General features: G+C 68.9%; 105 protein-coding genes, 1 tRNA gene, 3 rRNA genes and 4 pseudogenes (2 of these 113 cut by a window edge). 55 read left to right on the plus strand and 58 right to left on the minus strand.

Annotated elements, in window-relative coordinates; genetic code table 11:
* A protein-coding gene (locus tag M3Q35_RS32950) for an FUSC family protein (RefSeq protein ID WP_273936440.1) crosses the window boundary here: on the minus strand, positions 1–887 show its 5' portion. The gene continues 241 nt to the left of window position 1, outside the view; 887 of the gene's 1,128 nt are visible here — the first part of the coding sequence; the start codon lies at positions 885–887; the stop codon falls past the left edge of the window.
* Between the two features lie 6 nt (positions 888–893).
* A complete protein-coding gene (locus M3Q35_RS32955) occupies positions 894–1,310 on the minus strand; it encodes a DUF3151 domain-containing protein (protein WP_273936441.1) in 417 nt (138 codons plus the stop codon).
* 282 nt (positions 1,311–1,592) lie between these two features.
* Here M3Q35_RS32955 and M3Q35_RS32960 point away from each other — a divergent pair, with 282 nt between their 5' ends.
* The 6 genes from M3Q35_RS32960 (at position 1,593) to M3Q35_RS32985 (ending at position 8,676) form a co-directional block, all read left to right on the plus strand.
* Positions 1,593–2,747: a hypothetical protein gene (locus M3Q35_RS32960; protein ID WP_273936442.1), complete on the plus strand. Its 1,155-nt coding sequence runs from the start codon at positions 1,593–1,595 to the stop codon at positions 2,745–2,747.
* Positions 2,748–2,821: 74 nt separating this feature from the next.
* The gene (locus tag M3Q35_RS32965) at positions 2,822–3,985 is read left to right on the plus strand and encodes a hypothetical protein (protein ID WP_273936443.1); all 1,164 of its coding nucleotides are present in this window, start codon (positions 2,822–2,824) and stop codon (positions 3,983–3,985) included.
* The gene (locus M3Q35_RS32970; protein WP_273936444.1) at positions 3,936–4,634 is read left to right on the plus strand and encodes a GNAT family N-acetyltransferase; all 699 of its coding nucleotides are present in this window, start codon (positions 3,936–3,938) and stop codon (positions 4,632–4,634) included. The genes M3Q35_RS32965 and M3Q35_RS32970 overlap by 50 nt, the downstream gene beginning before the upstream one ends.
* Positions 4,635–4,693: 59 nt before the next feature.
* Positions 4,694–5,329: a lysophospholipid acyltransferase family protein gene (locus tag M3Q35_RS32975; protein WP_273936445.1), complete on the plus strand. Its 636-nt coding sequence runs from the start codon at positions 4,694–4,696 to the stop codon at positions 5,327–5,329.
* Positions 5,322–5,927 carry a DedA family protein gene (locus M3Q35_RS32980; protein WP_273936446.1) on the plus strand — a complete coding sequence of 202 codons (606 nt, stop codon included), beginning with the start codon at positions 5,322–5,324 and terminating at the stop codon, positions 5,925–5,927. Before M3Q35_RS32975 ends, M3Q35_RS32980 begins: the two co-directional genes overlap by 8 nt.
* 10 nt (positions 5,928–5,937) lie before the next feature.
* Positions 5,938–8,676 (plus strand): AfsR/SARP family transcriptional regulator, encoded by a 2,739-nt coding sequence (locus M3Q35_RS32985; RefSeq protein ID WP_273936447.1) that lies wholly within the window; start codon positions 5,938–5,940, stop codon positions 8,674–8,676.
* 7 nt (positions 8,677–8,683) lie between these two features.
* On the opposite strand, the gene fbaA is transcribed toward M3Q35_RS32985, so the two are convergent.
* From fbaA to M3Q35_RS33000, 3 genes are all read right to left on the minus strand, one after another.
* Positions 8,684–9,715: a class II fructose-bisphosphate aldolase gene (gene fbaA / locus M3Q35_RS32990; RefSeq protein WP_273936448.1), complete on the minus strand. Its 1,032-nt coding sequence runs from the start codon at positions 9,713–9,715 to the stop codon at positions 8,684–8,686.
* 130 nt (positions 9,716–9,845) lie between these two features.
* Complete coding sequence (locus M3Q35_RS32995; RefSeq protein WP_273936449.1) at positions 9,846–11,138, minus strand: GGDEF domain-containing protein; 1,293 nt, start codon at positions 11,136–11,138, stop codon at positions 9,846–9,848.
* A gap of 214 nt (positions 11,139–11,352) precedes the next feature.
* Entirely contained in the window at positions 11,353–12,588 is a 1,236-nt protein-coding gene (locus tag M3Q35_RS33000; RefSeq protein ID WP_273936450.1) for an MFS transporter, read from the minus strand.
* Positions 12,589–13,130: 542 nt separating this feature from the next.
* On the opposite strand from M3Q35_RS33000, the gene M3Q35_RS33005 reads away from it, so the two are divergent.
* Complete coding sequence (locus tag M3Q35_RS33005) at positions 13,131–14,009, plus strand: SDR family oxidoreductase (protein ID WP_273944545.1); 879 nt, start codon at positions 13,131–13,133, stop codon at positions 14,007–14,009.
* On the opposite strand, the gene M3Q35_RS33010 is transcribed toward M3Q35_RS33005, so the two are convergent.
* Positions 14,006–14,287 carry a YciI family protein gene (locus tag M3Q35_RS33010; RefSeq protein ID WP_273936451.1) on the minus strand — a complete coding sequence of 94 codons (282 nt, stop codon included), beginning with the start codon at positions 14,285–14,287 and terminating at the stop codon, positions 14,006–14,008. The two genes, M3Q35_RS33005 and M3Q35_RS33010, sit on opposite strands and share 4 nt — an antisense overlap.
* Before the next feature lie 63 nt (positions 14,288–14,350).
* Here M3Q35_RS33010 and M3Q35_RS33015 point away from each other — a divergent pair, with 63 nt between their 5' ends.
* Positions 14,351–14,908 carry a SigE family RNA polymerase sigma factor gene (locus tag M3Q35_RS33015; protein ID WP_273936452.1) on the plus strand — a complete coding sequence of 186 codons (558 nt, stop codon included), beginning with the start codon at positions 14,351–14,353 and terminating at the stop codon, positions 14,906–14,908.
* 18 nt (positions 14,909–14,926) lie between these two features.
* Here the strand turns inward: M3Q35_RS33015 and M3Q35_RS33020 are convergent, their stop codons facing one another.
* Positions 14,927–15,691: a DeoR/GlpR family DNA-binding transcription regulator gene (locus M3Q35_RS33020; protein ID WP_273936453.1), complete on the minus strand. Its 765-nt coding sequence runs from the start codon at positions 15,689–15,691 to the stop codon at positions 14,927–14,929.
* Positions 15,692–15,767: 76 nt separating this feature from the next.
* Here M3Q35_RS33020 and M3Q35_RS33025 point away from each other — a divergent pair, with 76 nt between their 5' ends.
* From M3Q35_RS33025 to M3Q35_RS33055, 7 genes are all read left to right on the plus strand, one after another.
* On the plus strand, positions 15,768–16,655 hold the full coding sequence (locus tag M3Q35_RS33025) for an SIS domain-containing protein (RefSeq protein WP_273936454.1): 888 nt from the start codon (positions 15,768–15,770) through the stop codon (positions 16,653–16,655).
* A gap of 15 nt (positions 16,656–16,670) precedes the next feature.
* The gene (locus M3Q35_RS33030) at positions 16,671–17,591 is read left to right on the plus strand and encodes an ROK family protein (RefSeq protein ID WP_273936455.1); all 921 of its coding nucleotides are present in this window, start codon (positions 16,671–16,673) and stop codon (positions 17,589–17,591) included.
* Positions 17,591–18,715: an N-acetylglucosamine-6-phosphate deacetylase gene (gene nagA, locus M3Q35_RS33035; protein WP_273936456.1), complete on the plus strand. Its 1,125-nt coding sequence runs from the start codon at positions 17,591–17,593 to the stop codon at positions 18,713–18,715. Before M3Q35_RS33030 ends, nagA begins: the two co-directional genes overlap by 1 nt.
* A gap of 54 nt (positions 18,716–18,769) precedes the next feature.
* Entirely contained in the window at positions 18,770–19,378 is a 609-nt protein-coding gene (locus M3Q35_RS33040; protein WP_273936457.1) for a hypothetical protein, read from the plus strand.
* Between the two features lie 37 nt (positions 19,379–19,415).
* Entirely contained in the window at positions 19,416–20,180 is a 765-nt protein-coding gene (locus M3Q35_RS33045; RefSeq protein ID WP_273936458.1) for a DedA family protein, read from the plus strand.
* 157 nt (positions 20,181–20,337) lie between these two features.
* Positions 20,338–21,711: an FAD-dependent monooxygenase gene (locus tag M3Q35_RS33050; protein ID WP_273936459.1), complete on the plus strand. Its 1,374-nt coding sequence runs from the start codon at positions 20,338–20,340 to the stop codon at positions 21,709–21,711.
* On the plus strand, positions 21,687–22,295 hold the full coding sequence (locus M3Q35_RS33055; protein ID WP_273936460.1) for a TetR/AcrR family transcriptional regulator: 609 nt from the start codon (positions 21,687–21,689) through the stop codon (positions 22,293–22,295). The genes M3Q35_RS33050 and M3Q35_RS33055 overlap by 25 nt, the downstream gene beginning before the upstream one ends.
* On the opposite strand, the gene M3Q35_RS33060 is transcribed toward M3Q35_RS33055, so the two are convergent.
* On the minus strand, positions 22,285–23,667 hold the full coding sequence (locus M3Q35_RS33060; RefSeq protein WP_273936461.1) for an FAD-binding oxidoreductase: 1,383 nt from the start codon (positions 23,665–23,667) through the stop codon (positions 22,285–22,287). The two genes, M3Q35_RS33055 and M3Q35_RS33060, sit on opposite strands and share 11 nt — an antisense overlap.
* Before the next feature lie 135 nt (positions 23,668–23,802).
* On the opposite strand from M3Q35_RS33060, the gene M3Q35_RS33065 reads away from it, so the two are divergent.
* The 4 genes from M3Q35_RS33065 to M3Q35_RS33080 all read left to right on the plus strand — a co-directional run bounded on the left by M3Q35_RS33065 (position 23,803) and on the right by M3Q35_RS33080 (position 28,065).
* Complete coding sequence (locus M3Q35_RS33065) at positions 23,803–24,300, plus strand: MarR family winged helix-turn-helix transcriptional regulator (RefSeq protein WP_273936462.1); 498 nt, start codon at positions 23,803–23,805, stop codon at positions 24,298–24,300.
* Positions 24,297–26,921 (plus strand): MFS transporter, encoded by a 2,625-nt coding sequence (locus M3Q35_RS33070; RefSeq protein WP_273936463.1) that lies wholly within the window; start codon positions 24,297–24,299, stop codon positions 26,919–26,921. Before M3Q35_RS33065 ends, M3Q35_RS33070 begins: the two co-directional genes overlap by 4 nt.
* Before the next feature lie 77 nt (positions 26,922–26,998).
* Entirely contained in the window at positions 26,999–27,649 is a 651-nt protein-coding gene (locus tag M3Q35_RS33075) for a DedA family protein (RefSeq protein ID WP_273936464.1), read from the plus strand.
* A 77-nt stretch (positions 27,650–27,726) separates the two neighbouring features.
* Positions 27,727–28,065, plus strand: coding sequence for a hypothetical protein (locus tag M3Q35_RS33080; protein WP_273936465.1), 339 nt, complete (start codon positions 27,727–27,729; stop codon positions 28,063–28,065).
* Here M3Q35_RS33080 and M3Q35_RS33085 read toward each other — a convergent pair.
* The 6 genes and pseudogenes from M3Q35_RS33085 to M3Q35_RS33110 form a co-directional block, all read right to left on the minus strand.
* Positions 28,048–28,437: a CoA-binding protein gene (locus M3Q35_RS33085; RefSeq protein ID WP_379794241.1), complete on the minus strand. Its 390-nt coding sequence runs from the start codon at positions 28,435–28,437 to the stop codon at positions 28,048–28,050. The two genes, M3Q35_RS33080 and M3Q35_RS33085, sit on opposite strands and share 18 nt — an antisense overlap.
* Positions 28,434–29,060 (minus strand): nucleoside/nucleotide kinase family protein, encoded by a 627-nt coding sequence (locus M3Q35_RS33090; RefSeq protein ID WP_273944547.1) that lies wholly within the window; start codon positions 29,058–29,060, stop codon positions 28,434–28,436. The genes M3Q35_RS33085 and M3Q35_RS33090 overlap by 4 nt, the downstream gene beginning before the upstream one ends.
* Positions 29,061–29,064: 4 nt before the next feature.
* Positions 29,065–29,889, minus strand: a pseudogene (locus M3Q35_RS33095) (PfkB family carbohydrate kinase); the annotation flags it as partial.
* Between the two features lie 5 nt (positions 29,890–29,894).
* On the minus strand, positions 29,895–30,725 hold the full coding sequence (locus M3Q35_RS33100; RefSeq protein ID WP_273936466.1) for an ATP-binding cassette domain-containing protein: 831 nt from the start codon (positions 30,723–30,725) through the stop codon (positions 29,895–29,897).
* Complete coding sequence (locus M3Q35_RS33105) at positions 30,722–31,702, minus strand: ABC transporter permease (RefSeq protein ID WP_273936467.1); 981 nt, start codon at positions 31,700–31,702, stop codon at positions 30,722–30,724. The genes M3Q35_RS33100 and M3Q35_RS33105 overlap by 4 nt, the downstream gene beginning before the upstream one ends.
* Position 31,703: 1 nt before the next feature.
* Positions 31,704–32,714: a substrate-binding domain-containing protein gene (locus M3Q35_RS33110; RefSeq protein WP_273936468.1), complete on the minus strand. Its 1,011-nt coding sequence runs from the start codon at positions 32,712–32,714 to the stop codon at positions 31,704–31,706.
* A 125-nt stretch (positions 32,715–32,839) separates the two neighbouring features.
* Here M3Q35_RS33110 and M3Q35_RS33115 point away from each other — a divergent pair.
* Together M3Q35_RS33115 and M3Q35_RS33120 are read left to right on the plus strand one after the other, a co-directional pair.
* A pseudogene (locus M3Q35_RS33115) lies at positions 32,840–33,840 on the plus strand (LacI family DNA-binding transcriptional regulator).
* A gap of 107 nt (positions 33,841–33,947) precedes the next feature.
* Positions 33,948–34,418 (plus strand): cupin domain-containing protein, encoded by a 471-nt coding sequence (locus M3Q35_RS33120; protein ID WP_273936469.1) that lies wholly within the window; start codon positions 33,948–33,950, stop codon positions 34,416–34,418.
* A 17-nt stretch (positions 34,419–34,435) separates the two neighbouring features.
* On the opposite strand, the gene M3Q35_RS33125 is transcribed toward M3Q35_RS33120, so the two are convergent.
* The 11 genes from M3Q35_RS33125 to M3Q35_RS33175 form a co-directional block, all read right to left on the minus strand.
* Positions 34,436–35,272 (minus strand): NAD(P)H-binding protein, encoded by an 837-nt coding sequence (locus M3Q35_RS33125; RefSeq protein WP_273936470.1) that lies wholly within the window; start codon positions 35,270–35,272, stop codon positions 34,436–34,438.
* A gap of 56 nt (positions 35,273–35,328) precedes the next feature.
* Positions 35,329–36,372 (minus strand): glycoside hydrolase family 76 protein, encoded by a 1,044-nt coding sequence (locus M3Q35_RS33130; RefSeq protein WP_273944548.1) that lies wholly within the window; start codon positions 36,370–36,372, stop codon positions 35,329–35,331.
* A gap of 81 nt (positions 36,373–36,453) precedes the next feature.
* Complete coding sequence (locus M3Q35_RS33135) at positions 36,454–37,125, minus strand: TrmH family RNA methyltransferase (RefSeq protein ID WP_379794239.1); 672 nt, start codon at positions 37,123–37,125, stop codon at positions 36,454–36,456.
* Complete coding sequence (locus M3Q35_RS33140) at positions 37,122–37,640, minus strand: LemA family protein (protein ID WP_273936471.1); 519 nt, start codon at positions 37,638–37,640, stop codon at positions 37,122–37,124. The genes M3Q35_RS33135 and M3Q35_RS33140 overlap by 4 nt, the downstream gene beginning before the upstream one ends.
* A gap of 10 nt (positions 37,641–37,650) precedes the next feature.
* Complete coding sequence (pyrE, locus tag M3Q35_RS33145) at positions 37,651–38,202, minus strand: orotate phosphoribosyltransferase (RefSeq protein WP_379794238.1); 552 nt, start codon at positions 38,200–38,202, stop codon at positions 37,651–37,653.
* Between the two features lie 14 nt (positions 38,203–38,216).
* A complete protein-coding gene (locus tag M3Q35_RS33150) occupies positions 38,217–38,996 on the minus strand; it encodes an SDR family NAD(P)-dependent oxidoreductase (protein ID WP_273936472.1) in 780 nt (259 codons plus the stop codon).
* Positions 38,997–39,036: 40 nt separating this feature from the next.
* Entirely contained in the window at positions 39,037–39,747 is a 711-nt protein-coding gene (locus M3Q35_RS33155) for a type III secretion system chaperone family protein (protein WP_273944552.1), read from the minus strand.
* A 132-nt stretch (positions 39,748–39,879) separates the two neighbouring features.
* Positions 39,880–42,471 (minus strand): ATP-dependent chaperone ClpB, encoded by a 2,592-nt coding sequence (gene clpB / locus M3Q35_RS33160; RefSeq protein ID WP_273936473.1) that lies wholly within the window; start codon positions 42,469–42,471, stop codon positions 39,880–39,882.
* A gap of 246 nt (positions 42,472–42,717) precedes the next feature.
* On the minus strand, positions 42,718–43,167 hold the full coding sequence (locus M3Q35_RS33165) for a MarR family winged helix-turn-helix transcriptional regulator (protein WP_273936474.1): 450 nt from the start codon (positions 43,165–43,167) through the stop codon (positions 42,718–42,720).
* The gene (locus M3Q35_RS33170) at positions 43,167–43,616 is read right to left on the minus strand and encodes a MarR family winged helix-turn-helix transcriptional regulator (RefSeq protein ID WP_273936475.1); all 450 of its coding nucleotides are present in this window, start codon (positions 43,614–43,616) and stop codon (positions 43,167–43,169) included. Before M3Q35_RS33170 ends, M3Q35_RS33165 begins: the two co-directional genes overlap by 1 nt.
* Before the next feature lie 63 nt (positions 43,617–43,679).
* A complete protein-coding gene (locus tag M3Q35_RS33175) occupies positions 43,680–44,423 on the minus strand; it encodes a pyridoxamine 5'-phosphate oxidase family protein (protein WP_337960497.1) in 744 nt (247 codons plus the stop codon).
* Positions 44,424–44,725: 302 nt separating this feature from the next.
* Here M3Q35_RS33175 and M3Q35_RS33180 point away from each other — a divergent pair, with 302 nt between their 5' ends.
* Positions 44,726–45,829: an FAD-binding oxidoreductase gene (locus tag M3Q35_RS33180; RefSeq protein ID WP_273936476.1), complete on the plus strand. Its 1,104-nt coding sequence runs from the start codon at positions 44,726–44,728 to the stop codon at positions 45,827–45,829.
* Positions 45,830–45,917: 88 nt separating this feature from the next.
* On the opposite strand, the gene M3Q35_RS33185 is transcribed toward M3Q35_RS33180, so the two are convergent.
* Genes M3Q35_RS33185 through dnaK form a run of 4 tightly spaced genes read right to left on the minus strand, consistent with a single transcriptional unit; the run spans position 45,918 to position 49,992 of the window.
* Positions 45,918–46,346: a heat shock protein transcriptional repressor HspR gene (locus tag M3Q35_RS33185; RefSeq protein ID WP_273936477.1), complete on the minus strand. Its 429-nt coding sequence runs from the start codon at positions 46,344–46,346 to the stop codon at positions 45,918–45,920.
* Positions 46,346–47,524, minus strand: a complete 1,179-nt coding sequence (dnaJ, locus tag M3Q35_RS33190; protein ID WP_273936478.1) for a molecular chaperone DnaJ — start codon at positions 47,522–47,524, stop codon at positions 46,346–46,348. The genes M3Q35_RS33185 and dnaJ overlap by 1 nt, the downstream gene beginning before the upstream one ends.
* Positions 47,525–47,551: 27 nt before the next feature.
* Positions 47,552–48,148, minus strand: coding sequence for a nucleotide exchange factor GrpE (grpE, locus tag M3Q35_RS33195; RefSeq protein ID WP_273936479.1), 597 nt, complete (start codon positions 48,146–48,148; stop codon positions 47,552–47,554).
* Positions 48,145–49,992, minus strand: coding sequence for a molecular chaperone DnaK (gene dnaK, locus M3Q35_RS33200; protein ID WP_273936480.1), 1,848 nt, complete (start codon positions 49,990–49,992; stop codon positions 48,145–48,147). Before dnaK ends, grpE begins: the two co-directional genes overlap by 4 nt.
* Before the next feature lie 234 nt (positions 49,993–50,226).
* On the opposite strand from dnaK, the pseudogene M3Q35_RS33205 reads away from it, so the two are divergent.
* Positions 50,227–52,410: pseudogene (locus M3Q35_RS33205) on the plus strand ((Fe-S)-binding protein); the annotation flags it as partial.
* A 14-nt stretch (positions 52,411–52,424) separates the two neighbouring features.
* Here M3Q35_RS33205 and M3Q35_RS33210 read toward each other — a convergent pair.
* Positions 52,425–53,411, minus strand: a complete 987-nt coding sequence (locus M3Q35_RS33210) for an SdrD B-like domain-containing protein (protein ID WP_273936482.1) — start codon at positions 53,409–53,411, stop codon at positions 52,425–52,427.
* Positions 53,412–53,585: 174 nt separating this feature from the next.
* Between M3Q35_RS33210 and M3Q35_RS33215 the strand changes: the two genes are divergently transcribed.
* Positions 53,586–54,569 carry a cation diffusion facilitator family transporter gene (locus M3Q35_RS33215; protein WP_273936483.1) on the plus strand — a complete coding sequence of 328 codons (984 nt, stop codon included), beginning with the start codon at positions 53,586–53,588 and terminating at the stop codon, positions 54,567–54,569.
* Between the two features lies 1 nt (position 54,570).
* Here the strand turns inward: M3Q35_RS33215 and dcd are convergent, their stop codons facing one another.
* Positions 54,571–55,152: a dCTP deaminase gene (dcd, locus tag M3Q35_RS33220; RefSeq protein ID WP_273936484.1), complete on the minus strand. Its 582-nt coding sequence runs from the start codon at positions 55,150–55,152 to the stop codon at positions 54,571–54,573.
* 67 nt (positions 55,153–55,219) lie between these two features.
* Here dcd and M3Q35_RS33225 point away from each other — a divergent pair.
* Positions 55,220–55,290: transfer RNA gene (locus tag M3Q35_RS33225), tRNA-Gly, on the plus strand.
* A gap of 344 nt (positions 55,291–55,634) precedes the next feature.
* On the opposite strand, the pseudogene M3Q35_RS48990 reads toward M3Q35_RS33225, so the two are convergent.
* A pseudogene (locus M3Q35_RS48990) lies at positions 55,635–56,515 on the minus strand (LysR family transcriptional regulator).
* Between the two features lie 128 nt (positions 56,516–56,643).
* Between M3Q35_RS48990 and M3Q35_RS33235 the strand changes: the two are divergent.
* Together M3Q35_RS33235 and M3Q35_RS33240 are read left to right on the plus strand one after the other, a co-directional pair.
* Positions 56,644–57,255, plus strand: coding sequence for an ester cyclase (locus tag M3Q35_RS33235; protein WP_273936485.1), 612 nt, complete (start codon positions 56,644–56,646; stop codon positions 57,253–57,255).
* Between the two features lie 16 nt (positions 57,256–57,271).
* Positions 57,272–58,339, plus strand: a complete 1,068-nt coding sequence (locus M3Q35_RS33240) for a ScoMcrA-related endonuclease (RefSeq protein ID WP_476408941.1) — start codon at positions 57,272–57,274, stop codon at positions 58,337–58,339.
* Here M3Q35_RS33240 and M3Q35_RS33245 read toward each other — a convergent pair.
* The 3 genes from M3Q35_RS33245 to M3Q35_RS33255 form a co-directional block, all read right to left on the minus strand.
* A complete protein-coding gene (locus tag M3Q35_RS33245) occupies positions 58,336–58,698 on the minus strand; it encodes a VOC family protein (protein WP_273936487.1) in 363 nt (120 codons plus the stop codon). The genes M3Q35_RS33240 and M3Q35_RS33245 overlap by 4 nt on opposite strands.
* A gap of 183 nt (positions 58,699–58,881) precedes the next feature.
* Positions 58,882–59,616 (minus strand): VOC family protein, encoded by a 735-nt coding sequence (locus M3Q35_RS33250; RefSeq protein ID WP_273936489.1) that lies wholly within the window; start codon positions 59,614–59,616, stop codon positions 58,882–58,884.
* Positions 59,617–59,649: 33 nt separating this feature from the next.
* Positions 59,650–61,026 (minus strand): sugar porter family MFS transporter, encoded by a 1,377-nt coding sequence (locus tag M3Q35_RS33255; RefSeq protein WP_273936490.1) that lies wholly within the window; start codon positions 61,024–61,026, stop codon positions 59,650–59,652.
* 282 nt (positions 61,027–61,308) lie between these two features.
* Between M3Q35_RS33255 and M3Q35_RS33260 the strand changes: the two genes are divergently transcribed.
* The 4 genes from M3Q35_RS33260 (at position 61,309) to M3Q35_RS33275 (ending at position 65,038) form a co-directional block, all read left to right on the plus strand.
* Positions 61,309–62,010, plus strand: coding sequence for a response regulator transcription factor (locus M3Q35_RS33260; protein ID WP_273936491.1), 702 nt, complete (start codon positions 61,309–61,311; stop codon positions 62,008–62,010).
* 10 nt (positions 62,011–62,020) lie between these two features.
* Positions 62,021–62,650, plus strand: a complete 630-nt coding sequence (locus M3Q35_RS33265; RefSeq protein ID WP_273936492.1) for a LysE family translocator — start codon at positions 62,021–62,023, stop codon at positions 62,648–62,650.
* Positions 62,651–62,739: 89 nt separating this feature from the next.
* The gene (locus M3Q35_RS33270; protein WP_273936493.1) at positions 62,740–64,575 is read left to right on the plus strand and encodes an acyl-CoA dehydrogenase; all 1,836 of its coding nucleotides are present in this window, start codon (positions 62,740–62,742) and stop codon (positions 64,573–64,575) included.
* A gap of 121 nt (positions 64,576–64,696) precedes the next feature.
* Positions 64,697–65,038: a PLDc N-terminal domain-containing protein gene (locus tag M3Q35_RS33275; protein ID WP_273936494.1), complete on the plus strand. Its 342-nt coding sequence runs from the start codon at positions 64,697–64,699 to the stop codon at positions 65,036–65,038.
* Here the strand turns inward: M3Q35_RS33275 and M3Q35_RS33280 are convergent.
* From M3Q35_RS33280 to M3Q35_RS33315, 8 genes are all read right to left on the minus strand, one after another.
* The gene (locus M3Q35_RS33280; RefSeq protein WP_379794261.1) at positions 65,035–65,328 is read right to left on the minus strand and encodes a GroES family chaperonin; all 294 of its coding nucleotides are present in this window, start codon (positions 65,326–65,328) and stop codon (positions 65,035–65,037) included. The two genes, M3Q35_RS33275 and M3Q35_RS33280, sit on opposite strands and share 4 nt — an antisense overlap.
* Positions 65,329–65,364: 36 nt before the next feature.
* Complete coding sequence (locus M3Q35_RS33285; protein WP_379794236.1) at positions 65,365–67,212, minus strand: NHL domain-containing thioredoxin family protein; 1,848 nt, start codon at positions 67,210–67,212, stop codon at positions 65,365–65,367.
* Between the two features lie 60 nt (positions 67,213–67,272).
* The gene (locus tag M3Q35_RS33290; protein ID WP_273944555.1) at positions 67,273–67,644 is read right to left on the minus strand and encodes a PIN domain-containing protein; all 372 of its coding nucleotides are present in this window, start codon (positions 67,642–67,644) and stop codon (positions 67,273–67,275) included.
* A gap of 90 nt (positions 67,645–67,734) precedes the next feature.
* A 5S ribosomal RNA gene (rrf, locus tag M3Q35_RS33295) occupies positions 67,735–67,851 on the minus strand.
* A 104-nt stretch (positions 67,852–67,955) separates the two neighbouring features.
* Positions 67,956–71,070 (minus strand): 23S ribosomal RNA (locus M3Q35_RS33300).
* Positions 71,071–71,421: 351 nt separating this feature from the next.
* A 16S ribosomal RNA gene (locus M3Q35_RS33305) occupies positions 71,422–72,938 on the minus strand.
* The 16S, 23S and 5S rRNA genes sit together here, the layout of an rRNA operon.
* A 507-nt stretch (positions 72,939–73,445) precedes the next feature.
* Positions 73,446–74,045, minus strand: a complete 600-nt coding sequence (locus M3Q35_RS33310; protein ID WP_273936496.1) for a phosphatase PAP2 family protein — start codon at positions 74,043–74,045, stop codon at positions 73,446–73,448.
* Between the two features lie 615 nt (positions 74,046–74,660).
* Complete coding sequence (locus M3Q35_RS33315; RefSeq protein ID WP_273936497.1) at positions 74,661–75,854, minus strand: AAA family ATPase; 1,194 nt, start codon at positions 75,852–75,854, stop codon at positions 74,661–74,663.
* Positions 75,855–75,979: 125 nt separating this feature from the next.
* On the opposite strand from M3Q35_RS33315, the gene M3Q35_RS33320 reads away from it, so the two are divergent.
* Together M3Q35_RS33320 and M3Q35_RS33325 are read left to right on the plus strand one after the other, a co-directional pair.
* Positions 75,980–76,804, plus strand: a complete 825-nt coding sequence (locus M3Q35_RS33320) for a transcriptional regulator (RefSeq protein ID WP_273936498.1) — start codon at positions 75,980–75,982, stop codon at positions 76,802–76,804.
* A 52-nt stretch (positions 76,805–76,856) separates the two neighbouring features.
* Entirely contained in the window at positions 76,857–78,656 is a 1,800-nt protein-coding gene (locus M3Q35_RS33325; RefSeq protein ID WP_273936499.1) for an APC family permease, read from the plus strand.
* Here M3Q35_RS33325 and M3Q35_RS33330 read toward each other — a convergent pair.
* Both M3Q35_RS33330 and M3Q35_RS33335 read right to left on the minus strand, forming a co-directional pair.
* Positions 78,653–79,300 (minus strand): TMEM175 family protein, encoded by a 648-nt coding sequence (locus M3Q35_RS33330; protein WP_273936500.1) that lies wholly within the window; start codon positions 79,298–79,300, stop codon positions 78,653–78,655. The two genes, M3Q35_RS33325 and M3Q35_RS33330, sit on opposite strands and share 4 nt — an antisense overlap.
* An 11-nt stretch (positions 79,301–79,311) precedes the next feature.
* A complete protein-coding gene (locus tag M3Q35_RS33335) occupies positions 79,312–80,550 on the minus strand; it encodes an acetyl-CoA C-acetyltransferase (RefSeq protein WP_273936501.1) in 1,239 nt (412 codons plus the stop codon).
* A 57-nt stretch (positions 80,551–80,607) separates the two neighbouring features.
* Here M3Q35_RS33335 and M3Q35_RS33340 point away from each other — a divergent pair, with 57 nt between their 5' ends.
* Positions 80,608–81,909, plus strand: coding sequence for a 3-oxoacyl-ACP reductase (locus M3Q35_RS33340; protein WP_273936502.1), 1,302 nt, complete (start codon positions 80,608–80,610; stop codon positions 81,907–81,909).
* A complete protein-coding gene (locus M3Q35_RS33345; protein ID WP_273936503.1) occupies positions 81,909–82,718 on the plus strand; it encodes a MaoC family dehydratase in 810 nt (269 codons plus the stop codon). The genes M3Q35_RS33340 and M3Q35_RS33345 overlap by 1 nt, the downstream gene beginning before the upstream one ends.
* A gap of 122 nt (positions 82,719–82,840) precedes the next feature.
* Here the strand turns inward: M3Q35_RS33345 and M3Q35_RS33350 are convergent, their stop codons facing one another.
* Positions 82,841–83,488, minus strand: a complete 648-nt coding sequence (locus M3Q35_RS33350) for a TetR/AcrR family transcriptional regulator (RefSeq protein WP_273936504.1) — start codon at positions 83,486–83,488, stop codon at positions 82,841–82,843.
* Positions 83,489–83,563: 75 nt separating this feature from the next.
* Between M3Q35_RS33350 and M3Q35_RS33355 the strand changes: the two genes are divergently transcribed.
* The 4 genes from M3Q35_RS33355 (at position 83,564) to M3Q35_RS33370 (ending at position 86,706) form a co-directional block, all read left to right on the plus strand.
* Positions 83,564–84,103, plus strand: coding sequence for an SCP2 sterol-binding domain-containing protein (locus tag M3Q35_RS33355; RefSeq protein ID WP_273936505.1), 540 nt, complete (start codon positions 83,564–83,566; stop codon positions 84,101–84,103).
* A 13-nt stretch (positions 84,104–84,116) separates the two neighbouring features.
* Positions 84,117–85,331, plus strand: coding sequence for an acyl-CoA dehydrogenase family protein (locus tag M3Q35_RS33360; protein ID WP_273936506.1), 1,215 nt, complete (start codon positions 84,117–84,119; stop codon positions 85,329–85,331).
* 105 nt (positions 85,332–85,436) lie between these two features.
* Entirely contained in the window at positions 85,437–85,769 is a 333-nt protein-coding gene (locus M3Q35_RS33365; protein ID WP_273936507.1) for a hypothetical protein, read from the plus strand.
* A gap of 25 nt (positions 85,770–85,794) precedes the next feature.
* On the plus strand, positions 85,795–86,706 hold the full coding sequence (locus M3Q35_RS33370; RefSeq protein WP_273936508.1) for a glutaminase: 912 nt from the start codon (positions 85,795–85,797) through the stop codon (positions 86,704–86,706).
* On the opposite strand, the gene M3Q35_RS33375 is transcribed toward M3Q35_RS33370, so the two are convergent.
* Together M3Q35_RS33375 and M3Q35_RS33380 are read right to left on the minus strand one after the other, a co-directional pair.
* Positions 86,703–87,386, minus strand: a complete 684-nt coding sequence (locus M3Q35_RS33375) for a hypothetical protein (protein ID WP_273936509.1) — start codon at positions 87,384–87,386, stop codon at positions 86,703–86,705. The genes M3Q35_RS33370 and M3Q35_RS33375 overlap by 4 nt on opposite strands.
* Before the next feature lie 224 nt (positions 87,387–87,610).
* Entirely contained in the window at positions 87,611–88,549 is a 939-nt protein-coding gene (locus M3Q35_RS33380) for a helix-turn-helix domain-containing protein (protein ID WP_273936510.1), read from the minus strand.
* Between the two features lie 202 nt (positions 88,550–88,751).
* Between M3Q35_RS33380 and M3Q35_RS33385 the strand changes: the two genes are divergently transcribed.
* Positions 88,752–88,964 (plus strand): S1 RNA-binding domain-containing protein, encoded by a 213-nt coding sequence (locus M3Q35_RS33385; RefSeq protein ID WP_273936511.1) that lies wholly within the window; start codon positions 88,752–88,754, stop codon positions 88,962–88,964.
* A 45-nt stretch (positions 88,965–89,009) separates the two neighbouring features.
* On the opposite strand, the gene M3Q35_RS33390 is transcribed toward M3Q35_RS33385, so the two are convergent.
* Genes M3Q35_RS33390 through pdhA form a run of 3 tightly spaced genes read right to left on the minus strand, consistent with a single transcriptional unit; the run spans position 89,010 to position 92,561 of the window.
* Positions 89,010–90,326 (minus strand): dihydrolipoamide acetyltransferase family protein, encoded by a 1,317-nt coding sequence (locus M3Q35_RS33390; RefSeq protein ID WP_273936512.1) that lies wholly within the window; start codon positions 90,324–90,326, stop codon positions 89,010–89,012.
* Between the two features lie 16 nt (positions 90,327–90,342).
* Positions 90,343–91,365, minus strand: a complete 1,023-nt coding sequence (locus M3Q35_RS33395) for an alpha-ketoacid dehydrogenase subunit beta (RefSeq protein ID WP_273936513.1) — start codon at positions 91,363–91,365, stop codon at positions 90,343–90,345.
* On the minus strand, positions 91,365–92,561 hold the full coding sequence (pdhA, locus tag M3Q35_RS33400; RefSeq protein WP_273936514.1) for a pyruvate dehydrogenase (acetyl-transferring) E1 component subunit alpha: 1,197 nt from the start codon (positions 92,559–92,561) through the stop codon (positions 91,365–91,367). Before pdhA ends, M3Q35_RS33395 begins: the two co-directional genes overlap by 1 nt.
* A gap of 404 nt (positions 92,562–92,965) precedes the next feature.
* Between pdhA and M3Q35_RS33405 the strand changes: the two genes are divergently transcribed.
* Both M3Q35_RS33405 and M3Q35_RS33410 read left to right on the plus strand, forming a co-directional pair.
* Positions 92,966–93,256: a hypothetical protein gene (locus M3Q35_RS33405; protein WP_273936515.1), complete on the plus strand. Its 291-nt coding sequence runs from the start codon at positions 92,966–92,968 to the stop codon at positions 93,254–93,256.
* Position 93,257: 1 nt separating this feature from the next.
* Entirely contained in the window at positions 93,258–94,685 is a 1,428-nt protein-coding gene (locus M3Q35_RS33410) for a M20/M25/M40 family metallo-hydrolase (RefSeq protein ID WP_273944556.1), read from the plus strand.
* Between the two features lie 53 nt (positions 94,686–94,738).
* Here M3Q35_RS33410 and M3Q35_RS33415 read toward each other — a convergent pair whose 3' ends face one another.
* The gene (locus tag M3Q35_RS33415) at positions 94,739–95,125 is read right to left on the minus strand and encodes a CopG family antitoxin (RefSeq protein WP_273936516.1); all 387 of its coding nucleotides are present in this window, start codon (positions 95,123–95,125) and stop codon (positions 94,739–94,741) included.
* A gap of 5 nt (positions 95,126–95,130) precedes the next feature.
* Positions 95,131–95,400 carry a BrnT family toxin gene (locus tag M3Q35_RS33420; RefSeq protein WP_273936517.1) on the minus strand — a complete coding sequence of 90 codons (270 nt, stop codon included), beginning with the start codon at positions 95,398–95,400 and terminating at the stop codon, positions 95,131–95,133.
* Positions 95,401–95,641: 241 nt separating this feature from the next.
* Between M3Q35_RS33420 and M3Q35_RS33425 the strand changes: the two genes are divergently transcribed.
* The 4 genes from M3Q35_RS33425 (at position 95,642) to M3Q35_RS33440 (ending at position 100,950) form a co-directional block, all read left to right on the plus strand.
* Complete coding sequence (locus M3Q35_RS33425; RefSeq protein WP_273936518.1) at positions 95,642–98,317, plus strand: MGH1-like glycoside hydrolase domain-containing protein; 2,676 nt, start codon at positions 95,642–95,644, stop codon at positions 98,315–98,317.
* A 113-nt stretch (positions 98,318–98,430) separates the two neighbouring features.
* Positions 98,431–99,345, plus strand: a complete 915-nt coding sequence (locus M3Q35_RS33430) for an ABC transporter substrate-binding protein (RefSeq protein WP_273936519.1) — start codon at positions 98,431–98,433, stop codon at positions 99,343–99,345.
* Positions 99,346–99,355: 10 nt separating this feature from the next.
* Complete coding sequence (locus M3Q35_RS33435) at positions 99,356–100,189, plus strand: amino acid ABC transporter permease (protein WP_273936520.1); 834 nt, start codon at positions 99,356–99,358, stop codon at positions 100,187–100,189.
* Positions 100,190–100,197: 8 nt separating this feature from the next.
* Positions 100,198–100,950: an amino acid ABC transporter ATP-binding protein gene (locus M3Q35_RS33440; protein WP_273944557.1), complete on the plus strand. Its 753-nt coding sequence runs from the start codon at positions 100,198–100,200 to the stop codon at positions 100,948–100,950.
* Here the strand turns inward: M3Q35_RS33440 and M3Q35_RS33445 are convergent.
* Positions 100,927–102,030, minus strand: a complete 1,104-nt coding sequence (locus M3Q35_RS33445) for an alpha/beta hydrolase family protein (protein WP_273936521.1) — start codon at positions 102,028–102,030, stop codon at positions 100,927–100,929. The genes M3Q35_RS33440 and M3Q35_RS33445 overlap by 24 nt on opposite strands.
* A gap of 108 nt (positions 102,031–102,138) precedes the next feature.
* Here M3Q35_RS33445 and M3Q35_RS33450 point away from each other — a divergent pair, with 108 nt between their 5' ends.
* From M3Q35_RS33450 to M3Q35_RS33480, 7 genes are all read left to right on the plus strand, one after another.
* Positions 102,139–102,996: an ABC transporter substrate-binding protein gene (locus M3Q35_RS33450; protein WP_273936522.1), complete on the plus strand. Its 858-nt coding sequence runs from the start codon at positions 102,139–102,141 to the stop codon at positions 102,994–102,996.
* 3 nt (positions 102,997–102,999) lie between these two features.
* The gene (locus tag M3Q35_RS33455; protein WP_273936523.1) at positions 103,000–103,809 is read left to right on the plus strand and encodes an amino acid ABC transporter permease; all 810 of its coding nucleotides are present in this window, start codon (positions 103,000–103,002) and stop codon (positions 103,807–103,809) included.
* The gene (locus M3Q35_RS33460) at positions 103,806–104,555 is read left to right on the plus strand and encodes an amino acid ABC transporter ATP-binding protein (RefSeq protein ID WP_273936524.1); all 750 of its coding nucleotides are present in this window, start codon (positions 103,806–103,808) and stop codon (positions 104,553–104,555) included. The genes M3Q35_RS33455 and M3Q35_RS33460 overlap by 4 nt, the downstream gene beginning before the upstream one ends.
* Before the next feature lie 123 nt (positions 104,556–104,678).
* On the plus strand, positions 104,679–106,034 hold the full coding sequence (locus M3Q35_RS33465) for an extracellular solute-binding protein (protein WP_273936525.1): 1,356 nt from the start codon (positions 104,679–104,681) through the stop codon (positions 106,032–106,034).
* Positions 106,031–106,900 carry a carbohydrate ABC transporter permease gene (locus tag M3Q35_RS33470; protein ID WP_273936526.1) on the plus strand — a complete coding sequence of 290 codons (870 nt, stop codon included), beginning with the start codon at positions 106,031–106,033 and terminating at the stop codon, positions 106,898–106,900. Before M3Q35_RS33465 ends, M3Q35_RS33470 begins: the two co-directional genes overlap by 4 nt.
* Positions 106,901–107,716 carry a carbohydrate ABC transporter permease gene (locus tag M3Q35_RS33475; RefSeq protein ID WP_273936527.1) on the plus strand — a complete coding sequence of 272 codons (816 nt, stop codon included), beginning with the start codon at positions 106,901–106,903 and terminating at the stop codon, positions 107,714–107,716.
* A gap of 12 nt (positions 107,717–107,728) precedes the next feature.
* Positions 107,729–108,619 carry an ROK family protein gene (locus tag M3Q35_RS33480; RefSeq protein ID WP_273936528.1) on the plus strand — a complete coding sequence of 297 codons (891 nt, stop codon included), beginning with the start codon at positions 107,729–107,731 and terminating at the stop codon, positions 108,617–108,619.
* Here the strand turns inward: M3Q35_RS33480 and M3Q35_RS33485 are convergent.
* On the minus strand, positions 108,616–109,143 hold the full coding sequence (locus tag M3Q35_RS33485) for a TetR/AcrR family transcriptional regulator (RefSeq protein WP_273936529.1): 528 nt from the start codon (positions 109,141–109,143) through the stop codon (positions 108,616–108,618). The two genes, M3Q35_RS33480 and M3Q35_RS33485, sit on opposite strands and share 4 nt — an antisense overlap.
* A gap of 75 nt (positions 109,144–109,218) precedes the next feature.
* Here M3Q35_RS33485 and M3Q35_RS33490 point away from each other — a divergent pair, with 75 nt between their 5' ends.
* Positions 109,219–110,025: an SDR family NAD(P)-dependent oxidoreductase gene (locus M3Q35_RS33490; RefSeq protein WP_273936530.1), complete on the plus strand. Its 807-nt coding sequence runs from the start codon at positions 109,219–109,221 to the stop codon at positions 110,023–110,025.
* A 73-nt stretch (positions 110,026–110,098) separates the two neighbouring features.
* Here the strand turns inward: M3Q35_RS33490 and mctP are convergent, their stop codons facing one another.
* From mctP to M3Q35_RS33505, 3 genes are all read right to left on the minus strand, one after another.
* The gene (gene mctP / locus M3Q35_RS33495; protein WP_273936531.1) at positions 110,099–111,754 is read right to left on the minus strand and encodes a monocarboxylate uptake permease MctP; all 1,656 of its coding nucleotides are present in this window, start codon (positions 111,752–111,754) and stop codon (positions 110,099–110,101) included.
* Positions 111,751–111,960, minus strand: a complete 210-nt coding sequence (locus M3Q35_RS33500; protein ID WP_273936532.1) for a DUF3311 domain-containing protein — start codon at positions 111,958–111,960, stop codon at positions 111,751–111,753. The genes mctP and M3Q35_RS33500 overlap by 4 nt, the downstream gene beginning before the upstream one ends.
* A gap of 118 nt (positions 111,961–112,078) precedes the next feature.
* A complete protein-coding gene (locus M3Q35_RS33505) occupies positions 112,079–113,776 on the minus strand; it encodes a M4 family metallopeptidase (RefSeq protein ID WP_273936533.1) in 1,698 nt (565 codons plus the stop codon).
* A gap of 72 nt (positions 113,777–113,848) precedes the next feature.
* Here M3Q35_RS33505 and M3Q35_RS33510 point away from each other — a divergent pair, with 72 nt between their 5' ends.
* Positions 113,849–113,949: the 5' end (the start) of a pyroglutamyl-peptidase I gene (locus M3Q35_RS33510; RefSeq protein WP_273936534.1), read on the plus strand. 1,201 nt of this gene lie beyond the right edge of the window; 101 of the gene's 1,302 nt are visible here — the first part of the coding sequence; its start codon is at positions 113,849–113,851; its stop codon lies beyond the right edge, outside the window.

Below are 113,949 nucleotides of genomic sequence, written 5' to 3' on the forward strand. Positions count from 1 at the left end.
CGGGCCAGCTCGTCGCGCAGGGCATCGACGGCGCTGCCCAGGCCGTCGAGCACCGCCGGCAGCTTGGCCGGTACCTGCTCGCCGTCCCGCAGCACCGCCAGCGCCCGCCGGGCCAGCACACGGGTGTTGCGCACGGCCAGGTCGACTGGTCCGGAAGCGGCGCGGTAGCGGTCGAGCTCCCCTCGGTTGCGCCAGCGCAGCGGCGCGATGGTGGCGACCTCGGCGCTGGTGACCAGGGCGGTCTTGAACTCGTCGATGACCTTCTGCGACGCCCGCGCCCGGCTCAGCGCGGCCGCCGCGGCCACGGTGTCGTGCTCCAGCACGGCCCCGCCGATGGCCCGCAGCACGCCGGCCAGCTCGCCCAGCACGACCCGGCCGTGCCGGTGGGCCAGGTTCAGCGGATTGGGCGGAAACAGGGCGATGGCGATCAGCCCCATGGCCCCGCCGATCAGGGCGTCGATCATCCGGTCGAAGCCGCCGGTGGTGGTCGGCGGGGCCAGCGTGGCGATCAGCACGGCCGAGGTGCCGGACTGCAGCGCGATCACCGCCCCGCCGTCCAGGAACACCGCCGCGGCCATGGCCAACATCACCACCAGCATGATCTGCCAGGTGCCGGCGCCGATACGGGAGATCAGCACGTCACCGACGCCGACCCCGACGCTGACGCCGACCACCAGCTCGATGACCCGGCGCAGCTTCTGGCCCAGCGCCACGCCGATACAGGTGACCGCGGCCGCGGGCGCGAAGAACGGCTGGGCGTGGCCGACGAGGTCGGTGGCGACCAGCCACGACCCGCCGGCAGCCAGGCCGGCCTGGGCGATGGGCAGGGCCGTGCGCTGCACCCGCCGCAGCCGGCGGCGCAGCTGCGCCCGCAGCCGTTCCAGCACGTCGGATCAGGCCAGGCCGAGGGCCGCGGGCGCCTGCGGGTCGCTGTCGGCCAGGAAGGTGCGGCAGCGGTCGTACTCCTCGGTCTCGCCGATCTCACCGGCCGCCTTGGCCAGCGCGGCGAGCGCGCGCAGGAAGCCCTGGTTGCCGCGGTGCGCGAACGGCACCGGGCCGAAGCCCTTCCAGCCGTTGCGGCGCAGCTGGTCGAGGCCACGGTGGTAGCCCGTACGGGCGTAGGCGTACGCCGCGACGGCGTCGCCCTGATCGAGGGCGCGCTCGGCCAGCGCCGCCCACGCCTCGCTGAAGTCGGGCGCGCCGCGGACCACGGTCGCCGGGTCGGCGCCGCCCTCCAGCTGGGCCTGGAGCTCAGGACGGTCGGGCAGCAGGGTGGGGCCGGGGCCGAGCAGGTTGTCGTTCAGGCTCATGGCCACATCGTGCCCGACGCCCGGCGGACCCGGAGATTCAGCTCAGCAGCATCCGGACGAGCACCCCGCCGGTCACCAGCACCAGCGCGGCAACCACAACGCCCGCGACGACACGCTTGTTCACTTCTGATCACTCCCGTACTCGGTGGTAGACCGGTGACATTGCCCACTCGGCCCGGCCCGGGCAACGCGCCTCACCCACTCGATCGGGTGGTATGCGCCTGATCTCGGTTCGGCCGAAACGGTGGAATCGGCTCCGGGGAGCGTTCATGCTCGCTAGCTATGAGCACGAAGGGCTGGGGAGTGGCGCGCGTGCGCGAGCTGTGGTCGCTGTACTGGACGCGCGGCGCCGCCGGCCGCGAGACGCCGGCCGAGCTGGTGTCGATCATGTACGCGTGGTGGTTCGTCGCGCTGGCGCTCAAGCTGCTCGGCGGCTCGTGGGACATCTCATGGCACTTCTGGACCATCCGCGACAACCTCGCGCCGCCGCACGACCTGAACACGGTCGGCACGTGCATCGCGGTGGTGCTGGTGCTGTTCCACACCTACACCGGCTACGGCGCCGACAAGGCGACCCTGCGCTGGATGCAGTGGGGCACCGGGCTGTTCCTCATCGCCATCCCGATCGACGTGGTCAACCACACCGTGAACGGGTTGGACATCACCACCTGGAGCCCGTCGCACTCGCTGCTGTTCATCGGCACCGCCGGCATGCTCATCGGCGTGGCCATGGGCTGGTACCGCAACGCGGCCCGCGGCCGCTGGTTCGCGCCGGGCCTGATCGTGCTGCTGACGCTGGTCTTCGAGGACTTCTGGTTCCCGAACGAGCAGCAGGAGTACGGCGTGCTGGAGATCGCCTCCTGGGACGCCAACCCGGGCCATCCCTACGCCAACGACGAGCTGCTGAAGTTCGCGTCCGACCAGATCCACCAGCCGATGGGCCGGGCCGGCGTCGTGCACTTCTCGCTGCCCATGCCGGACTGGGTGTACCCGGTGTGGGGCCTCGGTGTCTGCGTGCTGCTGTTCGCGCTGGGCCGGCAGATCGTGGGCCTGCGCTGGACGGCGACCGCGATGGCCGGTCTGTACGTGGGTTTCCGCACGGTGCTGTGGCTGGTGCTGACCGCCACGGCCTTCCCGCCGTCGGCGGTGCCGTTCTTCCTGCTCGGCGCGGGCGTGGCCATCGACCTGGTGTTCCTGGTGCCGATGTCCCAGTGGCTACGGCCCTTTGTCGGGGCGATTGCCGTGACGGCCGTGACGTACGGGCTGTTGTTCGTGCAGTCGGTGCTGCTGGCCGCCCCGCCGCGGGCCGACTGGGCCGCGCCGGTCAGCGCCGCCGTGCTGGCCGTCCTGTGGCTGGCCGCAACCGTGGTAACCCGGCGAGTCCCGCTCTCCGACACACCGAAATCCGGTTTGAGGCAGCCGACCCTAAGGGGGTGACCCGGGGTTCCCCTACCCCCGCTGGGGGCCATTACCTATTCATTCCGGACGGCCGTGCCGCGACGATTGTCGGCATGAGGGGGACACTGCGGCAGTTCGGTCCATTGTGGACACGCGGCGAGCCGGGGAGGGCAACGCCGCCGGGACTGACGGTCGCGCTGCTCACGTCCTGGCTGGTCGCCCTGGCGTTCAAGACGCTGGGCGCCAGCTGGGACGTGGCCTGGCACTTCAAGTGGATCCGGGACACGACGGCCCCGCCACACCTGATCAACTTCCTCGGCACCGGCATCGCGGTGACCCTGGTGCTGATCCACACCTACACCGGCTACGGCGTCGACCGGCGGTCGCTGCGGTTCCTCCAGGTCGGCATGGGCTCGTTCCTGGTGACGATCCCGATGGACATCGTCAACCACACGGTCAACGGCCTCGACCTGACCGCGTGGAGCGTCACGCACGTGTTGCTCTACACCGGAACCACGGTCTCGCTGGTCGGCCTGCTCATGGCCTGGCACAAGCAGTTCCCGCGTTCGCACCGGTTCTACCGGCTCGGCTTCGGGGCGTTGTGGCTGTCGCTGATGGAGAACCTGTGGTTCCCCAACGAGCAGCAGGAGTACGGCGTGCTGTCGCTGGCGGCGTGGGATCGCGGCCAGACTTACGCGGAGCCGGAGCTGTTGCAGTTCGCGGCGGCACAGATCCACCATCCGGTCGACCGGGCTGCCGTCGAGCATTTCAGCCTGGGCCTGCCGGAATGGCTCTATCCGGTGTGGTGCGTGCTGTCGGCGACGATCGCGCTGATGCTGGCCAAACGGTTCCTGGGCGGCCGGTTCACCGCCACGCTCATCGCCGCCGGCTACGTCGGTTACCGCACGCTCGCGCTGGGATTCATTGCCGGCATCGGCTTTCCTCCCTACGCGGTGCCGGTATGGGCGCTGGGCATCGGTCTCGCGGTGGACCTCGCCTACCTGTTGCGAGCCCCGCTCACGGCTGCCGTGCTCGCCCCCGGGTTGGCGTATCTGGCTCTGTGGGGCCAAAGCGTGGTCCTTGTCGCGCCGCCGTCGGATCTCCGGTCGGGGCCGGTGGCCGTCGCGGCACTGCTGGTAGCACTGGTCTGCGTCGGGGGGATAACCCCCGTCGGACTCGGGTGGACGCCGCCTGTCCGCGCCGTTCAGTCCCGGACACGCTGGCAGTATGGCAAAAGCGGCAACACGGGCGCGCTACTCAGTAGCGGTCGCCGATGACGAGGACACCGTCCGCGCGGCCCAGAAGCTGCGCAACGACGTGTTCGGCCTCGACCGTCCCGGCGGTCTGGACATCGATCCGTACGACGAGTTCTGCGACCACATCGTGGTCCGGGCGGAGGACGAGGTCGTCGGCACCTATCGGCTGCTGCCGCCGGGGCGGACGGATCGGCTCTACTCCGAGGACGAGTTCGATCTCGGCGCGTTGCGAGGGGTGCGCGCCGATCTGGTGGAAGCCGGCCGCTCCTGTGTGCATCCAGCCCACCGGAGCGGCGCGGTCATCACGCTGCTGTGGGGCGCGTTAGCTCGATACGTCTTGCTGTCGGGGCATCAGTGGCTGGCCGGCTGCGCCTCGGTGCCGCTGGCCGACGGGCCCGATGTGGCCGGCGCCGCCTGCGCCAAGGCCGCCGCGCATCTGTCGCCACCGGAGCTACGAGTGCGGCCTTATAAGCCGTGGACGCCACCATCTCCACTTTCGCGTCAGGTGCCCCTGCCCCCACTGCTCCAGGGCTACCTTCGCCTCGGCGCCTGGGTGTGTGGGCCGCCGGCGCACGACCCGGACTTCGGCACTGCCGACCTGTTCGTGCTGCTGTCCATGGACCGGGTGCATCCGCGCTACCTGGAGTTCTTCCTGGCGGCCCAAGCATGACTGCCTGGTTGCCGACCTCACCGTGCACGCCGCGCTGCGCGACTTCGCCGGAGCCGCCGGTGTCGTATCCGAGGGCCACGACCAGAGCGCTCAAGATGATCCGCCCGGTCCTCCACCGCGACGCCGCGGGCCTGCTGCGGGCCCTGGACGTCGAGCTGACGTCCACCATGGACCGGCTCAGCGCCGGCCGCGGCACGCTGGTCGTGGCCAATCACGTGTCCTGGCTGGACATTCCGGCACTGCTGGCGGTGGAACCGCTGCGGCTGCTGGCCAAGCGCGAGGTCGCCGACTGGCCGCTGATCGGGGCGATGGCCCGGCGCAACGGGACGATCTTCATCGAACGTGACAACTTACGTTCACTGCCCATTACTGTCGCCGCGCTGGCCGACGCCTTACGTTCAGGCTGTTCCGTTCTCGTCTTCCCGGAGGGAACCACCTGGTGTGGGCGGCAAATGGGGGTGTTCCGGCGGGCCGCGTTCCAGGCCGCGCTGGACGCCGACGCGCCGGTCCGGCCGGTGACCATCCGTTACAGCACGCCGGTCGCGGCCTACGTCGGCGACGACTCGCTGACGTCCTCGCTGGTCCGGGTCGCCCGGGCCGGCGGCCTCCGCGTGCACGTCACCGCGCATCCGTTGGTACACGGGACAGACCGGCGGGAGCTGGCCGCGGCGGCGAGGCGGTCGATCGATGCTTGAGCTCGTACGGGAACTCGCGAACTCCCCCTGGCTGTGGACCGCCGTCTTCTTCATCGCCGCCCTCGACGCCCTGCTGCCGTTCATGCCCAGCGAAACCACCGTCGTGCTGGTCGGCGTCCTCGTCGCGCCCAGCGCCACCGGCTTGATCCAGCTCATCCTGGTCGCCGCTGCCGGGGCTTTCGCCGGCGACGTCGCCGCGTTCTACCTTGGCCGCACCACCGGCAATGCCGTGCTCACCCGACTCACGCGCCGCGAACGCGGCGTCCAGGCCCGCGAGTGGGCCCACCAGCAGCTCATCCGCCGCGGCCGACTACTGATCGTCTTCGGCCGCTACGTTCCCGGCGGCCGCGCCGCCACCCTGGCCACCGCCGGCGCCCTCGGTTTCTCCCCGTCCTGGTTCCTGCCGCCCGAAGTCGCCGGCGTTCTCCTCTGGGGCACGCAGGCCGCGCTCGTCGGATTCGTCGGCGGCACCGCTTTCCAGGACCAGCCCCTGCTCGGCATGGCCGTCTCCTATGGATTCGTCATCCTTGTAGTGGTCGGTTCCGCTGTCGCCCATCGTGTTCGGCACAACGGGCTTACACTGCGGAGTCGGCGTTGAATGGGGGTTCATGGCTGCTGAGTTCGACTTCCGTGTGCTCGGACCGATGGAGGTCAGCCACCACGGCACGCCCGTGACGGTCGGCGCCGCGCGCCAGCGCACTCTGCTCGCCGCCTTGCTGATGCGGGCCAACCAGGTCGTCTCCCTGGACGAGCTGGTGCGCAACGTGTGGGAGGAGAACCCCACCGCCGGCGCCCGCACCACCGTGCAGAACTACGTCATGCGCCTGCGCAACGCCTTGCGCGGCGCCTCCGGCACGTCGCCCATCGTCACCGCCTCCGACGGCTACCTGATCTCCGTCGGCCCGTCCGAACTGGACATCTGGCGCTTCCGCGAACTCGTCGACCAGGCCCGCGCCGCCGATCCCGAGTCCGCGTCCAAGCTGCTCACCGACGCCCTCTCACTCTGGCGTGGCGATCCCTTGGCCGACGTCCAGTCCGAGACCTTGCGCCGGGAGTTCGCGCCTCGTATCACCGAGCAGCTCCTCTCCGCCGCCGAGCTCCACCTGGACGTCGAACTCGGCCTCGCCCGCCACAACGCCGTCATCGGCGAGCTGCGCGACCTCACCCAGCGCCATCCCCTGCGGGAGCGCTTCTGGGCCCAGCTCATCACCGCCCTCTACCGCTCCGGCCGGCAGGCCGAGGCCCTCCAGGCCTTCACCGACGTCCGCACCGCGCTCTCCGACGAGCTCGGTATCGACCCCGGCCCCGAGCTGCAGGAACTGCACCGCCAGGTGCTTACCGGCGACCCCGCGCTGGCCAGCGCTGCGAACAACCGGCAACCGCTGCCTCGTCAGCTCCCGCAGCCCGTCGGCGGCTTCGTCGGCCGCACCGCCGAACTCGAGGCCCTCGACCGCCTGCTCGATCGCCGTCCCGGCATCGCCGTCGTCTCCGCCGGCGGCGGCTTCGGCAAGAGCTCCCTGGTGCTGCGCTGGGCCCATGACCGAGCCGACCGCTTCCCCGACGGCCAGCTCTTCGTCAACCTGCGCGGCTTCGACCCGTCCGGGCCGGCGACGTCACCGAGCACGGCGGTGCGGGGCTTCCTGGAGGCGTTCGGCGTGACCGGCGCTTCCGTGCCGACCGACCTGGAGGCCCAGACCGCGCTCTACCGCAGCCTGGTGGCCGACAAGCGCATGTTGATCGTGCTGGACAACGCCGCCGACTCGAACCAGGTGACGCCGCTGCTGCCCGGGACCCCCGGATCCGTGGTGGTCGTGACCAGCCGCAACCAGCTCAGCGGCGTGCTCATCACCCAGCGGGCCATGCACATGGCGCTGGACGTGCTGCCTGATCGCGAGGCGTACGAGCTGCTGACGGCCCAGCTGGGTGCACAGCGCGTGCTGGCCGAGCCGACGGCGGTCGCCGATCTCGTGCGGCTCTGCGCCGGATTGCCGTTGGCACTCAACATCGTGGCCGCCCGTGCCGCCACCCATCAGGACTTTCCGCTGGCCGCGCTGGCCGCCGAGCTGTCCGACGCCCGATTGGATGCCCTTGACGCCGGCGAGCTGTCGGCCAACCTGCGGGCCGTGTTCGCGTGCTCGTACCAGGCCCTTGGCAGCCCGGCGGCCGAAATCTTCGGACTGCTTGGCCTGAACACCGGCCCCGACATCAGCCTGCCGGCCGCCGCGTCGTTGGCCGGACTGTCCGCGCAACGGGCGCGGACCCTGTTGCGAGAGGTGGAAAACTCGCACCTGGTCGTCGAGCACGCGCCCGGCCGTTACCGCATGCACGACCTGGTCCGGCTCTACGCCGCCGAGCGCGGCCTGCCCGGCCCGGTGCGTCGGGCGGCGATCACCCGGCTGCTCGACTTCTACCTGCACACCGCCAACGCCGGCGAGCTGCGGCTGTACGAGCACGCCCAGCCGATCTCCCTGCCACCGGCCGAGCCCGGCACCCAGCCACTGGCGTTCGCCGACCAGGAGGCGGCCAAGGCGTGGTTCGATGTCGAGTACGCCAACCTGGTCGCGACCATGCGCAACGCCGTGCAGCAGCAACGGCATCATGCCGTCTGGGGGCTGGCCTGGTCGATGAGCAGCTACCACTGGCGGCGCAGCCGCCTGACCGAGGACCTCGCGTTCTGGCGGGCGGCACTCAAGTCCACCGAGGCAATTGGCGAGCACACCGGGACCGCCAACCGCTTCCTCGGCCGCGCCCTGACCCGCCTCGGCGTATCGGACGAGGCCCTCGTACGCCTAACCCAGGCCACCTCCGACGAGGATCCGCACGAGCGGGCGCAGGCGTTCCACACACTGGCCTTCTACTGGGAACGCAACGGCGACGACCACGCCGCAGTCGCTGCCGCGCGACAGGGACTCGCGCTCTTCCGCCAGGTCGGAGCACGGGCCTCCACGTCAAAGGCCCTCAACGCTGTCGGCTACTACGAGGCCCGGGTCGGCGACTTCGAACAGGCCCGCCTGCACTGCGAACAGGCCCTGGAGCTGTCCAGCGACCTCGTGCCCGAGGTGCGCTACGGCCTGTACGACAGCCTCGGCTTCATCGCCTACTCGCTGGGCGACACCGACGCGGCGCGCGGCTACTACCGGCAGGCCCTCACCCTCATCCAGGAGATGGGCAACATCTACGAGGAGCCCAACGTCCTCGTCCAACTCGGAGTCATCGCCCGGGCCGACGACGAACCGGACCAGGCCCGCCAGCACTGGTGGCAGGCCGTCGACCTGTACCGGTCGCAACACCGCCAGAACGACGTCGAGCGCGTCCAGCGGCTGCTGGACGCGCTCGACGGGGACTGAGCCGGACTCAGCCGGCGATCATGCGACCGCTGGACTTGAGGTGCTCGGCGGCCTGCGCGATGCGGGCGGCCATGCCGACCTCGGCGGCCTTGAGGTAGCTGCGCGGGTCGTAGACCTTCTTGTTGCCGACCTCGCCGTCGATCTTCAGGATGCCGTCGTAGTTCTTGAAGAAGTGGTCCACGATCGGCCGGGTGAAGGCGTACTGGGTGTCGGTGTCGATGTTCATCTTCACCACGCCGTAGCTGACCGCCTCGGCGATCTCCTCCGGCAGCGAGCCGGAGCCGCCGTGGAAGACCAGGTCGAACGGCTTGGTGCCGGCCTTGCCCAGCTTCTCGGCCACCACGTCCTGGCCGGCCTTGAGCACCGACGGGCGCAGCTTGACGTTGCCCGGCTTGTACACGCCGTGCACGTTGCCGAAGGTGGCGGCCAGCAGGTAGCGGCCCTTCTCACCGGCGCCGAGCGCGGCCAGCGTCTTCAGGAAGTCTTCGTTGGAGGTGTAGAGCTTGTCGTTGATCTCGTTGGCGACGCCGTCCTCCTCGCCGCCGACGACACCGATCTCCACCTCGAGAATGATGTTGGCCTTGGCCGCCTGGTCGAGCAGCTCGGCGGCGATGGTCAGGTTCTCGTCCAGCGGCACCGCGGAGCCGTCCCACATGTGCGACTGGAACAGCGGGTTCTCGCCGCGGGCCACGCGCTCCTGGCTGATCGCCAGCAGCGGGCGGACGAAGCCGTCCAGCTTGTCCTTGGGGCAGTGGTCGGTGTGCAGCGCGATGTTGACCGGGTACTTGGCCGCCACCACGTGGGCGTACTCGGCCAGCGCGGCCGCGCCGGTGACCATGTCCTTGACCTTGGTGCCGGACAGGAACTCGGCGCCGCCGGTGGAGACCTGGACGATGCCGTCGCTCTCGGCCTCGGCGAAGCCGCGCAGCGCCGCGTTCAGCGTCTCCGAGGAGGTCACGTTGATCGCCGGGTAGGCGAACTCGTTCGCCTTCGCCCGGTCGAGCATCTCCGCGTAGACCTCAGGGGTCGCGATAGGCATCGGTCGTCACTCCTCGGGATTTCGACGTTTTCGCGCACCATCCTACGAGGCGGCCGCCGGCAGCCAAGCGCCGAGCGGGTCCACCCGCTGGAACGATACAGTCAGCACCCGCCGAGCGACATGCCCAGATTCAGGCCGCGATCGCCAGCACGGGTTTGCGTAGGGCCGTACTGGCCACCACGCGATTTCGCCCGCTGTTCTTGGCCTGGTAGAGCGCGGCATCGGCCGCCAGGAGCAAGGGTTCTATGTCGTCACCGGCCTGCGGGAAGGTCGAGACGCCGATGGACGCGGAGAGATTTCGGATGATGGTCGTCCGGCCTTCGACCGGAGCTTCCACCACCAGTTGGGTCACCGCATGTCGAATCCGCTCGGCGACACCGACGCCGTCGGCCTCGGACATGCCGGGTAGCAGCACCACGAACTCCTCGCCGCCGAACCGGCCGACCGAGTCGTAGTCGCGGACCTCGCCGGAGATGGCGTCGGCCACCGCCTTGAGCACCGCGTCGCCGGCCACGTGGCCGTAGGTGTCGTTGACCTTCTTGAAGTGGTCGAGGTCGACCATCAGCAGCCCGAAGCCCTCGTTGGTGCGCTGCGCCCGGGAACGCTCACGGTTGGCCCTGGTGTGCCAGCCCTCGCTGTTGAACAGGCCCGTCTTGGCGTCCTTGCTCGCCTTCTCCTCGACCTGCTTGAGCAGCACCGACCGGTGCAGCATCAGCACCGGCGGCAGCGCCAGCACGACAAGCGCCGGACTGTAGGACAAGGCAAAAGCAAGCAATGCTCCATAAAACAGGGTGGAGATCTCCAGCATGTGCTTGGACACGTCGCCGAAAACCTTGCGCACCGTGACGCCAGGGGTGCCATAGAGCGCGATGCGGCCGGCGATCAGCGCGACGTCGGCGACGGCGTAGACCATAATCCCGGCGACGATGGCGACCACGGTGACGGCGTCGACCGTCGGGCCGAACAAATGACCAGGACCGCCGACCAACGACAACAAGCTGGTGGTCGCCTGCGCGGACAATATCAACACACCCATGCCGAACAGCCGTCGATGCCAAGCAACGAACGGATTGCGCAGCTGGTAATGGATGTAGACCAGCGTGATCAACGCCGCGGTCAGCGGCGCCGGCAGCACCAGCACACCGGCGAACAACCAGACCGATGCGAGGTCGACGTGTCCGGGGCCGGCGAGCTCTCGGCGGGCCCGCTCGATTCCACGAGCGAGTTCGGTGTGCGCCAATGCACAGAAGACCAGAACACCGAATATCAACCACTGACTCGAGCTCACCGTCACGTTCAGCGCAGATATCACTACAGTAAGTAGCGCCACCAGCTGAACGAGGAGGAGATACCCGATCGCTCTCCTGGGCACCGAGAACAGGGCCCACCTGGGCAAAATTGAGCTCGCCGACACACCGGACACGGAGACCCCCTCTGGGACGGCGGAACACGAAATTGCATCGGCGCTTGTCACAGACCTGGAAAACTCACCATGGGGAGTGCACACTGACCACGGCGAAGCCTGCAAGACCTGTTCGGGAAGGGGTACGGCTGATGACGGTGTCGCCGCTGAGAAGCTGGGAGCCCTCGTAGAGCTCCGCTGCCGTGGCGGGGCGGGTCGAAGATCTTCGGCCCGCCTAGGCAACATGACCGACCTCGTGCAACCGGCTCCGCCGCCATGCGACGGACAACCCGATCCCGGCGACAACAGCCGCCAATCCCGCGATCGCGATGGTTCCTGACGGACCCACGCCATCGGCGAGAACCCCGGCGAGCGCCACAGAAATGCCTTGTGCGGCAATCGCTCCCGAGGACATCAACCCGATCGTCTGCCCCCTGCCGACGACGGGCGTGCGCTGGATGAAGGCGGGCGGCGCGACCACCATGTAGGCGGCGGCCACCCCGGACAGCGCGAACAACACGCAGGAGACCACGAGCCCGGGCTCCAGCGCACAGACGAACAGCGGCAACCCCGACAGGGCGGCCAGCGGTCCGATCAGCCGGAGCCGGAGCTCCGGAGCAATTCTGGTGATGACGAGCGCGCCGACGATGGCGCCGACCGGCGTCGCCGCGAGCAGCCAGCCGACATCGACCGGGTTCGGCGTCGGCGTGTGGTTCAGCGCCGACAGGTAGGGCACGACCAAGCCCTCCGCGGCCACCGGCAGGCCGATCATCCAGATCATCAGGGCCAGCGTGCGCAGCTGGGCGTCCGCCCAGATCAGCCGCGCACCGCGGCGCGTCGAGGCCCACAGCGTCACATGCTCGCCAGCCACCACGCCGGTCGCCGGCCGACTCCGCACGCCGAGCACGAGGAGGGCGGCGGACGCGGCGAAGCTGGCCGCGTTCACCGCGAGCGCGCCGTACGGCGTCAACAACGTCACCAGAAAACCACCGCCGGCAAAGCCGGCGACCTGAGAGATCTGGCCGACAACCGCACGCAGACTCTGTCCGACCGTGAGTTCGTCACCCGCGAGAACATCAGCCAATAGGGCTCCGCGCGCCGCATTCGACGGCGACCCAAGCAGTTGGGTGACGAAAAGCAGGACAAACAAGGGTGGAAGCGAAACTCCCGGGGTGGCCATGATCGCCATCAGTGCCGCGCGGGCAAGATCGGCGCACACCATCACGGTGCGCCGCGGATAGCGATCGGCCAGGCCGGCGAGCAATGGTCCGAACAACGCGGGCAGCATGGTGAACGCAAAGGTCAATGCGGCCAATGCAGCGGAGCGTGTTCGATCGAACACAAGAAGTGACAATGCGACCCGGGCGATCTGGTCACCCGCGGTGGAAACGAGCTCGGCCAGCCACAAGGCCCGGAACTCGCCGTTGGCGAAAACATCCCGGTACCTGGCAGCGCGCCCGGTGCCCTCCAACTTGCGCCCCTCGTCTCCCCCGTACCCCGCCCTCCCAGTAGCGGAGACAGTTCGTTTCCTGTCGTTTGTCCGGCAGCCCGTCACCCCTGGCAGGCTCTTCCTCTCTCACCGTAGCCAGCGCTATCCCGCCAACCCAGCTCATTCCGATATCGATCGCGTCATTCACAGTTGACTTTCCGTGATCGTACGGTCGCAGGGCCGATCCGCAAAGGTGTGACCGGGAGTTCGGGTCGAACCGCCCGCCCGGGACGATCACCGCCGGCAGTGCGCCCTGGTTCAGGACTGTGTTCGAATCTCGGGGAAGGTCCGAACATCGGACCTTGACATCCACGAGTTGGACGATCACGGGCGGCCGGAAACATCGTTCACCGGCCTTCCCACATATGTCGAGGCCGAGGCCGATTTTCCGGCCGACCCGACCCCTACCCTCCACCCGACCGGACGGGTTCGTATTGAACTCGCCAGTAGCTTACTGACGGTAGGTTGCGTTACCGTGCCCACCAGGAGCCGTCGGCGAGGAGGCACGTGTGACCACGAACACCATGGCCGGCAAGGTGGTGCTGATCACCGGCGCGGCACGCGGCATCGGGGCCGAGACGGCGCGCCGGCTGGCCGCGCTGGGGGCCAAGGTCGCGCTGGTCGGCCTGGAGCGGGAGCTGCTCGAGGCCACGGCCAAGGACTGCGGCCCGGAGGCCGGCGCCTGGGAGGCCGACGTCACCGACTGGCAGGCGCTGGAGACCGCGGTGGCCGCGGTGAAGGACCGCTACGGCCGGATCGACGTGGTGATGGCCAACGCCGGCATCGCCGCCACCGGCTTCGTCCGCTCCATCGACCCGGCGGCCTTCGAGCGGACCATCGAGATCAACCTGCTCGGCGTGTGGCGCACGGTCCGGGTCACCCTGCCGCACCTCATCGAGAGCCGTGGCTACTGCCTGGTGGTGTCGTCGCTGGCCGCCATCTCGCACGCCCCCGGCATGGCCGCCTACGCGGCCAGCAAGGCCGGCTGCGACGCCTTCGCCGACAGCCTGCGGGCCGAGGTCCGCCACCTTGGCGTCGACGTCGGCACGGCCTACTTCTCCTGGATCGCCACGGACATGGTCACCAGCGCCGACCAGCACCCCGTCTTCGGCAAGATGCGCAGCCGCCTGCCCGGCCCGCTCGGCCGCACCTACCAGGTCGCCGACGTGGGCAAGGCCGTGGTCGCCGGCATCAACCGGCGGGCCAAGGCGATTCACGTGCCGGGCTGGGTCGGCGGCCTCAAGCTGTTCCGCGGCGTGGTCAACCAGCTGTCGCTGCCGATCACGTCGATGGGTGCGAAGGACGCCGACCAGGCAGCGCTGGACGACATCAAGGCCCGCGGCGCCGAGGCGTCCCGGCCGGTCGGTCCCGGCGGCGCCGCCGGCTTCGACAGTCGTCGCTAGTCGACCCAGACGCCCAGGACCGGGGTCCACGCGGTGACCTTGGTCGACGCGATGACCTCGGCCCCGTTGTACGGGTCGTTGTCGAGGATCTTCCGGAGCTCGGCCTCGTCGTCCACCTCGAACACCAGCAGGCCGCCGTCGTCCGCGGTCCATGCCCCGGCGACCAGGCATTTGCCCTGCTTGGCCAGGTCGCGGAGGAAGTCGCGGTGCTCCGGCCGGACGGCGTGCCGCTTCGGCACGTCCTCGATGTAGCGGTACTCGACGGCGAACTTGGGCAACGCGGCCTCCCTTGTGAGCGTTCGACAGCCAAACTAATGCACCGGTTGGGTATTCTCGCCGCCGTGGACGTGCAGCCGAACAGCGTCGAACGGACCCTCTCCAGCCTGCGGGCGGTGGACGGCCCGGAACCCTCGACGGCTGCCCCGCTGACCTTGGAGGACCTGTACCGCCAGCACCGGATGCGGCTGGTCCGGCTGGCCATCCTGCTGGTGGACGAACCGGCCACGGCCGAGGACGTGGTGCAGGAGGCCTTCACCGGCCTGCACCGCAACTGGGGCGGCCTGCGGGACGCCCAGGCGGCCGTCGGCTACCTGCGCACGGCCGTGGTGAACGGCAGCCGGTCGGTGCTGCGCCGCCGCAAGACCGCCCGCGACTACACGCCGCCGCACACCGCCAACGCCCGGTCGGCCGAGAGCCTGGCCATGCTGACCGCCGAGCACCAGGCCGTGGTCAACGCCCTGTCCAAGCTGCCGCCGCGCCAGCGTGAGGTGCTCGTGCTGCGCTACTACGGCGACCTGTCCGAGGCCGAGATCGCGGAGGCCACCGGCATCTCCAAGGGCACCGTGAAGTCCACCGCCAGCCGGGCCCTCGACGCCCTGCAGAAGGCGATGGCCGGTTAGACCCGAGCTAGACCCCAGCTAGACCAACTGCACGTCGATGCCACGGTCGCGGAACTGCGCGACCACGGTTTCGTCGGCCTCGCTGTCGGTGATCAGGGCGTGCACCTCGTCGATGGGGCAGATCCGCACGAAGGCCGAGCCGCCCAGCTTGGACGAGTCGGCGACCACCACGACCCGTCCGGACCGCTGCACCAGCAGCCGGTTGATGGCGGCTTCGCCCTCGTTGCGGGCCGACGCGCCGAGCTTGGGGTCCACGTGGTCGACGCCGAGGAAGATGACGTCCAGCGTGAGCTCGTCGGGGATGAGCCGGGCCAGCGGGCCGATCAGCTCGTACGACTGCGGCCGGACCACGCCGCCGGTGACGACCAGCTTGATCTGCTGGCGGACGGCCAGCTCGTTGGCGATGTTCAGGGCGTTGGTGACGACGGTCAGGTCCAGCTCGGAGCGGGCGGCCAGGGCCCGGGCCACCTCGGTGGCGGTGGTGCCGCCATTCAGCCCGACCACGGCCGCCTTGTCCACCAGCGCGGCCGCGGCCCGGGCGATGCGGAGCTTGGCGTCGGCGTGCCGGGCGGTCTTGTACCGCAGCGGCAGGTCGTAGGACACGGCGTGGGCCACCGCGCCGCCCCTGGTCCGGGTCAGCAGCTGCTGCTCGGCCAGGTGGTCGAGATCGCGGCGGATGGTCGCGGCGGAGACCTGGAGCTCGTCGGCGATGTCGTCGACCTCCACCCGGCCCCGCTCGGCGAGCAGCTCCAGCAGCGCGGTGAGCCGCTCGTACCGATTCATCCCCGAACCCCTTCATTGCGCGTTAGTGCACCAGTATCCTGCGTTGCGGACAGTTATGAGCAGTCGAGGGGGCACTGTGCGCGAACACTTCGTCGAGACGGAGATCATCTCGCAACCGGACTGCTGGCGTCAGGCGATCACGCTGGCGCCCGACAGTCTGCCAGCGCCGGGGATGCGCGTCGCGGTGATCGGCTGCGGCACGTCGTGGTTCGTCGCCCAGTCCTACGCCCAGCTGCGGGAGGCCGCCGGCCAGGGCGAGACCGACGCCTTCGCCGCGTCCGAGTTCCCGCACCGCCGAGCCTACGACCGGGTCGTCGCGATCACCCGCTCCGGCACCACCACCGAGGTGCTGGATGTGCTGGACCGGTTGCACGGCCGGATCCCGACCGTCGCGCTGATCGGCGACCCCGAGACGCCGATCGTCGGCCGGGCCGACCAGCTGGTGGTGCTGGACTTCGCCGACGAGCGGTCGGTGGTGCAGACCCGGTTCGCCACCACCGTGCTGGCCCTGCTGCGGTCCAGCCTTGGCGAGGACCTGAGCCGGGCCATCGCCGACGCCGAGCTGTCGGTGGTCGAGCCGCTGCCCGACGAGTTGCTCACGGCCGAGCAGTTCACCTTCCTCGGCCGCGGCTGGACCAACGGCCTGGCCCTGGAGGCCGGCCTGAAGATGCGCGAGGCGGCCGGGGCCTGGACCGAGTCGTACCCGGCGATGGAGTACCGGCACGGCCCGATCAGCATCACCGGCCCGAACCGGGTGGCCTGGATGTTCGGCACCGCGCCAGAGGGGCTGCCCGAGCAGGTGGCGGCGACCGGCGGCCTGTTCCGGGCCGGCGACCGCGATCCGCTGGCCGAACTCGTGACCGTTCAGCGGCTGGCCGTGGCGATCGCCCTGAACCAGGGCCTGAACCCGGACCAGCCCCGGCATCTGACCCGGTCCGTTGTCTTGCGAGGTGTAGACCAATGATGCTTACCTCCGCTCGTGGCTCGCACTAGGTACGTGGTGGCCGTCGACGTCGGCGGCACGGACATGAAGGCCGCCCTGGTCGCCGGGACGGCAACCGAGGCGAACGCGGTGACCACCCGTCGCCGTGGCACCCCGCGCGGCGAGGACGGCAACGCCACCGCGCACGCGGTGGTCGGCGCGATCGTCGAACTGGTCGACGACCTACGGCGGGCCGTCGACCGTCCGATCGACGCGGTCGGCGTGGTGGTGCCGGGCGTGGTCGACGAGGACGAGGGCATCGGCGTCTTCTCGGCCAACCTGGGCTGGCGGGACTTCCCGTTCCGGCTGCTGCTGGCCGAGCGGACCGGGCTGCCGGTGAGCTTCGGCCACGACGTGCGGGCCGGCGGGCTGGCCGAGCACCGGCTGGGCAACGCCAAGGGCCGGACCGACGTCGTGATCATGCCCATCGGCACCGGCATCGCGGCGGCGCTGATGATCGGCGGCCGGCTCCACGTGCACGGCGGCGAGCTTGGCCACGTCGATGTCGGCCACGGCGAGCCGTGCGGCTGCGGGCAGCGCGGCTGCGTGGAGACCGTCGCCTCGTCGGCGGCGATCGCCCGGCGCTACTCGGCCCGTACCGGCAAGAACGTCGACCGGGCGGCCGTGGTCGCGGATCTGGTGCGCGAGGGCGACCCGGATGCCGTGGCGGTCTGGCACGACGCCGTCGATGCCCTGGCCAAGGGCATCTTGATCGCCGCGACGCTGCTCGGACCGGAGGCCGTCGTGCTGGGCGGCGGCCTGGCACTGGCGGGTGATCTGCTGATCGAGCCGTTGCGCAAGCGGCTGGCGGAACTGATCGTGTTCCAACGGCAGCCCGAATTGCTGCTCGCCGCGCTCGGCGATGAGGCAGGCTGTCTGGGAGCTGCGCTGATGGCGATCGATGCCCTGGAGGCATAGTGGCTGACCTGGTGCTGGGCGGCGGTCGGGTGGTGACGTCCGACGGCGTGCTGGATCCCGGCTGGGTGTCGGTGGTGGACGGTCGGATCGACGCCGTCGGCGTCGGGCCGCGACCCGACGCCGTTGACCTGGCCGGCAGCTGGCTGGTGCCGGGTTTTGTCGACGTGCACTGCCACGGCGGCGGCGGGCGGGCGTTCACCGGGCACGACCCGGGGCTGGCCATCGCCGCGCACCGCCGGCACGGCACCACGACCACGATGGCCAGCCTGGTGTCGCGGCCGATCAAGGAGTTGGCCCGACAGATCGAGGAGCTCGGGGACCTGGTCCGTGGCGGCGACATCGCCGGCATCCACCTGGAGGGCCCGTTCCTGTCGGCGGCGCGCTGCGGTGCGCACGACCCGCGGGTGCTGCGGCCGCCGGACCTCGATTCCGTACGGGCGCTGCTGGCGGCCGGCGAGGATACGATCAAGATGGTGACCATCGCGCCGGAGCTGGAGTACGCCGTCGCGGCAACGAAGTTGTTGGTGGACAACGGAGTCATTGTCGCCATTGGACACACGGACGCCGCCGAGGCCCAGGTGGTCCCGGCCGTCGACGCCGGCGCGTCGGTGGCCACGCACCTGTTCAACGGCATGCGGCCGCTGCATCACCGCGAACCCGGACCGGTCGGCGCGCTGCTGGACGACGAGCGGGTCAGCGTCGAGCTGATCTGCGACCTCGTGCACCTGCACCCGACGGCCGTCCGCCTGGCCGCGCATCACGCCGGTCCATCCCGGACGTTGCTCATCACGGACGCGATGGCCGCCGCCGGCATGGGGGACGGCGTCTACGACCTCGGCGGGCTGGAGGTCACCGTGCAGGACGGCGTGCCGACCCTGGCCGGTGGTTCGCTGGCCGGCAGCACGCTGACCATGGACCTCGCGTTCCGGAATTTCGTGCAGCAGTGCGGTTTGTCGATGGCCGAGGCCGTCGCCGCGACGGCCGGCCGGCCCGCGCAGCTGCTGGGCCTGGCCGACCAGGTCGGTGCGATCGAGGTCGGGCTGCGGGCCGACTTTGTCGTGCTGGACGAGGAATTGCGGGTGCAGGACGTGTACCGAAGGGGATTCCGGGAGGACCGTTCGTAACCGCACAGGTGACCCGGCTGCTCGGCACGCCGAAAAGCAACTAACGTGGACGCCGTGAGCAAGTCCGACGACCCGGAGCGGCTGTTGGCGGAGGCCCTGCGTGCCCAGGCGGTGAGCACGCCGGTGACGATGCCGCCGCTGCCGGCCGTGCTGACCAAGGCCGAGGACGCCGCCGAGGCCGAGCCGGACAAGGCCGCCGAGGAGCCGGACGAAGCCGTGTCGGCCGAGGAGCCCGCGGACGAGCCGCCGGCCGACGAGCCGGCCAAGCCGGCCGCGGGGACCGGTGAGGGCGCGTTCACCGAGGAGATGGTGCTGCGCGAGCTCAGCTCCGGTCCGATGACCGGCGAGCTGGCCACCATCCGGATCAACAACTCGCAGCAGCACTACGAGACCGAGCGCTTCTCGCCGCTGGAGAACCTGTACGGCGGGGTCGGCGACGGCCCCGGCTTCGGGCTCATCTCCGGCAGCGAGGTCGGCAGCACGGTCGGGCCGCCGGTCGGCGAGTTCGACCACCTGCGGCCGTCGGCCCGGGCCACCACGGCCGTCCCGACGACCAGGATGAAGGCCGAACGCGGACAGGTCCCCGGTTGGCTGATCCTGCTGTTCGCGCTGGTCCTGGGCCTGGCCGGCGGGGCCGTGGCCGGCCTGCTGAGCATGGTGTGAACCGGGCACCCAGCCGACACCTGTACCTTGGGGAACCGTGACCACCGCGATTGCCGCGAGCACGACCACCATCGTCGCCCTGCCGGGTTGGCTCGACGCCAACAACATCCTGTCGGGCCTCGGGCCCTACATCTTCGTCGGCGTGGCCCTGCTGATCTTCGCCGACTGCGGCATCCTGATCGGCTTCCTGATCCCCGGTGACACCCTGCTGTTCACCCTTGGCCTGCTGATCGCCCAGGGCGCGGTGCAGGGCATGCCGATCTGGCTGGCCTGCGCGATCCTGTCGGTGTGCGCGATCGTCGGCAACGTGACCGGCTACTACATCGGGGCCGCGATCGGGCCGAAGCTGTTCAGCAACCCCGATTCCAAGATCTTCAAACGCAAGCACATCGAGCACACGCACGAGTTCTTCGAGAAGTACGGCGCACGGGCGATCATCCTGGCCCGCTTCGTGCCGATCGTGCGCACGTTCATCACCGCCGTGGCCGGCATCTCCAAGATGGACCCGCGCAAGTACTTCCTGTACTCCACCCTCGGCGGCGTGCTGTGGGCGGTCGCGGTGCCGCTGCTCGGCTTCTTCCTCGGCCAGGTGTCGCTGGTGCACGACCACCTGGAGATCTTCCTGATCGCCATCCCGGTGCTGTCGGTCATCCCGATCGTGTTCGAGGTCGTCAAGAGCCGCCGCGAGCGCATCGCCCGCGAGGCCTCCGCCGCCGCCGAGACGCCGCTGGAGGCCACCCAGCAGTTCGACGTGCGCGGCGAGGACATGGACTCCACCCAGCGCATCGACCGCATCCGCTGACCCAGCCTCACTTCTTAGCCACGTGAGTGGCTCACTTGCGCTCCAGGGCCAAGTGAGCCACTCAGGTAGCGAAAAGACCGCCCCTCGACAGGGGCGGTTTCTTCTGCTCCAATTAGTAAACAGTGCTGTTCTGTTTACTAATCCCTGGGGAGGGGTCATGACGGTGCTGATCGCGGGGGCCGGGCCGACCGGCCTGACGGCGGCCTGCGCGCTGATGCAACGGGGAGTGCCGGTGCGCGTGCTGGACGCGGCCGACGGACCGGCGACGACGTCGCGGGCGCTGGGCCTGCAACCACGCGGGGCCGAGGTGATCAACCGGGTGGACGCGCTGCGCGATCTGCCGCAGCGGGGCAACAACATCGGCTTCGTGAAGGCGATCGCCGGCGAGCGGACGCTGATGACGCTGCGGCTGGAGCACATGACGGGCACGGGGGCCCTGATCGGCCAGTCGGAGATCGAGAAGTCGTTGCGGGACCGGCTGTCCGAGCTGGGCGGCAAGGTCGAGTGGGGCATGCGCGTCACGGCCGTCGAGCAGGACGGGGACGGTGTGACCGTGCACGCCGGGGAGTCGATCCGCGGCGACTGGCTGCTGGGCTGCGACGGCGCGCACAGCGCGGTGCGCAAGCTGATGGGCATCGACTTCCCGGGAGTGCCGCTGGCCGAACGGTTCCTGCTGGCCGACGTGCACATGGACTGGCCGCTGGACCGGGGCGGCGTGACGACCTGGCTCGGCGCCGGCGGCATGTTCGCCGCGTTTCCGTTGCCGGGCAAGGATCTCTGGCGGATCCAAGGCGATCTTCCCGGCAGCGAGCCCGTGGATGTGGTGGCGGAGCTCACGAAGATGCTGCCGCAGCGGACCGGTCGCACCGCCGAGATCACGTCCTGCGACTGGACGTCGACGTTCACCATCCACCGGCGACTGGCCGGAACCTACCGCCGCGGAAGGGTTTTCCTGGCCGGCGACGCCGCCCACGTGCACAGCCCGTTCAGCGGCCAGGGCATGAACACCGGCATCGGCGATGCCGAGAACCTGGCCTGGAAGCTGGCCATGGTGATCAACGGCCGGGCCGGCGAACGGCTGCTCGACACGTACGAGAAGGAGCGGCGCAAGGTCGCCGAGGAGGTGCTGAGCGGGACCTCCGCGCTGACGTCGTTCGCGCTCGGCCTCGGCGTCTGGCGGCGTCTGCTGCGGGACACGGTGATCCTGCCGCTGCTCAATCTCTCGGCGGTGCAACGGAAAATGTTCGGGCAGTGGAGCCAGCTGGCCCTGACCTACCGCCGCGGCCCGCTCGGCCCGTACGGGGACCGCGACCCGGAGATCGCGCCGCGCTGGACCAACGGCCGCTGGGTCCTCGTCGTCCCGACGCCGCAAGACCCGCACATCGCCGTGGCACAGCGCTTTCTCGGCGAGGATCTGCTGGTCGAGACCGGTCCCACGGTGAAGCTGGTCCGCCCCGACGGGCACCTGGCTTGGCAGGGACGGCCGGCACCAGCCAGGCTGGCCCGGTGGTTGGAAGAGACACTGAGCTGAAGTCGGCCGGCCGCCCCCGTGACCCGGAGGCGGACGAGGCGATCCTGCGCGCGGCGCTGGAGCTGTTCGCGGAGCGCGGCGTGGACGGCACCAGCATCGAGCAGATCGCCAAGCGGGCGGGCGTGGCCCGGCTGACCGTGTACCGGCGCTGGTCGTCCAAGGAGGAACTGCTGGCCCAGGCCATCGCCTACGGCCGCAACGCGCCCGACCTGACCGACGAGGAGTACGACACGCTGCCGTACCCCGAGGTGATGGCGCGCATGCTCGGCTCGATGGCCGACTCCATCGCCGACCGCAAGCTGGCCCCGCTGATGGCCCAGCTGATGGGCTCCACCTTCAGCCACCCCGAGCTGTTCGACGCCTTCTGGGCGGCGTCCGGGGCCAAGCGCCGCGAGGGCGGGGTTCGCCTGGTGCGGCGGGCCATCCGCGAGGGCATGCTGCCGGCCGACGCCGATCCCGAGGTGATCGTGGACATCATCATCGGCTCGCTGTTCTACCGGATGCTGGTGCCGCCACGGCACGACGACGTCGGCGAGTACGTGCTGCGGGTGCTGCGCCAGGTCGGCTTCCGCCTCACTCCATAGCGAACATGGAGCCCGGGTTGAACAGGTTGCCCGGGTCCAGCGCCTGCTTGATGGAGCGGTGCACGGCCAGCCCGACCGGGCCGATCTCGCGGGCCAGCCACTCCCGCTTGATCTTGCCGATGCCGTGCTCGCCGGTCACCGTGCCGCCGAGGCCGAGCCCCAGCTCCAGGATCTCGTCGAAGGCGACCCGCGCGCGGGCGAACTCGTCGGAGTCGGCCGGGTTGTAGACGAGCGTCGGGTGCATGTTGCCGTCGCCGGCGTGGCCGACCACGGCGATCTTCACGTCGTTCCGCTCGCTGATCACCTGGCAGCCGGCGATCAGGTCGGCGATCGCCGTCCTCGGCACGCACACGTCGTCGGTGAGCCACGCGCCGTAGACCTCCAGCGCGGTCAGCACGGCCCGCCGGGCGGTGAGCAGCATCTTGCCCTCGGCCAGATCGGTCGTCACGTACGTCATGTCCGCGCCGGCGGCCTGGCAGGCCAGCTCGACCTTCTCCAGCTCGAGGCGGGCCACCTCGCCGCCGGAGTCGGACTGGCACAGCAACAGCGCCTCGCAGCCCGGCGGGCCGACCTCGGTCTTCAGGTGCTGCTCGACCGCCTTGATCGAGACCGAGTCCATGATCTCCATCAGCGACGGCACGGTGCCGCTGCGCACGATGCTCGTCACGGCCACGCCGGCTGCCGCGGTCGTGCTGAACGCCGCCACCAGCGTGGCCGGGGCCTGCGGCAGCGGCCGCAGGGCCAGCGTGGCCTTGGTGATCACGCCGAGCGTGCCCTCGCTGCCGATGAACAGTTTGGTCAGGTCGTAGCCGGCAACCCCTTTGACCGTGCGCCTACCGGTTTTCAGCAGTGAGCCGTCCGCGAGCACGACTTCCAGTCCCAGCACGGAATCCGTGGTCACGCCGTACTTCACGCAGCACAGGCCGCCGGCGTTGGTGGACAGATTGCCGCCGATGGAGCACCAGTCGTAGCTGGACGGGTCGGGCGGGTAGAACAGCCCGTGCTTCTCCACGGCGTCGCGCAGGTCCAGGTTGACCACGCCCGGCTCGACCACGGCCAGCCGGTTGTCCTGGTCGATCTCCAGGATGGCGTTCATCCGGGTCGTCACCAGCACCACGCAGCCGTCGATGGCGTTGGCCGCGCCGGACAGCCCGCTGCCGGCGCCGCGAGGCACGATCGGCACGCCGGCCCCGCCACAGATGCGGACCACGGCCTGCACCTGTTCCGCGTTCTCGGGGAACACCACGGCCAGCGGCTGGCCGACCGGAGCCAGCGGCATCATGTCCCGGCTGTAGGAGGCGGTGACGTCCGGGTCGACTCGCACGGAGTCGGTGCCAAGCGCATCCTGGAGGGCCTGAACGACAGCGTTCATGCACCTCACCGTAGTCACCCGGTCGAGTGTTGCGTTTCACAACCATTGGACTTGCCCACTACTCTGTCGGGGCAGATGCTTGTACTATCCAACTGATTGGTTGGAGCAACCATCGATCTTCGAAGGAGGTGGGACATGGAAACGACCCAGGAGCGGCTGGACAACGCCGACCAGCTGGGTATCCAGTTGATCCGCTTCCTTCGGCTGCTGGAGCGGGCCACCCACCAGTTCAGCGACAAGCCCCACGGCGTCGAGAAGGCCGGCTACATGCTGATGGCCCACCTGGTGATGAACGGTCCCAAGCGGGCCAGCGCGCTGGCCGACGCGGTGCACTCCGACCCGTCGACGGTCAGCCGCCAGGTCGCCCAGCTGGTGCGGGCCGGTCTGCTGGAGCGCCGCGCCGACCCGCAGGACGGGCGGGCCTGCCTGCTGGCCGCCACCGACAAGGGCAGCCAGCTCTTCGACGACATGCGCGCCAAGCGCAGCCTGCACCTCGACCAGATGCTCGCCAGCTGGCCGCTGGACCGGCGTCAGCAGCTCGTCGAGCTGTTCGACGCGCTCAACACCGACATCGAGAACTACCGACCGCAGATGGCCACCGCGATCGCCGAGCAGCGAAAGGCAACACGATGACGAGCACGGCCGCTCCGGTGGCGGCGCCTACCTCCAAGGCAGAGCACGTCCCCGGCACCTTCACCCACCGACAGATCCTCACCATCCTGTCCGGCCTGATGCTGGGCATGTTCCTGGCCGCGCTGGACCAGACCATCGTCTCCACCGCGATCAGGACCATCGCCGACCAGCTGCACGGCCTCGACGAGCAGGCGTGGGCCACCACCGCGTACCTGATCACGTCGACCATCGCCACGCCGCTGTACGGCAAGTTGTCCGACATGTACGGCCGCAAGCCGTTCTACCTGGCCGCGATCATCATCTTCGTGGCCGGCTCGCTGGCCTGCACCTTCGCCACCTCGATGTACGAGCTGGCCGCGTTCCGCGCGTTCCAGGGTCTCGGCGCCGGTGGCCTGATGTCCCTGGCGCTGGCCATCATCGGCGACGTCGTGCCGCCGCGGGAGCGGGCGAAGTACCAGGGCATGTTCCTGGCCGTCTTCGGCACCTCGAGCGTGCTCGGCCCGGTCATCGGCGGCGCGCTGGCCGGCCAGTCCTCCATCCTGGGCATCGACGGCTGGCGCTGGGTCTTCCTGGTGAACGTGCCGATCGGCATCGCCGCCCTGGTGGTCGTCGCCCTCGTGCTCAACCTGCCCCGCCGCGTCTCGAACGTGAAGCGGCGCATCGACTGGTTCGGCGCGGCGTTCATCACCGTCGGCCTCGTGCCGCTGCTGATCGTGGCCGAGCAGGGCCGTGAGTGGGGCTGGACCTCGCAGAACGCCTGGATCTGCTACATCGTCGGCGCGGTCGGCCTGATCGCCTTCGTGGTCGCCGAGCACTACGCCAAGGACGACGCGCTCATCCCGCTGCGGCTGTTCCGCAGCTCGGTGTTCAGCCTGACCTCGGTCACCGGCCTGCTGGTCGGTGTGGCCATGTTCGGCGGCATCGCGATGATCCCGCAGTACCTCCAGATCGTGAAGGGCAACACCCCGACCCAGTCCGGCCTGCTGATGCTGCCGTTCGTGCTGTCGATGATGATCGCCTCGATGGCCTCCGGCCTGATCACCTCGCGCACCGGCCGCTACAAGTTGTTCCCGATCATCGGCACCGTGCTGCTCGGCGGCGGCGCCGTGCTGTTCGCCACCCAGCTGCAGTGGGACACCAGCCTGGTCGAGGTCGATCATCGGCACCGTACCCAGCTGCAGTGGGACACCAGCCTGGTCGAGGTCGACATCTACATGGCGATCTTCGGCATCGGCCTCGGTCTGTGCATGCAGACGCTGACGCTGGCCACCCAGAACGCGGTGCCGCCGCGGGACATGGGCGTGGCCACCTCGTCGGCGACCTTCTTCCGGTCCATGGGCGGCACCGTCGGCACCGCGGTCTTCCTGTCGCTGCTGTTCAGCACGGTCGGTGACAAGATCGCCAGCGCGTTCCAGTCGATCGTGCCGACGCAGGCGTTCCAGACCGCCATCCACACGCCGTCGGTGGTGCAGGACCCGAACAACGCCATGCTGTTCTCGGCGCTGAAGGGCGGCAACGCCGGTGGGGCGCTGCAGGACTCCTCGTTCATCCAGAAGCTCAACCCGGCGATCCTGGCCCAGCCGTTCCAGGAGGGCTTCACCAACGCGATGCACATCGTGTTCATCGGTGCCGCCATCGTCGCCGCCGTGGCCTTCATCCTGACGCTGTTCACCAAGGAGGTGCCGCTGCGCATGCAGTCCGGCATCCAGGCGCAGGCGGCCGAGGACGGCGTGCTGCTGACCGCTCCGGAATCCGAGCCGGTGCCGGCGGCGGTCACCACCGCCACCGAGCCGTTCGAGACCAACGGACGGCACGCCATCAACGGCAACGGCAACGGTCATGCGCACCTGTCCGGCACCTTGATCGGCACGCCGGTCAGCGGTTTCGTGCGGCGGCCCGACGGCAGCCCGGTGCACAGCGCCGCGCTGACCGTGATCGACCTGAACGGCAAGCAGGTCGGGCGGACCGTCAGCAATGCCGACGGCGGCTACGACCTGGCCGCGCCGGCCAACGGGACGTACGTGCTGATCGCCTCGGCCGGTTCGCACCAGCCGCAGGCGTCGACCGTGGTGGTCAACGGCTCCCCGGTGACCTACGACGTGGTGCTCACCGGCACCGCCGGCCTGGTCGGCATCGTCTCCGCGCTCGGCGGCGCCCCGGTGGTCGAGGCCACCGTGACACTGGCCGACGTGCGCGGCGAGGTCGTCGGCTCGCGGTCGACCGATGGCGGCGGGTCGTACCAGTTCACCGAGCTCGTCGGCGGTGACTACACGCTCGTGGTCAGCGCCGAGTCGTTCCGGCCCACCGCGCTGCCGGTGAGCATCGGCGACAGCGGCACCACCCGGGCCGACGTCGAGCTGTCCGGCGGCGCCACGCTCGGCGGCATCGCCCGCAACATCGCCGGCGACCCGCTGGCCGACGCCCGCGTGACCCTGGTCGCGCCGGACGGGCAGGTCGTCGCGGCCACCACCACCGGTGCGGACGGGCAGTACAACTTCGGTGATCTGTCCGAAGGCGACTACACGGTGATCGCCAGCGGCTACCCGCCGGTGGCCGCCGCGCTGCGTGTTTCCGCTGGTCAAGAGGCCGTACACGACGTGCAGCTGGGCTACTCGGAGTAAAGGCCGTTCGATGCGGCGGCTGCCCCCTTGCCACGGTTCGGGGACAGCCGCCGCATCGACGACATAGGGTGTCGGACGTGCACCCGCACGAGATGGCCTTCGGTTCACTGGACGCCGTCGGCCCCGTAGTGCTGACGGTGATCGCCCTCGTGTGCATTTTCGTCGAGTGCGGCTTCCTGATCGGCCTGCTCTTTCCCGGCGATTCACTGCTGTTCACCGCCGGGATCTTCTTCGCCCAGCAGCACCAGGCCGGGCAGGCGTGGATCTTCGCCGGGCTGGCCTGGGCCGCAGGCGTCGGCGGCGGGCAGGTCGGTTATCTGTTCGCCCGCAAGACCGGGCACAAGTTCGTGGCCAGACGCGACGGCAAGATCCTCAACAAGCGCAATCTTGAGCGGGCTCAGCGGCTCTTGAACGGCTGGGGCTTCTGGGCCGTCACCTTGGCCCGCATGGTTCCCTGGGTCCGCACCGTCGTCCCCACCATCGCCGGCGCCGCCGGCATGAACCCCGTCAAGTTCCTGCTGGCCTCCGTGGTCAGCACCGCCGCTTGGGTCGGCGTGTTCATGACCGTCGGCTACTTCGGCACCGGTCTGCTCGACCAGGTCCCGTGGCTCAAGACCGCCGCCCTGGTCATCGCCGTGGGCGTGGTCGTCACCACCACCATCGTCGGGATCATCCACTACCGCCAGGACAGCCGCCGGCCCGTCGAGGAAGAGCCCGTCGACGCCTGAGCACGGCTCTGAACGCTTCGGCCCCCGCCATGTGAAATCCGGTCGCCGTGAAGTCGCCGGTCGCACAGACTCGACCGATGATCCCCGACGACTGGATCGCCCATCACCGGGACAAGGACGGCGAACTGCTCGGCTACCTACGGCCGGTCGGCGACCGGTTCGAGCCGGTGACGTTGTTCGGCCACCCGCTGGCCGGGCCGTCCGACGAGTACGACGCGGCGGCGGTGCTGGACTCGGTCGGTCTGAGCTACCTGGCCGAGCGCTGGCGGCTGACCCTGCCGGACCGCGTAGAGCCGGTTGCGGTGCAGGTCGTGGAGGTGGATCCCGATACTGTGCGGCTGAAGAACGTCGGCCACACCGGCGACCGGCACTTCAGCCTGCCGGTGCCGACCGACCGGCTACAGCCCGAGCATTGACCGCTCCACCGCGATGCAGCGGTCCTCAATGTAGGTCAGGCCGGCGGCTTCGGCGATGGAGCGGGCCTGGTCGTTGGCGATCCCGAGCTGGAGCCACAGGGCACCGGCCTTGATCTGGACGGCCTGCTCGGCGATCGCCGGGGTTTCGTCGGCCGGGCGGAAGACGTCGACGATGTCGACGTGCTCGGGGATGTCGAGCAGGCTGCGGTAGACCTTCTCGCCCAGGATCTCGGTGGCGCTGGGGTGCACGGGAATCACCTTGTAGCCGGCGGCCTTGAGGGCGGCGGGCACGGAGTGGGCGGCCTTCCACGGCTGGGTGGACAGCCCGACGACGGCGATGGTCCGAGCCGAGCTCAGCAGGTCCTTGATCACGTCAACTCCTCCTCAGCGATGACGAGGTCGGCCCGCCCGGAAGTGGCGTTGACCCGCACCGCGTTGGCCTGGTCAGAGCCTAACGCGCGCCCACGGGCCTGGTCGGGGGAGCGTCCGAACGCCTCGTGCCGGGCGATCAGACGGGCAATCCGCACGTTCTCGTCGGGAGCGAGGAACCAGATGTCGTCGAGCAACAGCCGGACCTGATCCCAGGGCCGGTCGGGCAGCAGGAGGTAGTTGCCCTCGGTGACGACGAGCGGCACGGACGCGAACACTGGCACGGCGCAGGCGATGGGCTCCTCGATCTCCCGCCGGAACTCGGGGGCGTAGACGGTCTCGCCGCGGTGCAGCCGCAGGCGTTCGAGCAGGTCGACGTAGCCGGCGGCGTCGAAGGTGTCGGGTGCGCCCTTGCGCTCGGCCCGACCGAGGCGGTTGAGCTCCCGCTGCGCGTAGTGGAAGCCGTCCATACCGACGAGCACGGCCTGGTCGCCGAGGGCATCGACGATCCGCGCGGCCAGAGTGGACTTGCCGGCCCCGGGCGCGCCGCAAATGCCCAGCAGCGACCGCCGGCCGGTGGCCGCCAGGCGCTCGGCCCGGGCCACCAGGTCGTCGAACTTCACCAACTGCCCCTCGAACCTCGTCCACCCAGCCCCGCGGGCCGACATGCCGCACCTTGACCGACGCGACCCGGTTGGCCAGGTCGATGAGCCCCGGCAGGTCTTCGGCGGTCGGCACGCGGCCGAGCCGCCCGATGCCGAACGTCAATGCCCCATGCCAGACGTCGCCGGCGCCGGAGGTGTCCCGGGCGGCGACCCGCTGCGCTTCGACCACACCGATCTTCCCGTCGCACGACCACTCGACGGCTCCGGGACCATGGGTACGGATCACAACCGGAACCCCACGGTCGTGCAATTCCCTTGTGCTGTAAGGATAATTTGCCGAACAGGCGCACACGTCCACCAGCGGCAGCAGTTCGGCGTGCACGTCCTTGAGACTTCCGGCGTCCAGCACGACCGGGGCCGTTGCCTGGGCCACCCGCAGCGCCAGCGCCGGATGGTGCCCGTCGACCAGCACGGCGTCGGCCTCCAGGATCTCCACCGGCGGCGAAACCGTTGTGCCGGCGGCATTGTGCGACACCACAGTGCGCTCGCCGTCGGCATCCCGCACCGTGACGGCGCTGACCGTCGGCGGATCCTGCTTGGCCGGCAGCAGATCCACCACGGTCACGCCGTGATCATCCAGGTCCCGCAAGGCCAGCATGGCCAACGGATGCGCGCCGAGTCCGGTGATCAACGTCGGGATGCCGCCGAGCGCGGCGACCGCGACAGCGGCGTTGGCCGCGGGACCACCCGCGGCCAACGCCACCGTCTCCGACTGCACCTTCACGCCGGCCGCGGGTATCTCGGCCACCCGCTGCACGACGTCGACCGTGCACAGCCCGGCCAGCAGGATCCTGGTCACTCGGCCGACTTCCGGTGACTGCCCAGCCCTGTCGTCACAGCGTTGCGAACTTCTTCCACCACCCCATCATCGCCCATCCGCAGTGCGCCGGTGAGCAGCCCGACCACCTCGTTCATCGAGCTCTCGGCCGGTTTGACCAGCGCGACCCGCTTGCCCAGCCGGTGCACGTGGACCCGGTCGGCGATCTCGAAAACGTGCGGCATGTTGTGGCTGATCAGCACCACCGGCAGGCCGCGGTCGCGGATCCGGCCGATCAGCTCCAGCACCTTGGCCGACTCGGCCACGCCCAGCGCGGCCGTCGGCTCGTCCATGATCACGACCTTGGTGCCGAACGCCGCCGCCCGAGCCACCGCGACGGCCTGCCGCTGGCCGCCGGACAGCGTCTCCACCAGCTGGGCGATGGACTTGATGTTGATGCCCAGCTCGTCTAGCACCTGCTGGGCCTGCGTCCGCATGGTCTTGGCGTCCAGGGTGCGCAGGAACGTGCCGCGCCAGCCCTCGAGCCGCTTCTCCCGGCCCATGAACAGGTTCGTGGCGATGTCCAGCGCCGGCGCCAACGCCAGATCCTGGTACACGGTCTCGATACCGGACCGCCGTGCGTCCAGCGGCCCGCGGAAGTGCACGGCCTGGCCGTCCACCCGGATCTCGCCGGCATCGGGGACCACCGCCCCGGACAACGCCTTGATCAGGCTGGACTTGCCGGCGCCGTTGTCGCCGACCACGGCCAGCACCTCGCCCGGCAGCAGGTCGAAGTCGGCGCCGTCGATCGCCGTCACGCGCCCGTACCGCTTGACCAGGCCACGGGCCTGGAGGATCGGCTCGGTCATCGCTGCCTCCCTCGCGTGAACCGGTCGAGTGCGACGGCGGCGATGACCAGGATGCCGGTCGCCACGTTCTGGTACAGGTCGTCGATCCCGGCCTGGGTCAGGCCGCTGCGCAGCACCGTGACGATCAGCGCGCCGACCAACGTGCCCAGCACGCTGCCCCGGCCGCCGAACAGACTCGTGCCGCCGATGACCACAGCGGTGATCGAGTCCAGGTTGGCCGTCTGATAGGCGTTCGGGTCGGCGTTGGGCACGCGGCCCAGCGCCTGCCAGGCGGCGATGCCGTAGATCAGGCCGGCGATGATGTAGACGCCGATGACCGTGCGCCGCACGTTGATACCGGACAGCCGCGCCGCCTCCGGCTCATTGCCGACGGCGTAGACATGCTTGCCCCAGCCCGTTTTGTTCAGCGCGTACCAGACGACCAGGAACATCAACAGGGCCACGGTCATGCCGTAGGTGACCTCGATGCCGCCGAACAGGTAGCGCCGGGTGCCCAGCCAGGACAGCAGCGAGTCGCTGACCGGCACCGACTCGCCGGTGTAGATCCGGCTGACCGCGGTGAGGATGGTCAGCAGGCCCAGCGTGACGATGAAAGGCGGCAGCTTCACGTTCGTGACCAGCACGCCGGTCAGCGCCCCGATCAACGTGGCCGCGGCAATGCCGACGAGCAGCGCCAGCCAGGCCGGCGCGCCGCCGACCACCAGCTTGGCCATCAGCAGGGTGGCCAGCACGGTGTTGGCCGCGTTGGCCAGGTCGATGCCGGCGGTGAGGATGATCAGCGTCTGGCCGAGGGCCATCGTTCCGACCACCAGCGACTGCTCGACCACCAGGGAGAGGTTGTCGAGTTCGAGGAAGGTGCTGGTGGACAGGGAGAACACGACGACCGCGACGATCAATGCGATGGTCGGGCCGACCGCGGGCGTGCGCAGCACGTACTCGCCGAAGCTCGCCCGGGTTCCGTTCGCGGTGGTGGCCATCTCACTTCCCCCAACAGTTCTGCAGGCCCCAGGTGCTGTCCTGGGACGGGATGCCGGGCACCGGGTGGTCGGTGATGACCATGGAGCCGGTGTTCTGGAAGCCGCTGGGCTTCTTGCCGCTCTTGGCGTACTCGACGGCCGCGTCCACACCCAGCGCCGCCATCTTGGCCGGGAACTGCATGACGGTCGCGCCGTACTTGCCGTCCTTGACGTCCTGCACGCCCTGGCAGCCGCCGTCGATCGAGCCCATGACGACCTGGTTGAGCAGGCCACGGGCCTGCAACGCCGCGTAGGCGCCGCGGGCCGTCGGCTCGTTGAGCGTGTAGACGGCGTTGACCGTGGTGGCCCGTTGCAGCAGGTTCTCCATACCCTGCTGGGCCTGGCTCTGGTCGCCGTTCACCGACTGGTGGCCGAGGATCGCCGGGTCACCGTCCTTGAGGCCGAAGCCCTGCAGGAAACCGGTGTGCCGCTGCGTGTCCACTGTGGAACCGGCGGTGCCGTCCAGCATCAGCAGCTGCGGCGGCTTGTCGCCGAGTACCGCCTTGACGTACTGGCCCTCCTGGCGGCCGGCCGCCGTGTTGTCGGTCGCGTAGGTCGCGTCGACCGCGTTGGCCGGGTCGGTCTCGGTGTCGAGGGCGATCACCATGATGCCCTTGTCGCGGGCCTGCTTGATGGCGCTGAGCACGCCCGTCGCACTGTTCGGCGTGATCAGGATCGTGTTCACGCCGCGTTGCACCAGGTTCTCGATCGCGGTCACCTGGCCGTCGTTGTCCCCGTCGAACTTGCCGGCCAGGGCCGTGAACTGGGCCCCGAGCCTGGTCGCCTCGGCCTGCGCGGATTGCCTCAATGCCACGAAGTACGGGTTGGTGTCCGTCTTCGTGACCAGTCCGATCTTCGCCTGCGTGTTGTTCCCGACAGCGGTGGAGCCACCCCAGTAGCGTTGCGTCGTGCAGCCCGTGGTGGTGACGGCCAGGATGGCGACAACGGTCCCCATCGTCAGGCCCAGTCTCATGGCGGCCCTCCTGATCAGCGGCGGTGCTGGTTGCGGCGACGCTAATTGCGGGTAAGGTCCACAGCAAGCGTTTGCGCAAACGCTTGCAGCTGTTTCGATCACGAAGCGTCGCAAGGAAGCCTGCCATGGTCACGATGAAGGACGTCGCTCAGCTGGCCGGCGTGTCGATCACGACGGTCTCTCACGTCGTGAACGGCACCAGGGCGGTGGCGGCGGAGACCAAGGAGCGGGTGCTCGACGCCGTCGCCAAGACCGGCTACACCGGCGACGTCATCGCCCGGTCGCTGGTCACCGGCGGCACCCGGTCGCTCGGCGTGGCCATCTCGCTGGTCGCCAACCCGTACTTCGCCGAGCTCATGCAGGCCATCGAGAGCGAGGCCACCGCCGCCGGGTACACCCTGCTGCTGGTCGACACCCATGACGAGGCCGAAACCGAGGAGTACTCCATCCGGATGCTTCGGGCCCGCCGCGTGGACGGCCTGCTGCTCACTCCTCACCCGGCGCCGTCAGCACCGTGTTGCCCGAGCTTCGGCGGCTCAACATCCCGACCGTGCTCGTCGACCGGTTGCCCGGCAACCAGCCCATCGACCAGGTCGGTCCCGAGAACGTGCAGGCCATGTCCGCCCTCGTGCAGCACCTGGGGGAGCTCGGCCACCGCCGTATCGGCCTGATCAGCGGCGCCGCCGGGCTCACCACCTCGTCCGAACGGGAGCTCGGCTACCGCCTCGGTCTGGGCCGGGCCGGTCTCCCTTGGGACCCCGACCTGGTCGCCTCCGGCGAGTCCACCACCGTCCAGGGCGGCGTGGCGCTGGCCCAGCTCCTCTCCCTCGCCGCCCCGCCCACCGCCGTCGTCGCCGGCAACAACGCCATGATGGTCGGCGTGCTGCACGAGGCCCGCCGCCGCCAGCTCAAGATCGGCACCGACCTCGCCGTCGTCGGCTACGACGACGTGGAGTGGGCCGACCTGGTCGATCCGCCCCTGACCACCATGGCCCAGCCCATCGCCGACATCGGCCGCACCGCCGTCCGCATGCTGCTGGCCCGAATCCAGGACCCCACAAGGGAACCGCAGACCGTCCGCCTTCCGGCCAAGCTCATGCACCGCCAGTCCTGCGGCTGCGCCTGACGGGCCTCGCCGGGCAGTCTGGCGGAATTCCGCTGACCTGTCACACCAAACGCCGCTGTCCTGTCCAAGCTGCCGAGGCCGACAACACAGGCAAGGGGATGGTGGTCATGTCGTACCCGGACAAGGTCTACTTCGGCGGCACCGGCGAGGTCAGCGCGAACTTCCGGCCCGCCGACACCCCACCCGACCTCGGCACTCCCGGCGACGGCCTGCACTACCTGGCCACCACCGAGCAGACCCGCGGCGAGTTCGGCCTCTACCGCGTGATGATGAAACCACGGGCCGGTGGGCCGAGCACGCATTTCCACCGGCGGATCTCGGAGACCTTCTACATCCTCGACGGCACGGTCCGGCTCTACGACGGCGAGAAGTGGATCGATGCCAAGGCCGGCGACTTCCTGCACGTGCCGCAGGGCGGGCTGCACGCCTTCCGCAACGACGCCGACGCCCCGGCCGAGATGCTGCTGCTGTTCACGCCGGGCGCGCCGCGCGAGGAGTACTTCGAGCGGATCGGCCAGATCGCCGCCGAGGAGCGGGCCGCCTTCCTCGACCGGCACGACTCGTATTTCGTGGACTGAGCTCGGGTTTGTGACGGTCAGCTGAAGTCGGCGGCGTGGTCGACCGCCCACTGCTCGAACGTGAGCGCGGGACGGCCTACGAGCCTGGGCACGGTGTCGGAGACCGGCTCGGGGTTGGCCACCAGGGCGGCGTGACCGGCCAGGATGCCGTCGACGGCGGACGGCGGCAGGTCCGCGGAGATCGCCCGGCGGGCCACGTCCGCGGGCACCTCCTCGAACCGCACGGGCCGGCCGATGGCGTGGCCGATCGCCGCCGCCTGCTCGATCTGCGTGATCGACTCCGGCCCGGTCAGCACCGGCCGCTCGCCGATCAGACCGTCGCTGGTCAGCGCGAGGGCGCCGACGGCGCCGATGTCCTTCTCGTGGATCAACGCCCGCCGCGCCGCCCCGTGGATCCAACGGACCACGCCCTCGGCCCGGACGCCTGGCGCCCAGCCCAGGGTGTTGGCGGCGAAACCGGTGGGGCGCAAGAACGTCCACTCGAGACCGGAGTCCTCGATCAACCGCTCCATCATCGCGTGGGACCCGAGGATCCCTTCGGTCGTGTCGGCGGAAACCCCGTTCGCCGACAGGTAGACGACCCGCCGGGTCTGCTTGGCGATCGTGGCGACGACCTCCGGAGCGGCGTGGTCGGCGGCGAGCGTCGGCCACACCAGGAACACCGAGTCGACGCCGTCGAGCGCCGGGCCGAGGCTCGCCGGGTCGGCCAGGTCGCCACGCACGACCTCGACGCCGTCGGGCAGGGCCGCGCGACCCGGGTCCCGGACCAGTGCCCGCACCGCGACACCCTTGTCCCACAACTGGGCCAGCGCACTGCCACCGACCCGGCCGGTGGCTCCGGTCACCAAGATCATGGTTGTCCCCCTCGATCGACGATCGCCCCACGATGCAACCTCGACCAAGGTGGAGGTCAACCGAAGGTGGGATGCACCTCGTTGCGCTCCAACGCGGCGGCGGCTTCGAGGAGCATCCAGGCGGAGAGCTGGACGGAGAGGTCGCGTTCGGGGCGGCGACGGCCGGGGGTGGTCGGCATGACCCACTCGGCGCCGAAGACGGGGCCGCTGCGAAGGTCGGCGCGGTTGCGCCACGCGGAGTCGGCGGACAGGTAGACGATTTGGGCGGCTTCCTTGTCGTCGAGGACGATGGCGGCATGGGCGAGGTAGCGGGCGAGGATGCCGGCGAACAGGCCACCGTCGCCGCCGCCGTTGCCGGGCAGTACACCGCCCTCGCCGACCATGTGCTCGGCAACGGCGAGCACGGTGCGGCGGGCGAGAGCGGCCCAGGAGTGGTTGCCGGTGGCGAGGAAGAGCTCGACGCACGCCCCGAGGTAAACGCCCTGGCAGTAGGTGAAAGCCCAGTCGACGACGCCGGAGACCTCGCCGGACGGATCGACGCGAAGGCCGTCGAGCACGAGACCGGTGTCGGGGTCGATCAGCCACTCGTCGATCCAGTCCACAATGGACATTGCCCGTTGGAGGTCGACCCGGTCGCCGAGGCGGGTGAAGAGCATGGCGGCGGGACCGTTGGCCGGCACGTTCTTGAGATTGTCCTTGGCACGCCACCAGATCCCGCCACCACCGTGGTCGGTCCAACCGTCACGGAGGCGTTGCCGGATCTCGTCGAGCGCCGACGGCCGGCGGACGTCGAGCTCCTCGCCGGCCCGCCACAGGGCCAGCCCGAGCCACGCGATGTCGTCGTAGTAGCGGTTGAGCCACCGCCGCCCGTTGCGCAGCCGAATGGTGTCGATCAGCAGGGAGATGTCACGCAGCCGCGCGGGCGCGGGCGACCGGAGCTGGGCGTCGACGAGACAGTCGAGCAGATGCGCCTGCCACCAGTAGTGCCACGGCACGTGCAGCCGCCGCACCCCGGCGGGCCAGCCGGTGACGGCGATGAGGGTACGGGGCAGGCCCCACAGCCGGCGCAGATGTCTGGTCCGCACAGCCCGCTCGGCCATGGCTGCCCGGGCGGCCCACAACGCGGGGGAGTCCGTCACCGATCCATCGTGCGCGCTTGATCGATTCCGCAGACACCGCGATCACCAGGACGTATGAAGGTCGGCGTGTTGCGCCACCCACGTGTGCATCACGATGCCGGCGGCGACCCCGGCGTTGATCGACCGCGTCGACCCGAACTGGGCGATCGACACGACCACGTCGGCGGCGGCCTGAGCGGCGGCGGAGAGCCCGGGCCCCTCCTGCCCGAACAGCAGCACACAGTCTTTCGGCAGCGCGGTGTTCTCGATCCGTACGGAGCCGGGAGTGTTGTCCACGGCCACGATCTCCAACCGCGAAGCCCGCGCGAAGTCCACCAGCGACTCGACGTCCTCGTGGTGGTGCAGGTGCTGGTACCGGTCGGTGACCATGGCCCCACGCCGGTTCCACCGCCGCCGCCCCACGATGTGCACGGCGCGAGCGGCGAAGGCGTTGGCAGTGCGCACGACGGTGCCGATGTTGTGGTCGTGCTGGAAGTTCTCGATGGCGACGTGGAACGGGTGCCGCCGCCGGTCCAGGTCGGCGACGATCTCCTCACGCCGCCAGTACCGGTAGTGGTCGACCACGTTGCGCCGGTCGCCCTCGGCCAACAGCTCCGGGTCGTACCGCGGGTCGTCGGGCCATGGTCCCTCCCACGGCCCGACCCCGACCTCGAACCCGGCCGCGACCCACTCCGTCGGGCCGACCTCGTCCTGGGACAAGGATTCCTCGCTCACCGGGTCCGACCGCCCGGCAGGAAGTACTGCCCACGCGCCACCTTGGTCGCGGCGGCCACGATGTTGCTGGGGAAGGCGACGATCCGGCGGTTCACCGCGTGCACGCTGTCGTTGTAGTCACGGGATTCCGCCGCCACCCGCTCGTCGCTCTCGCCCATCTGCTCCCACAACAGACCGAAGTCCCGTCCATCGCGCACCGCCGCCGGCACGCCGGCCAGGAAGCTGGTCAGCTCCTCGTGCAGCAGCTGCTCGGCCTGGCCCTGTGCGACCGGCCCGGCGCCGCGGCTGGCCATGGCCATCGACCGCGCCTGCACGATCGTGCTCACGTTCACGCCGCCGGCCTTGGTCACGGCGATGATGCCGCCGATCAGGTCGTGCCGGCGCTGCAGCTCGGCGTCCACCCGCTGCCACATCCGTTCGACCGTCCCGCGCTGCACGGTGAATCTGTGGTGGCTCGACGTGACCGCGAGCGCGACCAACAGCAGCACGACCACGACGGACAGGACAGCGACCAAAGGACGACTCCTACAGACCGAGATCCGAGAGATCGAGAAGGTACCGGTACTCCAACCCGGCCTCCGCGATGGCTTCCCGTACCCCGGTGTCGCGGTCGACGACCGTCGCCACGCCGACCACGATCGCGCCGGCCTCGCGCAGCGCCGTCACGGCCGTCAGCACACTGCCGCCGGTGGTGGAGGTGTCCTCAACGGCGAGCACCCGCTGCCCGGCAACCTCGATGCCCTCGATGCGCCGCTGCATGCCGTGCGCCTTGGCCTCCTTGCGGACCACGAACGCGTCGAGCACCTCGCCGTCGGCCGCGGCGGCGTGCATCATCGCGCAGGCCACCGGGTCGGCGCCGAGCGTGAGGCCGCCGGCGGCAACGTAGTCCCAGTCGGCGGTGAGCTGCCGCAACAGCTTGCCGATCAGCGGGGCCGCCGCGTGGTGCAGCGTGGCGCGCCGCAGGTCGATGTAGTAGTCGGCCTCCTTGCCGGAGGACAGGGTGACGCGGCCGTGCACGACGGCAAGTTCGGAGACAAGACGGGCCAGTTCGGACTTCGCCGGAGATTCCACTCGCACGGGTTCACACCTTCTCACGTCCGGCCGCGGCCGGCGGCAACCCGCCCGGCGATCCTCCTCACCAATCCACGCGGCACCAGCCGCGACAGGCCGACGACCGCCTTGTACTGAAGGCCGGGAATGCTGACCGCCTTGCCGCGGCCAAGATCGGCCAGGCACTCGCGGACGACCTGGTCGGCGTCCAGCCACCACAGCTCGGACGTCTTGGCCATGTCGATGCCGGCCCGCTCGTGGAACTCGGTGTGCACGAAGCCGGGGGCCAGCGCGAGCAGCCGCACGCCGGTGCCGGTCAGCGCGATGGACAGCCCCTCGGTGAACGAGGTGACGTAGGCCTTGCTGGCCGAGTAGGTGGAGCCGCGGCCGGGCATGAAGCCGGCGACGCTGGAGACGTTGATGATCACGCCGGCGCCGCGCGGCACCATGGTCTCCAACGCGGCATGGGTCAGCCGCATCACCGCTGTGACGTTGACGTCCAGCTGCTGCTGCATGTCCTCGACGGGCGAGGTCCAGAACTCGCCGGAGGTGCCGAAGCCGGCGTTGTTGACCACGACGTCGACCGGGCGGGAGGCGTCGCGCAGCCGGGCCTCCACGGCCGCGCGGCCCTCGACACTCGAAAGATCGGCCGGCAGCACCTCGGCGTCGACGCCGAACCGGCGCTTGAGCTCCTCGGCCTGCTCGACGAGCCGGGCTTCGGTGCGGGCGACGAGCACGAGGCTATCGCCGTCGGAGGCGAACCGGCGCACGAAGGCGGCGCCGATACCGGAGGTGGCTCCGGTGACGAGACAGGTGGCCATGCCAGCACGTTACCGGCGAGTCAGCCGGGAAACATCGCCCTCAGGCCGGGTTGCGGCCGCCGAAGGACGGCCGGTAGACCTCGCCGCCGTTGTCGTCGGTCGGCTCGTCACTGGGCGTGTCGGCCTCGAAAGGGTCGACCACGTCGGCCAGCTCGCCGACGTCGCGCAGCAGCCGCTCCAGCCGGGCCGGGCTGGCCCCGGGCGGCGCGGCCGCGAGCACCCAGTCCTCCTCCAGCCAGACCACGGTGACGTCGCCGCCGATCTCCTCGGCCGCCTCGACCAGGTCGGGCGTGATGAGCATGCGGGCGGCGGTCAGGTCGGACACGAAGGCGTAGCGCTGGCCGACCGGGCCGAGCAGGTCGGGCATCTGTTCCCGCTGGAACGGCACGCTGGGCAGCCAGAGCTCGACCACGACCGGGTGGGTGCGGCGGCAGCGGATGCCGACCAGCACCGAGTTGACCTTGCCGCCGTTCTCCAGGTCGAGCACGTACACCTGGCGGCGGCCGTCGGCGGTGAAGGTGGAGCCGGCGACGACGTCGCGGGCCACCCCGCTGCCGTAGTAGGCGATGGCTCCGTGGTGCCAGCGTGTCGGCAGCACGTGGTCTGTCTCGGCGAACTGCCAGCCGCGCAGCCCCGCCCAACGCCGACGCTCGCGGTTACGCGCCGTCCGTTGGGCGCGGTCTGTCGCCAGCAGTGCCAACCCGGCCACCGCCAGGACGACGAACGCCGTGAACCAGACCCACGCAGGTATCACAACAGGCAGGGTAGCGGCCGTCCGGCCGATTACGAAGATCACTAGTGGGTCAGTTCTCCGGAGAACGGGTAACGATGCGCCGTCGGCCGGCGCCGAGCCTTGCTCGACACCGGCCGACGGCCGTCAACATCAGCTGGTCAGCGACCGCCCGACCATCAGGCCGGAGTTGTCCTCCCAGGCGTCTACGACCACGGTGTCGCCGTCCCGGATCTCGCCGGCCAGCAGCTCCTTGGCCAGCTGGTCGCCGATCGAGGACTGCACCAGCCGGCGCAGCGGCCGCGCGCCGTAGATCGGGTCGAACCCGTTGAGCGCCAGCCAGTCGCGGGCCGCGGGCGAGACCTCCAGGGTCAGGCGGCGCTGCGACAGCCGCTTGGCCAGCCGGTTCACCTGGATGTCGACGATCGCGGTCAGCTCCTCGGTGGCCAGCGCGTGGAAGACCACCAGGTCGTCCAGCCGGTTGAGGAACTCCGGCTTGAAGTGCCGCTGCACGGTCGACAGCACCGCGTCCTTGCGCTGCTGCTCGGTCAGCAGCGGGTCGGCGATGGCCTGCGAGCCCAGGTTGGAGGTCAGCACCAGGATCGTGTTGCGGAAGTCCACCGTGCGGCCCTGGCCGTCGGTCAGCCGACCGTCGTCCAGCACCTGGAGCAGCACGTCGAACACGTCCGGGTGAGCCTTCTCCACCTCGTCCAGCAGCACCACGGCGTACGGACGGCGGCGAACCGACTCGGTCAGCTGGCCGCCCTGGTCGTAGCCGACGTACCCGGGCGGCGCGCCGACCAGGCGGGCCACCGAGTGCTTCTCGGCGTACTCGCTCATGTCGATGCGGATCATCGCCCGCTCGTCGTCGAACAGGAACTCGGCCAGCGCCTTGGCCAGCTCGGTCTTGCCGACGCCGGTCGGCCCGAGGAACAGGAACGAGCCGGTCGGACGGTCCGGGTCGGCGACGCCGGCCCTGGTCCGGCGCACCGCGTCGGACACCACGCGCACGGCCTCGGCCTGGCCGACGACGCGCCGGGTGAGCTCGTCCTCCATCCGCAGCAGCTTGGCCGTCTCGCCTTCGAGCAGCCGTCCCGCCGGAATTCCGGTCCACGCGCTGACCACGTCGGCCACGTCGTCCGGGCCGACCTCCTCCTTGAGCATCACGTCGTCGCTCGGGGTGCTCGCCGTCGCCGCCGCGAGCTCCTTCTCCAGCGCCGGGATCCGGCCGTAGCGCAGCTCGGCGGCCCGGCCGAGGTCGCTGTCCCGCTCGGCCCGCTCCGACTCGCCGCGCAGCTGCTCCAGCTGCTCCTTGAGCTCGCGGACCTTCTCGATCGAGCCCTTCTCGTTCTGCCACCGGGCGGTCAGCGCGGACAGCGTCTCGCGCTTCTCGGCCAGCTCGGCCCGCAGCGTGTCGAGGCGGTCCTTGGAGGCCTGGTCGGACTCCTTCTCCAGGGCCATCTCCTCGATCTCGAGACGGCGCACCGCGCGCTCCACCTCGTCGATCTCGACCGGCCGCGAGTCGATCTCCATCCGCAGCCGGGACGCGGCCTCGTCGACCAGGTCGATGGCCTTGTCCGGGAGGAAGCGGGCGGTGATGTAGCGGTCGGACAGGGTGGCCGCGGCGACCAGCGCGGTGTCGGTGATGCGGACACCGTGGTGCACCTCGTAGCGCTCCTTGAGGCCACGCAGGATGCCGATCGTGTCCTCCACGCTCGGCTCGCCCACCAGCACCTGCTGGAACCGGCGCTCCAGCGCCGGGTCCTTCTCGATGTGCTGGCGGTACTCGTCCAGCGTGGTCGCGCCGACCATGCGCAGCTCGCCGCGGGCCAGCATGGGCTTGATCATGTTGCCGGCGTCCATCGCGCCCTCGCCGGTCGCGCCGGCGCCGACGATGGTGTGCAGCTCGTCGATGAAGGTGATGACCTGGCCGTCGGAGTCGGTGATCTCCTTGAGCACGGCCTTGAGCCGCTCCTCGAACTCGCCGCGGTACTTCGCGCCGGCGACCATGGACCCCAGGTCGAGGGAGACGACTCGCTTGCCGCGCAACGACTCCGGCACGTCGCCGGCCACCACGCGCTGGGCGAGGCCCTCGACGATGGCGGTCTTGCCGACACCGGGCTCGCCGATCAGGACCGGGTTGTTCTTGGTCCGCCGGGACAGCACCTGCACCACGCGGCGGATCTCGGCGTCGCGGCCGATCACCGGGTCGAGCTCGCCGTCACGGGCCCGCTGGGTCAGGTCGACGCCGTACTTCTCCAGCGCCTGGAAGGTGCCCTCCGGGTCAGGGCTGGTGATCCGGGACGAGCCGCGGACCTTGGTGAAGGCGTCGCGCAGCGCGTCGGCCGACGCGCCGTGCCGGCGCAGCAGGTCGGCGACCGCGCCGCCCTCGGCGGCCAGTCCCACCAGCAGGTGCTCGGTGGAGACGTACTCGTCGCCCATCTCGGTGGCCAGCCGCTGGGCGTGCGTGATCACCCGCAGGCCGTCGCGGGACAGCTGCGGGGCGGACATGGTGGCGCCGGTCGCCGACGGCAGCGAGTGCGCGAGCTTCTCCAGCTCGGCGCGCACCTGCGCCGGATCGGCCCCGACCGCGGTGAGCAGCGGGGCGGTCAGACCGTCACCCTGGGCCAGCAGTGCGGCGAGCAGGTGCACCGGCGTGATGTCGGGATTGCCGGCCATCGTCGCGGCCTGGGCCGCCTCGGACACCGCCTGCTGCGTCTTCGTGGTCGGGTTGAACTGGTTCATCTCCCACCTTCGGGGCGAGACTTCGGGGTCACTCGATTCAACGTCAGAAAAGTTGAGTCTGTTCCGCTCAAGTACGAGCATACCCGAGTGGGCCGGCTCACCTCACGGTGTCACGCCAGCTCAACGGCCACATCCGGGCCGTTCACCCACATGCGAATCGGGGTTGTCCCCAAGGCCGGCGCGGTTGTCCACAATCCCCAGGTGACGATCCACAGGTCGGCATGGTCGACTGCGCCGTCCGGGTGGTCACGCTTCCAGCGACGCCCGCAGCGACGCGACCAGCTCACGCAGCACGCCATTGGCCGCGCTCAGCCGCGAATCGTCCCAGTCGCCGAAGGCCGACCGGATCAACTCGGCCTGCTTCTCCTTCCAGCCGGCCAGCACCTGAAGGCCGCGCTCGGTCGGGCTGATCAGCGCCACCCGGCCGTCGCTGGGCGACGGACGGCGATCGACAAGGCCGGCCTTCTGGAGCTGGGCGATCTGCCGGCTGACCACGGAGGTGTCGACCACGCGCTGCTCGGCCAGGTCGGACACCCGGACCTCGCCGCGGGCCACCACGTCGGCCAGCAGCGCGCCGGCCGCCGGGTGCAGGCCGAACTCGTCGTCCCAGAACCGGGCCCGAGCCGCGTTCTGGATCTGGTTGAGCATCCGCAGCTGCCGGATCAGCTCGAGCGCCTCGTCGACCGACGGCCCCATCACAGCACCTCGTTCAGCCGATCCAACAGGGCGGAGAACGTGTGCATGTCCTCGTTGGACCAGTGCGAGAGCCGCTCCCACAGCAGCTTGCGGCGGTCGCTGCGGACGGCGTCCAGCCGGTCGTGGCCGGTCTCGGTCAGCTGCACGATGCGGGCCCGGCCGTCGGCGCTGTCCACGGCCCGTTCCAGCAGGCCGAGCTCCTCCAGCCGGGCGATCTGCCGGCTGACCGTCGACTTGTCGAGGCCGGTGCGCTCCACGATCTCCGCGGCGCGCACCGGTCCGGTCTCGTACAGGTGCACGAGCAGGGCGTACGAGGCGGTGTCCAGGCCCGGGTGGACCTGCTTGGCGACCTGCAGGGAGAAGCTGCGGGCCCGGCCGAACAGCACCGAAAGGGCCCGCTCCACGGCCTGGGCTGCCTCCCGGCGGTCAGCCTGATCGTGCTCGTCCACCCTTGGTCCTCCATCCGCGTCACACGAACGTCAAACCGTAGTGGTCGGGGTGTCCGATCCCCGCTAGCGGGCCGCCGTTCTGGCCGATCGGACGCCGAAGAAGTCCCCGCCCTTGCTGCGGCGGTCGTCGGTGCCCCAGTCCCGGGTCCGGTCGACCGGCACCAGCCTGGGGATGTGCTTGCGGCAGTGAATGTAGGCCTCGACCACCTCGAGCACCACCCAGCGCTCGGGCGTGCGGCCGCGGTCGAACTCGGTCGGTAGATCGGGGTGCACCGCCCGCAGCTCGGCGTCGTCGACGATGCGAGCCCGGCCGTTGACGTGCAGGCCGATCAGGTCGTCGACGAAGTCCAGCAGCAGCATCGCCACGTGGGCGTTCTCGCTGATGTTGCCGAGGCTGGCCATGACGCCGTTGCCCCGGTACTCGGGATAGGCCAGCCAGCGCTCGCCCAGCACCTGGACGAAGCCGCGCGGGCCGGCCCGGAAGGAGACGTCGCACTCGCCTGCGGCGTCGGCCGTGCCGATGAAGGCCATGTCCATGCGTGTAACGAACCCACGCATCTCGTCGTTGAGATGGTCGAGGACCTGATCACGGTAGAAGCGGGTGGCCCGGTCGACCGAGCCGAAGGCGCGCTGGAGCAGGTGCTCGCCGCGCGAACCGGGTAAGTGGGCCGCGTCGGGCATCGCGCCCAACGGATCGTCGGGGTGCAGGGTGATGTCGGTCACCGCGGGGGACGGCGCATCCGACAGCTCCAGCTGGAGCAGCTCGGGACCGGCGGTACCGGTCGGAGCAAGGTGGACGGGGGTCACGGTGATCCACCGTGTCACGCCGACCGCGTTCTGCACACCCCCGGCCCATTCTTCGCCCGTTCGTGGGAAGGTCTGTCAACAGTTAGTTACCCCGGTTCGCTCGAACGTGGCATCAAGTCCCACAAGGACCCGATGTCGAGTTAGGGTCCACCCTGTCGGGGGACGGATGCTTGACCACGGGGTGCCTTGCCAGGTGCCCCTGACTACGTGGAGACTGCGCCCGGACCATGACAGCCAACGCCGTGTTGAATCCCTTGCCTGCGACCAACCCTCAACGCGAACCGCCACCTGGTGTCACCGCGATGGTGCGGATGATTCGCGAGAGCTTCGCGGTCGTTGAACCCTGCGCCGACGAAGTGGCGAAGTTCTTCTACGGGATGCTGTTCAGCCTCGCGCCGACCACCCGGGACATGTTCCCGGTGAACATGTCGGTGCAGCGCAGCCGCCTGCTGCGGGCCCTCGTGCACGTGGTGCAGATGGTCGACCGCCCGGACGACCTGATCCCGTTCCTGCGCCAGCTCGGCCGCGACCACCGCAAGTTCGGCGTGGTCGCCAGCCACTACGAGTCGGTCGGCACCGCGCTGCTGGCCTCGATCAAGAAGTTCGCCGGCAAGTCGTGGACGCCGCAGGTCGAGCGGGCCTGGGCCGAGGCGTACACGATCATGGCCCGGTCCATGCAGGAGGCCGCGGCGGCCGACGAGGGCCCCGCCTTCTGGCCGGCCACCGTCGTCGACCACAAGCGCCTGAGCTGGGGTCTGGCCGTCGTCCGGGTGCAGCCCGACTACCCGGTGCCCTACCAGCCCGGCCAGTACGTGAGCGTGGAGACCCCGCAGCGGCCCCGGTTGTGGCGCTACTACAGCCCGGCCAACGCGCCCCGCGAGGACGGCACCATCGAGTTCCACATCCGCGCCGTCAACAGCGGCTGGGTCAGCCGGTCGATCGTGGCCCACACCCAGGTCGGCGACCAGTGGCGGATCGGCGCCCCGATGGGCCGGCTCACCGTGGACCGCGAGGGTGAGCGGGACATTCTGATGGTCGCCGGCGGCACCGGTGTCTCCCCGATGCGGTCCATCCTGGACAACCTGGCCCAGTGGGGCGAGAACCCCCGGGTGCACCTGTTCGTCGGCGGCCGCACCCGTGAGGACCTGTACGACCTGGAGAACCTCCAGCGCATCGCCCAGAGCAACCCCTGGCTGACCGTGGTGCCGGTGGTCGAGTCCGAGCCGGGCCTGCAGGGCTACGAGCACGGCTCGCTGGCCGACGTGGTCACCCGCTACGGCGCCTGGTCGGACCGGGAGGTCCTGGTCTGCGGCTCGCCGGCGATGATCCGGGCCACCGTGTCGCGGATGCTGGTGGCCGGCACGCCGCTGGACCACATCCGCTACGACCCGTTCACCCTCGACTAACAACCCCGGCGAGTCCCGCTTAGCGTCACACCGAAAGCACGAATCCGTTTCGTACTTTCGGTGTGACTGTGGGCGGGACTCGCCGGGGTTACTTCTTGGGCTTCCAGACCACGATCTGCTGCTGCTGACGGACCGGCACCAGGTCGCGGCGGTACGAGGCGTGCACCGCGGCCGCGGCCTGCTCGGCCGCCGCGTGCGCCGCGGCCAGCTCCTCCAGCAGCTCGGTCAGCCGGGACTTCAGCGCGTCCACCTGGTTCTCCAGGTCGATGATGCGCTTGATGCCGGCCAGGTTGACGCCTTCCTCCTGGGACAGCCGCTGCACCTCGCGGAGCAGCGAGATGTCCCGGGCCGAGTAGCGCCGACCACCGCCGGTGGCCCGGCCCGGCGACACCAGGCCGAGCCGGTCGTAGCTGCGCAGCGTCTGCGCGTGCAGCCCGGAGAGCTGGGCCGCCACCGAGATCACGAACACCGGAGTGTCCTCGTTGGTCCCCGGCGGGAACGAGAACGGGTTGCCCATCACGTCTCACCCTTTCCCAGCAGCGCGTCCAACTCCGCCCGCGGGTCGTGGTCGGCGGTGGCCTCGGCGTACGCCTTCAGCGCCTCCTCGGCCTTGCCGTCCAACCGCGACGGCACCGCCACCTGCAGCGTGACCAGCAGGTCTCCCGTGCGGCCGTCCCTGCGCTCGATGCCCTTGCCGCGCACCCGCAGGATGCGGCCGCTGGCCGTGCCCGGGTGCACCTTCACGTTGACGCTCGAGTCCAGCGTCGGCACCGTCAGTGTGGTGCCCAGCGCCAGCTCGGGGAAGGTCACCGGGACCGTCACCGTGAGATCGTCACCGGATCGTCCGAACACCGCGTGCGGCGTGACGTGCACGCGGACGAACAGGTCGCCGCTGGGTCCGCCGTTGCGTCCGGGCTCGCCCTGGCCGGCCAGCCGGATCCGCTGACCGTCGTCGACACCGGCCGGAATCCGCACGGTCAGCGTGCGCACCTTGGTGCTCACGCCCTCGCCGGCGCACTCCGGGCACGGGTCGTCGATGATCTTGCCGGTGCCCCGGCAGTCGCGGCACGGCTCGCTGAACGCGAACGCGCCCTGGCTCCGGCTGACCAGCCCGGCGCCCTTGCAGGTCGGACAGGTGCGCGGCGTGGTGCCCGGCTTGGCCCCCGACCCGTGGCAGGTGCCGCAGGTCGACGGGCTGGACAGCCGCAGCGGCACCGTCGCGCCGCGGACCGCCTCCACGAAGTCGATCCGCACGTCGGTCTCGACGTCGTCGCCGCGCTTGGCCCGCGTCGCCGACGCCGCTCCCGCGCCTCGCCCGCCCCGGCCGAACAGGCCGCCGAGCAGGTCGCCGAGGCCACCCTGCCCACCGCCGGCCTGCGCCCCGCCGAACAGGTCGCCAAGGTCGAACGAGCTCGTGCCGCCGCCGAAGCCGCCACCGCCGGGCCGGAACCCGCCGGAGCCGAACAGCCGCCGGGCCTCGTCGTACTGCTTGCGCTTCTCCGCGTCCGACAGCACGCCGTAGGCCTGCGAGACCGACTTGAAGCGGGCCTCGGCCTTGGCGTCACCGGGGTTGGCGTCGGGGTGCAGCTCCCGGGCCAGCTTCCGGTACGCCTTCTTGATCTCGTCGGCCGTGGCGTCGGAGGAGACGCCCAGGTCGCCGTAGAAATCCTTGTCGATCCAATCCCGTGCGCTCACCGGGCGTCCCTCCCTCCTGCGTGGTACTTACTCAGCGTTCGCCGGCTCATGGTCGGTGACCGCGACCAGCGCCGGCCGCAGCAGGCGCTCGCCGAACCGGTAGCCGCGCCGGAGCACGGCCGTCACGGTCGGGCCGGTCACCTCGGCCGAGGTGTTGTGCTGCACCGCCTCGTGCACCGAGGGGTCGAACTCCTCGCCCTCGTGGCCGAACGGCTCGAGGCCGCTGGCCTGGAGCACCGCCACCAGCTTGTCGCTGACCGACTTGAACGCGCCGGTCAGGTCGCCGTGCGCGGCGGCCCGCTCCACGTCGTCCAGCACGCCGAGCAGCTCGTTGACGATCTGCCCCTTGGCGGCCGTCGCGTTGACCTCGCGGTCCCGCTCCACCCGCTTGCGGTAGTTGGCGTACTCGGCCTGGAGTCGCTGGAGGTCGGCGGTCCGCTCGTCCAGCTGCGCCTTGAACTCCGCGGCCGGGTCGGGCACGGCGTCCTCGGCGGCGTGCCGGCCGGCGAGACCCTCGGTCTCGTCGGCCAGCTCGCCCGGCTCCACGTCGCGAAGCTGGCCCGTCTCCGGGTCGATCCGTCGGCGGTCGTTCACGACCACCGGCTGCTCCTGCTCGTCGCTCACTTCTTCGGGTCCTCGTCCACGATCTCGGCGTCAACCACGTCATCGGCCTGCGGGCCGGCCTGCGCACCCGGCGCGTCGCCGGCCGGAGCGCCCTCGGCGCCCGGCGCGTTGGCGTACAGCGCGGAGCCCAGCGCCTGGGACTCGGTGGCCAGCTTCTCCACCGCGGACTTGATCGCCCCGAGGTCGGTGCCCTTGAGCGCCTCCTGGGCCTCGACGATGGCCGCCTGCACCTTCTCCTTGGTGTCGGCCGGCAGCTTCTCGTCGTTGTCCTTGATGAACTTCTCGGTGCTGTAGACCAAGGTCTCCGCCTGGTTGCGGGTCTCGGCCTCCTCGCGGCGGCGCTTGTCCTCCTCCGCGTGCTCCTCGGCGTCCTTGATCATGCGGTCGATGTCGTCCTTGGGCAGCGCCGAGCCGCCGGTGATCGTCATCGACTGCTCCTTGCCCGTGCCCAGGTCCTTGGCCTGCACGTGCACGATGCCGTTGGCGTCGATGTCGAAGGTGACCTCGATCTGCGGCACGCCGCGCGGGGCCGGCGGCAGGCCGGTCAGCTCGAACATGCCGAGCTTCTTGTTCTGCGCCGCGATCTCGCGCTCGCCCTGGAACACCTGGATCTGCACGGACGGCTGGTTGTCGTCGGCCGTGGTGAAGATCTCGGAGCGCTTGGTCGGGATCGTGGTGTTGCGCTCGATCAGCTTGGTCATGATGCCGCCCTTGGTCTCGATACCGAGGGACAGCGGGGTGACGTCGAGCAGCAGGACGTCCTTGACCTCGCCCTTCAGCACACCGGCCTGCAACGCGGCGCCGACCGCCACGACCTCGTCCGGGTTCACGCCCTTGTTCGGCTCGCGGCCGCCGGTCAGCTCCTTGACCAGCTCGGTCACGGCCGGCATGCGGGTGGAGCCGCCGACCAGCACGACGTGGTCGATGTCGGCGATCTTGACGCCGGCGTCCTTGATCACGTGGTTGAACGGAGCCCGGCAGCGGTCGAGCAGGTCGGAGGTGATCCGCTGGAACTCGGCGCGGGACAGCGTCTCGTCCAGGAACAGCGGGTTCTTGTCGCTGTCCACGGTGATGTAGGGCAGGTTGATGCTGGCGGTGGACGAGGAGGACAGCTCGATCTTGGCCTTCTCGGCGGCCTCACGGATCCGCTGGAGCGCCATCTTGTCCTTGGTCAGGTCGATGCCGCTGCTGGTCTTGAACTTCTCCACCAGCCAGTCGACGATGCGCTGGTCCCAGTCGTCGCCACCGAGGTGGTTGTCACCGGAGGTCGCGCGGACCTCGACCACGCCGTCACCCAGCTCCAGCAGGGAGACGTCGAAGGTGCCGCCACCGAGGTCGAAGACCAGGATGGTCTGCTCCTTCTCGCCCTTGTCCAGGCCGTAGGCCAGGGCGGCCGAGGTCGGCTCGTTGACGATGCGGAGCACGTTGAGGCCCGCGATCTGGCCGGCCTCCTTGGTGGCCTGCCGCTGCGCGTCCTCGAAGTAGGCCGGGACGGTGATCACCGCGTCGGTGATCTCCTCGCCCAGGTACGCCTCCGCGTCCCGCTTGAGCTTCATCAGCACCCGCGCGGAGATCTCCTGCGCGGTGTAGGCCTTGCCGTCGATCTCCTGCGTCCACGACGTGCCGATGTGCCGCTTGACCGAACGGATGGTCCGGTCGACGTTGGTGACGGCCTGGTTCTTGGCCGGCTGACCGGTCAGAACCTCGCCGTTCTTGGCGAACGCCACGATGGACGGGGTGGTACGCGAACCCTCGGAGTTGGCGATCACCGTCGGCTCACCGCCCTCAAGGACGGCGACGACGGAGTTGGTCGTCCCCAGGTCGATGCCGACCGCACGCGCCATTGAACTGCCTCCCTGAAACTGTGCACCGCTGCCGGTTGAGCAGCGTCGACTCAAGTTTGCCAAACGGACCGGAGTTGAGTCCAGTCCGCTCAAGCTTCCTGACCGTCCAACGTGAGAGCCCGGGCCCGTGTTCCCTTCAGTGGTGCGAGCCACGCCACGTCAAGTAGTTACTGACCAGTAACTTCGATTAGGCTGCCCGGACGACTTGTCCGTAACGGGAAGGGCGAGGGAGCAATGGGTGCTCTGCAGGTCACGCTCGGCGTGATCGGTGTTGCCGTCAGCGTCGTCGCGTGGGGCATGTTCGTCGCCGCCGTGCTGCGCCAGGTGCGAACCATCCGGCTCGGCCAGCCCGACCCCACCCGCAACGGCCCGTTCCTGCCCAGGCTGGCCACCCTGGTCAAGGAGTTCGCCGCGCACACCAGGATGGCCAAGGTGCGCACCGTCGCGCCGTGGCACTGGCTGGTCATGTGGGGCTTCCTGATCGGCTCGCTGGTGCTGTTCGAGGCCTACGGCGAGGTCTTCGTGCCGGCCTGGCACTGGCCGGTCATCGGCGACTGGGCGGTGTGGAACTTCGTCACCGAGGTGCTCGGCGTCGGCACCGTGGTGGGTGGTGTGGCGCTGGCCGTGATCCGCCAGCTCAACCACCCGCGCCGGGCCGACCGGCTGTCCCGGTTCGCCGGCTCCAACTTCAAGCAGGCCTACTTCGTCGAGGCCGTGGTCATCATCGAGGGCCTGGGCATTCTCGGCGTCAAGGCGTTCAAGGAGGCCAGCGGCCTCGAGGACCAGCCGCTGTGGGCCAACTTCGTCACCGGGCCGCTCGGCCACCTGCTGCCGGCCAACCCGGACCTGGTCTCCGTGATGGCGATCATCAAGCTGCTGAGCGGCATGATCTGGCTCGCGGTGGTGTCGAAGAACCTGACCATGGGCGTGGCCTGGCACCGGTTCAGCGCCTTCTTCAACATCTACTTCAAGCGTGAGGACGACGGCGCGGTCGCGCTGGGCGCGCTGCGGCCGATGATGAGCGGCGGCAAGCCGCTGGACTTCGAGGAAGCCGACCCGGAGAAGGACGTCTTCGGCGCCGGCAAGATCGAGGACTTCAGCTGGAAGGGCTGGCTGGACTTCAGCACCTGCACCGAGTGCGGCCGCTGCCAGTCCCAGTGCCCGGCCTGGAACACCGGAAAGCCGTTGTCCCCCAAGCTGGTCATCACGCAGCTGCGCGACCACGCCTACGCCAAGGCCCCGTACCTGCTGGCCGGTGGCCGCAAGGACATGGCCGGTGACGAGATCGGCATCGTCGGCGACGACGCCGAGGCCCGGCTGGCCAAGATCGACGTGCTCGCGCTGGCCGAGTCCGGCCGGCCGCTGATCGGCGGCGGCGAGGAGTTCGGCGTCATCGACCCGGACGTGCTGTGGTCATGCACCAGCTGCGGCGCCTGCGTCGAGCAGTGCCCGGTGGACATCGAGCACGTGGACCACATCGTCGACATGCGGCGCTACCAGGTGCTGATCGAGTCGAACTTCCCCACCGAGCTCGGCGGGATGTTCAAGAACCTGGAGAACAAGGGCAACCCGTGGGGCCAGAACGCCAAGGACCGGCTGGCCTGGACCGAGGGGCTGCCGTTCGAGGTGCCGGTGTTTGACGGCGAGCTGGCCGCCGACGTCGAGTACCTGTTCTGGGTCGGCTGCGCCGGCGCGTTCGAGGACCGGGCCAAGAAGACCACCCAGGCCGTGGCCGAGCTGCTGCACAACGCCGACGTGAAGTTCACCGTGCTGGGCTCGGAGGAGACCTGCACCGGCGATCCCGCGCGGCGGGCCGGCAACGAGTTCCTGTTCCAGATGTTGGCCCAGCAGAACGTCGAGGTGCTCAACACCGTCTTCGACGGCCGTGAGCCGGGCAAGCGCAAGGTGGTCGTCACCTGTGCGCACTGCTTCAACACCCTGGCCAACGAGTACCCGCAGCTGGGCGGGACGTTCGAGGTCGTGCACCACACGCAGCTGCTCAACAAGCTGGTGCGGGAGAAGCGTTTGGTGCCCGTCGCGCCGATCGCCGAGGACGTCACCTACCACGACCCGTGTTACCTGGGCCGGCACAACAAGGTCTATGACGCGCCGCGTGAGCTCGTCGGGGCCACCGGGGCCGAGCTGCGGGAGATGCCGCGGCACGGCGACCGGTCCATGTGCTGCGGCGCCGGCGGCGCTCGGATGTGGATGGAGGAGCGGATCGGCAAGCGCATCAACGTGGAGCGGGTCGACGAGGCCCTCGGCACCGCCCCCACGAAGATCGCCACCGGCTGCCCGTTCTGCCGCGTCATGCTCAGCGACGGCCTCACCGCACGGAAGTCCGAGCAGGCCGCCGCCGAGCACGTCGAGGTCGTGGATGTGGCTCAGCTGCTGCTCGCCGCCGTCAAGCGGGGCGAGCAGCCGGCCGAGGTCTAGTTGGTACGGCGGCGTCGGGCGAAGAACACCGTCCCGACGCCGCCGGCCAGCAGGACAAGGCCGGCGATCAGCGGCCACGTCGGGTCGGCACCGGTGTTGGCCAGCTGAGCCGTGTTGGTCGTCTTGACCGCCGCTGGCTGCGCGCTGGGCTTGGTGGTCGTCGTGGTCGGCTGAGCCGTGGTGCTCGTGCTCGTGCCGGCGACCTTGAGCGGCTCCGACTTCGAGTTGTTGCCGGGGTTCACGTCCGTGCCCGCGATGTCCGTGATCGTCGCCGAGACGATGCCGTCCACCGGCCGCGTGACCTTGGCGGGGACGGTGAACTGCCGCGGGTAGCCCTGCTCGTGGTTGCGCAGGAACTCGACCTTCACGCCGGAGCTGCCGACCGGGCTCGCGACGATCCCACCGGCCATCTGCCGCGGGTCAGGCACGACTCCGTCCGGGAACTGGACCAGGACGCTGTACTGGGCCGGCGTGTCCAGGACGGCCGTCCGGACCCGATAGCTGATCTCGTCACCGACGTGCACCGTGCCGGCCGGCTGGTCCGGCGTGATGTCGACCAGCGACGGGTCGGCCGTGCTGGCCTTGTAGCCGACGTCGATGTTGTCGAGCACGCCGTCCACCGGCTGCTGGTGCAGTTCGAGCCAGCCGTTGACCCAGTCGAAGTCGGAATCGGTCGCGGTGTCGCCCTTGTGCGGGTACGTCAGCACGTTCTGGCCATCGGAGCTGAACGACACCTGCAACTCCCCCGGGTACACGTTGGACACCGTGTAGTGGCCGGTCGCGTCGGTTTCCACATCGCGGCCGCCGTCGAGGCGGATCTTGACTCCGGGCAGCAGCGGCTCGGACGGCTGCCGGATGCCGTCCGAGTTCAGGTCCTTCCAGGCGACACCCTTCACGGTGACGGTGTCGGTGTCCGCGTGCGCGGTGGCGACAGACAGTAGCGGCAGAGCGACGGCAAGGGCCGCAACGGCGAAGCGCTTCATCAGAGAATTCCCCCTGTGGTGGTGTTCGATGCCCTGAGGACGCATCGCGTTGCGGGGCGGTTGCCCTTGTGCCACAAGGGAATTCTCTGATCCACAGTCGACTGTTCAGGTGAACCTGACAGGACGTGCAAGCTCATCACCCGGTTGCGTCCGGACTCGGTTACGGTAATTCCCGTGGCTGACGAAGGCAGCGGCGAAAGCACGCTCACCGTCCTGGTTGCGCTCGGTATCAACGTCGGTATCGCGCTGATGAAAGCCGTGGCCGGTGTGCTGAGCGGTTCCGCCGCCATGCTCTCCGAGGCCGGGCACTCGGTGGCCGACACCATCACCGAGGCGCTGTTGCTGACCGCGCTGCGGCGATCCGAGCGGCCCGCCGACCGTAAACACCCCTTCGGCTACGGCAAGGAGCGCTACTTCTGGTCGCTGCTCGCCGCCGTGTCGATCTTCACGTCCGGCGCCGTTTTCGCGCTCATCCAGGGCTACGACGCCCTCGTCGAGGGCGGTGCCGACGAGGGCAATCCCACCGTCGCCTACATCGTGCTCGCGCTCGGCTTCATCCTGGAGTCCGTGTCACTGGCCCGTGCCGTCGTGCAGATCCGCAAGGAAGCCGCCGAGGACGGCACGTCGATCTTGAAGTACCTCCAGGACATCGACGATCCCACCGCCAAGACCGTGTTCTTCGAGGACGCCGCCGCCCTCGTCGGCCTGCTGCTGGCTTTCCTCGGCCTGCTGCTGCACCAGCTCACCGGCTCCGTCGTCTACGACGGCGTCGCCTCACTACTCATCGCCGTCCTGCTCGCCGGCTGCGCCTACATCCTCGGCCGGACCAACCGCGGTCTGCTCATCGGTCGCCAGGCCGACGCCGTCATGGTCCGCGCCGTTCGGGCCCGCCTCGCCGAGGCTCCCGAGGTCGAGGTCGTCGTCGACCTGCTCACCATGCTCACCGGCACCGACCGCGTGCTGCTCTGCGCCCGTCTCGACTTCGACGACAACCTCGGCGCCGCCGACCTCGAACGGGCCTGCGTGCGCATCGCCGCCGAGCTCACCGCCGAGTTCCCGTCACTCGACGAGATCTTCCTCGAGCCCGTGCCCCGCGAGGACCAGAGCCTGCGGGCCCGGGTCCTCGCCCGCTACGGCTCCGAGTTCGTCGCCGAGTAGCTCAGCGCCTCGTGTCCGTGCGGTGGAAGTTCAGGTACGCCCTCGACGGCGTCGGGCCCCTCTGCCCTTGATACCTCGACCCCGCCTGCTTCGACCCGTACGGGTGCTCCGCCGGGCTCTCCAGCCGGAACAGACACAGCTGGCCGATCTTCATGCCCGGCCACAGCGTGATCGGCAGGTTCGAGACGTTCGACAGCTCCAGCGTGATGTGCCCTTCGAAGCCCGGGTCGATGAACCCCGCGGTCGAGTGCGTCAGCAGCCCCAGCCGGCCAAGCGAGGACTTCCCCTCCAGCCGCCCCGCCAGGTCGTCCGGCAGACTCACCCGCTCGAACGTCGCGCCAAGCACGAACTCCCCCGGGTGCAGCACGAACGGCTCTTCGCCCTCCGTCTCCACCAGCGTCGTCAGATCATCCTGCTGCCGACTCGGGTCGATGTGCGTGTACTTGGTGTTGTTGAACACCCGGAAGAACCGGTCCAGCCGCACGTCGATACTCGAAGGCTGGACAAGCCCCAGATCCAGCGGCTCCAACACCAGCCGTCCGGACTCGATCTCTTTGCGCAGGTCCCGGTCACTCAGCAGCACCCGGACAGCCTAGCCGCCCCCAACCGCTGGACGTCCCCGCCCGCTCGTGTAAGCTGAGGACGATCATGCGGGTGTAGTTCAATGGTAGAATGACAGCTTCCCAAGCTGTAAACGCGGGTTCGATTCCCGTCACCCGCTCGGGGTTGAGGGGTCTGTGTTCGCAGAAAGCGCGAACCTGGACCCCTCGCCGTATTTCTGGGGCTCTCGCCCCAGACCCCAAGCAAGGGGGCTCCGCCCCTTGACCCCCGAAGTGGGGGTCGGCTTCGCTTCGCTCGCCTGCTTGGGTGGTGGGTGACGCGACTTCGTCCCTGCGGTTTTCCCTCATGTGCCTTCTGTGCGCTCATCCCGCGCTCGTGATCATTCGCTTCTTGCGGTCTTGCTCGGCTGTCTGTCCGGGGGAGTTGCTGAGGTCGCTGGTTCCTCGTCGCTATCGCCGTTGGGTCTCTGCGGCGCTTCCCTCGGGCCGTCGCTGTTGTCTTCTCTCAGGTTCCGGGTCTTGCTGCTGAAGCCAGGAGGGCGTCGAAGACGGACTTGAGGTGGGGGCGGTTCTGGCGGGAGCGGCGGGTGGCGAGGTAGATGGGGTTGAGGACGGGGGTGGCGGGGCGGTGGAGGAGGGAGAGGAGGCCGGCGTCGAGGAAGGGGCGGGCGTAGTGGATGGGGACGACGGACAACAGGGTGCTGTGGCGGACGTAGGTGAGAATCGACGTCATGTCGGGGATGGTGACGGCGGCCGGGGGTGCGGGGATGTCCCAGCACGAGCGGAAATAGCGGCGGAACATGGGCATTTCCTCGGAGTAGCCGACGAAGCGGCGGCGGGCGACGTCCTCGGGGAGGAAAGGGGCTGGTCGGGGCGGCCGACCAGGACGAACTCCTCGTCGAACCAGTGGCGAAGATGCAGGCGCTGCCGGGGAGCGCCCTCGATCTTGGTGACGACGGCGATGTCGAGGCGGTCGTCGAGCAAGGCGGAGACGAGGTCGTCGGAGAGGCCGATGCGGTGACGGAGACAGATGCCCTCGTCGGCCAAGGGACCGAGGGCGGCGGCGATGTGCTGGTCGAACTGGGTGGCGGGGGCGCCGAGGAAGACGGGACCGGCGTCGAGGGTGCGGCGGCCGTCGATGACGAGGTCGAGGCCGTCGAGATGCGAGGCGATCTCGGCGGCCAGGACGTGACCAGCCTCGGTGGGGGCGATGCCACGGCCGGCCCGGGCGAACAGCGGCCGGCCGGCGAAGGACTCGACGGTCCGCAGATGGTGCGACACGGCGGGTTGTGACAAGCCCAACTGCTCGGCGGCACGAGCGACGCCGCCGGTGCGGTACACGGCGAGGAAAGAGCGCAGCGCGACCAGGTCCTGGGCGGTGGACACGGCAGCAGCTTATCAATGGCTGGCCATGCCATAAACCTGGCGAATGAATGGGCAGACGGATCGTCATGGCTCAGGGCGCACGGCGGACGTTTCATTGGCGCGTCACACCGACGTCCAAGGAGGACACCATGCTCGACCGTCGCGCACTCCTCGGCCGCGGCGGCGCCGCCATGTTCGGCGCGCTCGCCCTCACCGCCGTCGCCGACGGCACCGCGTTGGCCACGCCCGAAGGCCACACGCCGACCACCCTGCTGCCCGACCCGTCGACCACACCGGTGCCGAACCCGCCCTTCTCGCCCAATCTGACCCGGCAGGAGCGGCAGCACCTCAAGACGTTCGACGAACTCGACTTCGTGGTCTTCACCCAGGCCGACTGGGCCCGCCTCGGCGAGAGCCACGCGCAGAACATTCGCGTGCACTGGCCCGACGGCCACTACACCGACGGCATCGACAAGCACATCGCCGACCTGGCCGCCATGTTCGTCTGGGCCCCGGACACCCGCATCCACAGCCACTTCCTCCGTGTGGCCAAGGACAACCTCACCGCCGTCACGGGCGTCATGCAGGGCACCTTCAGCCGCCCGATGCCCGACGGCAAGGGCGGCTTCATCGCCCCCACCGGCCGCAAGTACTCCATCACCATGGCCACCGTCGGCCTGTGGAACCGTCAGGGCACTATGGACGAAGAGTTCCTGTTCTGGGACAACACGAACTTCTACCAGCAGATCGGCCTTGGCTGACCGCTAGTCTGGCCAGATGGCTCTGGGGGACCTGACGCAAGCTGGCATTCTGAGGGCAGTGGCCGAGTTCGACGAACTCGGCCGGGACGGGTTCCTCCGGAAGTACGGCTTCGGCAAGGCGAAGTCGTACTTCCTGGACGTAGACGAGAAGCTCTACGACGCCAAGGCCATCGCGAGGGTCGCGCTGGATCCCACGGCGGACCTTTCTGACAGCGATGAGACTGTGGCGCAGCGTTTTCTGGCGCTGGGCTTCACGGTGCGGCACTTCCCAGTGCGGCCGTGGACGCGAGAGGAGATCATCCTCGCCTGCGTGATCGTGGCGGCGAACAACTGGCTGCAACCGTCGGGCGGCGAGCGCGACCCACGGGTCATCGAGCTGTCGGAACTGCTTCAGGCTCCGGAGTTTCACCCCGTCGAGGAGCATGGCCCGGACTTTCGCAACGCCAACAGTGTGGCCAGGAAGATGGCGGACATCGCGACCAGCCACCCCGACTACACAGGCAAGCCAACCCGGGGCAACCGACTCGACGCGGTTGTCGCCCAGGAGTTCATCGACAATCCAATGAAAATCCTCGCGGAGGCACGCGCGCTGCGCGCCAAGCTGCTTGGTCTCCGGCCGGAGCAGGTGAAGAACCCGGATCTGGCCGACCGGATCGCGTCGCCGCTGGTGTTCGACATGCCAGTCGAGGCCCATCGAACGAGGACGTTTCCCGTGCGTGGGACCACGAAGCGGAACGCGAACCGGGTCGAGGCGGAGCTGATGAAGCGCTATCGCGAGTGGCGTGCGGCCGACCAGCACAACGTCATAGCCAAGGGAATCCTGCTGCCCGGCGAGACCAGGCCGCTACGCGTCGATCTGTACGACGTGGACCGGTCGGAGCTGATCGAGGCGAAGGGCTCGGTGGATCGGGAGTACGTCCGGCTGGCTCTCGGGCAGGTGCTGGACTACTCGAGGTATGTAGCGCACGAGCACCTCGCCGTGCTACTGCCGACGCTCCCGAAGACCGACCTCGTCGAGCTGCTGTCCAGCCACAACATCCGCTGCATCTACGAGACAGCAGAAGGCGAATTCGCCAGCAACTAGACGAACTGGGTCAAAGACAGGGTGTTGCCGTCGGGGTCGCGGAACCAGGCGATCTGGTCGCCGCCGGGAGTGGTCCACACGCCCAGCGAGTCCTGGGGCATGCCGTCGTAACGGGTGAACTCCACGCCACGCGAGGCGAAGTCGGCGATGGTGGCACGGATGTCGGGCACGGACCAGCCGAGGATGGTGAAGGGCTGGGGAGTCAGGGCCTCGACCTTGGTCACGCGGAGCATGACGGCGCCGACGCGGAAGACGGCGGCGAAGGGGGTGGTCTCGACGTGCTGGAGGCGGAGCACGGAGCCGTAGAAGTCGACGGCGCGAGGCAGGTCGACGGAGGGGGCGAAGGCGATGAGGTCCAAGGAGAGTCACCATCCGGCTCGACGGTCATGACTGAACGACGAGCCGGCAGGTGAGCGCGACTCGGCGGATGGCTCGTCCTGCGTCGGGGGGCGTCCGCAGGACGAGTTCTCCACACGTGCGCGGATCGCCGCGCGATCAGCACGGTACGCAGCCCCGACGGCACTCCGCAGAGTCGTAAGGCCCTAATCCCCCGTTCGGATGGACGGACGGGCCGGGCGGAGCACACAGAACTCGTTCCCGTCGGGGTCGGCGAGCACCGTCCACGGCGAATCGCCCTGCCCGACATCGGCCGGCCCGGCCCCGGCGGCGAGCAGGCGGGAGACGTCGGCGGCGTGGTCGTCGCCGGGCCGCGGCCGGACGTCGAGGTGCACACGGTTCTTGGCCTGCTTGACGGCCGGGCTTTCGATGAATTCGAGCCAGGCGCCGGTCTCGCCCCGCAGCGACGCCCAGTCGGGACCGGATCGGGTCAGCGGACGGCCGGTGGCCTCGGCCCAGAACCGGGCCATGGCAAGGGAATCGTGCGCGGCCACGACGATGGCGGCGACGGGGCCGATGCCGCTGTACTCGTCCCGCTGCTCCAGCACGCAGAACTCGTTGCCCTCGGGATCGGCCAGCACGACCCACGGCACCTCGGGCCCCTGGCCGACGTCGGCCGGCCGGGCGCCCAGATCGAGCAGCCGCGCGACAATGGCGGCCTGGTCCTCGGCCGACTCGCTGGCCAGGTCCAGGTGCACCCGGTTCTGCTCGACCTTGGGCTCGCTGACCGGAACGAAACAGAGGTCGAAGCCGGGCAGGCCGACATCGACCTCGTTCTCGTCCTGGTACGAAATCGGGACGCCGAGCGCGGCCGACCAGAAGCCCGCGAGTGCGAGCGGGTCGGCCGCGTCGACGACCACGTTGTCCAGTCGGGTAGCCATGCCCGGCACGCTACCCAGGAGGACCGACAGAAATCAGACGTTGACCCGGTCGCGCAGCTCCAGCTCGATCTGCTCGAGCGTGCGGCCCTTGGTCTCCGGCACGAACTTCGTCACGAGCAGCACCAGGATGACGCAGACCGCGGCGAAGATCCACGCGGCCCCGGCAAGGCCGAGACCGGTGTACATCACCGGGAACACGAAGGTGATGGTGAACGTCGCCGCCCACAGCACGACACTGGCGGTGCCGGTGCCGATGCCGCGGACCCGCAGCGGGAACACCTCGCCGATCATGACCCAGACCACCGCGCCCCAGCCGAGCTCGTAGCCGGCCAGGAACAGGATGAGCAGCACCAGGGTGATCGGGCCGATGACCCCGGTGTCCTTGATCAGGGTCACGCACAGGCCGAGCACGATCAGCGTGACGGCCATCAGCGCGCCGCCGACCTGCAGCAGCGGCCGCCGGCCCCACTTGTCGACCACGAACATCTCGCCGACCGTGAATAGCACCTTGACGATGCCCAGCACCACGGCGGCCAGCAGCGACGCGGCCGCACCGAAGCCGAGGTTGTTGAACATGATCGGGGCGTAGGTGTTGACCGCGTTGACGCCGGAGAACTGCTGGCCGATGGCCAGGATCAGGGCGACGACCAGCGCCGGCCGGGCCCACTTGGCGGTCAGGTCCTTGAGCGTGCCCTTCTGCTGCTCGCCGTCGAGCCGGATGATCTCCTTGATCTCGTCGAACTCCTGGTCGACGCCCTGGCCCTGCAGCGTGCTGTGCAGCACCGCGCGGGCCTCGTCGGCCCGGCCGTTCTTGAGCAGCCAGCGCGGCGATTCCGGCATCCGCATCATGCCGACGAGCAGGATCACCGCCGGGATGATCGCGGCCGCGATCATGGCCCGCCAGTTGGCCGAGTCGGCCAGGATGTCGTCGACGATGTACGCGATCAGGATGCCGCTGACGATCATGAGCTGGTTCAGCGACGCGAGCATGCCGCGGACCTTGCCCGGGGCCAGCTCGGCCAGGTAGGTCGGCACCGTCGCGGAGGACGAGCCGACCGCGATGCCGACGATGAAGCGGAACGCGACCAGCGTCTCGAAGTTCGGTGCGAAGGTGCAGCCGATGGTGCCGAGCGCGAACACGCTGGCCGCGACCAGGATGGTGCGGCGGCGGCCGAGCGAGTCGGCCAGCTTGATGACCAGCAGCGCGCCGATGATGGCGCCGGCCGCCAGGGCCCCGTTGACGAAGCCCTGCTGGACCGCGCTGAGGTTCCAGATCTTCTTGATGAACAGCAGAACACCTGAGATGACGCCCAGGTCGTAGCCGAACAGGATGCCGCCGAGGGCACCGAAGAAGAACAGGGTTCCTCTGTTGATGTTCCGCCGTGCTGGCAGACCCTCCGTTTGCGTCACGCCAGATCGCCTCGTTTCTCTGCGCCGACCCGTGCCGGAGTCGGTCCGTGCGGAAGACCGCGATCCGGCGGCGGGCGGACCTCGGCATCCACTCAGGATGTGTGACGTAGGTCCTACGTGCGTATTTCGGCCGGCGAAAGCCTTACCGAGGGATTGAGTCACATTTGTGACTGACTTTCAGATAGGTGAACAGCCAGCCCGATCGTCCCCCACTCGGGGGATAAAAGCGCTGCTCCGTGCGCCCGTCACGTCAGGCCGGCGATCGCCGCACGTCCCGTCGGCATGACGGCACCACACATCGCCGGCCAGCACACCGCCCCGGCCCAGCGGCGCGGCCAGGCCACCATCGGCGTCGCCCTGCTCGACCAGGTGCCGCTGTTCCGTGAGGGCCTGTCCACGCTGGTCAACCGCACGCCCGGGTTGCACTGGAGCGGTGCCGCCCGCGACCACCGCGCCGCCGTGCAGCTGCACGAGCGACACCGCCCGGACGTGCTGCTGGTCGACTCGGCCCTCGACCCGCTCGGCCACTTCACCCGCCTGCTGACCGAACAGAACGAGCGCCTGGTGGTGCTGACGGTGCTACGGGACGGCCACTGCACGGCGGAATTCGCCCAGCGAGTGTTCCGCCGGGGCGCCCGCGGCGTGGTGCCACGACAGGCCGAGCCGGCGCAGGTCCTCCAGGCCATCCACCACACGCCGATCAGCCGCCGCTACGTCGACCCGGTGCTGGCCCCGCTGCTCGCGGCAGCCGACGCCGACGCCGGCTCCGCGCCGGCCCTGCTCACCCGACGCGAGTTCGAGGTGCTCCAGCTGATCGCCGACGGCCTGGAGAACCGGGCCGTCGCGTCGGCACTGTTCGTGTCCGTCGAGACGGTCCGAACCCATATCAAGGGGATGCTGCGCAAGCTCGGGGCGCGTGATCGGGCACACGCCGTGGCCATCTCCTACCGAATCGGGTTGCTCGTGGCCGGCACGGACAGGTGAACTAGAGGCCGTGATCTCCCTGGCCTTCGTCATCACCTGCCTGCTGATCATCGTCGCCCCGGGCCCCTCGCTGGCCGTGATGCTGACGCAGTCGCTGCGCTCCGGCCGTGCCGCCGGGCTGGCCACCGTCGCCGGCAACACCATGGGCCTGGTGGTCTGGGCCACCGCGTCGGCGTTCGGGCTGACGGCCCTGGTACGCACGTCTGAGATCGCGTTCGTGGTGCTGAAGGTGGCCGGCGCGGTCTACCTGTGCTGGCTCGGCGTGCAGTCGCTGCTGCGCTCACGGCGTGAGCCGGACCGGCTGGCCGACGCCGACCAGACGGCCAAGCGGAGCCCGCTGGCCTCGCTGCGAGCCGGCTTCACGACCAATGTGACGAACCCCAAGGCGGCTGTGCTCTATCTCGCCCTGCTGCCGCAGTTCCTCCCGCCGGACGGCAACCCGCTGGTCGACACTTTCGTGCTGGCGGCCGTCCAGATGGCGCTGTCGGCGAGCTACTACACCCTCGTGGTGCTGGCGATCGGTCTGGCCCGCCGGGTGCTCAGCCGGCCGCTGGTGCGCCGCTGGATGGACCGCGCCAGCGGGCTGGTGCTGGTCGGTCTGGGTATTCGGATGGTCACGCTCAGCCGCGCCGCGCTCTGAGCCCTCGCCACAACCGGGCGAAGGGCCTTGCCGGTGTTACTGGCAGGTAATATCCTGTTGTTACCGGCTAGTAGGGGAGCAAGGAAGCCATGGGCCACTACAAGAGCAACGTGCGTGACCTGGAGTTCAACCTCTTCGAGGTGTTCAACGTCCAGGAGACTCTCGGCAACGGGCCGTTCGAGCAGGCCGACGAGGACACGGCTCGTGGTGTGCTCAGCGAGCTGAACAACCTGGCCGTCGGGCCGCTGGCGGACTCGTTCGCCGACGCCGACCGCAACCCGCCGGTCTTCGACCCCAAGACGCACTCGGCCACGCTGCCCGAGTCGTTCAAGAAGTCCTACCAGGCGCTGTGGGACGGCGAGTGGTTCCGTCTGTCCCTGCCCAACGAGCTCGGCGGCCTCGGCGTGCCGCCGTCGGTGTCGTGGGCCGCGTTCGAGCTCATCCTCGGCGCCAACCCGGCGCTGTTCATGTACATGGCCGGCCCGAGCTTCGCCTCCGTGGTGCACCGCAACGGCACCGACGAGCAGAAGCACTGGGCCCAGCTGAGCATCGACCGCGGCTGGGGCGCCACCATGGTGCTGACCGAGCCGGACGCCGGCTCCGACGTCGGCGCCGGCCGCACCAAGGCCGTGCTCCAGGAGGACGGCACCTGGCACCTGGACGGCGTGAAGCGCTTCATCACGTCCGGCGACCAGGACATGACCGAGAACATCATGCACCTGGTGCTGGCCCGCCCCGAGGGCCCCGGCATCGAGGCCAAGGCCGGCACCAAGGGCCTGAGCCTGTTCCTGGTGCCCAAGTTCCACTTCGACAGCCAGACCGGCGAGCTGGGCGAGCGCAACGGCGCCTTCGTGACCAACGTCGAGCACAAGATGGGCCTCAAGGTCTCCACCACGTGCGAGCTCACCTTCGGCCAGCACGGCGTGCCGGCCAAGGGCTGGCTGCTGGGTGAGGTGCACGACGGCATCGCCCAGATGTTCCAGGTCATCGAGTACGCCCGGATGATGGTCGGCACCAAGGCCATCGCCACGCTGTCCACCGGTTACCTGAACGCGCTGGCCTACGCCAAGGAGCGGGTGCAGAGCGCCGACCTGACCCAGATGACCGACAAGAACGCGCCGCGGGTGACCATCACCCACCACCCGGACGTGCGCCGCAGCCTGATGCTGCAGAAGGCGTACGCCGAGGGCCTGCGCGCGGTCTACCTGTACACGGCGACGTTCCAGGACCAGATCCAGGCCGGCACCGGCGACGTCAAGCTGGCCGAGAAGATCAACGACCTGCTGCTGCCGATCGTCAAGGGCGTCGGTTCCGAGCGGGCCTACGAGCAGCTCGCGCAGTCGCTGCAGACGCTGGGCGGCTCCGGCTTCCTGCAGGACTACCCGATCGAGCAGTACATCCGCGACTCCAAGATCGACAGCCTGTACGAGGGCACCACCGCCATCCAGTCCCTTGACTTCTTCTTCCGCAAGATCATCCGGGACAAGGGCCAGGCGCTGGGCTTCATCAACAACGAGATCCAGAAGTTCCTCGACAACGAGGGCGGCAACGGCCGGCTCAAGGAGGAGCGGGCCGCGCTGGCCCAGGGTCTGCAGGACCTCCAGGGCATTCTCGGCACGATGATCGGCTTCCTCACCTCGTCCCAGGACGACGTGCGCAACGTCTACAAGGTCGGCCAGAACACCGTGCGGCTGCTGCTGTCCGCCGGCGACGTGCTCGTCGGCTGGCTGCTGCTGCGCCAGGCCGAGGTCGCCCTGGCCGCGCTGGCCGGCACCCCGTCGGCCAAGGACAAGGCCTTCTACGAGGGCAAGGTCGCGGTGGCGTCGTTCTTCGCGAAGAACGTCCTGCCGGAGCTGACCGCGCGCCGCAAGATCGCCGAGACCACCGACAACTCGCTGATGGACGTGGACGAGTCCGCGTTCTGAGCCGTACTCACGAAAAGGGCCCCTCCGCTTTGCGGAGGGGCCCTTTTCGTTTCGGCAATCTCGCGCGGATTGTCAGGGGGTCGTGCCAGTATCTGCGTCGTCCGGAACTCAGGGGGTAGCAGTGCTCTACTTCGACGGCGCCGTGGGTGTCGCGGTCTTCTGTCTGTGGATCTTCTGTCTGGTCGACGTGATCGTCACGGACGAGTCGGTGTGCCGGCATCTGCCCAAGGTGCTGTGGCTGCTGGTCGTACTGCTGCTGCCGTTGGTCGGGTCGATCCTGTGGCTGGCGGTGGGCAAGCCCCGGTTCGGGACGTACCCGGCGCGGAGCCGGTCGCGGTTCCCGGAGTACGACCGGCCGGGCCGACACGTGGCGGCGAACCCGGACGACGACGCGGAGTTCCTGCGGCGCTGCCGTGAGCGTGCCGAAGAGCAGCGGCGTAAGGCCAAGGGCGAGGACAGCTAGAGGTACAGCCCGGTGCCCTGATCGGTCTGCTCGGTGGCCACGGCGTGGATGTCCCGCTCGCGCATGACGGTGTAGGTCTGGGCCTGCACCTCGACCTCAAGCTGGTCCTCCGGGTTGAACAGCACCCGGTCGCCGACCTTGACGTTGCGCACGTGCCCGCCGACGCCCAGCACGTCGCCCCAGGCGAGCCGCTTGGCGACCTGGGCGGTGGCCGGAATGACGATGCCGCCGCTGCTGCGGCGCTCACCGTCCTCCGGCGAGATCTTCACCAGCACCCGGTCGTGCAGCATCTGGATCTGGAGCTTCGACTCTGCCACGGGCCGATTCTACGTCGCCTGGTCGTCGACCCCGCCCATGACCAGCGCCAGCCGGCTCGGACCCTGCTCGGCGACGCGCACCGGCACACCCCAGTCCTGCCGGGTCAGTCGGCAGACCGGGTGTTCGACGCCGGGGCCGTCGTCACAGCTGGCCGCCTGCGCGACGACGTGCAGGACGCCCTCGGTGAAGCCGCTGGCGATGGTCAACTTCCTTGTCAGATCGGTGGATTCGCCCGCGCCGGCGCTGATCAGCTCCGGCGGTGAGGACGTGATCTCCAGGCGGGTGGAGGGTCCATAGCGGTCGTCGAGCTTCTGTCCCGGCGGCGGCGTGAACACCACCGTCAGTTCGAGTTCGCCGACGCCGATGTCCGAGGGCGGGCGGCGGACCTGATGTGCGTCGCCAGCGACCAGCCGGGCCGACACACCCGGCGGCACGGGGCGCTCAAGCCGGTGCGCCGCCGAGGCGACGACCACTAGTTCACCGTCCACAATGGCCGCGCCGGACGGCTCTGGGACGTCGGTGGCCAATGTGGACACTTCTCCGGTTTCCGGCTCGTAGCGCCGAATCGCCGAGTTGTAGGTGTCGGCGATCGCCACGCTGCCGTCGGGCAGCACCGCTACGCCGAGCGGATGTTGCAGCAGGGCCTGGTCGGCTGCGCCGTCACGGTGCCCGAAGTCGAAAAGTCCTTGTCCCACCGCGGTGTGCACCTCGAAGTTGTGGTCGATCCACCGCAGCGCCGAGGTTTCCGAGTCCGCCAGCCACAGCTTGTCCCCGTCGGCGGCCAGACCGGACGTCTGCGCGAAGAACGCCTCGAGCGCCGGGCCGTCCTTCAGGCCCTCCACCGTCGTACCGGCGAAGCGGCTGACCGTCCTGGCGATCGGATCGAACCGGCTCAACGTGTGATTCCCTGACATGGCAACGACAACGCCGTTAGCCGGTGCCCACCAGGCCACATCCCACGGGCTCGTCAGGTCGATCTCGTCCGCCGGGCCGTCCGTGTCACCCATGCGCCACTGCTCACCCGTGCCGGCGATTGTCGTGACGTTGCCCGTGCTCAGTTCGATGCCGCGCAGCAGGTGGTTCACCGTGTCCGCCACCACCACGTCGTAGCCGACCTGCGCCGCGATTTCCGTGGGCAGCAAGGCAATTCCGGCCGGCTCTGCGAACGTCGCCCGATCCGGTCCGCCGTCCCGCCGGCCACGCTCACCCGTGCCGATGCGCCTGATGACCGTCTCGCCGTCGGCCGCCAACTCCACCACGCTGTGATGGGCCGAATCCGTCACCAGCAACGTGTTCCGGTCCGTCACCGCGACCTTGGCCGGGAACCTCAGCTCGGTGTTTTGCTGCTGCGGCGGCACATACGGCCCGTCCCCGCGGCGCAGCGTCCCCTTCGCCTCGTGCTCGTCGATCAGCTCCGCGATGATCCGCCGCAGCGCCTCGACGTGTCCTTCGCCCGCCGCCACGTGCACCACGTAGCCCTCCGGGTCGACCAGGACCAGCGTCGGCCAGGCCTTCACCGCGTAGTTCTGCCAGGTCGTCAGGTTCGGGTCGTCCAGCACCGGGTGGTGCACCTCGTACCGCTCCACCGCCGCCTTCAGCGCGTCCGGGTCCGCCTCGTGCACGAACTTCGGCGAGTGCACCCCGATCGTCACCAGCACGTCCGCGAACTCCGCCTCCAACGGCCGCAGTTCGTCCAGCACGTGCAGGCAGTTGATGCAGCAGAACGTCCAGAAGTCCAGCAACGTGATCCGCCCACGCAGCTCCGCCAGCGTGACGGCCTTGTCCCCGGTGTTCAACCACCCGCGCCCCACCAGTTCAGGAGCACGGACCCGGGCACGACGCTTCGCAGTGGTCACATCCTGAGTCAACACCAGCCCGGGACTGCGGTGTTCCACAGTCCAGACTCTGGACCGGCGTCAGCTCCTGACCGAGTGCGGGCCGAGGATTTCGACGCCGTAGGCGGCTACTCGGCGTTGGAGGCCGCGGTCGGCGGTGACGACGTAGATGGGGCGGCCGGAGGTGGACTGCTCGGCGACGAGTTCGACGATCGCGTCGTCGCCGGAGTGGGGGGCGACATGCACCTGGACGGTGGGGGAGCTGGTCACGGTGCGGGCCTTGCCCTCGACGACGAGGATCACATCGATGGGGGAGCCGGTCTGGGGGAGACCGGTGGCCGACAACCCGGAGATGGAATCACGGAGCCGGGTGGTGGCGCCGGCGCGATCACGCCACCAGCCGTCGGGGACGGAGCCGACGACGTTGGCGGCGTCGATGACAAGCAGCGGCATGGACACGGGCAACAAGGTACAACGTAAAAAGGCCCGATGCGGGTCGAGGAGCGTGTTATCGCTCTACTCGACCCGCATCGGGCAAATTTTGTCCGGCGGCGTCCTACTCTCCCACACCCTCACGAGTGCAGTACCATCGGCGCTGGAGGGCTTAGCTTCCGGGTTCGGAATGGGACCGGGCGTTTCCCCTCCGCTAACACCACCGAAACACTATGAAGATAACCCACAAGCCATGACCCACAAGACCTACCGGCCCCAGGTCATGCCTGATTGGTTCCCTCAGAACCACACAGTGGATGCGAAGCGTCTTTGTAGACAAGCCCTCGGCCTATTAGTACCAGTCAACTCCACCCATTACTGAGCTTCCATCTCTGGCCTATCAACCCCATCGTCTATAGGAGGCCTTACCCTCTCAAGGAGGTAGGAGATCTCATCTTGGAACAAGCTTCCCGCTTAGATGCTTTCAGCGGTTATCTCTCCCGAACGTAGCCAACCAGCCATGCCCCTGGCGGGACAACTGGCACACCAGAGGTCCGTCCATCCCGGTCCTCTCGTACTAGGGACAGCCTTCCTCAAATCTCCAACGCGCACGGCGGATAGGGACCGAACTGTCTCACGACGTTCTAAACCCAGCTCGCGTACCGCTTTAATGGGCGAACAGCCCAACCCTTGGGACCTACTCCAGCCCCAGGATGCGACGAGCCGACATCGAGGTGCCAAACCATGCCGTCGATATGGACTCTTGGGCAAGATCAGCCTGTTATCCCCGGGGTACCTTTTATCCGTTGAGCGACCACGCTTCCACAAGCCATGGCCGGATCACTAGTTCCGACTTTCGTCCCTGCTCGACCCGTCAGTCTCACAGTCAAGCCCCCTTGTGCACTTGCACTCAACACCTGATTGCCAACCAGGCTGAGGGAACCTTTGAGCGCCTCCGTTACCCTTTGGGAGGCAACCGCCCCAGTTAAACTACCCACCAGGCACTGTCCCTGAACCGGATCACGGTCCGAGGTTAGACACCCAGAACGACCAGAGTGGTATTTCAACGACGACTCCACCAGCACTGGCGTGCCAGCTTCACAGTCTCCCACCTATCCTACACAAGCCGAACCGAGCACCAATACCAAGCTATAGTAAAGGTCCCGGGGTCTTTCCGTCCTGCCGCGCGTAACGAGCATCTTTACTCGTAATGCAATTTCACCGGGCCTGTGGTTGAGACAGTCGAGAAGTCGTTACGCCATTCGTGCAGGTCGGAACTTACCCGACAAGGAATTTCGCTACCTTAGGATGGTTATAGTTACCACCGCCGTTTACTGGCGCTTAAGTTCTCAGCTTCGCCCCGAAGGACTAACCGGTCCCCTTAACGTTCCAGCACCGGGCAGGCGTCAGTCCATATACATCGTCTTACGACTTCGCATGGACCTGTGTTTTTAGTAAACAGTCGCTTCTCGCTGCTCTCTGCGGCCGAAAAACCCTAGCCCGCAAGGGGCTTCAAGTCCCTCGGCCCCCCTTCTCCCGAAGTTACGGGGGCATTTTGCCGAGTTCCTTAACCACAGTTCACCCGAACGCCTCGGTATTCTCTACCTGACCACCTGTGTCGGTTTGGGGTACGGGCCGCATAAACACTCGCTAGAGGCTTTTCTCGACAGCATAGGATCACTCTACTTCGCCTCAATCGGCTACGCATCACGTCTCAGCCTTAACGTCAGGACGGATTTGCCTACCCTGACAGCCTACACGCTTACACCAGTATTACCACTGACTGGCGGAGCTACCTTCCTGCGTCACCCCATCGCTTGACTACTACTAGATCGGATCCCGCGCAATTATTGCTTCCTCCGAAGATTCCACAACTCTCGGGCGGTTAGCATCACTAGCCTCACCATGGACGCGTTTACACGGGTACGGGAATATCAACCCGTTGTCCATCGACTACGCCTGTCGGCCTCGCCTTAGGTCCCGACTTACCCTGGGCGGATTAGCCTGGCCCAGGAACCCTTGGTCATCCGGCGGACGAGTTTCTCACTCGTCATTCGCTACTCATGCCTGCATTCTCACTCGTGTAGTGTCCACGGCTAGGTTCCCCTGCCGCTTCATCCCCCACACGACGCTCCCCTACCCATCCACACGACTGCACACGCTCCAAAGAACGCGCGGATCAATGCGTGAATGACACAGCTTCGGCGGTGTGCTTAAGCCCCGCTACATTGTCGGCGCAGGACCACTTGACCAGTGAGCTATTACGCACTCTTTAAAGGGTGGCTGCTTCTAAGCCAACCTCCTGGTTGTCTGGGCGACCCCACATCCTTTCCCACTTAGCACACACTTTGGGGCCTTAGCTGGTGTTCTGGGCTGTTTCCCTCTCGACTACGAACCTTATCGCCCGCAGTCTCACTGCCGCGCTCTCACGTAATGGTATTCGGAGTTTGGTTGACTTCAGTAAGCTTGTAGGCCCCCTAGGCCATCCAGTGCTCTACCCCCACCACGAAACACGCGACGCTGCACCTAAATGCATTTCGGGGAGAACCAGCTATCACGGAGTTTGATTGGCCTTTCACCCCTAACCACAGCTCATCCCCCAGGTTTTCAACCCTGGTGGGTTCGGGCCTCCACACGGTCTTACCCGCGCTTCACCCTGGCCATGGCTAGATCACTCCGCTTCGGGTCTAGAGCACGCGACTAAAACGCCCTATTCGGACTCGCTTTCGCTACGGCTACCCCACACAGGTTAACCTCGCCACGTACCACTAACTCGCAGGCTCATTCTTCAAAAGGCACGCCATCACCCCTGCAAAGGAGGCTCTGACGGATTGTAAGCACACGGTTTCAGGTACTCTTTCACTCCCCTCCCGGGGTACTTTTCATCTTTCCCTCACGGTACTAGTCCGCTATCGGTCACCAGGGAGTATTTAGGCTTAGCGGGTGGTCCCGCCAGATTCACAGCAAATTCCACGAGCTCGCTGCTACTTGGGAATATTGTAAGGAAGACAGCATGTTTTCGCGTACGGGACTATCACCCTCTACGGTCCAGTTTCCCAAACTGATTCCACTAACACACTGTTTTCTGACTCCCCGCCTGGTCAGCAGCCCAGACAAACAACATCCCACGACCCCACAAACGCAACCCCTGCCAGGTATCACACGTCCATGGTTTAGCCTCATCCGCTTTCGCTCGCCACTACTCACGGAATCACGGTTGTTTTCTCTTCCTGTGGGTACTGAGATGTTTCACTTCCCCACGTTCCCTCCACACGCCCTATATATTCAGGCGCGGGTGACCCCACATGACTGAGGCCGGGTTTCCCCATTCGGACACCCTCGGATCACAGCTCGGTTGGCAGCTCCCCGAGGCTTTTCGCAGCCTCCTACGTCCTTCATCGGCTCCTGGTGCCAAGACATCCACCGTGTGCTCTTCATAACTTGCCACAAAGATGCTCGCATCCACTGTGTAGTTCTCAAAGAACAACCAGGAAGAACGACCCACCACTGAGACACCTCTTCCGCGCGCTCCGCGCGGCCGGTTTGATCTCGGAGTCGAACCCTGCGGTTGAGTAACACCAAACCGCGTGTTCCCTCAGGACCCAACAGCGTACTGACAACCCCAACCTCACCGTCCACACCCCGTTCCACGCCCTTACGAGCAGTACTAGGAGATGCAAACCGCAGGTCCTGTTGCTTCTAGCCAGTATCCACATCTATGAGCAACCACCCCACGAACATTCGCCGTGGTAGGCGGTCCTCCGCTCGACCCTAGAGCCGGCGTTGGGTGCTCCTTAGAAAGGAGGTGATCCAGCCGCACCTTCCGGTACGGCTACCTTGTTACGACTTCGTCCCAATCGCCAGTCCCACCTTCGACAGCTCCCTCCCTTACGGGTTGGGCCACCGGCTTCGGGTGTTACCGACTTTCGTGACGTGACGGGCGGTGTGTACAAGGCCCGGGAACGTATTCACCGCAGCGTTGCTGATCTGCGATTACTAGCGACTCCGACTTCACGGGGTCGAGTTGCAGACCCCGATCCGAACTGAGACCGGCTTTATGGGATTCGCTCCACCTCACGGCTTAGCAGCCCTTTGTACCGGCCATTGTAGCATGTGTGAAGCCCTGGACATAAGGGGCATGATGACTTGACGTCATCCCCACCTTCCTCCGAGTTGACCCCGGCAGTCTCCCATGAGTCCCCGCCATTACGCGCTGGCAACATGGAACGAGGGTTGCGCTCGTTGCGGGACTTAACCCAACATCTCACGACACGAGCTGACGACAGCCATGCACCACCTGTACACCGGCCACAAGGGGGCCAATATCTCTACTGGTTTCCAGTGCATGTCAAGCCCAGGTAAGGTTCTTCGCGTTGCATCGAATTAATCCACATGCTCCGCCGCTTGTGCGGGCCCCCGTCAATTCCTTTGAGTTTTAGCCTTGCGGCCGTACTCCCCAGGCGGGGAACTTAATGCGTTAGCTACGGCACGGAGGACGTGGAAGCCCCCCACACCTAGTTCCCACCGTTTACGGCGTGGACTACCAGGGTATCTAATCCTGTTCGCTCCCCACGCTTTCGCTCCTCAGCGTCAGTATCGGCCCAGAGACCCGCCTTCGCCACCGGTGTTCCTCCTGATATCTGCGCATTTCACCGCTACACCAGGAATTCCAGTCTCCCCTACCGAACTCAAGTCTGCCCGTATCGACTGCAAGCCCACAGTTAAGCTGTAGGTTTTCACAGTCGACGCGACAAACCGCCTACGAGCTCTTTACGCCCAATAATTCCGGACAACGCTCGCACCCTACGTATTACCGCGGCTGCTGGCACGTAGTTAGCCGGTGCTTCTTCTGCAGGTACCGTCACTTGCGCTTCGTCCCTGCTGAAAGAGGTTTACAACCCGAAGGCCGTCATCCCTCACGCGGCGTCGCTGCGTCAGGCTTTCGCCCATTGCGCAATATTCCCCACTGCTGCCTCCCGTAGGAGTCTGGGCCGTGTCTCAGTCCCAGTGTGGCCGGTCGCCCTCTCAGGCCGGCTACCCGTCGTCGCCTTGGTAGGCCACTACCCCACCAACAAGCTGATAGGCCGCGGGCCCATCCTGCACCGCCGGAACTTTCCACCCTCCACCATGCGGTAGAGGGTCATATCCGGTATTAGACCCAGTTTCCCGGGCTTATCCCAGAGTGCAGGGCAGGTTGCCCACGTGTTACTCACCCGTTCGCCGCTCGTGTACCCCGAAGGGCCTTACCGCTCGACTTGCATGTGTTAAGCACGCCGCCAGCGTTCGTCCTGAGCCAGGATCAAACTCTCCAATAAGGTTTTGTTTGATCGAGACTAGTACAAACTGGCATTTTCAATCCAGTTTTAACCATCTCAAAGGAACCCACTAAGGGGTTATTCATTCAAGTACTGGCTATTACAGTACGCTGTTGAGTTCTCAAAGAACACACGCACACCGTCACTTGGCTCATTCAGGCCGCGTTCAGGGGCTTTGGTGTTTCGTTCGCTTGTGTTTGAAGCTTATCCGGTCCGGATTCTCCCTGTCAAATCGGCTTGTTCTTGCCGATTTCCTGGGGTTCGTCCCGGGCGTCGTTGACTCTACCAGACTTTCTCAGTGGCTTTGTCTTCGACCCGCTGGCGTCCGTTTCCGTCCTGCCCTGCGGTACGTGGAGAACATTAGCAGCCGATCCAAGGCGTCTCCAAATCGGCCCCCTTCCGGTGCGGCCCATGATCCATCCGCGCTGGTCAGGGCGTTGCGAGCGGCCGGTGAACACCCCGGAAACCAGCCCTGAACTCGACCACTATGACCGGCGTCACAGCGGTTCATCGGAGTGCGGCGAACACCGATCCGCCGACAACAACGCCGAGAAGCGTGCCGACAAGAACCTGCTTCACGGTGTGGTCGCGCAGCTCCACCCGCGACCAACAGACGATCGCCACCGCGACGAAGGACGTCAGCCAGGCAAGACCGAGCGAGAGCGTCGCGATGACGGCGGCGCCGCTGGCGACAGCCGCATGCGCGGACACCTTCCACCAGTGGGTGACGGCCATCGTGACGACGAGCGAGGCGAACATCGACGCCACGAGCGCGAGCATTTCCCGCGGTGCGCCGGCGAGCGCGAGGACGGCGAGACCGACGAGCACGGAGCCGAGCCCGATCAGCAACGGGATCCGGCGTTGTTCGCGCACGCCCACGTGGTGATCGGTCAGCCGGCCGCGGCGGACGCCGATGAGGATCGCGCCGAACGGCAGGATGCTGGCGAACAGCGCGGTGATCAGTCCCCAGAGCAGGCCGGCGCCGAGAGAGGCGCCGGCGTGCAGGCCGACGAGGAACGAGATGGCGACGACCACCACCGCCGGCGCGAACACCTCGGTGGCGGTGCGGGCGGCCAGTCGGCGGAACGAGCGAGTTGATGCGGTCACTCGCCGAGTATGGGAAACCCCGCAGTGCTGCCAGGTCGGGGGTCCGACAGCACTGCGGGGTCATTCGGCTCATCGCTGCCGTCACGGAGCGCGTTACAGCGGACCGGCGGTGTGACCTGAGTCACTTTCGGGTGAACCGTCGAGGCCCGGTGCGGAGGAGTCGCATCGGGAGGTGATGCCGGTCGGCGCGGGCCCTGCATCCCGCGCCGACCGGCGATGGCTCGCAGCTGGGAGGGCACGCCCGGGTCGAAGCGGGCGCGGCTGCGTTGGCCGGTCGGAGAAAGTCGGGGTCAGCGCAGGCCCTGCAGATGCGCCTGGGCGAGCAGCATGAGCTCCTGGCGCATGGCGGGCGTGGCGGCAGCGTCGATCGCCTTGCTCACGGCCCGACGAGTACGAGCCTCGGCGCGACGGACGCGGAACTTAGCGGCGATGTTCATGGGGTTTGCATCCCTCTCAAGGTCTGGCTTCTGGTGCGGTAGTACCAGTATGCACCCGTGCGACCTCGTAAACCACCACTTTGTCCGGTGAGGTGCGGCACATGCCGACGAATCGTCGGCGTCTACCCTGTCGCTACCCCACGTTCATCCGGTGATGCACCCCTGTACGCCGAACGAGCTACTCCTCGCGACCGAGCAGGAACCGCCCGAAGTGCGGCACGGTGAACGCGATCCGCCCGCGCTCGGCCGAGTAGACGAGGCCCTTCTTGATCAGGTTGTCCCGCGCCGGCGACAGCGAGGACGGCTTCTTCCCCAGGTAGACGGCCACATCCGTGGTGCCGACGGGCTCGTCGCGCCCCTCGGTCAGGTCGGCCATCGCGCGCAGGTACTCGCGCTCGGCCGGCGTCGCGCGCTCATACCGTGAGCCGAAGAAGCCGACCGCCAGCTCCGCCTCGGCCTCGGGCGCGGCCATGGCCACGTCCTGCGGGGTGATCGGATCCGCCGGCGCCGCGTCCCACGCCGCTTTGGCGTACGCCTGCACGAAGTACGGGTAGCCGCTGGAGGCGTCGAACAGCGCGTCCAGCGCCATCGGGCTGATCTCCGCGCCCTCACGGGCGACCGGCGCGAGCACGGCGTGGTCGGCGTCCTCCCGGTCGAGCTGGCCGATCAGCACGTACCGGAACAGCCGCTCGGAGTAGGACTTGCTGGCCGACAGCAGCGCGGGCAGGTGCGGCAGGCCGGCGCCGACCACGACCAGCGGCGCGCCGGACTGGGAGAGCTCGTGGCAGGCGGCGCACAGCGCGGAGATGTCATCCGGCTGCACGTCCTGCATCTCGTCGATGAACAGCGCCACCCCGCTGCCGACGTCCTTGGCCAGCTCGGCGACGTCGGTGAACAGCTCGACCAGGTCGATCTCGATGTCGCCGGAGTCGGCTCGGCCTTGCGCGGCCGGCACGTCGATGCCCGGCTGCCAGCGTTCCCGCAGCTTGGTGCCGTCGGGATTGGCGCGCAGCGCGAACGCCTTGAGCACGCCGAGCACCGTTTCCACCCGTTCGGGGTCGCGGTGCCGCACGGCCAGATCGCGGATCGCCCGGTGCAGCGCGGCGGACAGCGGCCGTCGCAGCTCGGCGTCCGGCCGGGCCTCGATCTTGCCGGCGCCCCAGCCACGTTTGACGGCCATCGAGCGCAGCTCGCCGAGCAGCACGGTCTTGCCGACACCGCGCAGGCCGGTGAGCACGAGGCTGCGTTCGGGCCGGCCGCGAGCCACCCGTTCCAGCACCACGTCGAAGGCCGCGAGCTCGCGGTCCCGGCCGGCCAGCTCGGGCGGGCGCTGCCCGGCGCCGGGGGCGAACGGGTTGCGCACCGGATCCATCATCGGACCGTATCGGCGCGTCTAGCGCTGGCTCAATACACCGGAAGACGCCACTAGCGGTTGCGATCTTGATGGTACTTGCGATTTGATAAGTGCGGACGAAGCGACAAGTGGAGGGGAGTGGGATGGACTCCCACCCGGCGCAGCGCCTGGACGACGTGGTCCACCAGCGGGTGCGGCTGGGCATTCTGACCGTGCTCAGCGCCGAGCCGCGGGTGGCCTTCACGACCCTGCGCGACCAGCTCGGCCAGCCGGACAGCGGCCTGAGCCGGCACCTGCGCGTGCTGGAGGACGCCCGACTGGTGGACACCGACAAGGTGATCGAGGACCGCAAACCGCGGACCTGGATCTCGATCACCGAGGCCGGCCGGGTGGCGCTGCGCGACGAGCTGGCCGCGTTGCGCTCGATGATGACCGCCATCGAGACCGGCGGCGCGGACCCGCTCGCGTTCGCCGCCCTGCTGGGCGACGAGCCGGGGGAGCGCGACCGGGAGCGGGCCGACCTGGTGATCACGGAGGTGCCCGACGGCTTCCGGATGAGCCGGGAATCCGCGGTGGACAGCAACTACCGGCTGGTGTCCATGCCGGCCGCGGACTGGGGCCACCACCGCAGCCAGGCGCTGGCCCTGCGCAGCCACGGCCTGCTCGGCGGCCACTTCCGCAGCTTCGCCTCGGCCACCGCCAACGCGCACGTGATGCTGGTGGAGCTGGGCAACGAGGAAGGGCCGATCGCCATCCTGCGCGCGCTCGCGCCGTCCACTTTCCGGATCGAGGGCATGGACCCGCACCGCGGCTTTCTGCTGGACCGCGAGGGCGGCGGCAAGCTCGGAATCTGCTGGCTCGCGGCCGATCGCCACCTGGCCTGCGTGTCGATGACCGGTGATGAGGAGGTGATCAGGGAGCTGCTGCCCCACTTCGCGCGGGGTCAACGGGCCAAGCTCACACGTTAGGAGCGCGTCAAAACCGCTGTACGGCAGGCAAAATCGGTCGCACAGTGCGCTCGTGACGACAACTGCGACCCGACCGGTCCGCCTGTCCCGGGACGACCAGCGGCATCGGCTGACCGCCGTGACCGGCATGGCCGGGCTCGGTCTGGACGCCATCGCGTCGGTGGCCTACGGGCCGGAGGCGATCGTGCTGGTGCTGGCCGCGGCCGGTTCCGCCGGTCTCGGCTGGACGCTGCCGGTGACGCTGGCGATCGTGGTGTTGCTGGGCGTGCTGATCGCCTGCTACCGCCAGGTCATCCAGGCGTTCCCGGACGGCGGCGGCGCCTACACCGTGGCCACCCGCTACCTGGGTCGCCGGGCCGGCTTGGTCGCCGGGGCTTCGCTGGTGGTCGACTACGTGCTCAACGTCGCCGTGTCGGTCGCGGCCGGCGTGGCCGCGCTGACCTCGGCCTTCCCGGCGCTGTTGCCGTGGACGACCGAGCTGTGCGTGCTGGTGCTGGTGATCGTCACCGGCGTGAACCTGCGCGGCATCGTGGTCGGCGCGAAGGCGTTCGCCTTGCCGGCGGCCGTTTTTGTCGCCTCGGTGTTGGTGGTGATCGTGGTCGGGCTGTTCCGGCCGGAGGCCACCACGCCGGCGTCGCCGTCGACGACGGTCGGCGGGGTGGGCGCGTTGCTGGTGCTGGCCGCGTTCGGCAACGGGTGTTCGGCGCTGACCGGCGTGGAAGCCATCGCCAACGCCACACCGTCGTTCCGGACCCCGCGACGCCTGCGGGCCCGGCGCGCAGAGGCCGGGCTGGGCCTGGTGCTCGGCGTGCTGCTGATCGGGCTGGCCGTGCTGATCCAGCGGTTCGACGTGCGTCCGGTGGCCGGCCGCACGATCCTGTCGCTGGTCAGCGAGGGCTCGGTCGGTGAGGGCTGGCTGTACGTGGTGATCCAGTTGTCCACGGTGCTGCTGCTGGCGTTGGCCGCGAACACCTCGTTCGGCGGGCTGCCGGTGCTGGCCGCGAAGCTCGCGCGCGACGACTACCTGCCGCACGTGTTCGGGCTGCGGGCCGACCGGCTCGTGCACCGGCACGGCGTGCTGGTGCTGGCCGTGCTGGCCGGCGCGTTGCTGATCGGCACCGAAGGCCGGGTCGACGTGCTGGTGCCGTTGTTCGCCATCGGTGTCTTCGTCGGCTTCGCGTTGGCGCAGATCGGCATGGTCCGGCACTGGCGGGCCGAGCGTGGCCGGGGCTGGGTGCCCAAGGCCGTGCTGAACGGGTTCGGCGCGGTGCTGACCATTGCCGCGCTGATCGACGTCACCGCGTCCAAGTTCCTCGAGGGCGCCTGGCTGGTCGTGCTGGTGATCCCGATCTTCGTGGTGCTGTTCGGCATCGTGCGTCGGGCCTACGCCCGGATCGGCCGCGACATCGGCGTCGGCACCCTGCCGGCGCGGCCGCGGCGGACGTCCTCGGTCGTGGTGGTGCCGGTGGTCGCGATCACCAAGCTGACCGCGGAGTGCCTGTCGACCGCGCTGTCGATGGGCGACCGGGTGGTGGCCGTGCACGTGTCGTTCGACGACGAGCAGGAGAAAGCCCGGCGGTTCCAGGCCGACTGGCAGGAGTGGCGGCCCGAGGTGCCGCTGGTGCTGCTCGACTCGAAGCACCGGGTGCTCGGGCCGCCGGTCGCCCGCTACGTGAAGTCGCTGTCCGATGAGCACGTGGTGGTGCTGATCGGGGAGATCGAGCCGGCCGCGCTGTGGGAGCGCATGCTGCGCAACCGTCGTGGCGCGGTGGTGGCGCGCTGCGTCGGGCGCAACACCTCGGCTGTCGTGTGCCGGCTGCGCTTCCGTCTGAGCTTCTCTAACGGTGTCTAGCGCTTGGGCAATACTTGCTTAGATTGATTTAGCCGACGCGTGACGAGGACCAGCGGGACCAGTAGCCACCAGGCGTAGTTGGCCTGCCCCGGGTGTCCGGTGATCGCGACGACGGCCCACACGGCGAAGACCGCGCTGGCCGAGATCGGCTGGAGGTACCAGCCGAGGCGCGGGAAGCGGCCGGGTTTCGGCGTGATGTCGCCGTTGCGCTGGGAGACCGCGATGATCAGCGACTGGATCAGGAACACCGCGATCACGTTGCCGGCGTAGATCGCGTAGGACAGCGCTTCGTCGCCGTGCTTGGCCAGTAGGGAGGACGGGAACGGCAGCAGCGCGACCAGGGCCAGCAGCACCATGTTCAGCGACATGATCCGCGCGCGCCGTACGCGCAGCTCGCGGAACAGCCGGTGGTGGGCCAGCCACAGCACGCCGATCACGAGGTAGCTGATCAGGTAGCCGGCGATGGCCGGCTCAAGGCCGGCCATCGCCCGCAGGAAGTCCTCGCCATGCGCCTCGTCGGGGATCCTGATGTCCAGGACCAGCAGGGTCAGCGCGATGGCGAACACGCCGTCCGAGAGCGCGAGCACGCGCCCAAGGTCGACCTCGCCGCCGGTGTCCTTCTCGTCCTCGTCGCCCTCGGTCACGGGGCAAGAAGCTAGGGCTTCTCCAGGATGGCGGCGACGCCTTGGCCGCCCGCGGCACAGATCGAGACCAGACCGCGACCGGAGCCGCGCTCGTTCAGCAGTTTCGACAGCGTGGCCACGATTCGCCCGCCGGTCGCGGCGAACGGGTGGCCCGCGGCCAGCGAGGAGCCGTTGACGTTGAGCTTGGCCCGGTCGATGTCGCCGACGCCGTTCTTGTGCCAGGCCGCCAGCGTGGCCAGGACCTGGGAGGCGAACGCCTCGTGGATCTCGTAGAAGTCGAAGTCGGCCAGCGTGAGGCCGGCGCGCTCCAGCATCCGCGGCACCGCGTAGACCGGGGCGGTGAGCAGGCCGTCCTCGCCGTGCACGTAGTCGACGGCACCGGTCTCGGTCGAGGTCAGGTAGGCCAGCACCGGGATCCGGTGCTGCTTGGCCCAGTCCTCGCTGGCCAGCAGCACCACCGAGGCGCCGTCGGTCAGGGGCGTGGAGTTGCCGGCCGTCATCGTGTCGCCGAAGGCCGGCTTGAGCTTGGCCAGCTTCTCCACGCTGGTGTCGGCCCGCAGGTTCTGGTCGCGGGTCAGGCCGAGATACGGCGTGACCAGGTCGTCGAAGAAGCCACGCTCGTAGGCCGCGGCCAGGTTGCGATGACTGGCCGCGGCCAGCTCGTCCTGGTCCTCGCGGGCGATGCCCCATTCCTTGGCGGTGATCGCCGCGTGCTCACCCATCGACATGCCGGTGCGCGGCTCGGCGTTGCGCGGGATGTTGGGCACCACGTGGGTGGGGCGCAGCTTGGTCGCCGCGCGCAGCCGGGCGCCGAACGACCGGGCCCGGTTGAACTCCAGCAGCACCTGGCGCAGGCCCTCGTTCACGCCGATCGGGGCGTCGCTGGTGGTGTCGACGCCGCCGGCGATGGCCGAGTCGATCTGCCCGAGGGCGATCTTGTTGGCCGCGGCGATGATCGCCTGCAGGCCGGTGCCGCAGGCCTGCTGGAGGTCGTAGGCGGGTGTTTGCGGCGACAGTCGGCTGCCGAGAACCGCTTCCCTGGCTAGGTTGAAATCGCGGCTGTGCTTGAGCACCGCACCCGCGACCACTTCACCGACCCGTTCGCCCTGCAGCCCGAACCGGCTGACCAGGCCGTCCAGCGCGGCGGTCAGCATGTCCTGGTTGGACGCCGTGGCGTACGGACCGTTGGACCTGGCGAACGGGATGCGGTTGCCGCCGAGCACGGCCACGCGCTGAACGGTCGGGGTCATACCTCGACAATAACCTACTTATGAGTAGACTTACCAGCGAGTAGGGAGGCGTCTCGTATGTCAGATCCGTACCTCCGGTTCGCCCAGTCCGGCTTCGGGCGGTTCGTCACCAGCCGGCTCGGCCTGCCTCGACCGGCGCGGCTGCGGCGGCACCGGCCGGGGCAGCCGGCGCTGGCGGGTCCGGTGCTGACCGGTGGCTCCGGCCGGCTCGACGCCGTGCTCAAGGCGCACGCCACCGGCGGGGACGCGCCGTACGGGGGACTGGTGTTCGACGCCACCGGCATCGACAACCCCGAGCAGCTGCGCGGCCTGCACGCCTTCTTCAGCCCGGTCATCCGCAAGCTCGGTCCGTGCGGACGGGTCGTCGTGCTCGGCACGCCGCCCGAGGAGCTGACCAGCGTGCCGGCCGTTGTCGCGCAGCGGTCGCTCGAGGGTTTCGTCCGCTCCGTGGCCAAGGAGCTCCGCGCCGGCAGCACCGCCCAGCTCGTGTACGTCTCCGAGGGCGCCGAGCCCAATGTGGAGTCGACGCTGCGTTTTCTGCTCAGCGCCAAGTCGGCCTACGTGTCCGGGCAGGTCATCCGGGTCGGCGCCGCCGAGGTCGTCGAGCCGCTGGACTGGGAGCACCCGTTGGCCGACCGGGTCGCCCTGGTCACCGGGGCGTCGCGGGGCATCGGCGCCGCCATCGCCGAGGTGCTCGCCCGGGACGGCGCGCACGTCGTGTGCCTCGACATCGCCGCGCAGGGCAGCGAGCTGTCCGAGGTCGCCAACCGGGTCGGCGGCTCCGCCGTGCAGATGGACATCACCTCGCCCGACGCGCCGGCCAAGCTGGTCGAGTACTTCCAGCTGCGGCACGAGGGCGTGGACATCGTCGTGCACAACGCCGGCATCACGCGGGACAAGACGCTGGCCAAGATGACCGAGGCCCAGTGGGACGCCGTGCTCTCGGTCAACCTCGCCAGCCAACTCCGCGTCAACGACGGGCTTTTGAAAGCCGGCGCGTTGCGGCGTAACGGGCGGATCGTCGGTGTGTCGTCCATCGCCGGTATCGCCGGCAATGTCGGGCAGACCAATTACGCCACCAGCAAGGCCGGGGTGATCGGCATGGTCCGGTCGCTCGCGCCGGAGCTGGCCAGCCGGGGCAGCACCATCAACGCCGTCGCGCCCGGTTTCATCGAGACCAAGATGACCGCCGCCGTGCCACTGTTCATCCGCCAGGCTGGGCGGCTGATGAACAGCATGTCCCAGGGCGGATTGCCGGTCGACGTCGCCGAAACCATCGCCTGGTACGCCAATCCCGCGTCCGCCGGCGTGAACGGCAACGTCGTCCGGGTGTGCGGACAGAGCCTGCTGGGGGCCTGATGTACCTGCGCGCCGCGCTCACCGCGTTCCGCCGCGGCGGTTCCACGCTGCCTTCCGACGTCCTGTCGCGCTCCGACGTCTCCGTCTCGTTGGAGCATTTGGCCGCGTACAACCGGGTTTGCGGCTTCGGCCTGCGTGACGAGCTGCCCGCCACCTATCCGCACGTGTTGGCTTTCCCGTTGCAGATGCGGCTCATGACCTCGTCCGGTTTTCCCTTCCCGCTGCCCGGTCTGGTGCATGTGGGAAATCGGATCTCCTTGTCCCGCCCCGTTCTTGCCTCGGAACCGTTCGACCTTCGGGTGCGGGCCGTCGACCTTCGGCCGCATGAGCGGGGGCAGCAGTTCGACGTCGTCAGCGAGCTGCTCGTCGATTCCGCCGTCGTGTGGACCGATGTCAGCACCTACCTGCGGCGTTCCGGCTCCGGCTCCGCCGGCTCTTCGGGTTCGTCCGAGGTCCCCGAGCCGTCCGCCGTGTGGTCCGTGCCCTCCGACATCGGCCGTCAGTACGCCGCCGTGTCCGGGGACCGGAACCCCATCCACCTCAACCCTTTGGCGGCCCGCCTTTTCGGCTTCCAGCGGGCCATCGCCCACGGCATGTGGACCAAGGCCCGCAGCCTCGCCGCCATCGCCGAGCGCCTGCCGTCCGCCTACACCGTCGACGTCCGCTTCAAGCTGCCCGTCTTGTTGCCGGCCCGCGTCGGCTTCAGCGTCTCCGCCGCCGGCGACGGCTGGGAGTTCGCCGTGCACGACATCCGCAGCCGCCGCCCCCACCTCGCCGGCACGGTCGCCGCCTTCGTTCCGACCACGTAAGACAATCCCCCGCCCTCCCTGGGGGCAGCCCCAGATCCATTCTACCAGCGGAAACGGGTGGTGGATCTTGGCGAGGGTGGGGCTGTGGACAAGTCGGATTCGAGGGTGGGGGCTGTGGACAACTAGCGGGGCGGCTGCCACATCTGGCCGTCGACGAGGTTGCCGAAGCCCATCCAGACGAGGTTCATCAGACGTGCGGCGACGGCGCCGGCGGATTCCTCGGGATGGTCGAGCCACCAGTCGGCCAGGGACTCGCCGGCGCCGACGAGGGCGGCGGCCATGGCGTCGGTGTGCAGGGATGCGGCCTCGCTGTCGGAGGTGTTCATCAGCAGGGCGGCGACGAGGCTGATGGCGCGGCGGCGCATGTCGAGCAGCTCCTGGGCGAAGGGGCCGCCCTGGGCGCTGGCCTGGCGGTGCAGCACCTGCCAGCTGTCGCGGTACTCGCCGACAAAGCCAAAGAATGCCCGCAGGCCGTGCCAAAGTTGCACGTCAGGACGGTCGCCGGCCTCGCTGACGCCGGCGGCGATGGCCTCCATGAGACGGGTGGCCTCCCGCCGGATGCACGCGGCGAACAAGTCCTCCTTGGAGCCCAGGTAGGCGTACACCATGGGCTTGGAGATGTCCGCGACCTCGGAGATCTCGTCCATCGACGCGGCGTGGTAGCCGCGCTGGGAGAAGACCTCGACGGCGGCGTCGAGGATCTGCCGCTCACGCACTTCGCGTGGCAGCCGCTTGGCCCGGACCCGGCCGGCCGCGTCATTCGTCCGCATCCGAAGCAGGCTAGCTTGCCGGCATACCTACTACACAGTAGGCTTACTGGCGAGTAGGTAAGCGGAGGTGGGGTTATGGCCGACATCGAGCAGTTGACATCCCTCGATCCCAAGAAGATCAGCAAAGACGAGTTCGTGACGCTGCTGTCCGCCTTCACCGAGGCGGCGAACGACGGCACGCAGCTGGACCTGAGCGCGATGCCCCCGCAGGACTTCGCCCGGATCATCTCGCGGGCGTCCAAGGAGCAGATCGACGCCGTGATGGCCGTGCCGACGCTGCGCGGGCCGATCCTGGACGAGGTGTTCCGCCGCATGGAGGTGCACTTCCGCACCGAGCGGGCCGGCGCCACCCGGGCCGTCGTGCACTTCCGCCTGATCAACGGCGACGACTTCGACCGGTACCAGGTGCGCATCGAGGACAGCACCTGCGCGATCACCAAGAACGGCGAGAACGAGCCGAGGGCCACCGTCACGCTGGCGCCGCTGGAGTTCCTCAAGCTGGCCACCGGCAACGCGTCCGCCCCCGTGCTGTTCATGACCGGCAAGCTCAAGGTCAAGGGCGATCTCGGTTTCGCGGCCGGCTTCATGAGCCTGTTCGACATCCCCAAGGCGTGAGAGGAAACTCCCGATGGCCGGCTTCTCCCTCGAACTCAACGAGGACCAGCGCGACCTGCGTGACTGGGTGCACGGCTTCGCCAAGGACGTGATCCGCCCGGCCGCCCCCGAGTGGGACGAGCGCGAGGAGACACCGTGGCCGATCATCCAGGAGGCGGCCAAGATCGGCCTGTACGGCTTCGAGTCGCTGGCCACCTGGTTCGCCGACCCGATCGGGCTGTCCCTGCCCATCGCCACCGAGGAGCTGTTCTGGGGTGACGCCGGCATCGCGCTGGCGATCATGGGCACCGGCCTCGCGGTGGCCGGCATCTTCGCCTCCGGCGAGCCCGAGCAGCTGGCCGAGTGGGTGCCGGAGTGCTTCGGCGACGAGAACGACCCGAAGGTGGCGGCGTTCTGCGCGTCCGAGCCGCAGGCCGGCTCGGACGTCAGCGGCTACCGCACCCGGGCCCGCTACGACGAGGCCACCGACGAGTGGGTGATCAACGGCCAGAAGGCGTGGGCCACCAACGGCGGCATCGCCAACGTGCACGTAGTGACCGCGGTCGTCGACCCCACTCTGGGTGCACGCGGCCAGGCCGGCTTCATCGTGCCGCCCGGAACGCCCGGTGTGGCCAGCACTCGCAAGATCAAGAAGCACGGCCTGCGCGCCTCGCACACAGCCGACGTCTTCTTCGATGACGTGCGGGTGCCCGGACGCTGCGTGCTTGGCGGCAAGGAGCGCGTCGAGGCCCGGCTGGCCCGGGCCCGCGAGGGCAAGAAGGCCGGCGGCCAGGCCGCGATGGCGACCTTCGAGACCACCCGCCCCACCGTCGGCGCGATGGCCGTCGGCGTCGCCCGCGCCGCGTACGACTACGCGCTGGAGTACGCCAAGGACCGCGAGGCCTTCGGCCGCAAGATCATCCAGAACCAGTCGATCGCCTTCGACCTGGCCAACATGCGCATGGAGATCGACGCCGCGCGCATGCTGGTGTGGCGCGCCGCCTGGATGGGCCGCAACAACGTGCCCTTCGAGGCCGGCGAGGGCTCCATGTCCAAGCTCAAGGCCAGCGAGGTCGCCGTCTGGTCCACCGAGCGGGCCATCCAGATCCTCGGCGGCGCCGGCTACACCCGTGAGCACCCGGTGGAGCGCATGCACCGGGACGCCAAGATCTTCACGATTTTCGAGGGCACCAGTGAGATCCAACGACTGGTGATCTCCCGTGCCATCTCGGGGATCCACATCCCCTGAGCGGACGTCCGCAACGGAAAGGGGCACCCGGACGGGTGCCCCTTTCCGTTGTGTGAGACGGGAAAGACATGGCGGCGGGGCGGCGGGCGGGTGGACACTCGGCTGGTGAACGCGCTGGTGTGGGTCATCGGGGTGCCGATCGTCCTCGCATTGCTGGGAGCGGCGTACATCCGACGCAATCGCGACAAACCGTCGGGCGAGCCGGCGGTGCCGGTGCGGCGGCCGGCGGGCGGACGGACCGGGAGCTGTGGCCAGCAGACGGAGGTCTGGCACGTGGCCAGTTCGGACGTCGAGCCGTACTACATCGCCTACTGCGCCTGCGAATGGATGGGACCGGCCCGGGACGGCGCCGACCCGAAGGCGCAGGAGAAGGCGACGGCCGACGCGTACGGACACAGCGGCAACGTGGCCCCGAACGTGGTTCGGCCGCTGGGCTGACGGCGTCACCAGCAACAATGGCGGCGTGAACTACCAGGAGCTGATCGACGACGCGGTCGAGGCCGCCCGGACGCATCTCGGCCACGGCCGCGTCGCCGACTACATCCCGGCGTTGGCGTGTGCCGACCCGAACGCGGTGGGTATGGCGTTGGCGACGGTCGACGGCGAGGTGTTCCAGTCTGGCGACGCCTCGGCGACGTTCTCGATCCAGAGCATCTCGAAGCTGTTCACGTTGGCCTTGGTGCTGGCCGAGGGCGGCGAGTCGCTGTGGCGGCGGGTGGGCCGCGAGCCGTCCGGCAATCCGTTCAACTCGTTGGTGCAGCTGGAAACCGAGCACGGCATCCCGCGCAATCCGTTCATCAACGCGGGCGCGATCGTGGTGACCGACCGGCTGCTCACGTTGACCGGTGACGCGGCCGAGCAGGTGCGGCAGTTTCTTCGTGCCGAGTCTGAAAACCCTGCGCTGGCAACGAATGCGGAAATCGCCGCGTCGGAAGCCGAGCACGGGCACCGGAATGCGGCGCTGGCCCACTTCATCGCCAGTCACGGCAACCTCGACAACGACGTGGATGCCGTGTTGGCCCAGTACTACGGGCACTGCGCGATCGAGGCCAGCTGCCGTGATCTCGCGCTGGCCGGGCGTTTCCTTGCGCGGCACGGGGTTCGGGCCGACGGCGTGCGGCTGCTGTCCCGCAGCGAGGCCAAGCAGATCAACGCCGTGATGCTGACCTGCGGCACCTACGACGCCGCCGGTGAGTTCGCGTACCGGGTGGGGCTGCCGGGTAAGAGCGGAGTCGGCGGTGGGGTGCTGGCGATCATCCCCGGCCGTGGCGCGGTCTGCGCGTGGAGCCCCGGGTTGGATCCGGCCGGCAACTCGGTGGCGGCCGTCGCCGCGCTGGACGCGTTCACCACGGGCAGCGGCCTTTCGGTGTTCTAGTGCTGTTCGGGCTTGGCCGGCGGCTGGTAGGTGTCGGTCGGCGGCAGGTCGACCGGGACCTCGAAGCCCATCGGCGGCGTGTCCACGTCGACCTGGTAGACGATCGCCTCGTCCGCCGCCGGCTGTTGCGTGACGGCCAGCGGGGCCTCCGGCATCAGGCCCAGCAGCAGAACCGAGCCGAGCGCGCCGGTCAGCGCGGCCGCGACGAGCAGCCACATGCCCGTGCCCGCGGCGAAGGTGAACGTGGAGCCGGCGTTGGTGCCCATCGAGTCGATCAGATTGGTGACCGCGAACCAGACGTAGCCGGCGATCATCGCCGTCGCCGCCGCGGCGGCCAGCCGGATCGTCGTCAGCCGTTGCAGCGGATTCCGACCGCGCAGCAGCAGGTTCGCCGTGTACAGCGCCAGCGCGCCGGCGATGATCACCGGCACGCCGAAGTAGTTGGTCCGGCTGCCCTCGCCGAAGGGCAGTCCGGTGGTGGGGTAGTTCGTGACCCACGACGTCACCGTGAAGCTGTGCTCGAACGACGTCAGCCCGAGGTTCACCGACACGTTCAGCTCGTACAGGTCGGCGAATGTGCCACCGATCCCCAGCAGGCCGGCCAGCAGCAGCACGACACCGGCGACCAGCCGGCGGGACGGCAGCCGGACCACCGGCACGGACGGCGTCGGTTCACTCATGGGCCGATTCTGCCCGAACTCGCCGCGTTCAGTAGCGCTGGAAACATCCCCCACCACTCCCGGGGTGGCCGCCCCGAAGCCATCCTACCGCCGCGAGCCCGTTGTCGATCTTGCAATGGGGCTGCCTGTGGATAAGTAGTGGGGTGTGGACAGGTGGGAATGGACTGGTCGGGAGGGGTGAGCGGGGCCGCCGACCCGGCGAATGCGGAGTCGGCGGCACCGGGCTATCGGGCGGCGCGGGTGGCCTCGGTGAGCCAGTCGCGGGCCGGTTTGGGGCTGGGGTACTCGGCCCAGCCGTTGATGGTGCCGAGCAGATTCCAGTAGCGCTCGGCCCGGTCGTCGCCGAAGGTGTCGTTCAGTCGGACGAGCCACGCGTCGAAGTCGGGGTCGGCGGGGCGGCCGAGGGCGGCGGCGACGGAGGCGTTCATCTCGAGGACGATGCGGCGACCGGTGTCGGAGTCGGGGGTGAAGCCGGCGGCCATGGCTTCGGTGACCTTGGTAAGGGCCTGCTCCATGGCGACGTGGTAGGCGTCGGACAGCGGGTTGGCGGTGCCGTCGGCGACCATCCGCGCGTTCTCCACGGCCATGGTGCGGATCTTGGCCCGGAAGCCGGGGTCCCGCACCAGCTCGACGAACTCGATCCACGCCTCTACCTGCGCGGGAGTGGGATCGTCGGGCAGCTCGGCCCGGACCCGCCGCATCCACGCGGCGTTCTCGGTGGCGGGCAGCCCCTCGTCCACCTCCCGCCAGAAGTCGTCGAGGATCGCCTGCCGCTCCTCCTCGGTCATCCTGGCCAACTCGTGCACCATCTCCAGCTCCCTAGGGCTCGACCCCCGCTTGGCCACGGCACGCAGCACGGACCGTCGCAGCCGCAACGTCCGGATCTGGACGTCGAGTGCCTCGGCGTGCTCCGCGGCCAACTCCGGAATGCTCACCTCACGGGAGAGCACCCGGTTCACGGTCGGCAGGTCGACACCGAGCTCACGCAGCGTGCGAACGAACTTGAGCCGTGTCAGCGCGTGGATGTCGTACATCCGGTAGCCGGCGTGGGTGCGTTCGGTCGGGGGCAGCAGCCCGGAGTCGGAGTAGAAGCGGATGGTCCGCACGGACAGGCCGGTCAGCCTGGCCAATTCCCCGATCCCGTACAACTCGTCCCCGTTCACGCCCACAACGGTGAAGTCTCCACCTACTGGAGGGTCAACGCATTTACGGCTAGGCTCGCCTCCGTGACTGCCGGGTCGGCCTTGAGCCATCAGCGGATCGGTTTCCCGGCCACGGTTTGACCGCCTCGCGGGCCCGTGGCCCGCCTCCACGCGCACTGATGTCCACAGAGGACAAGCGCGGTGGAGAGGAGGTGAGTAGCGAATGTCCTGGAACGAATTCCTTGGCGCGCACGCGGTCGGTGACGTCGTCGACGGCACGGTGAGCAAGGTGCTGCCGTTCGGCGCGTTCATCCGCGTCAGCGGCTTCGACGGCCTGCTGCCGCAGGTCAAGACCCTCAGCGACGGGCAGCCGGTGCGCGTGCGCATCCTGGCCATCGATGACGCGGGCCAGCGGTTCAGCCTGGAGATGGAGTAAGGCAGGGCCGGCAGGGGCGGATTACGGCCGCCCCTGCCGGTGTCCTCAGTAGGTGATCGCCACGGCCGGGTCGGCCAGCAGCGCGCCCACGTCGGCCAGGTACTGCGAGCCCTGCTGGCCGTCGACCACCCGGTGGTCGAAGCTCAACGCCAGCTGGCACACCTTGCGCGGCACGACCTGGCCGTCGACCACCCACGGCATGTCGCGGATGGCTCCGAAGGCCAGGATCGCCGACTCACCGGGGTTGATGATCGGCGTGCCGGTGTCCACGCCGAACACGCCGACGTTGGTGATGGTGATGGTGCCGTTCAGCATGTCCGCAGGCGTGGTCTTGCCGTCCCGCGCGGTCACGGTGAGCTGCTCCAACGCCTCGGCCAGACCACGCAACGACAGCTGATCGGCGTCACGGACCTTGGGAACGACCAGGCCCCGCGGCGTGGCGGCGGCGACGCCGAGGTGCACGTAGTCCTTGTAGACGATCTCGTTGGCGGCCTCGTCCCAGGTCGCGTTCACGTCCGGCGTGCGGCGCACGGCGAGGCACATGGCCTTGGCCGCGAACACGAGCGGGGTGAGCTTGACGCCGCGGAATTCGGCGCTGTCCTTGAGCTTGGCCCGCAGCTCCATCATCGGCGTCACGTCGACGGTCAGGAACTCCGTGACATGCGGGGCCTTGAAGGCGCTCTCGACCATGGCCTGCGCGGTTGCCTTGCGCACGCCCTTGATCGGCACCCGGCGCTCGCCCCGCGAGGCGACGGCAACCGGGGCCGCCGCCGGCGCGACGGCCTGCTCCACGTCCTCACGGGTGATCACGCCACCGGGACCGCTCCCGGCCAAACCGGCGAGGTCGATGCCGAGGTCCTTGGCCAGCTTGCGCACCGGCGGCTTGGCCAGCGGCACATAACCGCCGGCCGCAACGGGTTCGGGCTCGAGGACCGGCGGCGTCGGCACCACCGTCACCGGGGCAACGGCCGCCGAAACAGCGGCCGACGCGGGCACGGCCGCCGGGGCGCCGACCCGGGCCCGGCGCTTGGCGGTGACCGCCTTGACGCCGTAGCCGACCAGGTTGGGCACCCGCTCCGGCTCGACCGAGCCGTTGACCGGCGCGGCCTCCCCGTTCGGATCCACGTCGATGACGATGATCGGCGTGCCGACGTCGACCGTCTTGCCCGGCTCGGCCAGCAGCTCGGTCACCACGCCCGCGAACGGGCACGGCAGCTCGACCGCGGCCTTGGCCGTCTCGATCTCCACGATGATCTGGTTGACGGTGACCGTGTCGCCCGGCTTGACGTGCCAGGTGAGGATCTCCGCCTCGACCAGCCCCTCGCCCACGTCGGGCAGGGGGAAGTGCTTGAACTGCGGCATGGCTGCGAGATCCCCCTTACCAGGCGAGCGAGCGGTCGACGGCGGCCAGCACCCGGTCAAGGTCGGGCAGGAAGTTCTCCTCCAACTTGGCCGGCGGGTACGGGGTGTCGAAGCCGGTCACCCGGAGCACGGGCGCCTCCAGCGAGTAGAAGCACTCCTGCTGGACCTTGGCGGCGATCTCGCCGGCGATCGACGACTCGCTCGGCGCCTCGCTGACCACGATCAGCCGGCCGGTGCGCCGCACCGACTCGTAGACCGGGCCGAGGTCGAGCGGGGACAGCGAGCGCAGGTCGATGACCTCGAGGTCGAGACCGTCCTCGGCGCCGGCGGTCGCCGCGTCCATGCTGGTACGGACCATCGGCCCGTACGTCGCGATGGTCGCGGTGGACCCCTTGCGCAGCACCCGCGAGCTGAACAGCGGCTGCGGGGCGACGGACAGGTCGAGCTCGGCCTTCTCGTGGTAGCGGCGCTTGGGCTCGAAGAACAGCACCGGGTCGTCGCACTCGATGGCCTGGCGCAGCATCCAGTACGCGTCGACCGGGTTGGAGCAGGCCACCACCTTCAGGCCGGCGGTGTGCGCGAAGTACGACTCCGGCGACTCGGAGTGGTGCTCGACCGCGCCGATACCGCCGCCGAAGGGCACCCGCACCACGATCGGCAGCTTGATCCGGCCCTGGGTCCGGTAGTGCAGCTTGGCCAGCTGGCTGACGATCTGGTCGAAGCCGGGGAAGATGAAGCCGTCGAACTGGATCTCGCAGATCGGCCGGTAGCCGCGGATGGCCAGGCCGATCGCGGTGCCGATGATGCCGGACTCGGACAGCGGCGTGTCCAGCACGCGCTGCTCGCCGAAGTCCTTCTGGAGGCCGTCGGTGACGCGGAAGACGCCGCCGAGCTTGCCGACGTCCTCACCCATCACGATGACCTTGGGGTCGCGCTCCATCTCGGTGCGCAGGGCCTGGTTGAGGCCCTTGATCATGGTGATCGTCTGCGGCTTGGCCGACGGCGTGTCGGTCGAGCGGTCCATGGTCGGCGCGGCCATCAGTGCTCACCTCCGGCGAACCCGGCGAGGTAGGTCTCGTACTCGTTGCGCTGCGCCTCCAGCGTGGCGCTGGGCTCGGCGTAGACGTTGTCGAACATCCGGCCCGGCGGGGGCTCCGGCAAGTTGACGCAGTGCTCGCGCAGCACCGCCGCCAGCTCGTCGGCCTCGGCCTGCACGCCGTCGAAGAAGTCGTGGTCGGCGAAGCCGTTGCGGCTCAGGTGGGCCTTGACCCGTTCGATCGGGTCCTTCAGCTTCCACTCCTCGACCTCTTGGGACAGCCGGTAGCGGGTGGCGTCGTCGGAGGTGGTGTGCGAGTCCATCCGGTACGTGAAGGCCTCGATCAACACCGGGCCGTTGCCGTGCCGGCACTCGTCCAGCGCCCAGCGGGCGACCGCCAGCGTGGCCAGCACGTCGTTGCCGTCGACCCGGATGCCGGGGAAGCCGTAGCCGCGGGCCCGCTGGTACAGCGGGAGCCGGCTCTGCCGCTCGGTCGGCTCGGAGATGGCCCACTGGTTGTTCTGGCAGAAGAACACCAGCGGCGCGTCGTAGACCGAGGCCCACACGAAGGCCTCGTGCACGTCGCCCTGGCTGGTCGCGCCGTCACCGAAGAAGACCATGGTGGCTTCCCCGTTGTCGTCGCCGACCTTGCCGTCGAAACGCTGGCCCATGGCGTAGCCGGCCGCGTTCAGGCACTGGTTGCCGATGACGATCGTGTACGGGTGGAAACGCCGGTCCACCGGGTCCCACGCGCCGTGGTCGACGCCGCGGAACATGCCGACGATCTCTTTCGGGTGCACGCCGCGGCACCAGGCCACGCCGTGCTCTCGGTAGCTGGGGAAGGCCATGTCGGTGGGCCGCAGCGCCCGGCCGGCGCCGATCTGCGCGGCCTCCTGGCCCAGCAGCGGCACCCACAGGCCCAGCTGGCCCTGGCGTTGCAGGGCGTTCGCCTCGCGGTCGGCGCGGCGGACCAGGACCATGTCCCGGTACAGGTCGCGCAGCTCGTCGGGCGTGATGTCGATGTGGAAGTCCGGGTGGTCGACGCGCTCACCCTCGGGGGTGAGCAGCTGGACCAGCTCCGGCCCGCCTTCGCTGGTGGCCCGCAAGCCGGCGATCACCTGCTCCGCCGTAGGGCTGGCCGCGGTGGCGGCTGGGGCTCCCGACGGCTGCGGTCGCGACCATCGTTCTGGGGACGACATTGCGCCTTCTCCTCGTCTACGACGCCGACCGGCCGCTTGTGGCGGACCGGATCCGGCTTCGTCGCCGGCCACCGCCGACCCGGTGGGGTGAGACGGTGGTCCGTCGACACTGACGGAACTCTCTCCCATCCTGACATGCGCTCACTCGAACCGGTGAGCGTCACCACACCAACGTCAACCAAGCGTGACCACCTACACCACTGTGAACTGCGGAAACACTGGACGCGACCAGGCTAACCGGCCCGGGTGCCGCAGTACCCGGCGACACCGGCCCAGTACTCGTCGCACACCGTGTCGGGCGGGCTCGCTATAGTGATCTTGGGGGAATCGTCGGGACCTGGGGAGGCAGCCGGCGAGTGCGAGGGGTGCAACCCGCGCAGCCAGACCTGCCGAAGGGCCCGCCAATGCCGATCATCACCAAGCTCACCCGTCTCATCGACGGGAACGAGTACCCGTTCCAGAAGCGCGACTTCCCGACCACGCTGATCTCCGCCGTCACCGAGTGCGGCTGCCAGGTCGGCGAGCACAGCTACACCACGATCGCGGTGACGCAGACCGACTCGGCCACGCTGGAGCGCCGCAAGTGCGTGTGCTCGGGCTGCCACGAGTGCGAGACCTACGAGGTGCGGGTCATGCCGCACGGGCCGAGCACCGGCCGCCGCCACTCCGAGCCGATCGGCCGCTCCGCCTCCTAGGATCGGCCGGGTGGAGCCAACAGCACTGTTCAACACCGTCAGTGGGCTGTGGGACGACGCCGTCCTGCCCAGCCTGTCCGAGTTCGTCGCGATCCCGGCCGTTTCGCCGGCTTTCGACCCGGCGTGGGCCGCCAACGGCCACCTCGCCGCCGGTGTCGCGCACGTCAGGGACTGGATCGCCGACCGCGACCTGCCCGGCGTCGAGCTCGAGATCGTCCAGCTGCCCGAGCGCACCCCGCTGCTGCTGGTCGACATTCCCGCCATGCCCGGTCATGAGGATGCCGGCACCGCGCTGCTCTACGGCCACCTGGACAAGCAGCCGCCGGTCGGCGGCTGGGCCGACGGCCTCGACGCGTGGACGCCCGTCATCCGTGACGGCCGGCTGTTCGGTCGCGGCGCGGCCGACGACGGTTATGCCGGCTATGCCGCTATCGCTGCTATCGAGGCGTTGCGGGGCAACGGCGGCGCGCACGGCCGCTGCGTGATCATGCTCGAGGCCTGTGAGGAGTCCGGCAGCCCCGATCTGGAGGCGTACGTCCGGCACCTGGCCGACCGGCTCGGCCGGATCACCCTCGTGGTGTGCCTCGACTCCGGGGCCGCCGACTACGAGCGGATGTGGCTGACCACCACGCTGCGCGGCATGGTGCAGGTGACCGCCACCGTCAAGGTGCTGGAGTTCGGGCAGCACTCCGGCATGGTCAGCGGCATCGTGCCCAGCTCGTTCCGGGTGCTGCGGCAGCTGCTCGACCGTATCGAGGACTCCGCCACCGGGCGAATCAAGATCGCCGAGATGCACGTGGACGTGCCGGCCGGGCGGCAGGGCGAGATCCGCGAGAGCGTCGACACCGCGCCCGGTTTCGCCAGCGCCGGCATTCCCTTCGCCGACGGCGTCGCGGCCGTCACCGCGGACGAGGTCGAGCAGGTCCTGAACAACACCTGGGGCCCGACGCTGTCGATCATCGGCGCCGACGGGCTGCCGCTGCCGGCCGACGCCGGCAACGTGCTGCGGCCGTTCACCACGCTCGTGCTGAGCTTCCGGCTGCCGCCCACCGCCGACTCCGCCGCCGCCATGGACGCCGTCACCAAGGTCCTCACCACCGACGTCCCCTACGGCGCCCACGTCGAGCTCACCCGTCTCGAGCACGCCGACGGCTGGAACGCCCCCGAGCTCGCCCCGTGGCTGCGTGCCGCGTTGGACGACGCCGGCCAGGAGGTCTTCGGCGGCCCGTGGCGCACCCTCGGCGTCGGCGGCTCCATCCCGTTCATGGGGCTGCTCAACGGCATCTACCCCGAGGCGCAGTTCCTCGCCACCGGCGCGCTCGGCCCGGGCAGCAACGCCCACGTGCCGGACGAGTCCCTGCACATCGACTACGCCAAGAAGATCACCGCGGCCATCGCCAAGGTGCTCGACGCGCACGCCCGGCACTGACGACCTGACTCGCGGGTGCCGGGCCGCCGGCACCCGCGATTCGTCCCGGGTCGTCAGCCAGCGCTGCGCTGCGGCTCGCGGGCGCCGACTTCGTGCTGGGGCTCTGCGTGCGTCACGTGCTCGGCCAGCCTCTCCACGAGCACGGTCAGATGGTCCAACCGCGCCTCGATATGGAAAACATCGACCACAGGCCGCGGAGCTGCCAGGTGGGACTCCAGCACCTCCCGCACCAGCGCGGTGTAGCGGATGCCCCGACGTCGGGCCTCCTCCTTCAGCGCCGCGACCATGGCATCCGGCAGCCGTAGCGACGTCGTCACCATCGGCCGGGGATCGACCCACTCGCCCGCGTCCATCTCGCCAGACGTGTCGTTGTTGTCGTAGTAATCAGCCAGCTCCGCGAGCTCCTCGGCTGAACGGGGAAGCTCCTCCCGCTTCGTCATGGCCCTCACCTCGCCCTGCTCCGATACACCATCTTCTCGCGGTCTGTCATGTTCCTGGCCGTCACCACGAAGGCGCGCCCATCAGGTTCGGCCACCGCCACCACGAGGAGGTGGCGTCCCGCGTAGGTCTGACCGTAGATCAATACCGAGCCGTTCTTACCCGGTGTGCTCCAGTAAGGCCGCTCCAGGATCGCTTCCCGCACTTCGTCCAGCGTCACGCCGTGCCGTGCGATGTGTTCGACCGACCATTCGCTCTCCTTGACCTCCCAGAACACCGCACCAGTGTAATGCAAACGCAATGCGCTTGCACTCGGGACGTGCGCACGAGCGCCGCAGAGCCCACCCCGGACCTATCGCCGAACCGGCCGCCCACACCGGACTTGACGTAGCCCGCGGCCGGTGGATGCACAGGTAGAACGGGATTTTCGGGCACGGGCGGGGCATCTTGACGTGACCGGCGGCAGACCGGCGAGGACGTCCTGCCGGATGCCGGTCGATGTGCTCCACACTGGAGGGGTGAGCGAGCAGAACGAGTGGGCGCGGCTGGCCGAGTCGGGCGAGATGGACAGCCCCTGGCGGCACTGGGGTCCCTATCTGTCCGGTCGGCAGTGGGGCACGGTTCGCGAGGACTACTCGGCGAGCGGGGACGCCTGGTCGTTCTTTCCGTTCGATCACGCGCGGTCGAGGGCCTACCGGTGGGGCGAAGACGGCATCTCGGGCATCTGCGACCGGCACGGCTTCCTCAATCTGGCGCTGGCGCTGTGGAACGGCAAGGACCCGATCCTCAAGGAACGGTGGTTCGGCCTGGCCAACCAGGAAGGCAACCACGGTGAGGACGTCAAAGAGCACTGGTGGATCCAGGACGGCACGCCGACGCACTCCTGGATGAGCGTGCTCTACCGCTACCCGCAGGCGGAGTACCCGTACCAACAACTGCGTGAGATGGCGAAGGCCGCGGGCCGGCAGGGCAGGGAGCCGGAGCTGGCGGACACGGGGGTGCTGGCGGAGGACCGCTTCTTCGACGTGGTGACGACGTACGCCAAGGCGGGCCCGCACGACATCTGCGTTGAAATCGCGGCGACAAACCACGGACCGGATGCGGCGCCGCTGCATCTGTTGCCGCAGTTGTGGTTTCGCAACACTTGGGCCTGGGGCCGCGACGCCCGCCAACCGGCGCTGGAGGCGACCAGGGTGCATGGCCGGTGCGCGGTGGTGACAGAGCACTCCTCCCTGGGCCGCTACACGCTGCACCTGGACGGCGCGCCGACGCTGCTGGTCACGGACAACGAGACCAACGAGGTGGAGCTGTTCGGCAGCCCGGCCAACGAGACCCGGTACACGAAGTGCGGCATCGACGCGCACGTGGTCCGCGGCGCGACCGGCAGCTGCCAGGTGATCCAGGACGGCAGCGCGTCCCGGCCGGGCACGAAAGCGGCGGCCTGGTACCGCTTCGACGCGGTGGCCCCGGGCGAGACGGTGACCATCCGACTGCGGCTGATCGCCGGTGACGGCCACGTCGACCCGTTCGGCACGACCTTCCACTCCGCGATGCTGGACCGCAAACGCGAGGCCGACGAGTACCACGAGAGCCTCGCGCCGGAGCTGGACGACGACCGCAAGCAGGTGCTGCGGCGCTCGCTGGCCGGTCTCATGTGGACGAAGCAGCACTACCGGTTCAAGGTGCGGGACTGGCTGGCCGGTGACCCGGCCCAGCCACCGGCACCGGACCTGCGCCGCGGCGTCGGCGGCCGCAACGTGCACTGGCGGCACTTCGACGTGGCCGACGTGATCTCCATGCCGGACGAGTGGGAGTACCCCTGGTTCGCGGCCTGGGACCTGGCCTTCCAGGCGGTGCCGTTCGCGCTGGTCGACCCGGCCTTCGCCAAGGAGCAGCTGCTCCTGCTGTGTCGCGAGTGGATGATGCATCCCAACGGCCAGCTGCCGGCCTACGAGTGGGACTTCGGTGACGCCAACCCGCCGGTCCACGCCTGGGCGGCGCTCCAGGTCTACCGGGCCGAGGCGGTGCCGGACCGCAAGTTCCTGTCCAAGGTGTTCCACAAGCTGCTGCTGAACTTCTCCTGGTGGGTCAACCGCAAGGACGCCGACGGCAGCGACCTGTTCGAGGGCGGCTTCCTCGGCATGGACAACATCGGCCCGGTCAACCGGTCGGCGCCGATGCTGGGCGAATGGCGGCTGGAGCAGTCCGACGCCACGTCCTGGATGGCCGCGTTCAGCCTGCACCTGTTGCAGATCGCGCTGGAGCTGGCCCGCGAGGACGAGTCCTACGAGGACGTGGCGACCAAGTTCGTCGAGCACTTCCTCTACATCGCCAGGGCCTTCAACAACTTCGGCTCCACCACCCGCGGGCTGTGGGACGAGGAGGACGGCTTCTGCTACGACCTGGTGTCGCGGCAGCGGGAGGACGGAACCCTGGAGTCGGAGCCGGTCCGGGTGCGGTCCATGGTCGGCCTGATGCCGGTGCTGGCCCAGGCGGTGCTGGAGCCGTGGGTGTTCGCCGAGCTGCCCGGCTTCACCAGCCGGCTGGACTACCTGCTGCGCAAGCAGCCCGAGTTCGCCCAGTTCATCACCTGGCAGCAGGTCGGCGGCGAGCGCCGGGCCAACCTGGCCCTGCTGGACGCCGAGAAGCTGAGCCGGGTGCTCAGCCGCATGTTCGACGAGCAGGAGTTCCTGTCCCCGCACGGCATCCGCTCGCTGTCCGCGGCACACCGGGACGGACTGGACGTGGAGTTCGCCGGCCAGGCGCACATGATCGGCTACGAGCCGGGCGAGTCGATGACGCCGATGTTCGGCGGCAACTCCAACTGGCGCGGGCCGATCTGGTTCCCGACCAACGCGCTGCTGGTCGAGGCGCTGCGCCAGGTGGACGACTTCCACGACGGCCAGTTCCACGTCGACCTGCCGACCGGCTCCGGGCAGGCGGTCACCGCCGGCCAGGCCGCCGACGAGCTGGCCCGCCGGCTGGTCAGCATCTTCCTGCCTTCGGCCGACGGCACCCGCCCGTGCGACGGCAAGCGGGTCGAGGCCACACATTCACCCCTGTGGCGACCGCACATCACGTTCAGCGAGTACTTCGACGGCGACACCGGGGAGGGCCTGGGCGCGACCCATCAAACGGGCTGGACGGCGCTGGTGGCGCGACTGTTGGCGACGCCGAACCATGACGCTGGGTGACTTTTCCGCCACTTGGCGGACACGGCCGTGACAAAACGTAACCATTGGGCCCCTATGAACTGAAACGTTCGGGTGACAGGATGCGGCAAAACCGACAGTGAGCGGAGGCCGCGTTGTCCAGATCCGCAAGAGCCGTGCTGGCCCTGCCCGTCGTCCTGCTGCTCGCCGCCGGATGCGGCGCGGCCGGCAACGGCAGTGGTGACACCGGCAGTGCCGGCACCACGACCACGGCCGTGTCCGGTCCGGGCAAGAACGCCACACTGGCCGCGATGGTGCCGGCGGACGTGGCCAAGGACGGCAAGTTGACCATCGGCACCGACACCACGTACGCGCCCAGCGAGTTCGTCGACGACAACAACAAGACCGTCGGCATGGACATCGACCTCGGCGACGCGGTCGCCAAGGAGCTGGGCCTGACCGCCGACTTCCAGGCGGCCAGCTTCGACGGCATCCTGGCCGGTCTTTCCGCCGGCAAGTTCGAGCTGGCGATGTCCTCGTTCAGCATCAACACCGAGCGGCTGCAGACCGTGGACATGGTCAGCTACTTCACCGCCGGCACCTCGATGGCCGTGCTCAAGGGCAACCCGGCCGGCCTGACCCTGGACACCCTGTGCGGGCACACCGTGTCGGCGCAGAAGGGCACCACGCAGGCCGACGACCTGGCGGCCCGCTCGGCCAAGTGCACCTCGGACGGCAAGCTGGCCATCACCATCTCCGAGTTCCAGGCCCAGACCGACGTGACGCTGGCGCTGACCTCCAAGCGGGCCGAGGCCATGCTGGCCGACTCGCCGGTGGTGGACTACGCGATCAAGCAGACCAACGGGCAGCTGGAGAAGGTCGGCAAGTCCTACGCCAACGCCCCGTACGGCGTCGGTGTGGCCAAGAACAAGGGCGAGCTGGCCAAGGCGGTGCAGGGCGCGATCCAGGCGCTGATCGACGACGGCACGTACAAGAAGATCCTCGACAAGTGGGGCGTCGGCGCCGGCGCGGTGACCAAGTCCGAGCTGAACCCGCAGACCTCCAGCTGAGGCCACCGCAGTGTCGAACCCGATCAAGGCCGTGCCGGTCCGCCACCCCGGTCGGTGGCTGGCCGGCGCGGTCATCCTGGTGCTGGCCGCGATGCTGGCGCACAGCCTGGTCACCAACGAGAACTTCCACTGGGACGTCGTCGGCAAGTACCTGACCACGTCCAGCGTGCTCAACGGCCTGAAGAACACGCTGATCCTCACCGCGCTGGCGATGCTCATCGGCATCGTCGGCGGCATCCTGCTGGCGGTGATGCGGCTGTCGGCCAATCCCCTGCTGTCGTGGACGGCCGCGGCCTACATCTGGCTGTTCCGCGGCACGCCGGTGATCACCCAGCTGCTGTTCTGGTTCTTCCTCGCGGCGCTGTATCCCCGGCTGGGGCTGGGCATCCCGTTCGGGCCGACGTTCCTGAGCGTGGACACCAACTCGCTGATCGCCCCGTTCACCGCGGCCCTGCTCGGGCTGGGCCTGAACGAGGCGGCCTACATGGCCGAGATCGTGCGCGGCGGCATCCTGTCGGTCGACCACGGCCAGACCGAGGCGGCCGAGGCGCTGGGCATGAGCCGGGCCAAGATCCTCCGGCGGATCGTGTTGCCGCAGGCCATGCGGGTGATCATCCCGCCGACCGGCAACGAGACGATCTCCATGCTGAAGACGACCTCGCTGGTGATCGTGATCGCCTACTTCGAGCTGATGACGGCGGTGCAGCAGATCTACAGCCGCAACTTCCAGACCATCCCGCTGCTCATCGTGGCGGCGATCTGGTACCTGCTGCTGACCTCGATCCTGACCTTCATCCAGGGCTTCATCGAGCGTCACTTCGCCCGGGGGACGGTGAACCGGTGACCGATCTGATGGTCAAGGCCGAGGGCGTGCACAAGAGCTTCGGGCGGACCGAGGTGCTCAAGGGCATCGACCTCGAGGTCCGGCCGGGCGAGGTGATGTGCGTGATCGGGCCGTCCGGCTCGGGCAAGTCCACGCTGCTGCGCTGCATGAACCACCTCGAGAAGATCAACGCGGGCCGGCTGTGGGTGGACGGCGAGCTGGTCGGCTACCGGCAGAAGGGCGACAAGCTCTACGAGCTGCACGACAAGGAGGTCGCCCGCAAGCGCCGTGAGATCGGCATGGTGTTCCAGCGCTTCAACCTGTTCCCGCACATGACCGCGGTGGAGAACGTGATGGAGGCGCCGGTCCAGGTCAAGGGCGAGCCGCGGGCGCAGGCCAGGGAGAACGCCGTCCGGCTGCTGACCGAGGTCGGGCTGGCCGACAAGACGGCGTCCTATCCGGGCCAGCTCTCCGGCGGCCAGCAGCAGCGGGTGGCGATCGCGCGGGCGCTGGCCATGCGGCCCAAGCTGATGCTGTTCGACGAGCCGACCTCGGCGCTGGACCCGGAGCTCGTCGGCGACGTGCTGGCGGTGATGCGCCAGCTCGCCGCCGACGGCATGACCATGGTCGTGGTCACGCACGAGATGGGTTTCGCGCGCGAGGTCGGCGACTCGCTCGTGTTCATGGACGGCGGTGTCGTGGTCGAGCAGGGCTCGCCCCGCGAGGTGATCGCCAACCCGCAGCACGAGCGGACCAGGTCATTTCTGGCGAAGGTGCTCTGAAAGCCAGCAGGCCAGGTCGGTCAGCGGGCGCTGGTCGATGGGCTGGAAGTCGTCGGCGAACAGCGACGGGGTCCGGCCGAGCGAGTGGCCGAGGGCCGGGTAGAAGCGCAACGAGCCGTGCAGGGCGGCGTTCAGCTTGAACGCCCCCGCCGGCGGCACGTTGGCGTCCCGCCCGCCCTGCAGGATCAGCGTCGGGAACCTGCGCAGGGCCTTGGCCTGGTCCAGCACCGACGGCAGGGCCCGGTCCGGACCGTAGATGTTGAACGGGTTGCCCGGCTGGAAGGCGGTGTCGAACGTCTTCTCGAGCCCGGGCAGGAACTCCGTGTCCACGTCCAGCTTGCCGTCGCCGTTGGCGTCGAACGTCGGGCTGACGGTGTAGTCGGTCCCGTTGTACGAGCCCGGCGCCACGAAGCCGATGTACTCGGTGGCGACGAGGCCACCGCCGCCCTTGACCGCCCGCTTCAGGTCGTCCGGCCCCAGGACCTGGCCGAAGGTCTTCAGGTACGGCTGGGCGACGCGGGTGGCCTGGTCGGTGAACAGGCTCCGCCAGTCCTGGGCCACCGGACCCTGGAACGCGACGCCGGCCAGCTCCGGGTGCTTGGTGGCCAGTGCGGCGGCGACGGTGCTGCCCTCGCTCCAGCCGTACAGGAACACCTGGTGCGGATCGACGTGCGGCGAAGCCTCGGCCGCGGCCAGCACCTGACCGGCGTCGTCGAGCATCTTCGGCAGGTCGAGCTTGGAGTAGAAGCTCTGGTAGTCGGCGGTGCCGTCCGGGTGGACGTACCGCTTGTCGTAGCGCATGACGGCGAAGCCGCGGGCGGTCAGGGCGTCGGAGATGTCGGCGAAGATGTGCGACTTGCCCAGGACGTTGGCGTCCCGGTTCTCCGGCCCGGAACCCGGGATCAACACCACCACCGGCGCGTGCTGGACATTGGTCGGATAGTCCAGCTGGCCGCCCCCGGTGAAGTCGCCGAACTGGAACGTGAACTGCTCGTGCGCCACGGCGGCCGGGGCCGCCTGGGCCGTGGCCGCGCCGCCCAGTAGCAGGCCGACCGCGGCGAGTATCGCTGTTCCCCTCATACCCGGAACCGTATTCCGAATGATGGTCGTCCGTCCGGTCAAGTGGGCAGCGGGCCCGTCCGGTGGCAGGATGCCGATCACCTAGTACTCCGGACGAGGGAGAGCCCAGTGACCCGCCTGAAAGTGTGGACCGTGATCCCGGCGGTCGCCGTCGCGCTGGTCGCCGGCGGGTGCGTCGAGTCGACGACCAGCTCCGCCCCCGGCACGGACGGCGTTTCGCTCGTCCAGTCGGGCAAGCTGCTGACCTGCGCGCACCTGCCCTACGTGCCGTTCCAGTACAAGGACGGAAACGACGTGGTCGGCTTCGACGTGGACGTGGTCGACTTCGCGGCCAAGAAGCTCAACGTGCCGCAGCAGATCGTGGACACGCCGTTCGACGGCATCAAGTCCGGCGCCGACCTGAACTCGAAGCAGTGCGACGTGGTGGCCGGCGCGATCACCATCAACGACACGCGGGCGCAGAACTTCGACTTCACCATCCCGTACTTCCAGGCCACGCAGGCGCTGCTGACCAAGACCGGCAACGACTACAAGACGCTGGAGTCGCTGGCCGGCAAGAAGGTCGGCGTGCAGTCGGACACCACCGGCGAGGCCTACATCAAGGGCTGGAACGCCAAGAACGGCGGCGTGATCACCGCGGTGGCCTTCGAGGACTCGGCGCTGCTGGAGACCGCGGTCAAGACCGGCCAGGTGGACGCGTCCATCAACGACAACGGCATTCTCTACGACTACGCCAAGAAGAACCCGGACACGCAGGTCAGCGCCGAGTTCAACACCAACGAGCAGTACGGCTTCGGCGTGAAGAAGGGCAATGCGGCCCTGCTCAAGGTGCTCAACGACGCGATCAAGGCGTCGGCCACCGACGGCAGCTACGCCAAGGCGTACCAGAAGTGGTTCGGCAAGCGCCCGTCCTGGCAGCCCGGCGACGCGACCTCGTCCGCCCCGACCACCACGAGCAAGGGCTGACCGGTGGCTTTGACCCGTCGGCAGCGCCGGACGGCGATCCGCGGCACGCAGTACGGCGTGCTGGTGGTCGTCGTCCTGCTGCTGGCCTTCACCGCCAACTGGCGCGACATCCAGCACGGCTTCTTCGACCTGGACGCGGCCCGTCAGCTGTTCCCGGACGTGTTGTCGGTAGCGCTGGTCAACACCGTCCTCTACACGGTGAAGGGCTTCGCGTTCGGGTTGGTGCTCGGCCTGATCCTGGCGTTGATGCGGCTGTCCTCGGTGCCGCCCTACCGCTGGATCGCCACCGGCTACATCGAGTTCTTCCGTGGTGTGCCGGCGCTGCTGGTGTTCCTGGCCTTCGGCTTCGGCGTGCCGATCGCGTTCAACATCCGGTTCACCACCGGCAGCACGGTCGTGGTGGCGCTGGGCCTGGTCGGCGCGGCGTACATGGCCGAGACGATCCGCGCCGGCATCCAGGCCGTGCCCAAGGGGCAGATGGAGGCCGCCCGGTCGCTGGGCATGTCCCAGTTCCGGGCGATGGTGTGGATCATCATCCCGCAGGCCTTCCGTATCGTGCTGCCGCCACTGACCAACGAGTTGATCCTGCTGGCCAAGGACTCCTCGCTGATCTACCTGCTCGGCCTTACCGGGTCGGAGTACGAGCTGACCAAGTTCGGCCGGGACGCGATGAACACCGTGCAGTCGATGACGCCGCTGATCGTGGCCGGCCTGTGCTATCTGATCATCACCATTCCGCTGTCCTACCTGTCGCGCTATCTGGAGCGGCGGACCAGCGGCGAGTCGAAGCAGGGCCTTGAGGTGATGGCGTGAGCGTGGTGGAGATTTCCGGGCTGCACAAGTCTTTCGGCTCGCTCCAGGTGCTGCGCGGCATCGACCTGACGGTCGAGCGGGGCGATGTCGTCTGCATCATCGGGCCGTCCGGCTCGGGCAAGTCGACGCTGCTGCGCTGCGTGAACCTGTTGGAGCAGCCCGATTCCGGCAAGGTCGTGGTCGACGGCACCGAGCTGACCGACCCGGACGTGAACATCGACAAGGCCCGCCGTCGGCTGGGCATGGTGTTCCAGGGCTTCAACCTGTTCAACCACCTCAATGTGCTGGACAACCTGACCATCGCGCAGCGCAAGGTGTTGGGCCGCAACCGGGACGAGGCCGAGCGCATCGCCAGGCAGAACCTGGAGAAGGTCGGGCTGGCCGGCCGTGAGCGGTCGCTGCCGTCGCAGCTGTCCGGCGGCCAGCAGCAACGGGCGGCCATCGCCCGCGCGCTGTCCATGGACCCGCAGGTGATGCTGTTCGACGAACCGACTTCGGCGCTGGACCCGGAGCTGGTCGGCGATGTGCTGGGCGTGATGCGCACGCTGGCCGGCGAGGGCATGACAATGCTCGTGGTGACGCACGAGATGCAGTTCGCCCGGGAAGTCGCCGACACCGTCCTGTTCATGGACGGCGGCGTTGTGGTCGAGCAGGGCCCGCCGGCGCAGGTCATCGGCGCGCCGACCCAGGAGCGAACCCGGACCTTCCTGGCCCGGGTGCTCAACCCGACCGGTGACAACCCGTGACGTTGTCCGTTCTTGTCACGAACAGCGCCTAACTGGCGACAGTGCGTTGACTTTGTTCGATCACCGGATTTACGGTCGCCCCCTGTTGTGGTCCACGTCGCAGTCGACCAAGGGGAGGCGCCCATGCGGGCACGCACCATCGCCGCGGGACTGGCCGTCGCCGCGCTGACCCTGCCGCTGGCCGCCTGCGGCGGCGGGGACTCGGCCGGCGACGCCAGGACGATCAAGATCGTCTATCGCAACTACAGCGACTTCCCGCAGATGGACACGTTCATGAAGGACGTGAAGAAGCAGTTCGAGTCGGCCAATCCCGGCATCACCGCCCAGCTCACCCCGGTGTCCAGTCTGGACAGCGACTACCTGGCCAAGGTGCAGCTGATGCAGCGGTCCCCGTCGACCGCGCCGGACGTGCTGTTCGAGGACAGCTTCAACGTGAACGCGGACGCGGCGGCCGGCTACCTGCTGCCCATCGACGACTACCTGACCAAGTGGTCGGACTGGAACAGCCAGTTCATCCCGGCCACCAAGCAGGCCGGCAAGGCCACCGACGGCAAGACCTACGCGGTGCCGATGGGCACCGACACCCGCGGCCTGTGGTTCAACAAGGACATCTTCCAGAAGGCCGGGCTGCCGACCGACTGGCAGCCCAAGACCTGGAACGACGTGCTCGACGCGGCCCGCAAGATCAAGGCCACACAGCCCGGCGTGCAGCCGATGTACCTGCCGCTGGGCAAGCCGGCGGCCGAGGCGATGTCCATGCAGACGCTGGAGATGCTGCTCTACGGCACGCCGACCAAGGACCTGTACGACGAGAAGGCCGGCAAGTGGGTCGCGCCGAGCAAGGGCTTCGAGGATGCGCTCGGCTACGTGCAGACCGTGATGAAGGAGAACCTGGCCCAGACGCCGGCGCAGGCCGAGGACACGCAGTGGGCACAGACCCAGATGCCGCTGCTGATGTCCCAGGGCAAGATCGGCTTCATGATGGACGGCGGCTGGTACGCCCGGTACTGGAACGCCGGCGGCGTCGCGCCGTGGCCGGACTGGACCAAGACCCTGGGCACGGCCAAGTTCCCGACCCAGAACGGGCAGGCCCCCGGCAATGTCACGCTGTCCGGCGGTTGGACGCTGGCCGTCGGGGCATCGAGCGGCAACCCCGACGCGTCCATGAAGTTCATCCAGACCGCGCTGAACAAGGAGAACTCGGCGGCGATCGACGTGGCCTGCTCGTGGCTGCCGGTGCGCGACGACGTGAAGGCCGATCCGCGGCTGGCCGAGAAGGACCCGACGGTGCCGTTCTGGAGCAGCCTGGTGTCGTTCACCCGGTACCGGCCGACGCTGCAGGAGTACCCGCAGGTGTCGAACGCGATGGACGTGGCCGGTGATTCCGTGGTCAACGGCGGCGATCCGGCCAAGGCGGCCGCGCAGTTCGCCCAGGACGTGTCCAAGGCGGTCGGCGCGGACAAGGTGAAGACCGGTTGAGGCGCTCCCCTCGGGTCGGGGTGTGGCTGCCGCCGCTCGCCCCGTCGATCTTCCTGTTGGGACTGTTCGTCGCCGGCCCGATCCTGTGGTGTTTCTACGCGTCGTTCACCAACTCGGCGCTGAGCGGGATCGCGGCCCGGCGGCCGAAGTTCGTCGGCCTCGACAACTTCACCACCGCGTTCACCAGTCCCGACGTGGCCGCATCGCTGTGGCTGACGGTAGTTTTCGTGGTGCTGTCGGCCGTGGTCGGGCAGAACAGCCTCGGCATGCTGCTCGCGGTCTTCCTGCAGCACCGAGGAAAGCTATTGCGGGGCATCGTCGGCACGGTCGTGGTCGCGGCCTGGGTGCTGCCGGAAGTCGTTGCGGCGTTTGCCATCTACGCGTTTCTCAATGCCCAGGGCACGTTGAACGAGGTGCTCGGCTGGTTCGGGTTGAGCCAGAACTGGCTCTACACCGCGCCGATGATGGCCGTGGTGCTGGCCAACATCTGGCGGGGCACGGCGTTTTCCATGCTGGTCTACCAGGCGGCGCTGAGCGAGGTGCCGAGCGATCTCGTCGAGGCGGCGCAGGTTGACGGGGCCGGTCCGGTGCGGCGGTTCTGGCATGTGGTGCTGCCGGTGATCCGCCGTACCGTGGTCACCAACCTGATGCTGATCACGTTGCAGACGCTCGGGGTCTTCGGTCTGATCTACGTGCTGACCGCGGGCGGCCCGGACAACAAGACCCGCACCCTGCCACTGCTGATGTACGAGCAGGCCTTCAAGTTCGGGCAGATCGGCTACGGCACCGCGATCGCGTTGGTGCTGCTGGTGCTCGGCGCGGTGTTCTCCCTCGTCTACATCCGCAGCCTGAAGGCGGAGGTCTGAATGCGCGGCCCCCGCTTGGTGGTCAACCTGGTGCTGCTGGCCGTCGCCGTGCTGTTCGTGGCCCCGCTGCTGTGGCTGCTCACGGCATCGTTCGACACGCACGGCAGCCTGGCCGCGAAGGTGCCCGGCGACTTCACCCTGGCCAACTTCGGCCAGATCCTGAACTGGGAGGTCGGCGGCCGGCCACTGGTCAACGGCCTGTTGATCAGTGGCGGCACCGCGATCATCGCCGTGATCGTGGCCGTGCTGGCGGCCTATCCGCTGTCCCGGTTCCAGCTGCGGTTCCGGCGGCCGTTCCTGTACACGATCCTGTTCACCACCGGCCTGCCGGTGACGGCGATCATGGTGCCGGTGTACGGCCTGTTCGTCCGGCTGTCCCTTGTGGACTCGCTCTTGGGCACCACGGTTTTCCTTGCCGCCACGGCACTTCCGATGGCCATCTGGATGTGCAAGAACTTCATGGACGGCATCCCGGTCAGCCTGGAGGAGGCGGCCTGGGTGGACGGCGCGTCGTCGTTGCAGGCGTTGCGGTCGATCGTGCTGCCGCTGATGGCGCCGGGCGTGGCCGTGGTCGGCATCTTCACGTTCATCACGGCCTGGGGCAACTTCTTCGTGCCGTTCGTGCTGCTGCTCGACCCGGACAAGATGCCGGCCTCGGTGGGCATCTTCTCGTTCTTCGGCCAGAACGGGCTTGTCGCGTACGGGCAGCTGGCGGCGTATTCCATTCTGTACACGACGCCCGTGCTGGCGCTGTATCTGGTGGTGTCCCGGTGGCTCGGCGGCGGCTTTAGCATGGCGGGAGCAGTCAAAGCCTGAGGAGGTTTGCCGGTGACCGACCACGTGTTGGCGCTCGACGTGGGCGGCACCAAGATCGCCGCCGGGCTCGTCGACGCGCAGGGCTCCGTGTTGCGGCGGTCCGTGCGCCCCACGCCCGCCCATGACGCCGAGCTGGCGTGGCAGGCCGTCGCCGACCTCGTCGCCGAGGTGTTGGACGGCACCGTGCCCAGCGCCGTCGGCATCGGCTCCGCCGGTCCGGTCGACGCCGAGGCCGGCACCGTCAGCCCGATCAACATCAACGGCTGGCAGGCCTTCCCGCTGCGCGACCGGGTGCGGGCGTTGCTGCCCGGCGTGCCCGTCTCGCTGGCCGGCGACGGCTTGTGCATCGCGCTCGGCGAGCACTGGCTCGGCGCCGGCCGCGGCAGCCGGTTCATGGTCGGCATGGTCGTCTCCACCGGCGTCGGCGGCGGACTCGTGCTCGACGGCAAGCCGTTCGGCGGGCGGACCGGCAACGCCGGGCACATCGGCCATGTCGTCGCCGAGCCCGACGGTTGGCCCTGCACCTGCGGCGGCCGGGGCTGCGTGGAGACCGTCGCCGGCGGGCCGAACATGGTGCGGTGGGCCCGTGAGCAGGGCTGGACCGGCTCCGACGCCATCGCGCTGGCCGCCTCCGCCCGAGCCGGCGACTCGGTCGCCGCCGCCGCCTTCGAACGCTGCGGCCGGGCCGTCGGTCTGTCCATCGCCGCCGCGGCGGCCATCTGCGACCTGGACCTGGCCGTGATCGGCGGCGGCATCTCGAAGACCGACGACCTGCTGTTCGACCCGGTCCGGCGCACGTTGAAGATCCACGCCGGGCTGTCGTTCATCAAGGACCTGAAGGTGGTCAAAGCCGAGCGCGACGACTCCGGACTGATCGGAGCCGCCGCGCTCGCGTTGCTCTAGGCGTCGAGGGCCCGCAGCGCCGCGGCAAGGATCTCCTTGCGGTCGTCGGACTCCAGGCTCCGGTTCACCAGTACCGCGGCCGTCGCCTCCTTGGCCACGGCGACCGCGGCGCTGGCCCGGATCAACGCTGCCCGGTCCGGATCCGGGCCGGCCAGCGCCGTGATCACCGACGCCATCATCTCCGGCGGGGTGCGCGGGAACCGCTCGTCGAGCAGTTGGCGAACGGCCGGGTCGGCGGTGACGACCGGGATCACTGTGTGCGCGTCGGCGGTGAAGTCGACGAACGCGGCCAGCAGCTCCGCCGGGGCCAGCTCCGCGGCATGTTCGGCCAGCTCGGCGTAAGCGGCCAGCGGCTCGGCCAGCAACGCGTCGAGCACATCGGCCTTGGACCGGTAGTGGTAGTAGAGCGCGGCCGGGGTGATCGACAGCCGACCGGCGATATCGGCCATGGACGTGCCGGTGTAGCCCTGGCGGGCGAACAGCTCGCGAGCCACGTCCTTGATGCGCTGCTTGGTGTCGGCCACGGCGTCCAGTCTACTTGCTGAACGTTCAGTAAGCGCCTACCGTGGCACTTACTGAGCATTTAGTAAGGGGGGATCATGGCCATTCTCATCACCGGCTGCTCGACCGGCGTCGGCCGGGCCGCGGCCATCGCGCTGGCCCGCGCCGGCCTGCCGGTCTGGGCCTCGGCCCGCGCCATCGACACCATCACCGACCTGGCCGCCGAGGGCTGCCGGCTGGTCGAGTTGGACGTCTCCGACGAGCGGTCCCGGCTGACGGCGATCGACACCGTCGGCCCGCTCGACGCGCTGGTCAACAACGCCGGCTACGCCCAGGCCGGCCCGGTCGAGGAGGTGTCGCTGGACCGGCTGCGGGCCCAGTTCGAGACCAATGTGTTCGGCGCGATCCGGCTGTGCCAGCTGGCGCTGCCGGCGATGCGGGAGCGCGGCCGGGGCGTGATCGTCAACGTCGGGTCGGCCGGCGGCCTGATCGGGGTGCCGGCCTCGGCCGCGTACGACATGACGAAGTGGTCGCTGGAAGCCCTGTCCGACGCGCTACGGATGGAGGTGCGCCGGTTCGGCGTGCGGGTGTCGCTGCTCGAGCCGGGTGGCGTCGTCTCCGCGTTCGCCGCGACGCAGGCCGCCACCTGGCCGGAAACCGTTGGCCCGTATGAGAAGTTCCGCGCCAACCACCACGAGCGGATGCGACGCTACACCCGGCCGGGGGCACCGGGCATGACCACTCCCGAGCGCGTGGCCAAGGTCGTGCTCCGGGCCGTCACGGCGCGCAATCCCAAGGCGCGCTACAAGATCGGCCCGGCGGCCCGGGTCATGCCGCTCCTCTACCGAACCCTGCCCACCCCACTCTGGGACGCCTTCATGACCCGCCTGTTCCCCATGACCTGAAGTTGGGAAGGGGGCCTTCCTACACTCGGAGTGCAGGAAGGCCCCCTTCCCAACTTTGGGGTGTGACGCCGGGTCAGTGGACGGCGATCTCCTTGAGCTTGGGGTCGCCCTCGTCCCGGTCGTAGTCGCCGGTGTTGGTGGCGTCGACGCCGTTGAACCACTTGGCCTGCCGGGCGATCAGCGTGACGATCACGGCGACCACCACGTTGGCGATCAGGGCCACCGCGCCGACGTAGATCTGCACGGCCGAGCCGGCGAAGGGGTGCCAGCCGAACAGGGAGAGGTTGCCGGTGGCCAGGGCCGAGCCACCGAAGTGGGCCTTGCCGTTGGCCGGGTTGGGAATCGTGTACAGCAGGTACAGGCCCCAGCCCATGCCGACGATCCAGCCGGCGACCAGGCCCCAGCGGTGCAGCCAGCGCGTGTAGAGCGCGATGGCCACCGACGGCAGCGTCTGCAGGATGATCACGCCGCCGATCAGCTGGAGGTCGATGGAGAACTGCGGGTCGACGAACAGCACGAAGGCGACCGCGCCGAACTTCACCACCAGCGAGGCCAGCTTGGCCTGGGTGGCCTCCTGCTTGGGGGTGGCGTCCCGCTTGAAGTACTCCTTGTAGATGTTGCGGGTCCACAGGTTGGCCGCGGCGATGGACATGATCGCCGCCGGCACCAGTGCCCCGATGCCGATGGCGGCGAAGGCGATGCCGGCGAACCAGGCCGGGAACTGCTGGCCGAACAGCACCGGCACGATGGTGTTGGAGTCCGGCTTGCCGGTGGCCTGGTTGACGATCGGCTTGGCCCCGGACACCAGCGCCACGTAGCCCAGCAGCGCAAGCAGGCCCAGCACCAGCGAGTAGGCCGGCAGCGCGACCATGTTCTTCTTGATCACGGTCCGGCTCTTGGAGGCCAGGATGCCGGTGATCGAGTGCGGGTACAGGAACAGCGCCAGCGCCGAGCCAAGCGCCAGGGTGGCGTACTGGAGCTGGTTGGTCGGACCCAGCAGCGTGGAGCCGAACGGCTTGTTGGTGGTCGGGTTGGTCTTGGCCAGCGCGGTCGACGCCTGGTCGAAGATGTGGCCCCAGCCGCCCAGCTTCGACGGCAGGTAGATGATGGCCACGATGATCACCAGGTAGATCAGCGCGTCCTTGACGAACGCGATCAGCGCCGGCGCGCGCAGACCCGACTGGTAGGTGTAGACGGCCAGGATCACGAAGGCGACGAACAGCGGCAGGTGGCCGAGCAGGCCGCTGCCGTTGACGCCCATGGTCCGCAGCACCGACTCCAGGCCGACCAGCTGCAACGCGATGTACGGCATGGTGGCGACGATGCCGGTGATGGCGATCAGCAGGGCCAGCAGCGACGAGCCGTAGCGGCCGCGCACGAAGTCGGCCGGCGTCACGTAGCCGTGCATCCGGGACACCGACCACATCCGCTGCAACGGCAGGAAGATGATCGGGTACAGCACGACGGTGTAGGGCAGCGCGTAGAAGCCGAGCGCGCCGGCCCCGAAGATCAGGGCGGGCACGGCGACGAAGGTGTACGCCGTGTACAGGTCGCCGCCGACCAGGAACCAGGTGATCCAGGAGCCGAACTTGCGGCCGCCGAGGCCCCACTCGTCGAGGTGGTCGAGCGTGTTGCCGGCCTGCCAGCGCGACGCCATGAAGCCCATCACCGCGACCAGCACGAAGAGCACCAGGAACACGGCGAGCTGCACGATCTGATCGGTGCTCATCGGCGATCACCCCGGCTCTTGGCGTAGACGACGCCGACGCAGACGACGCCAACCGGCACGAACAGGAACTGGTACCAGTAGAAGAACGGCAGGCCGAACACCCGGGGCCCGTCGAAGTTGTACCACGGCGTGATCAACATCAGCAGCGGGACCAGCAGCAACAGGTTCCACGGGTTCCACCGCCGCGGTGGCGGTTCACTCGGCATGGCTTCCTCCCGGCGTCGCGGATGAAGCGGATGTTAAGCCGGGATGATCGCGGACGCCCCGATCAGGTGATCAGGTGTCTGAATTGTGACCGTTCAGGTGCTCAAACCACGTATCTCGTCAGTTGGGGGCCTGATTCAGCTGGGTCGCGCTCACGGCGTTGGCGACCTGGGCGCAGTCGTCCTGGGTGATGCCGACGACGCCGGCGTTGAGGTTGGCCCGGCACGAGATGGTCAGCGCGTTGCCCAGGTCCTGGAAGGTGGACCGCGGCGTCAGCAGGTTCTCCACGCCGAACCACACCTGCACGGCCTTGGCCACGCCCAGCCCACGCACCGTCCGTCCGTTGAAGGTGGCCCCGTCGGTGATCAGGAACGCCGTCTTGTTGACCACGCCGTCGTTGGCGTGCGGATCGGGGTTGTCGGTCACCCAGAACGGGCCGTTGACCCGGTCCGGCTGCTGGAACCGCTGCGGGTTGCGCATGTCCCGGATGACGCCGATGGCCGAGCCGGCGCCGATGGACCAGCGGTTGACCCCGGCGTCGTTGGCGTCGCCCGCGGTGATGCCGATGAACTTGCCGAACACGTCGGACATGCCCTCGTTGATCGCGTCGGCCTGGCCGCCCTGGAGGCCGGAGGTGTGCTGGGTGACGCCGTGGGTCAGCTCGTGGCCGGTGATGTCCTCGGTGGTCACGCCCTCGCCGAAGGCCATCTGTTCGCCGTCCCAGAACGCGTTGAGGAACGGGCACCGGTCGCCGGTGACGCAGACCCGGACCGTGCCGCGGATCGCCTTGCCGGTGCCGTCGCCGTAGTCGGCGCCGATCAGCGCGGTCAGGTCGAGGCCGGTGAACCGGGCGTAGAAGTTCTGCGCGTCGCCGAAGAACCGGAACACGTTGCCGACGTCGCCGGCGGTGGAGCCGCTGGTCTCGGTCCGGACGACCGGGAACGCCGTGCCGCAGCGGATCGAGGCCAGGCTGCCGCTGACCACCCGCCGCCGGGCGTCGCAGACGTCCCGGTTGGACGCCTCACGGGTTTCCGACCACGACTGGACGACGTCGGTACGGGTGGCCCCGACGACCATGGACCACTGCTGGTCGGCCTGCGAGCCACGGATGTGCACCACATAGACCGGTTTGGCCACCGCCGGCCCGGCCTTGCCGCCCAGCGTCGGGTCCCACCAGTACTGCTCGGTCGACTGCACGCTCAGGTCCTTGGCCTGGAGCTTCTTGGCCTCGGCCGTGGCGGCGACGGCCTTCTGGTTGGCGGCCTTGATCGTCTGCGAGGTGTCGGGCGGGAAGTCGCCCGATCGGGCCCGTGCGGTCTTGCCGACCGCGCTGACCAGGGCGCCGTCCTTGCCCAGCGCCTCGACGATCTGGCCGCCGAGCACCGGCTTGCCGTTGATCGTCTGTTGGTAGCGGACGACCGTGCCGAACGGCACCGGTCGCACGTCGGCCACCTGCAATGTGTCCGGGTCGACCTGCCAGACCTGGGCGATGTCGGGCAGGTGGGACTGGGCGGCGGCCAGCGGTGAGCTGCCGCCGGTCGAGGGCAGCGGGGTCTGCGGCAGCAGGCCGACGACCCGACCGGTGGCGTCGGTCTGCACGGTGAGCTGGGCCTGCACCGCGGTGGTCGGGGTGGCCGGCGCGGACCGGGGCGCCGGACCGGGCAGCGACACCGCGGGCGGGTCGGCACTGCCGGTCAGCTGGTTGGCAAACGCTTGCACCTTGGGGTTCGGGGCGGCCACCACCACCAGCACTCCCGCCGCGACCAGCACCGCCGCCCCGACGATCCCCACGTCGACGGCCAAGCCCCTGCGTGCCATTCGCGTGACCTCCGCACGAAACCCGACTACTTGCCGTGTTGCTCTACGCACGGATGCACAACACTCGTTCAGGTGGCGATTACGAAGAAACTTCACGTCTTAGCCCCGGCGGTGCTCGCGTTGACCCTGCTCTCTCCCGGCATCGCCCTGGCCGACCCGACCGCCCAGTGCTT

Origin of the sequence: Kutzneria chonburiensis, from assembly GCF_028622115.1 — a bacterium.
Lineage (GTDB): Bacteria > Actinomycetota > Actinomycetes > Mycobacteriales > Pseudonocardiaceae > Kutzneria > Kutzneria chonburiensis.

What these genes read in the sequence shown, in the direction of transcription:
- M3Q35_RS32955 (WP_273936441.1), bottom strand. Translation starts at nt 1,310, where the DNA reads ATGAGCCTGAACGACAACCTGCTCGGCCCCGGCCCCACCCTGCTGCCC.
- M3Q35_RS32960 (WP_273936442.1), top strand. Translation starts at nt 1,593, where the DNA reads ATGAGCACGAAGGGCTGGGGAGTGGCGCGCGTGCGCGAGCTGTGGTCG.
- M3Q35_RS32965 (WP_273936443.1), top strand. Translation starts at nt 2,822, where the DNA reads ATGAGGGGGACACTGCGGCAGTTCGGTCCATTGTGGACACGCGGCGAG.
- M3Q35_RS32970 (WP_273936444.1), top strand. Translation starts at nt 3,936, where the DNA reads ATGGCAAAAGCGGCAACACGGGCGCGCTACTCAGTAGCGGTCGCCGAT.
- M3Q35_RS32980 (WP_273936446.1), top strand. Translation starts at nt 5,322, where the DNA reads ATGCTTGAGCTCGTACGGGAACTCGCGAACTCCCCCTGGCTGTGGACC.
- M3Q35_RS32985 (WP_273936447.1), top strand. Translation starts at nt 5,938, where the DNA reads ATGGCTGCTGAGTTCGACTTCCGTGTGCTCGGACCGATGGAGGTCAGC.
- fbaA (WP_273936448.1), bottom strand. Translation starts at nt 9,715, where the DNA reads ATGCCTATCGCGACCCCTGAGGTCTACGCGGAGATGCTCGACCGGGCG.
- M3Q35_RS33005 (WP_273944545.1), top strand. Translation starts at nt 13,131, where the DNA reads ATGGCCGGCAAGGTGGTGCTGATCACCGGCGCGGCACGCGGCATCGGG.
- M3Q35_RS33020 (WP_273936453.1), bottom strand. Translation starts at nt 15,691, where the DNA reads ATGAATCGGTACGAGCGGCTCACCGCGCTGCTGGAGCTGCTCGCCGAG.
- M3Q35_RS33050 (WP_273936459.1), top strand. Translation starts at nt 20,338, where the DNA reads ATGACGGTGCTGATCGCGGGGGCCGGGCCGACCGGCCTGACGGCGGCC.
- M3Q35_RS33060 (WP_273936461.1), bottom strand. Translation starts at nt 23,667, where the DNA reads ATGAACGCTGTCGTTCAGGCCCTCCAGGATGCGCTTGGCACCGACTCC.
- M3Q35_RS33065 (WP_273936462.1), top strand. Translation starts at nt 23,803, where the DNA reads ATGGAAACGACCCAGGAGCGGCTGGACAACGCCGACCAGCTGGGTATC.
- M3Q35_RS33070 (WP_273936463.1), top strand. Translation starts at nt 24,297, where the DNA reads ATGACGAGCACGGCCGCTCCGGTGGCGGCGCCTACCTCCAAGGCAGAG.
- M3Q35_RS33080 (WP_273936465.1), top strand. Translation starts at nt 27,727, where the DNA reads ATGATCCCCGACGACTGGATCGCCCATCACCGGGACAAGGACGGCGAA.
- M3Q35_RS33100 (WP_273936466.1), bottom strand. Translation starts at nt 30,725, where the DNA reads ATGACCGAGCCGATCCTCCAGGCCCGTGGCCTGGTCAAGCGGTACGGG.
- M3Q35_RS33105 (WP_273936467.1), bottom strand. Translation starts at nt 31,702, where the DNA reads ATGGCCACCACCGCGAACGGAACCCGGGCGAGCTTCGGCGAGTACGTG.
- M3Q35_RS33110 (WP_273936468.1), bottom strand. Translation starts at nt 32,714, where the DNA reads ATGAGACTGGGCCTGACGATGGGGACCGTTGTCGCCATCCTGGCCGTC.
- M3Q35_RS33120 (WP_273936469.1), top strand. Translation starts at nt 33,948, where the DNA reads ATGTCGTACCCGGACAAGGTCTACTTCGGCGGCACCGGCGAGGTCAGC.
- M3Q35_RS33125 (WP_273936470.1), bottom strand. Translation starts at nt 35,272, where the DNA reads ATGATCTTGGTGACCGGAGCCACCGGCCGGGTCGGTGGCAGTGCGCTG.
- M3Q35_RS33130 (WP_273944548.1), bottom strand. Translation starts at nt 36,372, where the DNA reads ATGGCCGAGCGGGCTGTGCGGACCAGACATCTGCGCCGGCTGTGGGGC.
- M3Q35_RS33150 (WP_273936472.1), bottom strand. Translation starts at nt 38,996, where the DNA reads ATGGCCACCTGTCTCGTCACCGGAGCCACCTCCGGTATCGGCGCCGCC.
- clpB (WP_273936473.1), bottom strand. Translation starts at nt 42,471, where the DNA reads ATGAACCAGTTCAACCCGACCACGAAGACGCAGCAGGCGGTGTCCGAG.
- M3Q35_RS33165 (WP_273936474.1), bottom strand. Translation starts at nt 43,167, where the DNA reads ATGGGGCCGTCGGTCGACGAGGCGCTCGAGCTGATCCGGCAGCTGCGG.
- M3Q35_RS33180 (WP_273936476.1), top strand. Translation starts at nt 44,726, where the DNA reads ATGGTGCGGATGATTCGCGAGAGCTTCGCGGTCGTTGAACCCTGCGCC.
- M3Q35_RS33185 (WP_273936477.1), bottom strand. Translation starts at nt 46,346, where the DNA reads ATGGGCAACCCGTTCTCGTTCCCGCCGGGGACCAACGAGGACACTCCG.
- dnaK (WP_273936480.1), bottom strand. Translation starts at nt 49,992, where the DNA reads ATGGCGCGTGCGGTCGGCATCGACCTGGGGACGACCAACTCCGTCGTC.
- M3Q35_RS33210 (WP_273936482.1), bottom strand. Translation starts at nt 53,411, where the DNA reads ATGAAGCGCTTCGCCGTTGCGGCCCTTGCCGTCGCTCTGCCGCTACTG.
- M3Q35_RS33235 (WP_273936485.1), top strand. Translation starts at nt 56,644, where the DNA reads ATGCTCGACCGTCGCGCACTCCTCGGCCGCGGCGGCGCCGCCATGTTC.
- M3Q35_RS33240 (WP_476408941.1), top strand. Translation starts at nt 57,272, where the DNA reads ATGGCTCTGGGGGACCTGACGCAAGCTGGCATTCTGAGGGCAGTGGCC.
- M3Q35_RS33250 (WP_273936489.1), bottom strand. Translation starts at nt 59,616, where the DNA reads ATGGCTACCCGACTGGACAACGTGGTCGTCGACGCGGCCGACCCGCTC.
- M3Q35_RS33260 (WP_273936491.1), top strand. Translation starts at nt 61,309, where the DNA reads ATGACGGCACCACACATCGCCGGCCAGCACACCGCCCCGGCCCAGCGG.
- M3Q35_RS33270 (WP_273936493.1), top strand. Translation starts at nt 62,740, where the DNA reads ATGGGCCACTACAAGAGCAACGTGCGTGACCTGGAGTTCAACCTCTTC.
- M3Q35_RS33280 (WP_379794261.1), bottom strand. Translation starts at nt 65,328, where the DNA reads ATGCTGCACGACCGGGTGCTGGTGAAGATCTCGCCGGAGGACGGTGAG.
- M3Q35_RS33290 (WP_273944555.1), bottom strand. Translation starts at nt 67,644, where the DNA reads ATGCCGCTGCTTGTCATCGACGCCGCCAACGTCGTCGGCTCCGTCCCC.
- M3Q35_RS33315 (WP_273936497.1), bottom strand. Translation starts at nt 75,854, where the DNA reads ATGGATCCGGTGCGCAACCCGTTCGCCCCCGGCGCCGGGCAGCGCCCG.
- M3Q35_RS33320 (WP_273936498.1), top strand. Translation starts at nt 75,980, where the DNA reads ATGGACTCCCACCCGGCGCAGCGCCTGGACGACGTGGTCCACCAGCGG.
- M3Q35_RS33335 (WP_273936501.1), bottom strand. Translation starts at nt 80,550, where the DNA reads ATGACCCCGACCGTTCAGCGCGTGGCCGTGCTCGGCGGCAACCGCATC.
- M3Q35_RS33340 (WP_273936502.1), top strand. Translation starts at nt 80,608, where the DNA reads ATGTCAGATCCGTACCTCCGGTTCGCCCAGTCCGGCTTCGGGCGGTTC.
- M3Q35_RS33345 (WP_273936503.1), top strand. Translation starts at nt 81,909, where the DNA reads ATGTACCTGCGCGCCGCGCTCACCGCGTTCCGCCGCGGCGGTTCCACG.
- M3Q35_RS33350 (WP_273936504.1), bottom strand. Translation starts at nt 83,488, where the DNA reads ATGCGGACGAATGACGCGGCCGGCCGGGTCCGGGCCAAGCGGCTGCCA.
- M3Q35_RS33355 (WP_273936505.1), top strand. Translation starts at nt 83,564, where the DNA reads ATGGCCGACATCGAGCAGTTGACATCCCTCGATCCCAAGAAGATCAGC.
- M3Q35_RS33360 (WP_273936506.1), top strand. Translation starts at nt 84,117, where the DNA reads ATGGCCGGCTTCTCCCTCGAACTCAACGAGGACCAGCGCGACCTGCGT.
- M3Q35_RS33375 (WP_273936509.1), bottom strand. Translation starts at nt 87,386, where the DNA reads ATGAGTGAACCGACGCCGTCCGTGCCGGTGGTCCGGCTGCCGTCCCGC.
- M3Q35_RS33385 (WP_273936511.1), top strand. Translation starts at nt 88,752, where the DNA reads ATGTCCTGGAACGAATTCCTTGGCGCGCACGCGGTCGGTGACGTCGTC.
- M3Q35_RS33390 (WP_273936512.1), bottom strand. Translation starts at nt 90,326, where the DNA reads ATGCCGCAGTTCAAGCACTTCCCCCTGCCCGACGTGGGCGAGGGGCTG.
- M3Q35_RS33395 (WP_273936513.1), bottom strand. Translation starts at nt 91,365, where the DNA reads ATGGCCGCGCCGACCATGGACCGCTCGACCGACACGCCGTCGGCCAAG.
- pdhA (WP_273936514.1), bottom strand. Translation starts at nt 92,561, where the DNA reads ATGTCGTCCCCAGAACGATGGTCGCGACCGCAGCCGTCGGGAGCCCCA.
- M3Q35_RS33405 (WP_273936515.1), top strand. Translation starts at nt 92,966, where the DNA reads ATGCCGATCATCACCAAGCTCACCCGTCTCATCGACGGGAACGAGTAC.
- M3Q35_RS33415 (WP_273936516.1), bottom strand. Translation starts at nt 95,125, where the DNA reads ATGACGAAGCGGGAGGAGCTTCCCCGTTCAGCCGAGGAGCTCGCGGAG.
- M3Q35_RS33440 (WP_273944557.1), top strand. Translation starts at nt 100,198, where the DNA reads ATGGTCAAGGCCGAGGGCGTGCACAAGAGCTTCGGGCGGACCGAGGTG.
- M3Q35_RS33445 (WP_273936521.1), bottom strand. Translation starts at nt 102,030, where the DNA reads ATGAGGGGAACAGCGATACTCGCCGCGGTCGGCCTGCTACTGGGCGGC.
- M3Q35_RS33465 (WP_273936525.1), top strand. Translation starts at nt 104,679, where the DNA reads ATGCGGGCACGCACCATCGCCGCGGGACTGGCCGTCGCCGCGCTGACC.
- M3Q35_RS33475 (WP_273936527.1), top strand. Translation starts at nt 106,901, where the DNA reads ATGCGCGGCCCCCGCTTGGTGGTCAACCTGGTGCTGCTGGCCGTCGCC.
- M3Q35_RS33490 (WP_273936530.1), top strand. Translation starts at nt 109,219, where the DNA reads ATGGCCATTCTCATCACCGGCTGCTCGACCGGCGTCGGCCGGGCCGCG.
- mctP (WP_273936531.1), bottom strand. Translation starts at nt 111,754, where the DNA reads ATGAGCACCGATCAGATCGTGCAGCTCGCCGTGTTCCTGGTGCTCTTC.
- M3Q35_RS33500 (WP_273936532.1), bottom strand. Translation starts at nt 111,960, where the DNA reads ATGCCGAGTGAACCGCCACCGCGGCGGTGGAACCCGTGGAACCTGTTG.
- M3Q35_RS33505 (WP_273936533.1), bottom strand. Translation starts at nt 113,776, where the DNA reads ATGGCACGCAGGGGCTTGGCCGTCGACGTGGGGATCGTCGGGGCGGCG.